This is a genomic window from Roseburia sp. OM04-10BH (assembly GCF_003462605.1).
In the GTDB taxonomy this organism is placed as follows: Bacteria; Bacillota; Clostridia; order Lachnospirales; family Lachnospiraceae; genus Roseburia_C; species Roseburia_C amylophila.
Genome location: NZ_QTZI01000008.1, coordinates 1 through 115,343 on the forward strand (window position 1 = coordinate 1; position 115,343 = coordinate 115,343).

Annotated in this window: 100 protein-coding genes, 1 other RNA gene and 2 pseudogenes; 8 read left to right on the plus strand and 95 right to left on the minus strand. The window is 42.2% G+C overall.

What is annotated here, in order from left to right; translation table 11 throughout:
- A partial coding sequence (locus DXB43_RS09160) for a tyrosine-type recombinase/integrase (RefSeq protein ID WP_147343682.1) occupies positions 1-501 on the plus strand: 501 nt, incomplete at its 5' end.
- A 138-nt stretch (positions 502-639) separates the two neighbouring features.
- Here the strand turns inward: DXB43_RS09160 and DXB43_RS09165 are convergent.
- The 3 genes from DXB43_RS09165 to DXB43_RS09175 are packed head-to-tail and all read right to left on the minus strand — an operon-like array spanning position 640 to position 2,659.
- Positions 640-1,548 carry a radical SAM mobile pair protein B gene (locus tag DXB43_RS09165; RefSeq protein WP_015567824.1) on the minus strand — a complete coding sequence of 303 codons (909 nt, stop codon included), beginning with the start codon at positions 1,546-1,548 and terminating at the stop codon, positions 640-642.
- On the minus strand, positions 1,536-2,225 hold the full coding sequence (locus DXB43_RS09170; RefSeq protein ID WP_117947405.1) for a radical SAM mobile pair protein A: 690 nt from the start codon (positions 2,223-2,225) through the stop codon (positions 1,536-1,538). Before DXB43_RS09170 ends, DXB43_RS09165 begins: the two co-directional genes overlap by 13 nt.
- Entirely contained in the window at positions 2,222-2,659 is a 438-nt protein-coding gene (locus DXB43_RS09175) for a radical SAM mobile pair system MarR family transcriptional regulator (RefSeq protein ID WP_004853467.1), read from the minus strand. The genes DXB43_RS09170 and DXB43_RS09175 overlap by 4 nt, the downstream gene beginning before the upstream one ends.
- Positions 2,660-3,118: 459 nt before the next feature.
- Between DXB43_RS09175 and DXB43_RS09185 the strand changes: the two are divergent.
- Positions 3,119-3,244, plus strand: a pseudogene (locus DXB43_RS09185) (DUF6061 family protein); the annotation flags it as partial.
- A 143-nt stretch (positions 3,245-3,387) separates the two neighbouring features.
- Here the strand turns inward: DXB43_RS09185 and DXB43_RS09190 are convergent.
- The 5 genes from DXB43_RS09190 to DXB43_RS09210 form a co-directional block, all read right to left on the minus strand.
- Positions 3,388-4,350 carry a carbohydrate kinase family protein gene (locus DXB43_RS09190; RefSeq protein ID WP_117841971.1) on the minus strand — a complete coding sequence of 321 codons (963 nt, stop codon included), beginning with the start codon at positions 4,348-4,350 and terminating at the stop codon, positions 3,388-3,390.
- Entirely contained in the window at positions 4,334-5,698 is a 1,365-nt protein-coding gene (locus DXB43_RS09195) for an MFS transporter (RefSeq protein WP_117841972.1), read from the minus strand. The genes DXB43_RS09190 and DXB43_RS09195 overlap by 17 nt, the downstream gene beginning before the upstream one ends.
- An 18-nt stretch (positions 5,699-5,716) precedes the next feature.
- Positions 5,717-6,109 (minus strand): VOC family protein, encoded by a 393-nt coding sequence (locus DXB43_RS09200; protein WP_117841973.1) that lies wholly within the window; start codon positions 6,107-6,109, stop codon positions 5,717-5,719.
- Between the two features lie 9 nt (positions 6,110-6,118).
- Positions 6,119-7,147, minus strand: a complete 1,029-nt coding sequence (locus DXB43_RS09205; RefSeq protein ID WP_117841974.1) for a zinc-dependent alcohol dehydrogenase — start codon at positions 7,145-7,147, stop codon at positions 6,119-6,121.
- 252 nt (positions 7,148-7,399) lie between these two features.
- Complete coding sequence (locus tag DXB43_RS09210) at positions 7,400-8,608, minus strand: ROK family transcriptional regulator (RefSeq protein ID WP_330415590.1); 1,209 nt, start codon at positions 8,606-8,608, stop codon at positions 7,400-7,402.
- A gap of 1 nt (position 8,609) precedes the next feature.
- Between DXB43_RS09210 and DXB43_RS15910 the strand changes: the two genes are divergently transcribed.
- Complete coding sequence (locus DXB43_RS15910; RefSeq protein ID WP_416390273.1) at positions 8,610-8,762, plus strand: DUF6774 domain-containing protein; 153 nt, start codon at positions 8,610-8,612, stop codon at positions 8,760-8,762.
- Positions 8,763-9,345: 583 nt separating this feature from the next.
- On the opposite strand, the pseudogene DXB43_RS09220 reads toward DXB43_RS15910, so the two are convergent.
- The 48 genes and pseudogenes from DXB43_RS09220 to DXB43_RS09445 all read right to left on the minus strand — a co-directional run.
- Positions 9,346-9,441, minus strand: a pseudogene (locus DXB43_RS09220) (cytidylate kinase family protein); the annotation flags it as partial.
- 13 nt (positions 9,442-9,454) lie between these two features.
- Positions 9,455-10,822: an MATE family efflux transporter gene (locus tag DXB43_RS09225; RefSeq protein ID WP_117947406.1), complete on the minus strand. Its 1,368-nt coding sequence runs from the start codon at positions 10,820-10,822 to the stop codon at positions 9,455-9,457.
- Between the two features lie 230 nt (positions 10,823-11,052).
- Positions 11,053-11,217 carry a hypothetical protein gene (locus DXB43_RS15125; protein WP_156454682.1) on the minus strand — a complete coding sequence of 55 codons (165 nt, stop codon included), beginning with the start codon at positions 11,215-11,217 and terminating at the stop codon, positions 11,053-11,055.
- 99 nt (positions 11,218-11,316) lie between these two features.
- Positions 11,317-12,570 carry an ATP-binding protein gene (locus DXB43_RS09230; protein WP_117947407.1) on the minus strand — a complete coding sequence of 418 codons (1,254 nt, stop codon included), beginning with the start codon at positions 12,568-12,570 and terminating at the stop codon, positions 11,317-11,319.
- Positions 12,571-12,856: 286 nt separating this feature from the next.
- On the minus strand, positions 12,857-13,441 hold the full coding sequence (locus DXB43_RS09235; RefSeq protein ID WP_147422402.1) for a hypothetical protein: 585 nt from the start codon (positions 13,439-13,441) through the stop codon (positions 12,857-12,859).
- A 224-nt stretch (positions 13,442-13,665) separates the two neighbouring features.
- A complete protein-coding gene (locus DXB43_RS09240; RefSeq protein ID WP_158567212.1) occupies positions 13,666-14,544 on the minus strand; it encodes an alpha/beta hydrolase family protein in 879 nt (292 codons plus the stop codon).
- On the minus strand, positions 14,523-14,753 hold the full coding sequence (locus DXB43_RS15130) for a hypothetical protein (RefSeq protein WP_158567213.1): 231 nt from the start codon (positions 14,751-14,753) through the stop codon (positions 14,523-14,525). Before DXB43_RS15130 ends, DXB43_RS09240 begins: the two co-directional genes overlap by 22 nt.
- Before the next feature lie 62 nt (positions 14,754-14,815).
- Positions 14,816-14,989 carry a hypothetical protein gene (locus DXB43_RS09245; protein ID WP_022244059.1) on the minus strand — a complete coding sequence of 58 codons (174 nt, stop codon included), beginning with the start codon at positions 14,987-14,989 and terminating at the stop codon, positions 14,816-14,818.
- Positions 14,990-15,403: 414 nt separating this feature from the next.
- Complete coding sequence (locus tag DXB43_RS09250; RefSeq protein WP_243006668.1) at positions 15,404-16,267, minus strand: C39 family peptidase; 864 nt, start codon at positions 16,265-16,267, stop codon at positions 15,404-15,406.
- A gap of 130 nt (positions 16,268-16,397) precedes the next feature.
- Positions 16,398-17,438 carry a zinc ribbon domain-containing protein gene (locus DXB43_RS09255; protein ID WP_117947410.1) on the minus strand — a complete coding sequence of 347 codons (1,041 nt, stop codon included), beginning with the start codon at positions 17,436-17,438 and terminating at the stop codon, positions 16,398-16,400.
- A gap of 151 nt (positions 17,439-17,589) precedes the next feature.
- Positions 17,590-18,327, minus strand: a complete 738-nt coding sequence (locus tag DXB43_RS09260; protein ID WP_117947411.1) for a YdcF family protein — start codon at positions 18,325-18,327, stop codon at positions 17,590-17,592.
- Positions 18,324-20,807 (minus strand): YfhO family protein, encoded by a 2,484-nt coding sequence (locus DXB43_RS09265; RefSeq protein ID WP_117947412.1) that lies wholly within the window; start codon positions 20,805-20,807, stop codon positions 18,324-18,326. Before DXB43_RS09265 ends, DXB43_RS09260 begins: the two co-directional genes overlap by 4 nt.
- A gap of 2 nt (positions 20,808-20,809) precedes the next feature.
- The gene (locus DXB43_RS09270; protein WP_243006669.1) at positions 20,810-22,708 is read right to left on the minus strand and encodes an LTA synthase family protein; all 1,899 of its coding nucleotides are present in this window, start codon (positions 22,706-22,708) and stop codon (positions 20,810-20,812) included.
- Between the two features lie 83 nt (positions 22,709-22,791).
- Positions 22,792-23,349 (minus strand): elongation factor P, encoded by a 558-nt coding sequence (efp, locus tag DXB43_RS09275; RefSeq protein WP_022244047.1) that lies wholly within the window; start codon positions 23,347-23,349, stop codon positions 22,792-22,794.
- A gap of 158 nt (positions 23,350-23,507) precedes the next feature.
- Positions 23,508-23,948 (minus strand): ribose 5-phosphate isomerase B, encoded by a 441-nt coding sequence (rpiB, locus tag DXB43_RS09280; RefSeq protein WP_022244046.1) that lies wholly within the window; start codon positions 23,946-23,948, stop codon positions 23,508-23,510.
- A complete protein-coding gene (locus DXB43_RS09285; protein ID WP_117947413.1) occupies positions 23,945-24,457 on the minus strand; it encodes a YqeG family HAD IIIA-type phosphatase in 513 nt (170 codons plus the stop codon). Before DXB43_RS09285 ends, rpiB begins: the two co-directional genes overlap by 4 nt.
- Positions 24,458-24,469: 12 nt before the next feature.
- A complete protein-coding gene (locus tag DXB43_RS09290) occupies positions 24,470-25,009 on the minus strand; it encodes a hydrolase (RefSeq protein WP_022244044.1) in 540 nt (179 codons plus the stop codon).
- A gap of 90 nt (positions 25,010-25,099) precedes the next feature.
- A complete protein-coding gene (locus DXB43_RS09295) occupies positions 25,100-25,762 on the minus strand; it encodes a J domain-containing protein (RefSeq protein WP_022244043.1) in 663 nt (220 codons plus the stop codon).
- A gap of 28 nt (positions 25,763-25,790) precedes the next feature.
- Positions 25,791-26,690, minus strand: a complete 900-nt coding sequence (locus DXB43_RS09300; protein ID WP_117841981.1) for a DUF5685 family protein — start codon at positions 26,688-26,690, stop codon at positions 25,791-25,793.
- A 25-nt stretch (positions 26,691-26,715) separates the two neighbouring features.
- Positions 26,716-27,111 (minus strand): hypothetical protein, encoded by a 396-nt coding sequence (locus DXB43_RS09305; protein WP_022244041.1) that lies wholly within the window; start codon positions 27,109-27,111, stop codon positions 26,716-26,718.
- A gap of 199 nt (positions 27,112-27,310) precedes the next feature.
- Positions 27,311-27,654: RNase P RNA component class A (gene rnpB / locus DXB43_RS09310), an RNA gene on the minus strand.
- Between the two features lie 126 nt (positions 27,655-27,780).
- Entirely contained in the window at positions 27,781-32,526 is a 4,746-nt protein-coding gene (locus DXB43_RS09315; protein WP_117947414.1) for a DUF5057 domain-containing protein, read from the minus strand.
- Between the two features lie 30 nt (positions 32,527-32,556).
- Positions 32,557-34,713, minus strand: coding sequence for a type II secretion system protein (locus DXB43_RS09320; RefSeq protein WP_117698084.1), 2,157 nt, complete (start codon positions 34,711-34,713; stop codon positions 32,557-32,559).
- Between the two features lie 27 nt (positions 34,714-34,740).
- Positions 34,741-35,331: a pilus assembly FimT family protein gene (locus DXB43_RS09325; protein ID WP_117947415.1), complete on the minus strand. Its 591-nt coding sequence runs from the start codon at positions 35,329-35,331 to the stop codon at positions 34,741-34,743.
- Between the two features lie 7 nt (positions 35,332-35,338).
- Entirely contained in the window at positions 35,339-37,555 is a 2,217-nt protein-coding gene (locus DXB43_RS09330) for a hypothetical protein (RefSeq protein ID WP_117947416.1), read from the minus strand.
- Positions 37,556-37,567: 12 nt separating this feature from the next.
- Complete coding sequence (locus DXB43_RS09335) at positions 37,568-38,671, minus strand: prepilin-type N-terminal cleavage/methylation domain-containing protein (protein ID WP_117947417.1); 1,104 nt, start codon at positions 38,669-38,671, stop codon at positions 37,568-37,570.
- A 55-nt stretch (positions 38,672-38,726) separates the two neighbouring features.
- Complete coding sequence (locus DXB43_RS15020) at positions 38,727-39,530, minus strand: hypothetical protein (RefSeq protein ID WP_147343683.1); 804 nt, start codon at positions 39,528-39,530, stop codon at positions 38,727-38,729.
- On the minus strand, positions 39,523-41,226 hold the full coding sequence (locus tag DXB43_RS09345) for a pilus assembly protein PilM (protein ID WP_117947418.1): 1,704 nt from the start codon (positions 41,224-41,226) through the stop codon (positions 39,523-39,525). Before DXB43_RS09345 ends, DXB43_RS15020 begins: the two co-directional genes overlap by 8 nt.
- 77 nt (positions 41,227-41,303) lie before the next feature.
- Positions 41,304-42,062, minus strand: coding sequence for a prepilin peptidase (locus DXB43_RS09350; protein WP_330417875.1), 759 nt, complete (start codon positions 42,060-42,062; stop codon positions 41,304-41,306).
- A gap of 31 nt (positions 42,063-42,093) precedes the next feature.
- Positions 42,094-42,558, minus strand: coding sequence for a type II secretion system protein (locus DXB43_RS09355; protein WP_117947419.1), 465 nt, complete (start codon positions 42,556-42,558; stop codon positions 42,094-42,096).
- Positions 42,559-42,635: 77 nt separating this feature from the next.
- Positions 42,636-43,850 carry a type II secretion system F family protein gene (locus DXB43_RS09360; RefSeq protein ID WP_117947420.1) on the minus strand — a complete coding sequence of 405 codons (1,215 nt, stop codon included), beginning with the start codon at positions 43,848-43,850 and terminating at the stop codon, positions 42,636-42,638.
- Between the two features lie 118 nt (positions 43,851-43,968).
- Complete coding sequence (locus DXB43_RS09365; RefSeq protein ID WP_117841989.1) at positions 43,969-45,027, minus strand: type IV pilus twitching motility protein PilT; 1,059 nt, start codon at positions 45,025-45,027, stop codon at positions 43,969-43,971.
- A 20-nt stretch (positions 45,028-45,047) separates the two neighbouring features.
- Positions 45,048-46,742 (minus strand): GspE/PulE family protein, encoded by a 1,695-nt coding sequence (locus DXB43_RS09370; protein ID WP_117947421.1) that lies wholly within the window; start codon positions 46,740-46,742, stop codon positions 45,048-45,050.
- Between the two features lie 221 nt (positions 46,743-46,963).
- On the minus strand, positions 46,964-48,658 hold the full coding sequence (locus tag DXB43_RS09375) for a nucleoside kinase (RefSeq protein WP_117947422.1): 1,695 nt from the start codon (positions 48,656-48,658) through the stop codon (positions 46,964-46,966).
- A 28-nt stretch (positions 48,659-48,686) separates the two neighbouring features.
- Positions 48,687-49,472: a Nif3-like dinuclear metal center hexameric protein gene (locus DXB43_RS09380; protein ID WP_117947423.1), complete on the minus strand. Its 786-nt coding sequence runs from the start codon at positions 49,470-49,472 to the stop codon at positions 48,687-48,689.
- Positions 49,469-50,263, minus strand: a complete 795-nt coding sequence (locus DXB43_RS09385) for a tRNA (adenine(22)-N(1))-methyltransferase (RefSeq protein WP_117947424.1) — start codon at positions 50,261-50,263, stop codon at positions 49,469-49,471. Before DXB43_RS09385 ends, DXB43_RS09380 begins: the two co-directional genes overlap by 4 nt.
- Before the next feature lie 3 nt (positions 50,264-50,266).
- Positions 50,267-51,379, minus strand: a complete 1,113-nt coding sequence (gene rpoD, locus DXB43_RS09390; RefSeq protein WP_117842067.1) for an RNA polymerase sigma factor RpoD — start codon at positions 51,377-51,379, stop codon at positions 50,267-50,269.
- 136 nt (positions 51,380-51,515) lie between these two features.
- Positions 51,516-53,297 carry a DNA primase gene (gene dnaG / locus DXB43_RS09395; protein ID WP_117841994.1) on the minus strand — a complete coding sequence of 594 codons (1,782 nt, stop codon included), beginning with the start codon at positions 53,295-53,297 and terminating at the stop codon, positions 51,516-51,518.
- Between the two features lie 3 nt (positions 53,298-53,300).
- On the minus strand, positions 53,301-54,308 hold the full coding sequence (locus DXB43_RS09400) for a deoxyguanosinetriphosphate triphosphohydrolase (RefSeq protein ID WP_117841995.1): 1,008 nt from the start codon (positions 54,306-54,308) through the stop codon (positions 53,301-53,303).
- Positions 54,309-54,467: 159 nt separating this feature from the next.
- Positions 54,468-55,646 (minus strand): aldo/keto reductase, encoded by a 1,179-nt coding sequence (locus tag DXB43_RS09405; RefSeq protein WP_117841996.1) that lies wholly within the window; start codon positions 55,644-55,646, stop codon positions 54,468-54,470.
- A gap of 631 nt (positions 55,647-56,277) precedes the next feature.
- Positions 56,278-58,416, minus strand: a complete 2,139-nt coding sequence (locus DXB43_RS09410) for a beta-propeller domain-containing protein (protein ID WP_117947425.1) — start codon at positions 58,414-58,416, stop codon at positions 56,278-56,280.
- 65 nt (positions 58,417-58,481) lie between these two features.
- Positions 58,482-58,991 (minus strand): RNA polymerase sigma factor, encoded by a 510-nt coding sequence (locus DXB43_RS09415; RefSeq protein ID WP_117947426.1) that lies wholly within the window; start codon positions 58,989-58,991, stop codon positions 58,482-58,484.
- A 352-nt stretch (positions 58,992-59,343) separates the two neighbouring features.
- Positions 59,344-60,939, minus strand: coding sequence for a potassium/proton antiporter (locus DXB43_RS09420; RefSeq protein ID WP_117947427.1), 1,596 nt, complete (start codon positions 60,937-60,939; stop codon positions 59,344-59,346).
- Between the two features lie 78 nt (positions 60,940-61,017).
- Entirely contained in the window at positions 61,018-61,761 is a 744-nt protein-coding gene (locus DXB43_RS09425; RefSeq protein ID WP_117842000.1) for a DUF6062 family protein, read from the minus strand.
- Positions 61,762-61,852: 91 nt separating this feature from the next.
- Positions 61,853-63,187: a methyl-accepting chemotaxis protein gene (locus DXB43_RS09430; protein ID WP_117842001.1), complete on the minus strand. Its 1,335-nt coding sequence runs from the start codon at positions 63,185-63,187 to the stop codon at positions 61,853-61,855.
- A gap of 52 nt (positions 63,188-63,239) precedes the next feature.
- Positions 63,240-64,547 (minus strand): alpha-amylase family glycosyl hydrolase, encoded by a 1,308-nt coding sequence (locus DXB43_RS09435; protein ID WP_117947428.1) that lies wholly within the window; start codon positions 64,545-64,547, stop codon positions 63,240-63,242.
- A 223-nt stretch (positions 64,548-64,770) separates the two neighbouring features.
- The gene (locus DXB43_RS09440; protein ID WP_117947429.1) at positions 64,771-67,404 is read right to left on the minus strand and encodes a heavy metal translocating P-type ATPase; all 2,634 of its coding nucleotides are present in this window, start codon (positions 67,402-67,404) and stop codon (positions 64,771-64,773) included.
- A gap of 14 nt (positions 67,405-67,418) precedes the next feature.
- A complete protein-coding gene (locus tag DXB43_RS09445; protein WP_117842003.1) occupies positions 67,419-67,733 on the minus strand; it encodes a metal-sensing transcriptional repressor in 315 nt (104 codons plus the stop codon).
- 457 nt (positions 67,734-68,190) lie between these two features.
- Here DXB43_RS09445 and DXB43_RS09450 point away from each other — a divergent pair, with 457 nt between their 5' ends.
- The gene (locus tag DXB43_RS09450; protein WP_117947430.1) at positions 68,191-69,534 is read left to right on the plus strand and encodes an MATE family efflux transporter; all 1,344 of its coding nucleotides are present in this window, start codon (positions 68,191-68,193) and stop codon (positions 69,532-69,534) included.
- A 58-nt stretch (positions 69,535-69,592) separates the two neighbouring features.
- Here DXB43_RS09450 and DXB43_RS09455 read toward each other — a convergent pair whose 3' ends face one another.
- The 3 genes from DXB43_RS09455 to DXB43_RS09465 all read right to left on the minus strand — a co-directional run bounded on the left by DXB43_RS09455 (position 69,593) and on the right by DXB43_RS09465 (position 72,396).
- Positions 69,593-70,288, minus strand: a complete 696-nt coding sequence (locus DXB43_RS09455; protein WP_117947431.1) for a LiaF transmembrane domain-containing protein — start codon at positions 70,286-70,288, stop codon at positions 69,593-69,595.
- Positions 70,285-70,746, minus strand: a complete 462-nt coding sequence (locus DXB43_RS09460) for a LytTR family DNA-binding domain-containing protein (protein ID WP_117698057.1) — start codon at positions 70,744-70,746, stop codon at positions 70,285-70,287. The genes DXB43_RS09455 and DXB43_RS09460 overlap by 4 nt, the downstream gene beginning before the upstream one ends.
- Before the next feature lie 93 nt (positions 70,747-70,839).
- Entirely contained in the window at positions 70,840-72,396 is a 1,557-nt protein-coding gene (locus DXB43_RS09465; RefSeq protein ID WP_117947432.1) for a phosphate--AMP phosphotransferase, read from the minus strand.
- A 283-nt stretch (positions 72,397-72,679) separates the two neighbouring features.
- On the opposite strand from DXB43_RS09465, the gene DXB43_RS09470 reads away from it, so the two are divergent.
- Together DXB43_RS09470 and DXB43_RS09475 are read left to right on the plus strand one after the other, a co-directional pair.
- Entirely contained in the window at positions 72,680-72,922 is a 243-nt protein-coding gene (locus tag DXB43_RS09470; protein WP_117698055.1) for a hypothetical protein, read from the plus strand.
- 116 nt (positions 72,923-73,038) lie between these two features.
- Positions 73,039-73,794, plus strand: coding sequence for an exodeoxyribonuclease III (locus tag DXB43_RS09475; protein ID WP_117947433.1), 756 nt, complete (start codon positions 73,039-73,041; stop codon positions 73,792-73,794).
- Positions 73,795-73,848: 54 nt separating this feature from the next.
- On the opposite strand, the gene DXB43_RS09480 is transcribed toward DXB43_RS09475, so the two are convergent.
- The 3 genes from DXB43_RS09480 to DXB43_RS09490 all read right to left on the minus strand — a co-directional run bounded on the left by DXB43_RS09480 (position 73,849) and on the right by DXB43_RS09490 (position 78,868).
- Positions 73,849-76,509, minus strand: a complete 2,661-nt coding sequence (locus DXB43_RS09480) for a sensor domain-containing phosphodiesterase (RefSeq protein ID WP_117947434.1) — start codon at positions 76,507-76,509, stop codon at positions 73,849-73,851.
- Between the two features lie 5 nt (positions 76,510-76,514).
- Entirely contained in the window at positions 76,515-77,993 is a 1,479-nt protein-coding gene (locus DXB43_RS09485; protein ID WP_117947435.1) for a methyltransferase, read from the minus strand.
- A gap of 86 nt (positions 77,994-78,079) precedes the next feature.
- Positions 78,080-78,868: a peptidoglycan recognition protein family protein gene (locus DXB43_RS09490; protein ID WP_117947436.1), complete on the minus strand. Its 789-nt coding sequence runs from the start codon at positions 78,866-78,868 to the stop codon at positions 78,080-78,082.
- Between the two features lie 222 nt (positions 78,869-79,090).
- On the opposite strand from DXB43_RS09490, the gene DXB43_RS15650 reads away from it, so the two are divergent.
- Positions 79,091-79,225, plus strand: coding sequence for a hypothetical protein (locus tag DXB43_RS15650; RefSeq protein ID WP_022244007.1), 135 nt, complete (start codon positions 79,091-79,093; stop codon positions 79,223-79,225).
- Between the two features lie 21 nt (positions 79,226-79,246).
- On the opposite strand, the gene DXB43_RS09495 is transcribed toward DXB43_RS15650, so the two are convergent.
- From DXB43_RS09495 to DXB43_RS09650, 32 genes are all read right to left on the minus strand, one after another.
- Positions 79,247-80,629, minus strand: coding sequence for an MATE family efflux transporter (locus DXB43_RS09495; RefSeq protein ID WP_158567214.1), 1,383 nt, complete (start codon positions 80,627-80,629; stop codon positions 79,247-79,249).
- Positions 80,619-81,068 carry a winged helix-turn-helix domain-containing protein gene (locus DXB43_RS09500; RefSeq protein ID WP_117842012.1) on the minus strand — a complete coding sequence of 150 codons (450 nt, stop codon included), beginning with the start codon at positions 81,066-81,068 and terminating at the stop codon, positions 80,619-80,621. The genes DXB43_RS09495 and DXB43_RS09500 overlap by 11 nt, the downstream gene beginning before the upstream one ends.
- A 93-nt stretch (positions 81,069-81,161) precedes the next feature.
- Positions 81,162-82,454 (minus strand): C40 family peptidase, encoded by a 1,293-nt coding sequence (locus DXB43_RS09505; protein WP_117947438.1) that lies wholly within the window; start codon positions 82,452-82,454, stop codon positions 81,162-81,164.
- Between the two features lie 425 nt (positions 82,455-82,879).
- On the minus strand, positions 82,880-83,494 hold the full coding sequence (locus DXB43_RS09510) for a hypothetical protein (RefSeq protein WP_118705033.1): 615 nt from the start codon (positions 83,492-83,494) through the stop codon (positions 82,880-82,882).
- Between the two features lie 137 nt (positions 83,495-83,631).
- On the minus strand, positions 83,632-84,009 hold the full coding sequence (locus DXB43_RS09515) for a hypothetical protein (RefSeq protein ID WP_117947440.1): 378 nt from the start codon (positions 84,007-84,009) through the stop codon (positions 83,632-83,634).
- 33 nt (positions 84,010-84,042) lie between these two features.
- On the minus strand, positions 84,043-85,437 hold the full coding sequence (locus DXB43_RS09520; RefSeq protein WP_117947441.1) for an ATP-binding protein: 1,395 nt from the start codon (positions 85,435-85,437) through the stop codon (positions 84,043-84,045).
- A gap of 317 nt (positions 85,438-85,754) precedes the next feature.
- On the minus strand, positions 85,755-86,744 hold the full coding sequence (locus DXB43_RS09525; RefSeq protein WP_117947442.1) for a Gfo/Idh/MocA family protein: 990 nt from the start codon (positions 86,742-86,744) through the stop codon (positions 85,755-85,757).
- Entirely contained in the window at positions 86,741-88,087 is a 1,347-nt protein-coding gene (locus DXB43_RS09530) for an MATE family efflux transporter (protein ID WP_117947443.1), read from the minus strand. Before DXB43_RS09530 ends, DXB43_RS09525 begins: the two co-directional genes overlap by 4 nt.
- Positions 88,088-88,114: 27 nt before the next feature.
- Entirely contained in the window at positions 88,115-89,431 is a 1,317-nt protein-coding gene (gene larC, locus DXB43_RS09535) for a nickel pincer cofactor biosynthesis protein LarC (RefSeq protein ID WP_117947444.1), read from the minus strand.
- Positions 89,418-90,173 (minus strand): nickel pincer cofactor biosynthesis protein LarB, encoded by a 756-nt coding sequence (gene larB / locus DXB43_RS09540; RefSeq protein WP_117842018.1) that lies wholly within the window; start codon positions 90,171-90,173, stop codon positions 89,418-89,420. Before larB ends, larC begins: the two co-directional genes overlap by 14 nt.
- A complete protein-coding gene (locus DXB43_RS09545) occupies positions 90,152-91,036 on the minus strand; it encodes a phosphatidylserine decarboxylase (protein ID WP_117842019.1) in 885 nt (294 codons plus the stop codon). The genes larB and DXB43_RS09545 overlap by 22 nt, the downstream gene beginning before the upstream one ends.
- Before the next feature lie 112 nt (positions 91,037-91,148).
- A complete protein-coding gene (locus DXB43_RS09550) occupies positions 91,149-91,832 on the minus strand; it encodes a CDP-alcohol phosphatidyltransferase family protein (protein ID WP_117842020.1) in 684 nt (227 codons plus the stop codon).
- Between the two features lie 8 nt (positions 91,833-91,840).
- Positions 91,841-92,881, minus strand: coding sequence for a lysylphosphatidylglycerol synthase transmembrane domain-containing protein (locus DXB43_RS09555; RefSeq protein WP_117842021.1), 1,041 nt, complete (start codon positions 92,879-92,881; stop codon positions 91,841-91,843).
- Complete coding sequence (locus tag DXB43_RS09560) at positions 92,871-93,572, minus strand: phosphatase PAP2 family protein (RefSeq protein WP_158561831.1); 702 nt, start codon at positions 93,570-93,572, stop codon at positions 92,871-92,873. Before DXB43_RS09560 ends, DXB43_RS09555 begins: the two co-directional genes overlap by 11 nt.
- A gap of 157 nt (positions 93,573-93,729) precedes the next feature.
- Complete coding sequence (locus tag DXB43_RS09565; RefSeq protein WP_117842023.1) at positions 93,730-95,088, minus strand: RsmF rRNA methyltransferase first C-terminal domain-containing protein; 1,359 nt, start codon at positions 95,086-95,088, stop codon at positions 93,730-93,732.
- Complete coding sequence (locus DXB43_RS09570; RefSeq protein WP_330415592.1) at positions 95,066-96,238, minus strand: class I SAM-dependent methyltransferase; 1,173 nt, start codon at positions 96,236-96,238, stop codon at positions 95,066-95,068. The genes DXB43_RS09565 and DXB43_RS09570 overlap by 23 nt, the downstream gene beginning before the upstream one ends.
- Entirely contained in the window at positions 96,238-96,750 is a 513-nt protein-coding gene (locus DXB43_RS09575; protein ID WP_022243993.1) for a shikimate kinase, read from the minus strand. The genes DXB43_RS09570 and DXB43_RS09575 overlap by 1 nt, the downstream gene beginning before the upstream one ends.
- 61 nt (positions 96,751-96,811) lie before the next feature.
- Entirely contained in the window at positions 96,812-97,585 is a 774-nt protein-coding gene (aroD, locus tag DXB43_RS09580) for a type I 3-dehydroquinate dehydratase (RefSeq protein WP_117842024.1), read from the minus strand.
- Between the two features lie 15 nt (positions 97,586-97,600).
- Positions 97,601-98,476 carry a shikimate dehydrogenase gene (aroE, locus tag DXB43_RS09585; protein ID WP_117842025.1) on the minus strand — a complete coding sequence of 292 codons (876 nt, stop codon included), beginning with the start codon at positions 98,474-98,476 and terminating at the stop codon, positions 97,601-97,603.
- Between the two features lie 83 nt (positions 98,477-98,559).
- Complete coding sequence (locus DXB43_RS09590) at positions 98,560-98,853, minus strand: hypothetical protein (RefSeq protein WP_117842026.1); 294 nt, start codon at positions 98,851-98,853, stop codon at positions 98,560-98,562.
- A 227-nt stretch (positions 98,854-99,080) separates the two neighbouring features.
- Entirely contained in the window at positions 99,081-101,669 is a 2,589-nt protein-coding gene (locus DXB43_RS09595; RefSeq protein WP_117842027.1) for a translation factor GTPase family protein, read from the minus strand.
- A gap of 41 nt (positions 101,670-101,710) precedes the next feature.
- Entirely contained in the window at positions 101,711-103,039 is a 1,329-nt protein-coding gene (locus DXB43_RS09600) for an AAA family ATPase (RefSeq protein ID WP_117842028.1), read from the minus strand.
- Positions 103,040-103,068: 29 nt separating this feature from the next.
- Positions 103,069-104,364 (minus strand): vWA domain-containing protein, encoded by a 1,296-nt coding sequence (locus DXB43_RS09605; RefSeq protein ID WP_022243988.1) that lies wholly within the window; start codon positions 104,362-104,364, stop codon positions 103,069-103,071.
- A gap of 48 nt (positions 104,365-104,412) precedes the next feature.
- Positions 104,413-105,363: a leucine-rich repeat domain-containing protein gene (locus tag DXB43_RS09610; protein ID WP_117947445.1), complete on the minus strand. Its 951-nt coding sequence runs from the start codon at positions 105,361-105,363 to the stop codon at positions 104,413-104,415.
- Between the two features lie 53 nt (positions 105,364-105,416).
- Complete coding sequence (locus DXB43_RS09615; protein WP_117842030.1) at positions 105,417-106,700, minus strand: M14 family metallopeptidase; 1,284 nt, start codon at positions 106,698-106,700, stop codon at positions 105,417-105,419.
- 149 nt (positions 106,701-106,849) lie between these two features.
- Complete coding sequence (locus DXB43_RS09620) at positions 106,850-107,281, minus strand: flavodoxin (protein WP_022243985.1); 432 nt, start codon at positions 107,279-107,281, stop codon at positions 106,850-106,852.
- Positions 107,282-107,293: 12 nt separating this feature from the next.
- Positions 107,294-107,911 (minus strand): DUF3793 family protein, encoded by a 618-nt coding sequence (locus DXB43_RS09625; RefSeq protein WP_117842031.1) that lies wholly within the window; start codon positions 107,909-107,911, stop codon positions 107,294-107,296.
- Between the two features lie 216 nt (positions 107,912-108,127).
- On the minus strand, positions 108,128-110,383 hold the full coding sequence (locus DXB43_RS09630; RefSeq protein WP_117947455.1) for an ABC transporter permease: 2,256 nt from the start codon (positions 110,381-110,383) through the stop codon (positions 108,128-108,130).
- A gap of 14 nt (positions 110,384-110,397) precedes the next feature.
- Positions 110,398-111,096, minus strand: coding sequence for an ABC transporter ATP-binding protein (locus DXB43_RS09635; protein WP_117698032.1), 699 nt, complete (start codon positions 111,094-111,096; stop codon positions 110,398-110,400).
- 189 nt (positions 111,097-111,285) lie between these two features.
- Positions 111,286-113,160, minus strand: a complete 1,875-nt coding sequence (locus DXB43_RS09640; protein WP_117947446.1) for a heavy metal translocating P-type ATPase — start codon at positions 113,158-113,160, stop codon at positions 111,286-111,288.
- Positions 113,161-113,170: 10 nt separating this feature from the next.
- Positions 113,171-113,389, minus strand: a complete 219-nt coding sequence (locus tag DXB43_RS09645; RefSeq protein WP_117947447.1) for a cation transporter — start codon at positions 113,387-113,389, stop codon at positions 113,171-113,173.
- Between the two features lie 13 nt (positions 113,390-113,402).
- On the minus strand, positions 113,403-113,762 hold the full coding sequence (locus DXB43_RS09650; protein WP_117698030.1) for an ArsR/SmtB family transcription factor: 360 nt from the start codon (positions 113,760-113,762) through the stop codon (positions 113,403-113,405).
- 178 nt (positions 113,763-113,940) lie between these two features.
- Between DXB43_RS09650 and DXB43_RS09655 the strand changes: the two genes are divergently transcribed.
- Positions 113,941-114,879, plus strand: coding sequence for a tyrosine-type recombinase/integrase (locus tag DXB43_RS09655; RefSeq protein ID WP_117947448.1), 939 nt, complete (start codon positions 113,941-113,943; stop codon positions 114,877-114,879).
- 109 nt (positions 114,880-114,988) lie between these two features.
- On the opposite strand, the gene DXB43_RS15305 is transcribed toward DXB43_RS09655, so the two are convergent.
- On the minus strand, positions 114,989-115,138 hold the full coding sequence (locus tag DXB43_RS15305; protein ID WP_022243978.1) for a hypothetical protein: 150 nt from the start codon (positions 115,136-115,138) through the stop codon (positions 114,989-114,991).
- Positions 115,139-115,343: the final 205 nt, after the last annotated feature.

Consider the following 115,343-nt stretch of genomic DNA (forward strand, 5'->3'; position numbering starts at 1 on the left):
ACCAAACGAAAAAAGGTAAGGATTGTTGATTTTGGAGATACACTGGCAGAGATTCTTCGTAATGCCCAAAAGGAACAGCTTAAAAACCGAATGCAGTACGGAGAACTTTACCACAAAAACTACTACAGAGAAGTAAAAGACAAAAACAGAGTTTACTATGAGTTCTATCATTTGGACGGAACAGAGAATGTTCCAGAAGATTATAAGGAAATATCCTTTGTCTGCTTAAGACCGAATGGAAGTTTGGAACTGCCAAGCACGTTAGGAATTGTTTGCAGGAAGATTGCTCAGAAACTGGATGGATTTGAAGGATTTCATTTTCACCAGTTGCGACACACCTACACAAGCAACCTTCTGGCAAATGGAGCAGCTCCGAAAGATGTACAGGAACTGTTAGGACACTCAGATGTCAGTACCACAATGAATGTCTACGCCCATTCCACAAGAAAAGCCAAGCGGGAATCCGCAAAGTTACTTGATAAAGTGGCAGGCAACGACTAAATAAAACTTTCCCTTATTTCCCTTACGATTATCTCATAAGGGCAAAAATAAGGGAAAATACATATCATTTCACTAATGAATGGGCTGGAATGTCTGTAAAATAGGGAAAGTTAGAAATATATTTCGGCAAACTGGAATTTAACGATTTCTTTTTCCGGTATTCTCTGTCCCACGGATTTCCTCATGATAGAAATAATCTACGATCACCGGATGCCCCTGCGGGACTCTGCCATAAGGCATTTCATTATCCACAAAGGCACAATCATACTTCTTAGCCATTTTCTCAGCTTTTACTTCAAGTGCTTCAAAGTAGCTGCGATTATGCTTGTTATAGATCTCGTCGTAAAGTGGTACAAGATCAGGATATTTTCCGGCGATATAATCCATAATTGTCTTTTTGAAACCGCCTCGAAGATTGAGATTTTCGAGCCAGAACAGATCGCACTGATTCTTTACCCGCTCAAAGATTGCTTCAAAATCCGTGATACCGGGGAATACCGGGGATACGAAACAGACTGTACGGATACCTGCCTCATATACCTGCTTCATAGCAGCGATACGGTGCTCAATGCTCGAAGCAGAATCCATATCGTTCTTGAAATTTTCATCTAGTGTGTTGATCGACCATGAAACGGTTACACGTCCAAGCTTCTTCAACAGATCAATATCCCGTACCACAAGATCCGACTTTGTGCAGATCAGAATATCTGCGTCACTGCCGATCAGCTGCTCCAGAAGTTTTCTGGTATTCCCGAATTGCTCCTCCTGTGGATTGTAGCCATCTGTCACAGAACCGATGACCACCCGCTGTCCGGCATATTTCTTCGGATTTTTAATTTCCGGCCAATGCTTCACATCAAGGAAAGTGCCCCATTCCTCCTTGTGCCCGGTAAAGCGCTTCATAAAAGAAGCATAGCAATACTTGCAGGCATGTGTACAGCCCACATAGGGATTGACCGAGTAACCGCCTACCGGCAGACTAGACTTAGTCATGATGTTCTTTGTTTCCACCTCACGAATGAGGATTCCATTCATTACTTCTTCCATGATTTCTGTACCTCTAACACTTTATTAAATTCTTCCGGCATTTCCTGAATCATATTTTCATCCCCTATGATAGGGACAAGGTCTTCCTTCATAAACACCGGAATGCCGAGCTTATGTGCTTGGTCCGTCAGAGACCATGCCCATTCCGGTTCCGTATGAATCTTCCTGCTCTGAGCTCCGGTCATGGTGCCGACAACGATCCAATTGATTCCGGAAAGGTCAACTGTGCCGGGATCGTCGAATAACGGCTCAAAGGTAACATGGTAATGTTTTGCTCTGACGTTTTTCCGAAGAGCATCGATACGCCACAGTTCTGCTTTCCTCGTCACCGTAACGCCAAACCATGCGTTTTCCAGATCGGTATCAAAATCCAGCAAATCAGGTCGCTTGGTAAGGAACAGGAACTGATGCTGCGGATTTTCACGGATCTTTACAAATACCTCGTCTCTCCATTCCGGCTTCCATCCGGAGAGATCGCTCATGCCGGTAAGAAGAAAGTTCTGCGGACGTTTCTTTTCCATCATCTTAAGCTTACCCGGAAAGAATTCAGGGTCAGCGAAGTCATCAATCATATGCCAGCGTTTCACGTTATTGTGGGCATAGCAATATGTACACCCCACTGTGCAGCCAATGACGATATTCATGTTCTGAATCTGATCTTTGATACAAATACTCATGACTTCTGCCACTCCTCAAGATTCTTTCTGATGCGGTCGAGGCATTCCTCAAACCGGGTAATTTCTTCCTCTGAAAAACCTTTGTAGTAAATACTGCCCATCTCATCAGATACAGAATCGTACTCGCCCTTTAAGGCATGTGCTTTCTCAGTCAGAAACAGGAGTGTTTTCCTTTTGTCCGTTTCAGACTGAACACGGCTTATCAGCCCTTGATTTTCCATTCTTTCCAGCATCGTAGTAAGAGATGTTATCGCTAATCCGCATTTAGTCGAGAGTGACCTGATTGAGATACCATCCTCCTGCCACAGCACATAAAGAATACGTCCCTGAGCTCCATTAAACGCATCAATATTCTTTTCACTGAGAATCTTCTCGAAAATCCGGTCTCCAAGCTGTTTTATTTTGGTGACAAGAAATCCTCCATTCATTTCCATACAAAAGCTCCTATATAGTAGTTTATTAAAAATATACTATATAGGAGCTTTATTGTCAACAGTTTATATGTCTTAATAAGTAAATTCCGTTTTTTCAATTCTCCAAACTGGAATTGAGATTTCACCTGTTTTAAGAGATTTAATAACTGTTATATTTTGTTATTAAATTCTCCGCAAACCCTTGAAAATACTGAATTTATCGCAGGTGAGCTTTCCCTTATTGTTTCCCTTGTATTATATCATCGCACCAGTGTTTACGAACTCTGATAAGGGCAAATACAAGGGCACAAGAGGTCCAGTGGACCTCTGCTCTGTGCCGACCGAAGCGGCAGCGGAGACCAAGAAATCTGATAACACATTATAACACAAAATGAAAGTGACATGGTGAACTGATTGAAATGCTTCTGATTTTTGTAACAAATGATTGATTGAATGATAAGGAGATAAAATACGACGAGAATAATATTTGCAGAATACAATCCACAGCTTAATAGTATTGATGTTTATATATCTGCTGGCTATATGCTCCGCATTGATTGTTGGGAATCAGAAAAGCATTTAAAGACTACACCAGAATCAGACTGTACATGGGGCGAAGAACACAGGGAATAAAACTTATCGTAATTTACATAAAATACAAGCAGGAGCAAATATCGAAAGTTGTCCTGCTTATATTTTTGTTAAAAATAGGGGCGTTTTTATAGCCCCAATTTTGTCATATACATTCATTATTTCTGCATAAATTCAAACACTGCTTCTTTTGTCGGAATCGCAGGGATGCCACCTCTCTTTTGCACACACAATCCAGCAACTGCATTTCCCAAAACAGCACACTTTTTGATTTCTTCCCATTTCATTTTTTCAACATTCTTATTCATGGAAAGGATACTGCATAATACGCCTCCCCAGAATGAATCACCTGCCCCAGTCGTGTCGACCGCATGTATCTGAAATGCTTTGATGATTTCTTTTCTGCTTTTTGTTGCCATAAGAACACCCTGTTCTCCCAATGTAATGGCTACCAGCTTTGGTCCCATAGCAAGGAGTTGGTCTGCGGCCTGCTCATAACTTTCGGCCTCTGTCAACAAAATACTCTCTTCATCCGATACCTTCATGACATCTACCAATTCTATGACAGATCTCATTTTTTTCACTGCATCCTCTTTGCTCTTCCAAAGAGACGGTCGATAATTCGGATCATAGGAAATAAGTGCACCCGCTGCTTTTGCCATTTTTACCGCTTCAATCGTTGTACTTTCTGCCGGTTCATCTGTCAGCGATAATGATCCAAAATGAAAAATTCTACAACCTGAAATTAATGTCTGATCCAGTTCTTCTTTTTTTAACTGTGTATCTGCACCTGGTTTTCTTGCAAAAGAAAAATTCCGTTCTCCACTTTCACCGATTTCCACAAATGCCAACGTTGTAAAATAACCCGGGTCTTCAACAATAGCATCTGTATTGATTCCTTCCTTTTGCAATGTCTTCTTTAAAAATTTACCATGCATATCGTTTCCAACTTTTCCAATAAAAGATGTGCGATACCCAAAGTGGCTTGCAACGGTTAGAAGATTTGCCGGAGCACCGCCGGGATTCTGTTCGAACAATTTTCTCCCATCCTGACTGTGTCCTGCTTCCGTAAAATCAATCAGCAATTCTCCCAATGCCACGATATCAACTTTTTCTTCCATTTTTCAGTTCCTCCACAATCTCGTTATAACGTTTTTTATTTAACCGGTAGAAAAATAATACAACCGCAGTCACAATCCACAGTGCACCCGGAATCGTCGTAAATGCATGTTTCATAATTGAAAGTACAGCCGCATTCTGTGTCTGATTTGCAATATAGCCACATTTTCCAAGTAATCCTGCTAAAAGTGCTGTTCCAACTGCCATTCCGATTTTATTTCCAAGTGAAATAAATGCATACTGAAAACCATCATTTCTAAGTCCGGTTTTCCACTCCCCATATTCCACACAGTCTGGAATAATTGCATAGATTGCAGTATTAAATCCAGAGAAGAAAAACTGTGTCAGACCAGATAAAGCATAAAAAATAGCCGGTGATTCTTTGGCATTAAAGAAAAACATAGACAACATGGAAATTCCTGTAAATAAAGCAAAGAGAGATGCTGTTCTTCCTTTGTTATTCAACTTGCGGAATAATGGTTGAAAACAGGCTGCCCCGATGATAGAAGGAATAATGATGCACATCGAATAAGTTGTGTAGTAGGAGGCATTCCCTTCCACATATGTAAAGTAATACAGAATATCTGCGTTTCTACCGTACAGTGTAAATCCAAATAATATCTGTCCTGCCAATGCAAGAAGATATGGTCTGTTCTGCATAACCGCTTTCAACTGAACCTTTACAGAAATTTTTTCTTTTTCCGGAGTAATCACTGCCTCTTTCGTCTTCGCAAAGCAGAAGAAATGACAGGCTGTAAAAATACATCCATATATGACCGCAACCGTCAGATATCCTGTCTTTGCACTATGACTGCCGAATTTGCTGAGCAGTGGAACTGTGATAATATTTAACACACCAATTGCAATCATCGCTGCAACCGAACGGGATGTATTTATTTTTGCACGTTCATCAATATCCTGTGTCATAGCACCACACAAGGTTCCATATGGAATATTCACACAGGTATACCCCAAAACCAGCAGACAATATGTAATTACCATATAAATAATCTTTCCATTCTGCGGCCAGTCGGGTCTTGCCCAGAATGTCATAACAAGAAGAATCGCTGTGATTGGTGCCGCTACTAACAACCATGGACGGTACCGTCCCCATCTCGATTTTGTTTTATCTGTAAGTCCCCCGACGATTGGATCATTGATTGCATCCCAGAATCTTGAAAAAAGCATAAGTGCTGACACAGCCGCCATACTGATTCCGAACACGTCTGTATAAAATATCATCAGAAAATTACTGACAAACATCCAGCTGAAATTACATCCAACATCACCAAACCCATATGCAATCTTACTGATCAGCGGTACTTTTCCATTTTTGTTTTCGCTTCCCATATGTCCCTCCTGTTTTTATCAGAGTTTCTGACAGAACTCTATTCTTTCCTCATTTGGTCCCTTAATCATAAAAAACTTCACACCATTTTCCCAAAATGGCAGTTCTTCGATTCCGTCTGTGATAACTGTGTATTTTTCATTGCAGATTTTCTGATATATACTCTCAATGTCTTCCACATCAAGAGCAACATGCTGGTATGCACCGTCTGACATTGCCGCCTGCCCATTTTCAAAAGTCTCTATACAGTAATTTTTTATCTGTAAAAATGCCACTTTTTCCCCTGCTTTTTCATTATAAGTCTGCATAATTACTTCAAATCCAAGACCCCTATAAAACTCAACTGTTTTCTGTAAATCGTTTGTCGGAAGCCCGACATGGGCAACTCCGACAATTCCATATTTATTTTCCATACGAACTCCTTACTTTTCACTGACGTTGATAATTACTTTCATCGTTGTCTCGCGGTTATCATCAATATACTGGTATGCCTTCAGATAATCTTTAAAAGCAAATGTCTTTGAGATAAGCGGTTTCAAATGAACTTTGCCCTCATTTACCAGTCTGATTCCATCTATATAATCATCATGGCGGTACATCATCGTGCTCTTAATGTCAAGTTCGTGGTCATTTGCCACTGCAAGATCTACTTCTGCCATTCCTGCAAAAACAGCCACCAGTACAATCGTGCTTCCTTTTCTTGCATATTTAATTGCCTGTCCCATTGTGATATTGTTTCCGGCACAGTCGTAGATTACATCCGCCTTATCCGGTCCAAATGCTTCGATCATTGCCTCACCAAAGTCTTTATCTTTGGTATTCACACACACATCAATTCCACATTCTTTTGCCTTTGCCAGTCTAAGATCACTGATATCTGTGATCATCACTTTCGCTGCCCCCATTCCTTTTGCTGCCTGTGCTACAAGATTTCCGATCGGTCCCGCTCCAAGGACTGCAATATTCATGCCAGCCACATCACCCATCTGTTTTACACCATGAACTGCCACAGCAAGAGGTTCGATCATAGCTCCTTCTTCATAGGACATATCTTCTGGAATAGGTGTTACTTTAGATGCATCCACTGCAAAATACTCAGATGCTGTTCCTGTCGTTTGAAATCCCATTACTTTTAATTCCTCACAGAGATTATACTTTCCATGACGGCATGGATAGCAGTGTCCACAATATACCTGTGGCTCTATCGTCACCTTCTGTCCCACATGAAACTCTGTGACATTTTTTCCAAGTTCTGTGATCTCACCGGAAACCTCATGTCCCTGTGTTACCGGATATTTTGTAAACGGATGTTTTCCATGATAAACATGAATATCTGATCCACAGACACCAATATTCATAATCTTTACCAAAACCTGATTTTCCTTTACCTCCGGAACCGGAACCTCTCTGAAAATAATTTCTCCTGGATTTGTCATTACCTGCTGTAACATAATTGCTTCCTCCTTTTTTATATTGTTTTATTTTATGTTTTATTAAATGTTTTATTAAAGTAATTACATTATCATCCTTTAAACATATTTTGTCAATATATTTCTCTCAATTTTACGCATTGCACAATTTGCAGATATGCTTTTTGTATATATTTTCTAATCAACGCACAAAAAAACGGAAAGAAAACCTCACTTATCGTTTCCTTTCCGTTTTTTTGCTCACACTTCACTCTGTTTTCACACTATAATAATTTATATTTCCATCATATGTTCCGCAAAAAAATATTTCGCAGCTCCAACAGCCGACGCTTCTTTCCTGTACGAACAGTTCTTCAGGTATGAAACATCATGTTCAAAACCATTATATGCCATCACTTTTTCTCCCAAAGGTATCATATAATCTGAGAGTACACCTCCGACATCGCCCCCCAGTATGATATCCATATCATATGCCATCCGTAGATTTGATATCAAAACAGCAAGATGATCCAGATACTCATTCCATATCTGTAAAACCTTTTTATCTCCACTTTCAAGATTTTCCATAAATGCATCCAGCGACTGCCTGTTATCTTCCGTCAGTACACTTGCAGCACAATATGCATCCGCGCATCCTGATTTACCACAATAACATTTTTTTCCACCGGGAACAAGTATCATATGACCAAACTCTCCTGCTTTCTGGTTTTGTCCGCGATACAACTTTCCATCTATGCAGAAAGCACCGCCTAATGTATGATTCAAAGACAGATATATCGCATTGGGATACTTCTGCTTTTTTTCTGCAAGCATGGCTGCATTGGCATCATTTTCAAAATACACCGGCATTCCCACAGCCTGCTCTAAAAAGCGGAGACTATAGTTCTCTATCCCTAACGCGTGGGATTTTAAAACAATCCGTTCTTTCTGATCGATAATTCCCGGGATCGCAATACCAATTCCAAGCAGTGTCTCCTTCGCAGGCTCGTCTGCCAGAAAAGTTTCAACCTTTTGTGCCACCTCTGTACAGTAGGATAATTCTGCCGTAAATTTTAAACGGATGCGGTCTTTTTTTACGATCTCATCTCCAAGATTTACCAGTACCATTTCGATATGATTCGCAGTGATCAAAAGCCCCATTGCATGACAATATGACTTATTAATTCCTATACTTTTTGCCTTTCGTCCGCCTGTCGACGCATACTCGCCCACTTCTTCTAACAGTCTTTTCTCCAACAGGTCATTTACGTTTGCTAACACAGTCGGCATACTCAGATTTAATTCTTTCGCGAGCTCCGCTTTGGACATAACCGGATGATTCAGCACATAATTGATGATTTTTTTTCTTGCTATATTTCTTTTATCTTTATTTTCCGTTTTTTTGTCCTCTTTTATTAAATATTTTATAAAAGAATTATATGCTTTTTTATTCTGTTTGTAAAGGGACGATCCGTTAACGCTAAATATCTTATGGACAACCACTATGTCAAACTGTACAAATCTTTTTTACCTCTCCACAATTTCCTGCCAGTTGTCCGAATGCCTGTCGACCGATGAGCTTACGCTTCTTGCCGCAGACCTAGTGGTATTAAGTGATATGCTTGCAAATCTTGCTGCCCGAAAATCAGTCCTTTGATATGCGATTCTTGCTGTTCCATTTTTTACATATATTATACCGCATTTTATAAAACCATTCTTTTCAATCAGCCTTTGCATAGTTTTATTATCCGCATGAGTATCTACCCTGATATTTAAAGAAATCTTTTTACAATAGTTTAAAGCACACGGAAACAAGCCATGCACCTGACCATCACCGGCAAGCCTGTGAATCGTCAGATATGGTTCTTCATTCAGCCAGTTACCGCCCTCAATATGCTTATAAGTAGGTTCTGTACCATCAAACAATGCAAATACCCCGTGGATTCCATCCTTGTCATATATTACCTTACATGCATTTTTATCAATATCAGATTTTATCAGGTCTGCATCCGGGTAAAAATGTCCCCACTGAGTCGGATTTCCGGACTTTATCATATAATCCTGTGCATATCTGTAAATTTTCATAATTTGCTCTAAATCTGCCATTTCAGCATTTTTCACATTCAGCATGCCTTTTATTTACCTCCACATTTTTCTTATGTTACCCAATTCTTCTGTCGTCAATCAGCTGCTCTTCCTCTGTATCATACTTCACTTTCCAGAAAAAGAAAAGGTACTGCAAAAAATACAGTACCAAGTTTTTTTGCCACTTCTTCCCCGATAAATCGACCGCCGCTTCCAAACTCTCTACTGATTGTAATGATTCTTTTTGCCATAGCTGACTCCTCCTTAACTTAAACTTTCCACTTTATTCTTCCGGATTCTCTTTAAAAATACATATCCCACAAGGCATGCAACAATCTCTGTTATCGGGAATGCCCACCAGATTAAGGAAACGCCCATCTGTCCGTTTCTGACCAAACTGGAGAAAACACCTGCCAGTGGCAATATGATGACAAGCTGTCTGAGCAGTGAAATCACAAGCGATTCCATGCCACCATCCAGAGCCTGATAAATTCCCTGATATGCCACATTGATTCCGGCGAAAATAAAGCTGATAGAAATAATTCTCATTGCTCCGATAAAATATTCCCTTGACTGTCCTGCATTAAATAAAGTTGCAAAAGCCCCCGGGAAAATTTCTGTAATTGCCACACCAATAATCATAAGCACAATCGTATAGATTAAGCCATATCTGATTCCATCCTGAATCCTCTTCTTGCTATGCATTCCATAGGCAAATGCAATAATCGGCGTGATTGCATCTCTAAGTCCAAAGGCAAGGAAGAGTACAAACTGCTGTACTTTATAGAACAATCCATATGCGGTCTGAGCCGAAGGACTGAATTTTAAAATCAGATTCATCACATAAACCATAATAGACATAAGCGCCTGTCCAATAATTGCCGGAAGTCCGATTGCATAGATTTCCCTGATAATTCTGCCCTCTGGTTTCATAAACTTTACACCATGCTCAAATTCCTTATTTAATTTTACATGGGAAATAAATAACAATGCTGCTGATACCACCTGTCCGATTACGGTTGCATAGGCTGCGCCCTCTACTCCCATTTCAGGAACCGGTCCAATGCCATAAATCATAATTGGGTCAAGAATAATATTTACCACTGCTCCCACAACCTGACCAATTGTTGAATAAATGGAACGCCCAGTTGCCTGTAACAGTTTCTCAAATAGCGAGAAGGAAATAATTCCAAAAGAAATCACACAGCATATTCTTAAATAGCTTGTCCCCATTGCAATGACTTCCGCATCAACGGTCTGGGATGAGATGTATGCTTTTACTCCAAACATTCCAAACAGCAGACATACTGCATAAATAATCACTCCAAGAAATAAACTGTTTCCTGCAACTTTTGCAGCTTTTTTACTTTTTCCCTCTCCCAGTGTTCTCGCGAGAAGTGCATTGGTTCCCACACCGGTTCCGATTCCCACTGCTACCATAAGCATCTGAACCGGAAATACCAGTGTAAGTGCATTAAGTGCAGCCTCACTTCCTGATTTCATGTTTCCTACAAAGGCACTGTCTACAATGTTATAAACCGCCTGCAATGCCATAGATAAAATCATCGGTATTCCCATCTGCACCATAAGCTTATTTACCGGCATTTCCTTCATCTTGTTACTTTCTGCCATCTTAACTTAATCCTCCTTTTTCCACCTGCAGAAGCTGCCACTGGCAGCTTCTTACGGATATTTGGCAATATAAAAAGTGCGCACCTATCTTATAAGTTGGACTTACGCTGATAAGCTACACACTTTTTTATTGCATTATAAAATTACAAAAACGAGTAACAAAACTGGATTTACGCAATTTTGCTACTCGTTCAGAAGTCATTATATTTTTCTTTTCGGAAAAAGTCAAATTATTTTTCTCTCGTTTTATACTCATCCCATGTTCCACCATATATGCAATTTTCAACGTAAGCCATGCCTAAATTGTAACCTCCACTTACCTTTCTCATTATTTCCTTATCCAAAATCTCAAAGTACTTACTATTATTTATTTCGGAGCTATCACCAAAGAACACATATCATCTTCTTCATTAGAATACACAACCGTTGCCATTTCTCTGCCTCCTAACTTTATATCCATATTTCTATATCGGAATATATTATCTCCTTCCATACTAAAACTCCAAACTATCCTCATTGAGCAGAAAATATTTCATGCCCATGATCACAAAGCCTTCCTCATTTCTCCAAGGCTTTTTTGTTCCATTTACTATAACAATCTTCTTAAATGAATCCGGAATATTTCGGAGTGAATTAAGTTCCTGTGTTTGCTTTTCCTCAGAAGTCATATCATAAGCCACCTGAATGTAATATCTCTGACTGCCCTGGTTTACTACAAAATCAACCTCTAGCTGCTTATGAACTCTCTTTCCGTCACTATTCTTTGCAAATACATCCACAATACCAACATCTACATTGTAGCCACGCACAAGCAACTCATTATAAACAATGTTCTCCATAATATGAGTCGGCTCCTGCTGTCTGAAGTTTAGTCTGGCATTTCTAAGTCCTATATCCGAAAAATAGTATTTCAGATTGGCTCCTACATATTTTCTCCCCTTAATATCATACCGGTCCGCTTTAGAAATCAAAAATGCCTCTGCCAAATAATCAATATGATTGGATATAGTTTTATTGCTGTAATTGATACCTCTCTCACTTTTGAAAGTATTTGATATTTTTGTTGGATTGGTAGGTGCTCCTATGGCAGAAGCAAGAATATCTACCAAAGTTCCAATCTCATCAACATTTTGAATTTTGTTTCGCTCTACCACATCCTTGATATAAACATTAGTAAAAATATTTTTAAGATACTCAGCCTTCTGGCGTTCTACAGAAAATTGTGCCACTTGTGGTAAACCACCGTATATCATATATTCTTCCCAAGCATCATCATAATCTCCATCATAAGCCGCATAGAACTCTGCAAAAGACAACGGATAAATTCTTATTTCATCTCCTCTGCCTCTAAATTCAGTTACAATGTCACTAGATAAAAATTTAGAATTACTGCCGGTTACATACACATCAATGTTACTGATACGAAGCAAACTGTTCAGCACTTCCTCAAATCGTGGCATAAACTGTACTTCGTCCAAGAGCAGATAATACTTCCGGTCATCTTCCACCCGCTCTTTAATATGCTGATAACACTTCTTTGGATCTCTCAGTTCCTCATTTTCAATGCCATCTAAAGCAATCTCAATGATGTGGTCATTATCTATGCCACTCTCCAGTAAATACTTCTTAAACAACACAAATAACAGGAATGATTTGCCGCATCTCCTGATTCCTGTGATAATCTTAACCATTCCGTTATCTTTTCTTATCTTTAACTGTTCAAGGTATGAATCTCTCTTAATCTCCATAGTGTCACTCCTTATTTTTGTGTATTGCACGAATTTTGGTAATGTTATTTTACTACTAAATTATTTTCACTTCAAGAGCCATTACTATTTTTTGTGCATTTGCACTTTTTTATGTAATGATTATAGATAATATGCAAAAAGGATACCTACACCATGTCCTGTAACACGATATAAGTATCCCTTCGCTTGATAACTACAACACATATAAATAGACTCTCAGAGATTAATCAATTTTTTCCAAAAATCTATAATTTGACGGGTATTCCAAACACCACAAATCTTCTCCTTATGGAATATCCAAAGTATGGTTTTCGCTTTTGGTATAATATTGTGTTGCTTCCCGATTCCCCATTCTAACAGTAAAGAAGCCATTTTCTATGCCTGCATGTTTCATAAATTCATCAATATCATCATTAGAATAAGTCAATCCTACATATACAGGATCATCGTTCATCATATACCGCCAAAAATGAGCATATCTCTGAGCAACTGCATCATGCTCTGCTCCCCGCATATGTTCCGAGTAGGGAACCCCAACACCCTTGTCATTTGTAAATAATGCATGCTCTTTTCCGTCTGAAGAAACATATTTGAAGTAATGATTCTGTCCGAAATCAATTATATTGTTACAAGCTTTTATTTCTAATAACTTATTTGTATCTATTTTAGGAATCTGGTCTGCTGTAAATCGAACACCTGCAACTTCATATGTTTCTCCATGTTTTCGTACCTTAGAGCTGTCATTATTGATAACCAGCAACAACAAATCAGAAATATAACTATTTTTTTCTGATGCAAACGATGAATATATCTCTGAATAAGCTACATAATTATTACCTCTCACATATAAATCAATCATCCCATTTTGCATAGTTTGTTACCGTCTTATTGGTAACCTTAAGTTCTTTGCTGACTTCGATAGGCGTGAACTCTCTTTTGTAGTTCTTCATGAGCAGCAAGAGCAATTCTTTTTCTCTACTTTTTAGATACGAAAGGCTTCCTTCCAATTTTTCGCCGTTTGAGCCCTCCGACAATTCACAAACCTTATTTGAATACAACAGTACCATGCGAAGGAAATATTACACTATTTTTTCACTATTTTACATTATTCTTTTCACTATCTTCTTCCTGCTCCTGCCCTTCCAGAAACGCCTTTATCTTCTCACCATCCTCTGGTCGGATTTCTCCGTGGGAATTTCCATCAAAGGTAATATATTCGTAGGTTTTTCCTGCCTGCTCTAATGCTTCTGTTAATTTATCTGCCTGTGCAACGGATACTTTTTCATCTCCAGTGGCATGAATGATGAGCAGCGGTATATTAATTTCATCCGCCCAATAGGTTGCAGAACGTTTCTCATATTCCTCCGGCATCTCTTCCGGGGAACCGCCTACCAAAGAATCGAATATGGTCTGCATATCACTTCTTTCCTCATATGACATAAAGCAATCGGAAAGGCCAGATACGACAACTGCCTTATGCACCCGTTCATCCTTACTTAACACTTCATAAGTCATCATTCCGCCTCTGGAAATACCCATCATATTTATGGCATCCTCATCAATATAGGAAAATTGCTCACACAAATCCAAAATCCGGACCACATCATCCACATCTGCTCCGCCAAACTGGTCTTCTCCTTCACTGCTTCCACAGCCTCTGTAGTTTGATGCAATGCAAATGGTATGAAGCTGATAGGCATAAAAGCAGATTTCTATATTTTCCAATGCTCCGTAATCCTGATTTCCACCATGATTATAAATAAGACAGGAAGTCTTTTTTCCATCCAGTAAATCTTTTGGTGCACTGAAATATCCTTCAATTTTCAATCCATCGCTATCATAATAAAACCGATAAGATACATATTCTGATAAATCGATTCCTGCCTGGCTCTCATAATCTTCCATATCTATTTTTTCATATTCTGTAATTCCAGCCTGACGAAAGTTCTCTTCTACCAGCTCGTCTGCGTCCAAAGACTCTTTATCCGCAGGTGCAGTTTCTGTTTCCGATTCTGATTCTGATTCTGAGTCTGATTCCATCTGCGTCTCTGTTTCCGTTTTATTTTCTGTCTCAGTCTTCGTTTTATTTTTTTTTTCTGATTTCCTGCCACTACAACTACAATCACTGCCAGAATAATAATTCCAAGCAGTACCCCCATTCCAATAACCTTTTCCTTTTTCATAATTTTTGCTAAACCTCCCGCCTTGCCGCTTCGATTTTCATCTTCCCTAACTCCTTTATCTGCTATTCTATAATCTCATACTGCATCAGTTCGTATTTTAACTTGCTTCCCTCCATAATTTCTGCCGGAAGAAGTGCTCTTGCCACAAGTTTCAAATCATCTGAAGCAATGTCTGTCCTCTTTAAATTTGCATAGTCTCCATCGATGGATACGACTTCGTAATACCATGTTTCCATGTTCTATAGCTCCCTTCTTGTTAAAATATTTGTAAAGGAGCGGGAAATGTGATGCCGGTTTTCTTCCGGCGGAATGTGATGTAATATCCACAGTATTTACCGGAATGTGGATGCATGATAAAGACTGTTAGGGGCACTTGGAATTTTGTCTGACATCAGGCAACGCTGGCACAGGGATGTGCCAGCGAGGTGCATCTGAGCATGGATGCGAATTTGCACCGGTTGCCAGAAAAAAAATAAAATTTAAATCAAAATTCTTAGTACCCCTTACAGTTTTTATGCAACATTCACATCCGGCAAATGCTGTGGATATTCAAACACTACCGTCGAAAGATTACCACCAGTCTCTTTCCCACTCGCCTTTCAAATCATTTTATCAAGAATTATAGCAGATTTTCGTAAAGAATGCCACTTCTACTGATACACCCATAAATCCCGGATCTGGCTCATAAGGTCTTCTATCTTCCATGCCTTATTACTGTTCTTTTTACTATTGGAATCATTCACTGTTATTTTTCCATCGGAATCTACTCCTGTTAATACAATAAAATGTCCGGATGTGGTAAAATCTCCCGGTCCCATGATACAGATAATCGGATGCCCCTGGGATAATTCCTGCCGGATACTGTCTTCGCTGAGACTCAGCTCCTGTGCAGATAAGCCAAGCTTTGTGGCAAGTTCCGTCATCATACTCCAGGCGGAACCGCTTCCATTCACATAGAAGCCATCCTCCTGTGCCATCTGGGCAACGGCATAAGGATTCATGGAAGTATCTCCGGTCAGTCCCACATAGACCATGGACAATGCCGTCGGACCACATCCTGTAATTGCAAGGAAATTATCTCCATAGGTTCTATAGCCCCAACGCTCGTCCCACTGAAGGAAAAGCGGTATTTTACCATCTGTTACATCCGATGAAATATCAATCGGCTGCTCGTTGTTTCCATTCTTCTTATAATCAAGCACAAACTGTCTTGCTTCTTCATTTTTCTCGTAAAGTTGTACAAGGCTTTCCGGATACCCCTCTGCCGTAAGTGTTGCCTCTGATTTTACATTCCAGTGATTTAAGAAGCCTTGCACAAATGATGTTCTGCCCGCGGCAAAAACTACCAGCAGAATTATTGCTGCCACAAATATTCTTTTGATTCTTCGCATTCTTCTTGCTTTTTTCCGGCGCATGCTCCGCTTTTTTATGTTCGTTGCATGTTGTGTATTCCGCTGTCCGGCTGCTCCTGATTGTTGTAAATTTCGTTGTCCTTCCTGTTCTGACTGCATCATAAAAAACACCCCTTTTTCATTCTTTACTCTTAGTAAAGCACACGAAAAAGGAGTGTTCTTAAAGATATTCTATTTCATTTCTTAGATTATTCTTAACAGAAAAATAAATTTCTAAATGATATATTAATATTTACCAGTCGCTATCCCAGTCAGATGAATTAGAATCCCAGCTGTCATTGGAATCCCAGTCATATCCTCTGTCTGAACTGCTGTCCGAGCTGTCTGAGCCATAATGCTCTTCATAATATCTGCTGTCTTCAAAATTGGTAATGCTGTTATCCCAGTCATAGCCATTCTGATAAGTCATTTCATAATCAGAACGGTTATTTAAAATATCATCCGGTACCTCATCGCTGTCTATCTTATCATAGTCATAACCATCATACTCGAACCAGTTATTGTGGCTGTGAACGTAAACCGTATTTTGGTATTGGTAATAACTTGCCTTCTTGTAATTATGTATCGGAATCAGAACGATTAAAAAGCACATCAGGAAACAAACGGCACAGGTTAAGAATTTCTTTCCGGCAAATCCCTGATATATCTTTTCAAATACCGTACTTTTTTCCCTTAACCCACAAACAATAAGGTCTAATATCACTGCCACAGGTGCTGCGGCAATCAGTGCAATAAAAAGTGCTGTTCCAATTCCCCGGTATAATGTATCTAACACAAAGAGTACAAAGGAACCAAAGAAGAAAAGAAAGAATGCTCCAATCCCGGCAAAGGTTCTTCCTATTACCTTTCCTGTTGACATTGGCTTTCTGTTATTTCCATAACTGCTTCTTACATTTCCAGCCCGATTATGTTCCTTCTGGTTTAAGATTTCCTCTTTTAACTTAAGATACAGCTCATTTACCGCATAGGCTTCATCCGTTCCCTGATAGCGGATCGCCCGCTCGCCGTTTGCCTTGTTCTTATAGACAATGACATTCTGACCTTCCCGGTAAATACCAAAGGCTTTGGGCTGTGTGTAATTGATTCCGATAAAGAATCTCGTCACTTCATACGGTGGCAGATTCCGCGCCTGATACCACTGCTGCAATTCTTCAATAGTCTTTGGCGTATGGTCTGCAGTACGCTTTACTGCCTGATTGGTGGCTCCACAGTAAGGACATTTCTCATCTGTTTCCTTAATGATGGAGCCACAGTATTCGCATTTAATCTCCATAGCTATATAAACCCTTTCTCCATAAAACTCCTGTTACTTTTTATACTATTCTATTCTTCCACCCGATACAAGCCCATTTAGAACAAAGAATGTGCCTTGGCACACATTAAAGTCTCCGGTCAGTCTTTGACTTTTCCATTCATCCGCATAATTACAGCAAAAATTTTATCTCTGCTAAAAATTCCCGCAGCATATTATTTGGAAGATAAACCGGTGTAGACTTTGCTGCTATTCCACAGACATTGTCCAGTCCGTATTTTCGTGCAATCTGCTTTGCCCGGAACAGATGAAAATCATTGGTGATAATTCCAACGGATGCCCCATCTTTTATCAGTGCCTTGCTGTACTCCATATTCTGCTCTGTATTTAAGGACTTATCCTCTAAGAGAATCCGGGACGCATCAATCCCCTGTTCTTTTAAATACTGTGCCATTCCTTCGGCTTCGGAATATGGTTCATTTGCACCCTGTCCGCCGGATACGATACAGATTGTCTTTGGATTATCCTCTAAATATTCCACTGCCTCATCCAGCCGGTATTTTAACGCAGCACTTGGTCCGCTTTCCCTCACCTGTGCCCCCAGCACAATAATATAGTCAAGTCCCGCTTCGCCTTTTTCATGCATCTGACTTATGATGCAGCCTTCTACGATAAAAAATGCTGTAAATCCCGCTGCAACGACAACAATACAGATTCCCTTAACCAGCCGGGGAACTTTCTTCCAGAAAGATTTCCAGACAGAATACCCAAACAGGAAGAAAAGTACCGCAAGTCCGATCCACACCAGAAAAAATGATGTTCCGGAACCCGTTGCCAATACCATCCCGGAATAAACAACACAAAGTACCGCCAGTACCACAAATATCAGAAATGTTATTTTTTTCTTCATGCCCTCTCTCCTCGTTTTCTCACAACAACCGGTATCCAGGTAATGCAAAGGAATAAGAACAATGCTCCACCGGAAAGCAATGCTCCCAGTTTCAGATTCGGTGTTGTATATTTTAATATAATATCATGGCTGCCTTCTTTTAATGGAATGCTGATAAACGCATCGCAGAAATGCTCATAATCCACTTCTTCCCCATCCACAAAGACATGCCAGCCTTCATCATCCGGCACGGACAGCAAAAGAGTTCCGGCTTTTTTTACGTTGATGCTGCCTTCGATTCTGCTGTCACTGTAGGATTTTAACTCCATGGTCTGCTGGGATAATGTATGATATGCTGCCTGAAATGCTGCATCATTTAACCGGTAGCCCTGCACCAGTATCTGATCCGTATCGGCAGAAGTCAGCGCAATATCTTCCCCAGCCTCACAATAGCCCAAATCCAGTAAATAGACATGGTCACATTTAGAAAATGTCCGCGTGCGGTTTCCAGTGGTTGCGGTAATGGTTTTGGCATCCTTCATCGTATAATAACCATAATAATAGCCGGTTTCCGTTACCTGAATCACGGTTTTGCCATCATGTAATTCTGCATCCACCGGCTCTAAAAGATTCTCCGTTGCACCAAGGGCATAGGCGAGTTCATTCTGTGCCATTATCGGTGTTCCAAGGGTAAAATCCCACTTTTCCGTCAAATCACTATCTACCATAAAACCAAGTGGCAGTGTATAAGTATTTTCATATAAGTATATGCCATTCTGTTCTGATATCAGACTTCGATACGGACTTTCCTCTTCTGCACTGTCCGTCAGGATATATTTTACCGAAAGCAGCGAGGAAGTAAGCATCGTTGCACCATTATAGCAGTAATAATTCTTACCGCCTTCCATTCCCATCTCCCGGTAGAAATCTGCCACATCTTTATTTATAAGAGAAGAAAAAACAGATGCGGATGCATAGTTTGAAAGTGCCGACTCATTCTTCGTCATCCGGTTAAACTTATCCATACGGAAGAAACCGTCATCCTCTGCTCCTGCTGTCTCCGCCAGTGTTTTATAATCCTCTAAATGCTGGGTATACAGCGTCCGGCTGGTAGTAGAAATACTGGTCGTGTCAAGATTTACGCCTGCCTCGGCACATACCAGAATCACCGCAAATATCGATACGATAGTCCGCATCGTCTTATCCTTCCGCCGATAGAATAACAGCAGAAGTGCATAACCTAAAATCAAAAGTCCTGTTAAAAGCATCTGCTCCGGTGTCACCTGCTCTAAATCTGTAAACCGGAAACATAAAACCAATACCAGCTCCGCTAACAGGAATGCAAATAGGATTTTAAAAATGCTATTGCCTCTTTCTTCCCGCACTGCTTCATAACCTAAGGTCAACAGTAAAAATGCAAATAAAAAGGTCTGTCTTGCCGGAAGTCCATCCGGAAAATGAAAGCCATGCCAGATAAAATCCAGTTTATTATTTGCAAAGCTCACAAAGAAAAATGCCACCAGTAAGAGTCTTGGAATCTTTGCACCAATTCGGATCCTGCGATTCAAAAGATAAAGGAATAATAATAATAAAATTGCCGCTCCGCAGTAAAGATTTGGCATATGTCCTACCGTAGAAGACGGCTCGACACCAATGCAGAACCTTGCTGCTTCATCCAGCAGGCCAAAATACCACTCCATTTTTTCCGGAAAAGAGATTCCACCGGAACCACTTCCGCTTAATGCCACTATCTCCGGCAGAATCAGTACTGCTCCCATACCGCCTGCCAGGATGGAGCCGGCCGCAAATTTAAGAATTGCTTTTCCTATCCCGCTTTTCTGCTCTAATATCAGAATCACAAAATAAAGCACCAGATAGATGCAGACCATAATGGAAATATAGTAGTTTGAAAGAATCGAAACCGCCAGTGTTACCACATAAAGCGTCATCTTCTTTCCTTCTACCAGTCTTTCCAGACCCAGCAAAATAAGCGGCAATAACACCACCGTATCCAGCCACATAATATCCCAGTTATAAGCACACATAAACCCGGACAACGCATAGAATACCGCAAATAAAGCAATGCGATATCCATTATCTTTATAATGCCGGTTTAAGTAAAATGCAAAAGTAAGTCCGCTAAGTCCAGTCTTAATTAGAATCAATACCGTCATAAATTCGATTACCAGATTAGACGGACATAATAATAACAGCCAGTTAAAAGGACTGGATAGATAATATGCCATCAGGGATACAAAATCTGTACCAAGCCCCAGATTCCATGTATATAATAACCCGCTTCCGCTCTTTAACTTATTCATGAATTCCGTAAAAAACGGTGCATACTGGTGATACATATCAATATGCAGAAAACACTGATTGCCAAAAGGATAAATCTCATGGCCGATGCAGACTCCCAGTGCAAGAAAAAACGGAATGCAAAAAGCCAGTATTAACGGCATCTTCTTATTGTTTTTGATTCGAAGTAATCTTTCCTTCATTTCTATTTTTCTCCATCCCAGTCAAATAAAAGATAATACTGCAGCGTCTGATAATTAAGCCATGCATCACTGCCTTCTGCTTCCGTATGCTGCGTGGAAATCAATGGCATCTCCTTCTTCTGTTCCAGTAAATAATTCTGATAATCCGACAACGGAACTCCTGCTGCTTCCATCATCTGTGCCCCCAGATAGTTGGCACTGCTCTCCTGATTTACCGCCTCATCAATATCATAATTTGCCCAGATAACATAAGGCACCTTATAACGAAGCTGATTTTCTTTTTCTGTTAAATCAGAGGATGATTTGCCTTCTAAATTCCAGATTGGCTCCACCACCGCATCTGTCGGCTGGTGGTCACCAAAGAATACGATAACCGTAGGTTCGTCCTGTGTCTCAAAATAATCAATCAGCTTTTCCAATGCTGCATCCGATAATTTTACCAGGGTCAGATATTCCGATAACTGGGCAGATACCGTTCCATCTACTGTAATATTTCCCTGAAGATTCTGATAGCCATCGGTATATGGGCTGTGATTCTGCATGGTTACATTAAAGATAAATGCCGGCGTTCTTGCATCTTTTTTTTCATATGTCTCAATAATCTTATCCACACAGGATGAATCATCGATATAGCCCCTCACATAAGTGGAACCATAGAAATCTGCAGAAGAATAAAAGCTGTCAAATCCCAGCAGCGGATATATCTTATCCCGGTTCCAGCCGGACGCATAATATGGATGCATGGCATAGGTCTCATAACCCAAGCTCTTTAGATAAGATGCCATGCTTGGTGTGTCCTTTGTAATATACTGCTGATACGGAATACTACCAGCCGGAAGAAATGCCATGGTATCTCCCGTTAAAAATTCAAATTCCGTATTTGCTGTATTTCCACCCTTCACCGATACATTCAAATATCCGGTCTGGGTATTTTCTGCCCCCTGTTGCAGGCTGTGAATAAACGGCATATAGTCTTCATTTACCGGAAGTGCCTCATCGGACAGAACCCCCAAATCGGAAAAGGCTTCATCCATGATGACAATAACATTCGGAAGCTGGTCTGTTGTTTCTTTCTGATTCGCGAATTCCTTTCCAACATTATTTCTCTGGTCGGATGCCGTCCAGTCAAGACCATCCTCATTTTCTAATAATTCCTTTGCCTTTTCAACAGAATATCCTTCCGGCTTCTCCACCTTAAGATACTGCATATCCATAAGAAACGTCACTGCAAAGCCATTTCGTTCATACATGACTGTAGGCGTAAAAAGGAACGGATAAAGCTGTAATTCACTTACCATTGCATCATCCTGTACCATCCAGCCAATTCCTGCCATACAGGCAACAGAAATCACAGCACTACCTGCGCGGAGCAATATCTTTTTCCGTGAAATATGAATTTTTGCATAACGCTCCGTAAATGCCAGAAAGAACATCAGAAGAATCAACGCAATCTGACGGGACGGCAAAGTATAATCATAGCCTCCGGCAACACTGGCTGCCGTTCCAAGAGACAGCAAATCCCATGGCACCACCGGAGAACCACGGAAGGAAATGACATAATAATTCGCAATGCTCAATGCAATTCCAAGAATTGTTTCCGTACGAAGTGCAATCACTGCACTTCCGGTAATTGCCAGTAGCAGCCACACAAAAGCCTCAAATAAAATGAGATTTAGAATTTGTGCTCTCCATCTGGTTCTTACAAAAGGATTATATGTCATAAATGCAGTAATATAAAAAAGCAGAACCGGATATCCGAATAATATCGCATATTTCAGCCATTTTGGTGCTTCTGCATAATAAATCCTTTTTATGAAATTTTTCTCTTTTCTGCTTTCTTCCTGCATAGCCTGTTTCCTCAACTTTCCATTCTCATTGCCATAACCTGCTGGTACTGCCACTGACAGTTCTTTCCTAATACCCGGCAACAGAAAAAGGAGTTTCAAAACAACTGTTTTGAAACTCCCACATATTTCGCATGAAATTATACTCTGGATAAATACTCACCAGTTCTTGTATCGATTTTAATGACATCATCCTGCTCTACGAATAATGGAACCATTACAGTTGCACCAGTCTCAACAGTTGCAGGTTTTGTTGCACCTGTTGCAGTATCACCCTTGAATCCAGGTTCTGTCTCTGTAATCTGAAGTTCAACAAACAATGGTGGTTCAACAGCAAATACGTTGCCATTGTGAGAACAGATTTTACACATTTCGTTCTCTTTTACAAATTTTAAGGTATCACCGATGGTTGTCTTATCTAAAGCAATCTGCTCATAGTTTTCAACATCCATGAAGTAATACAAATCTCCGTCAGAATATAAATACTGCATATCTTTACGGTCGATACGTGCCTGTGGGCATTTCTCTGTTGGACGGAAAGTTTTCTCAACTACACCGCCACTCTTGATATTCTTTAATTTGGTTCTGACAAATGCAGCACCCTTTCCAGGTTTAACGTGCTGGAATTCAATAATCTGATAAATATTTCCTTCTAATTCGATTGTAATTCCGTTTCTGAAATCTCCTGCTGAAATCATCGATATTCCTCCTAATTTTCGTTGCTAAGCACCATAAGACGCTGCCATCGGCAGGTTCTTACGGGTATTGGAAAAAATTCTCATTCCAAACTTGTCACTCACTCGTTCTATTCTATAATAAAACAAGCCATTTTTCAACCTTTTTTTGTGACTTTACCCTATCTTGATTCAATTTCGTGAATCATGGCAATACGTTTTTCATGTCTGCCACCCTGAAATTCTGCATTCAGGTATGCTTTTACAATATCTTTTGCCTTCTCGATTCCAACAATTCTTGCTCCAAATGCGATGATATTGGCATTGTTATGTTCTTTTACCAGATGCGCAGTTGTTACATCAGAACATACTGCTGCACGGACACCTTTTACCTTATTAGCAGCCAAAGAGATTCCAACCCCGGTACCACAGATTAATACGCCACAGTCTACTTCCCCGGCTGCAACTGCACGTCCTACTTTTTCACCATACTCCGGATAGTCACAGCTCTCGGTAGAATCTGTTCCGTAATTTACAACTTCATGTCCCATTTCCTCTAAATACTTTTTAATTGCGAATTTCATTTCGACTGCACTGTGGTCATTTCCAATTCCGATTTTCATAATTTTTCTTCCTTCTTTCTCTTCCTTGTATAAAAAAATAATACAATTTTCTCCAGATATCGTTTTAAAACAATCTGTATTTCCTCTTTCGGATGTATCGGTTTTACCAGAATCGTACGGATTCCTGCGCGGTTTGCCCCATACACATCAGTAAATATCTGGTCTCCCACAAATAACGTATTCTCCGTGGTGGTTCCCATCTCTTCCATTGCCTTAAGATAATTTTTCGTTGACGGTTTTCCTGCCTTGTAAATATAGGAAACATTTACCGCATCATTGAACATCTTCACCCGTGGTTCCTTGTTATTCGATAACAGCATACAATGATAACCCAGCTCTTTTAAATGAGCAAACAGCTTTTTTGCCCGCTCATCCGCCGGTGCTCCGTGTGGAACAAGTGTATTATCAATATCAAAAATAATGCCCCGGTATCCCTCTTCATAAAGCTTATCAAAGTCAATGACATAGGTAGAATCCAGATATTCATCGGGATAAAATCTTTGCAGCATATCCTGTCTCCTTTATTTAATCAGTGCAGAAATCTGTTTAAATACCGGTCCGCCTGCCTTACGTGTCAATTCAAATAAAATAGCTTCCTTAGATGTAATCAGAATACCTTCCTGTTCTGCTCTCTTTAAACCAAGTTCCTTATCCAGTTCTTTTCTTGAAGATACACAGTCTGCTACGATAACCGGCTGATATCCTGCTGCCTTTAAATCAATGGCTGTCTGAAGTACACAGATATGTGCTTCAATTCCACAAATCAGGACATTTTTACGCTCTTTATCCATTGCTTCATATACCGCTTCTGTTTCATATGCAGAAAATGTGGTCTTGTCATATGCCACATCACTTCCAATTGCTTCACAAATCTCCGGAATATTATTTCCTAATCCCTTGGCATACTGTGTGGTCAATACCATCGGTATTTCCAATAAATTAAGTCCCTTTAATAATGCAGCAGAATTTGCCACAAGTTCCTCTCTTCCTGACATTGCCGGCAAAATCTTCTCCTGATAGTCAATTACAATACATGATGTATTTTCAGCTAAAATTCTCATTTCTAATCTCCATTTCTGTTTTTTTCATCCTACAGTATAGCAGAAGTTTTCATTCTTGCAAATAAAAAAGAACTTCTAAAATATGGTTTTCTAATATGGTCTGAAACAACAACAGTTACATAAAAGATTCAATAACAGCATACTCATGCACCAGCCGCTGCTGCCGGAATATGGCCGTTCATATTCGCCACCTCTGCTCTGATACCATGTTCCACCAAACTCTAACTGCTGCTGCAACTGACGATATTCCATATTACTCGGTTCCATATTGACAGCCTGACTGGCATGCTCCTTTGCCGTTACATTATTACCGCTTCCGGCATTGGCAATTGCACTGTAATAATACCAGCGTGCCGTTCTGTCCGAAATGCCATCTAACACATGCAACGCTTCTTTAAAACAACGATTCCGGATGTAATTTGCAGCCGCCTGCATCTCTACCGATTCACCGGAAGCACTGCTGCCATAACCGCTGTTTCCATATGCACCATTGGTTCTGCCATAGCCAAAACCACCATAACCGTAGGCGCCACCGCCGCCGTAACCGCTTCCATAGCTGTAACCCTGCTGTTTCTGTTTCATAATCTGGTCATAAGCCATCTGTACTTCTTTAAATTTTTCTTCTGCCTGTGCACGGTCAGGATTATTTACATTGGCATCCGGATGATATTTGCGGCTCAGATTCCGGTATGCCCGTTTGATTTCTTCATCTGTTGCTCCCGGAGCTATGCCCAGCACCTTGTATGGGTCCATACTACTTACTCCTTCTTAATTCTTAACTTCACTTTGTTGCACTTTTCCTGTCTGCCTTCTGTTTTTCGGCTTTCTGTTTTTCAAGAAGCCTCTGCTGCTTCCGCTCACGTTTCAGTCTGTTGTACTCATATTTCGTCCAGACTCCGGAATATAATACATTCCGCAGAATGTCTGCATGCATAAGAATTGGCAGACGTTCAAAGGACTTGGCACACTCTGACATCATACTGGTCAGCAACAGCTTCACAAAGGTATCCAGATTCTGCATATCCTCTTTCCGCTGTACCCTGAAAACATTGTATGCATTTTTACGCTTATCTGTTTCAAAATCCTCATAGGCATCCATCAGATAAACAAACTTTCCTAAATAAAATCCAAAATATCTGAGTTCTTCTGCCCATATATCTTCCCGCCATGCAAAAATTTCGCCCAGCATGGTTCCTGTCAGTCCTGATATTTTATCAATATTGGATTCCTGTGCATCCTCTGCCTTACCCAGTTCTTCGATATAGGTTTCTACTGCCTTTACCTGTCTTGGGTATTTTGCCATGATGCGATTATAATCTTTTCCCAGCATTCTGGCAAATGCTTTTTTCGAATAAGAACGATTGTCTCTCCAGTCATCTTCAAAATTCTGGTAGGAAAGAATAATATTCATATCAGCAGCATATTCTGTTGCCTCATTGATTCTGGCTGTCCGTTTTTTCGTCGGATGCAGCGCACATACAAAATCTGTGCTTTTATCCTCCAGCTCATAAAGTCCGGTCAGAAGCACTACCAGAAATGTCATGTCATAGTTTAAAAGCATCTGGCCTTTACGGCCGGAAACCTCCTTTAGTTTCTGACAAAGTCCGCAGTAATAACCCTGGTAAATCTTTTTATTTTCATCTGATAATTCATTACGATTGATATTTACATATCCAAACATACTGCTTCCTCCAAATAGCTACAGCTTAACTTTTCTTTATGAATTCCATTCTGCATTTTGGACAGGTAATGCAGATTTTACCTTTTCCTTTTGGAACACGAACCTTCTGTTTACATCCCGGACAACGATAAAACCGGTAAATCTTACGCTGCTGCCACTGTTTCTTCCATGCATCCTTTTTTACCACCGCACGATATTTTGCATTCAAATACTTCTGATTCTGTGCATACATCTTGGAAATGTTCTTCGAAAACATACGATAATAAGTATACACCAGAAGAACAATTCCAGCTATATAAAATATACCAAGGTGACTAAAAATTGAAACTACCAGTAATATCAGTGCAATTCCAAGATATAATCTTGATAACTGATCTACTCCATATCTTCCTGACATAAATCTCGCTAACTTCTCTTTCAAATATAAGACCTCTCTTCTTTTTATATCTACGCACCTGCCACCGGCAGTTCCTTACGGATGCTTACGCAAAAATATGGTGATATGTATGTTCACATATCACCATACCCTGATATTCATCTTAAGTCCCCTGCTTTTCTGTGTCAACAGAGTTATTGTCTTTTAAGAAACATTTTAGAATTACATTAGATTTGATAGTAAGAAACCAAGCAGGGCTGTAAGCCGGGTTATGTTGAAAATGGTCATCTATCTAGGACGGCTGTTGCCAACCGCCTCAAGCAACCTACCTTAAGCTGGCGGGCCACGTCAATGCTTAAATCTGGTCTTGCTTCGAATGGGGTTTACAGAGCCATCTCTGTTACCAGAGATGCGGTAGTCTCTTACACTGCCTTTCCACCCTTACCAGTTACCTGGCGGTACATTTCTGTTGCACTTTCCTTGGAGTTGCCTCCACCGGACGTTATCCGGCATCCTGCCCTGCGAAGCCCGGACTTTCCTCGTCTGTATGTCTTTCGACAATGCAGCCGCGACCATTCACCCTACTTGGTTCTTCATGGTTTTATTATATGGTAACGTTACCAGTTTTTCAACCTTTTTTTGATTTTACGAATTGCTTTTCCGGTCTTATACGATTTCGTTTCCATTTTTCCAATAAAATTTTTTTCTTTTGTTCTAATCCAAATCAAACAGCGTTGTTCCTAATATTTTCATAGATGCACTGCTCTGTGGAATGCCCTGGGCATTTTCACCCAGACCATAGCTGTCTCCATAATAGTCAAAGGTACTGACTGCATGAACTGCAATCCGCATATTACCATTGGTAATTGCCTCCTGTACTTTTGTATCCGTCAGATTATGAACTGTGACTTTATACACTTCCCCGCTCTTTAAGCCTCTCAGTCTTCCGGCAGAATCTGTCGTAACCGTATCTCCGTTTACTGCTTCTGTTGTGATATACACCTGATTTTCTGCTGCCTGTACCGGAATTGCAATACTGCTGCCATTCTTATCTACCATGGAATAATCCACACTGATTTCCTTATCCGATGTGACGAGATTCGAATCTGTTACGGTGTAATAAAAACTTACTTCATTTTCCAGTGCCTTATTTCCGATGGCATTATCAGTATGTACATAAACAGCTTCCTTTTCTGCTGAAGTACGGCTTCCATTCTCTAAAAGCTTTACTACCGGATCTTTGATTCTTGTCTTGTACGCTGCAACAATGGTATTAAAGAATAACTGCTTCTCATTCACGTTACTTATTGTACTGTGTCCCACACCGGAATAGGTAATATTTCCAATGTTGTAAATATAATAATTGTTCCGCACATCATTCGGGGAACTGGTATAAATCGCCGAACCATCACCGGATGCACCCAGACAGTACCACACTACAATATCACTGTTTTCATCTCCATCCATATCCTCATCCATATTCAGCTGATAATACTGGTAATGGGTATTAGCTATCGTAATCTGACTGCCAATCTCATATGGATAATGGGTAATCTGTCCATCATTTACCTGGGTTGCATACATGCTGGCATTGTTTTTCAGGTTTCCAAGAGAAACATCATTTCTTTGTGTTGGTAACGGAAGTGTACGCCACATCATGTACTGGTTATAAGCATACTTTGCTTCCGTTGTACACTGCCACGGAGCATTATAATAATAATGGAAATTGATTGCTCCATAAGTATAACCCTGTGTCTGTCCATAGGACTGCTTCTGATTCGTTCCCGGTACATACGCAATATCTTTATCACTTCCTAATACTGCAGAAGTCAGTGCCCCGCTGCCATCCGGATTCTCCCGTGTCGTTACACCACCATGTGCCGTATCAATGGTTCCGGTTGTTATCTCATTGCCAGAGGCATCTGTAGTAGTACTGATGTCTAAAAGCTGTCCTTCCTTTAATAGAAGGGAACGAAGCTGTGCCGCCTGCGGGTCTTTGGAAGTCCGCTCATTATAAGTAATTCCATAACGGTCCATTCCAAGAACACCACGGAATTTCTGGTTTACCATATAGCCCCAGTGACGTTCCACCTGGTTAAAATCTCCTGCATTACCCTGGTTGCTAAGCCAGCCCGGGTTCCAGCCATTATCGCCATCCGGATTATCCTGACAGTACATCTGCTCGGTTGCCACATTGACAAAGGAAGAGGTATCATGGGTAAACAATACACTTCGTCCGCTGACAATATAATCATCTACTGCTGTCAGTGTGTCAGCATTGGTCATATCCGAATAACTGTCCTGGAAACCAAAGATTAACATCTGATAATCCTTCAGCTGTTCAAAGGATGTATATTTGCCATCGAAATCGCGCATTGGAATGGCTGTAATTTCAAACCGGACTCCCTCTGTATTTTCAAAATTGCTGATAAAATTCCGCACGTCACCATCTGTAGAAAGATTAAAGTAACCGCCCCATTCATTATTATTTCCCATAATCTGAAGCACCTTAACAACCTGTACACTATCATCACCAGCTGGTCTTGATACAATCGTATAACCTGTCTTTGCTGTACGGATATAGGCATTGGTGGTCTGAGTCAGTTCCAGTTTCCAGGTCAGCATACCACGATAGTCACCTGGAATGTCTTTCTCAAGATAGTACTCCTGTCCGCTGCTCAACTGATATTCTCCAGCTGCATCCCGGTTGACTTCATTGCCGGAAGCATCAAAAATGATGCAGTCCTTCTGCCGTTCGGAATATGTATCATTTTCGATAAATTTACCATCGGCATTCATATCAAAATAAAGTCCTGCATGATATACCGTAGCCACGCTGGCATCTACGGTACTATCAATCCGGAAGCGGTAACGCAGCGTATAGACTCCGGAATCCTTCTTATCGGTACGGATTTCTACAATTTTATTGCCATAATTGTTATCCGTAGTACGTGCTGTTCCTGTACTTAATGCCATATCACTCTCTTCTGCTCCGGTAGACGGATTGAGCATGGCAAGCTTAACCTTAGGCATATTAATATAGTACCGGAAGCTGCTCTCATCATTTGGCCTGCCTTCGGTATCCAGATAAAAGACATTATCCTGTGCAAGATTTTCCTTTGCGAACTGATATAGAACAGAAGAATTATCTACCACCTTTGCATTGATTTCACCTTCTGTGGTCACAAAATTCTGTGCAAAAAGAACCGGATATTTCGCCCCGAGGAATTCTTCCAGATCACGTTTCTTGCTCTCTGTTATATCATTTCCGCTGGCACGGTATACTCCTACATTTCCTACTGTAACGGTAATTTCCTGACGGTCATTTCTATTCTTTGGATTATCATACTGGAAACCACTGATGGTCTTTGTTGCGGTAACGAGCTTACCTAATCCGCTGTCCCACTCATCCCGGTCACCATATGGGTCTCTTGAGCTGTCCGGATTGCCTCCATAGAGATAATTCGATGTATTATTATCTACATAATCAGTATCTAAAAGTCCACCAAGAATAGCTTTTCTTAAGAATGCATCCCCGGTATGTGCATAGACCAGCCCATTCATCAGTGAATCATTATAAACCGTATTTCCCTCTGCATCACGGTTCATATAATCCCCCTGAAGCTTTACATCAGAATTTCCATTCTCTCCGGCATAACCAAGTCCAAAGTAAACCAGATCGTATTCCATGTTCATGTCTTCGATTTTACCAATAAACTCCGCTGAAGTCATCCGGGTAATACTGATATTGTCAATGGCAACACCTGTCCAGTCTGCCAGCTTCTTTTTGGTAAGAATCCTGTCATCAGCTGCATTTTCATCAAGATACAGTGCACCCATTGCCGGTTCGATATCCAGCACCCGCAGCTCCTCTTTATCACTAAAGGTTCTCTCATACGGATAATTTAAAATATACTGTAAGACCATGTTTTTTGAAAGCGTGGTATCAATCGCATCCGCTGATGTACGGAGGGTATTCTCCTGTTCAATCAATGCCCGCACCGGTGCAAATCCCTCCGCCTCCTGCAGCTCCTGTGGAAAAGCTTCCAGCAGACCGGTAAATACATGCTGACGTACCCCGTCTGCATCTGTCATTTTCATGCAGTAAACATTATTTTCCGCATAATTAGTATCATTGCCGGTGTAATTGCTGTTTAAAGAAGCGGTATCACATAATTCTGCCGCATCCACAGACTGCGGGTCATCCTTTAACTCCTTCTGGATGCTCCACACCACAAGCTTTGCAATATCAGAAGTATTATAATCAGTAAGTGCACTTTCTAAGACAGTGGAATCAATAAGAACCGGTGCTTTTCCTAAAATTTTCTTATATATTTTATCCACCTGTGCAAGAAGCTCCGGAGAAGAAAGCTGATATTTCATTCCGGTATCATAACCCTGTCCGCCGATATAAATAAAATCCATACTGGATACATCTACAGAAGCAAGTCCAGACTCTGTCACTGCCGTTACTTCCACCTTTAAATCATCCTTGGACAATGCTCCTAATACATAGTCCCGGAACAGGTTATTATTATAAAGTCCACCGGTATACCAGACAGAACCCATCTCCACCTGACAGGACTGATTTGCACTGTCCTCTTCCGCTGTTCCCGGCACAAATGCAAATGCTCCATCCCCTGATGCAGTATATGAATATGGTTTTGCAGCATCTAACTGTGCCAGATAATGTCCATGTTCGGAATCTGCTCCAACATAGTAAAAGTCTGAAATATAGTAATAATTACCACCTGTCATAGGATTTTCAACCGCTTCATAATAACCATCTGTTCCATTATCCCGGTACTCATATGGCTGGTTATATGGTGCTTCATCCTTAAGTGGTGTTCTCCGTTCAAATTCTACTGCATAATCCCCAGTTGCATTATAAGAGAAGGAAACTACATTGGGATTATAGTTTCCGTCATAATCCTGCCGGTAAGCATAATGTCCCTCAGCAGTAATTGTCTCATACTGTTCTTCCGGAAATACCAGCTTCTTGTAGTCCTTCTGCTGCTCCTCTGTCGGGAAAAAAGTCTCCTCATAAGCTTCTGCATAAAGTGGTGTCTTCGATGTATCACCGGAAGCTATCTTCCCGTCCTCCAAACGCTGCTTTAAGCTGTTGATATAATTCATTCTCTCCTGCTGCGTATTTTCGATACCATTCTCTGCAAAGTAAGCCAGCATTCCATCTGCTGCTAGGGCTACCGGCTCACTGCCCGCTGCAAGATAGCCCATTTCACTTTCTGCTCCATCCGGCATAATCTCTAAAATCCGATAGGTCTTATCTTCTGTTGCCATCTTCTGTGCAACGATGCTTTCCACCCCCGGCAGTACTCCGTTTGCTGAAGTCTCTACCGGCCGGAATGCAGCAACCGCAACTGTTATACCGGCTACTGCTGCTACCGTTGCCTGAATGATTCTCTTTCTGGAATTTTTCAAAGAATTCTTCCGTTTCATATATCCTGTCCTCTTTTACTTCTCAACAAGCTAGTTTGCCTTCAATGTATTAACCAGATCCATTACACTGCTTTTTTCCATAAAGGAGAACTCCCTGTCTCCCCGACTATTTACATGCAAATTTTTTGCTATTACAACACCCCGGCAATAACCCGCCTGACCTTCAAAATAAACATCTCCTTCCGGTGCATAAATCAGCCCGTCAAAAGTAGTAATTCCTTTGAATTTCAAGCTATGTTCTCCCTTTATATAAATCACCGTATCACTATTACAACAAATAAAAGGTGCATCAAGTTCAACATCTTTATCAATAATAATAATTCCCTCTAAATTAAGTATCTTAGAACTTTCATACCTTCCCGGTCCGTCCTGTGTAAATTCATTTACGCCAGACAGCGTACGCTCATTCTCACCTGTATGCTGCTCCGATGGTGTAAGTTTATGCGGCTCGCCGGTATTTGCTATCAACCCATTGATTCCGGAAGTAAGATTCGTAAATTGTAATGTTGAATCTGCTATCATTACCGGTCCCCTGCAATGTACACTTGACCAGAACCAGTTCTCCTGATCTGGAAAATATGTTGTTTCCACAATATATGGGAAATCCAATTCCTCCGCCACATGAATTGTAACAGAATCATAGCCTGTATGCCATTGATTTCCAGCTTTGACTGTAACATAAATTTCACCATCCTCAGCTGTTTCATCAATACTTATTTTTATCTTTTCATCATCTGTTCCAGAGGTCTCAAAAGTATAGGAATCCTTATTTATATTCCCGCCTTCTTTAAATTCATAACTACGTTTTGTTCCAATATCGAACCTCTTTAATGCTGTAGACAAATTCACGGTGTCTCCAGGATGTACCCAATAATCCAAACCATTTGATTTATCAAAATATACAACATCACCTGCTCCAGCTATTTCAGGCGAATCCACCACCTCTATATAAACCATATCTTCATACGGCTGACCATCTACTATACCGCTAATCTTCACTGTATATTCTCCTAAAGGTGTCCCCGGATACTCTGTTTTCACACATCTCGCATTCATCAAATCCAATGATGGATATCCTCCTGCAACTGTTACAGAATCTGCGGGATTCACCGAAAGTAAATCCAATGGATTACTTTCCCAGGTAATAGAACCACTTAATGTTCCATTCACCCTTGCATAGATATACATTGATTTTCCTCTTTGCAGCCAGTATTTCCGAATCTGGCCTAAAGACAGCTTCTTGCCATGTACTACTGTTACTTCCGCCGTTCCTGACTTGGTGGTATCCTGTACCGATGTTGCTGTTACCGTTAAGGTCTTTGCCTTCTCATCCATGCTGATCCACAGCAGTCCATCCGCTGAAATAGTGGTAAGGGAAGACGTATTTCCGGAAAGACTCCAGGTTACCTCCTGGGATGGTGAATTATTACCATAAACAATTGCCTGAAATGCCTTTCTTCCGCCAGGCCGCATCATAACCGTCTGTGGCAGAACCTTAACGCTGAGTACGGATGAAATGACCGGTGCTGCATCCGGTGTATAAGGTTCCCCATTTACTACAATCTGGTTACGCAGATACACTGTAGTATCCGCTCCATAACTTTTCTCTCCACTGGCAAGAGCAACAGACACTGTTACCTGACGCAGTGAAGTTACTTTCGTCAGATCAATGGAAAAATCTGTTACATGCGTTGCCAGATCCTGTTCTTCTATATTTTCAGTTACCGTTCCTGCCGCATCAATCGTCTCCTGCTTATATGTCAGCTTCTCTGTGGATTTTGTCCACAAAACGGTCTCTTTTGTATATCCGGTATCGGTGGTCTTATAAATCTCCAGCCATTTTCTGGTCAGTCCTGCTGCTCCACCCGGATAAAGGCTGTCCTTTAAAATTTCCGTGCCGCTTCCACTCTCTGATACATCTGCATAATAACGAAGTGCACTGTCTGTATCGATAATATAACTATCCATCTGGGATAGGAGAATCTGTGCATCCTCCTGTAAGTCTGCTTCATCGGTTACTTTTCCATATGTTCTTGTGGAGAAAATCAAAAATGTGCCGATTAATCCACCGACAATTGCCACAATCGCAATTCCCACCAGCAGTTCAACCAGCGTAAATCCTTTATTATCATATATCCCGCATTTTCTGATTTCACAATACTTCTTTGAAGCTTTCCTGTGGTCCACTTTGTTTTCCTCCTCCCTGCTTTTTGCTTACTGTATCTCATGTCTGCCGGTGGCAGCACTTATTTTTATCTGCATATCACGGTCTGACAACTTCAAATATATACCAGTATAATAGCTTTCCACACTGTTTACCTTTACGGTCTTAACCGCCCCCGTACTTCTGTCATAGAGAAATTCTGCCGCACTGCTTAAATTACTCTCACTGCCCTGATTGGATAATGTAACATCTGATACTGCTGTCCCGTCTTTTCCTTTATAACTTAGCGTAATCGTCAACGGTTCTTTTCCAAGTGAATACTTTTCCAGCACCTTGTCCTCAGTTACACGGTAAATATTTCCGTCCCGGCAGGATTCCTTTATTATTGCCGCATAATATTCTCCATTCAATTCATAGACAATAAGACCTGCAGTATCACTCTTACTCATAGACTGAACCATAGCTTTATCCAGTGCTGAATCCAGTCTTTCCGCAGCATGACGCAGTTTCCATCCATTCTGTGAGCCGGTAAGCAGAAACGCTCCCACAGAAATAATTGCAAGAATCGCCACGGTAACAATCAGCTCTACCAACGAAAATCCACTATTCTTTTTTCCGCTTATACGATTCCCTTTCTGCATCTTATCTTTACTCCTTTGACCAGTTCTGATAGGTTACAAGCTTCGTTACATCCACGGCATCCTCTCCGGTATATGCCTTTCCAATACTGCCTACATAGTACTGGCTGTTCTTCAATACCTGTGACAGAATATAGGTATCTGACCCCTTCTTATATTCGGCATTCTGGATGACTCTGGCAGCATCCTGCATATCAGATGACACTGTTGAACTGCTGCTTCCCGGCATGCCAAAGGTCACCTGGCCACCACTTAAAATTGTACCGGAGTAATCTGCTGTAACCTTCACATCTCCGGTTGCAATGATAAGCGGTACATTCTTTCCACCCAGAAACGAAGCATCCACCTCCAATGCTGATGCACCTTCATTATCTGTTACGTATGCCACCTGCCGGACTCCATCCCCATCGGTAAATTCAAATTCAACTGCTCCGGATGTGCCAGTAATTTTTTTCAGCCCGTCTACATCCACCAGATTTTCAAACACAGTGGCTGCCTTCTGCTCCGCTGTAAGCCTCTCATAATCCTTTGTCAGTGAAATATTATAAGAAGCATACATATCCTGCCAGCCACTCTGCAGTCCGGCATAATAACCATCCTCGTAAATATCGTCTAATCCATTACTTATGGTTGTCGGCTCAATGGTACGGATTCCTTTTGTATCCCAGACAAGAATACTTCCGTTGGTAATCTTCTCCACAGAGCTGCTCTCCCGGATAGATAATTCTGCGTCATCCACATAAAGAGACAGGTACTGCTGCCTTGTGGCTGCATGGTCTGCATCATTGTAGTATGCAAGGTCAAATGCCGCAGCTTCCTTTGCATTCTCGAATTTTAAGAAATAATAAACCAGACCATCTTTATATAATGGTGTGATATCCAAAGCATGATAATTTTTTAACACTTCATAATTAATATATTTTTCCGGAGCTGCTGCAAAATCACTCTTTGCCATAAAATCTTCCGCTACCGTTGTGGGATTGGTAGTATTTATAAGAAAACAGTCTGCCGGTGCAAGATATGCCGTCTGGCTGCTCTTTACAGCCAGGGATTCTCCCATCATGGCATTGCCGCTTCCGATATAGGCATTTCCTGCTAACATCAATGTCTTTAATCCATTCATGCGGATACTAGCCTTGCCACTGTCTGCAATTCCATTGATAATCATGGCACTGCTGTATGCCGCCTTATTGGCATTGACTTCTTCTGTAACTACAGATGCCGCTGCCTTGGCAGTCTCCGGATTACCGTAGCCATAATACTCTCCACGCAAGGTAACATCACCGCTTCCGGTAATCGTCAAATCATCCGATACATATGTACTGCCAGATAAGGACAGGGCTGCGTTGCTGTAAACATTGAGATTATCTGCCCATATCGTAGCTTTGGTATCCGTTGTAAAAGAACCTTGGTTTTCTACCGTAAGTCCGCCTCTGGTAATCAGCGTCTTGCGCAGTCCAAGCATTACACTTCCACTGTTGTCAATGTGGAATCCATTCCGGTCACTGCTGCTCCCGGTATAATAATTGCCTGCGTATACATTGCCATTCATGGTAAGTGTACGGTTTCCATTGTTTACCCAGACACCTTCATCTGCTACCACACAGTAATTCAGCAAATCCGGTACTGATGTTGACTGGATAAAGTTTACCTGTGGATAGCTTAATACAAGATCTGTATCTACAACTGACTCATAAGCATCTGCATCCTTATAAGAAAGCTCCAGATTCATAATCACAAGACCGGACTGTGTTACCACAAAATCTGCATCTTTGCCATCCTGTGTTGTAAGTCTGGCTCCGGTACCGGTTGCTGCTTCATAACGGTGGGACGCACCGATATAATTCTCAAGATAGCCGATATCATAATGGGTATCATCCATGGTCTGCCCGATTTTCTTCTTTAACTCCTTCCGGTACAATTCCCGGAAGGTGCTCTGACGCACAGCATCCTGATAACTGCTGGCAGAATATTGTGACATAACAGAAAGATATGCCGTGGTTGCTGCATCTGCCACATCCTGCTGCAGACCGGTACGTATCTCATCCATTGCCGCTTCTGCATCATAGAAATTATCCGCAGACTTCTTATATACTGACTTCATCTGTATATTCATCAGAGAAAGAGACAGTACTATAACCACCAGTATGCTTACCAGTGCCACTGTTCCAATGACCATGACCAGTGACATTCCTCGATTGTCCCGTGATTTCTTCCATCTGTTCATTGTTTTCCCGCCTTACTTCATTGCCGTTCCTGTTAAGGTAATTGATTTTTCCGAATCTACCGGTTTAACGGTTACTTCTACTGTATAAAGTCTGGCTGCATCTGCCTTTGCAGCCTCGCCCATCTTCTGAAAACCAAAGGCGCTTTTAGCTGTAGCTGCTGTAATACTGCTTCCATTTCGTTCTATACTGCCGATGTCTGTCTTATCATCTACAGAAAGATTTGTATGAATCTGTGTTGCTGCCACTGTTGATGGAGCACTTTCTATAATACTGACTGCAAGTGGTGTATCCTGCGAGCCCTGACGGATAAGATATACATCAACCGGAATATCCTGTCTGTTTTCGATTACCACCTTCTCCTGCGTTCTGTACATATCACCGGCTGTTCGAAGTGCCGGAATATAGCACACATAAAGACTTCTGAGATCTGCTCCGGTCAGCACCGAATCAAATATGGTCAGGGTCTGGGGTGTTCCGATTGTATTTCCGGAAGCATCACTGTATGTTACCGTCTGGGTAACGGTATATCTGCCGTGATTTTCCTTTACTGCAAAGCGGTATTCCGTTCTGCATGCATTCAGCAGTTCTTCCGCCTTCATGCCCAGCGAATCCGCATTTTCATCTATTATGTCAAATCTTGCATTCTTGTCCTCTACATAAACAGCATCCCGGCTGTCATCCATAACAGAAATCTCCGGGATACCCTGTGCATTATATGCTTTTTCATCCGTACCATCCAGATAGGTCTCCTGCGATGGTGTCATTACTGCCTTAACATCATATGCCCTGCCATCAAAGCTGTAATTGCTATACTCAGCCTCATAAACCGGAAGATCCACACCATCTATCGTAACCGTGTCTCCCGATTTCACACCATAGCCTTCAACACCTGCTGCTTTTATTTCTTCCATAATATTTTCAGCCAGCGTAGTCGCATTTAAATTCTGTCTTGCCCTGGCATTGGTCTGGGCAGATGTTACAAATGCTTTCAGTAAAGGAACTGCACACAGTACGAGAATCGCTACTGCAATCAGAATTTCCACTAATGAAAATCCCCGGTTATTTAAATTACGATTTAATTTATATTTTAACTTTCTGCTATTATAACCGCTCATACTGTCTCTGCTCCTTTCTGCTTTTCACATATTCTTCTATACTGTCCGGCTTTTCTTACCGCCCGGTATCTGTTCCTGTGGTATCTGTTGTCCCTGTGGTACCTGTTGTTCCTGTGGTACCTGCTGTTCCTGTAGTACCTGTTGTTCCTGTGATATCTTCCGTACCTGCGGCATCCGATGGAGCTGACGGAGTAATCGTTCCCGTTCCAAAAATATTATCTGTTCCTAAGGATACCCCATCAATGGTTAACGGTTCATATGGTTTCTCACTTCCGTAAAGATAATACATATTTACCGTCATGTTTCCTTTCAGTTTCCCGGTTTCTTCATCCGGACCGAAGCTTGCTGTATCCACAGACATCTTGAAATTATTCTTCTTTAATCCACGCAGGCAGTTCTTAAGCTGTGTATAATCACAGTCACAGTCAAGATTTACCACGGTACGATATAACAATTTACCATCATCTGCCGGATTGCTTCCATCTTCATTCATTTCATAAACCATTTCGTCCGTCTGAAGACCTACGCCGGTAACATGAAAGCCATACTCTTTTTCAAGGCTTCTGGCAAACATAATCTTATCCTCCGAACGGATCTCTGATGGAATTGCATCCATTACCTCCTGCATTTCCTGTGTCATGGAATCTGTATATGCCTTATAAGTCTCTTCGTTCTGCTTCATGGTCTGCATAACCTTTACTTCTCCACGCACCTCATCTACCTGGCTCTTTAAATTTTCATTTGCCTTCTGGACATTCAGATATCCAAACTGGTAGATTAAGAAAAATAATACTATGCCGCCTAATACAAATATCAGTTTTAATTCCCTGTCGTTTACTTTCTTATTTTCCTTATTCATTGTCTGCCTCCCCACTTTCGGTACTGCCTTCCATATCCGGATAAATATACTGGTCACCATTCATATAGGTCTCGACATCTTCTTCCGGTGTGGTCTCGGTATCAATGGAATCATCTGCTGTACCATTTACATAGGTACACATCACTGAAAATGTTACCGTAATTTTACCATTCTCATCTGTGGATTCTGTAATTCCGTTGGTCGTTACACTGCGGAAAGCATCGAAGGTTGCAAGATTCTGCAAGATCTTTGCTGCTTCTTCCTTTGTAGATACTTCAATGTCCATGGAAATTCCCTCTCCATTACTGGTAAGGCTTGTTACCTTTACACCAGATGGGAATTTTTCTTCCATTTCTTCAATGGCATCTGCCAGTGCATCACTGACTGTCTCTGTCTTGCCATTCATTTTTGTCACATCATCATACTGGCTCTTGGTATCCACATATGCATTATAAATATCCTGTATATATTCCAGTTCATCCTTCTGCTTATTCAGGGTATTCAGTTCGTGGGATAATGCAATCCTCTGTACTCCGGATAATGCCAGCAATATCACAGCACATGCCACGCAAAGCAGACCAATCAGCTTTGCTGCAAGCAATTCGCGTTTTTTCTTCTCTTCTATAATCTTTGCAGTCTGTGCCGAACCAAACACGAAGTCTAATGGTTGTATTGCTGCTCCATAGCAGGCTTCATACATAGCATCCAATCTGCCTCCGGATGTACGGAAACCGTTTAAAACATCTTTTTCCTGCAAATGTACCGGAAGATTCAATTCCAGGGACATCAGTCTGTCCAGTCCCTTGATATAAGCTCCGTTACCAATCAGGAAACACTCTTTTACTTCTGCCCCATTATTTCTGGACTGATAATAATCTAATACCCGCCGGATATTGCCAATCATCGGACGCAGTGCTTCTACCGCTTCTGCCCGCATGGCATTCATGGCATCTTCCGGTGCCGCCTGGTTTGCATCCAGACAGTCTGTCTGCTGTAATATATCCATTGCTGCCGGATACTGTTCCTTCGGGAAAAGACCGGAATCCACTACAACCTTCTCTACTTCTTCAAAGCCATAAAATACTGTTCTTTGTAATACAACCATTCCCTGATTGATAATCGTAATCATGGTTGCATTATTGTCTAATTTTACAGAACAGCAGATATTATTTCCTACCGCTTTATGCATCATCTGGAAAATACTGTTTCCCACATAGTCAAGTGCGGTAAGTTCCAGGGAGCAGAAATCTGCCAGTTCTTCATAAGACTGCACCAGATCTCCCGGCACAGCAAATACATATAATTTTCTCTTCTTTACCTTGTCCTGCTGTACCACACCTTCATTCCGGTATACCAGCTGGTACCGGGATAAATCTACCGGGAAGAAATCTGCCGAATTTGTATTTAAGAAATCCTTGATACGGTTTTCTTTTATCATCGGAATCAGCACTTCACGGCTTGCTATCTTACCGGAATTAACTACAAACAAAGTTTTCCGTGTCTTAATCTTATTTGCATCCAGAAGCTTATGTAAGGCTGTGCGGAATTCCTCACTCTTACGCACACCAGCTTCTCCAATTACACCTACCGGAGTCTGAAAGCTAAAGCTTCGATATACTTTCGGATTCTTCACCCGGTAATCCATCTCCAATACATGGGTTACATCAACACCTATTTCTATACTTAATATCTTCATCCTTCACTCACCTTTCGTGATTATAACTGGAAAGCATACCTATGCTTCATACACTTTCCACTTATAATCACTCTTTTCTACATAAAAAGTCCCAGATACCAGTCTATCATCCAATTCCCCCACAGGGCGGCAATAAATATCCCGACCGATAAGTACGGACCCAGAGCCAGCATTCTGCCGGCACCACAGACCTTCATCCGGAACAGATGCACCACAGAGCCCGCAATACATCCAATCACAAATGCAAGAATAATCAACTTCCATCCGAGAAGCAGACCGGCAGCCGCCATCAGCTTGATGTCTCCACCACCGATTGCTGCTCCTCTGGTAAGAAGTGATAATAACAGCAAGAACAAGCTCACTGCAAAGAAACCAATCATCAAGGTTCCTCTGTCCCCTTTTCCAAATACGCACCGGATAACCCCCAGTACAAACAGGAACACATTGATTCCAAAAGGAATCTCATAGGTGCGGTAATCTATCACACTAAGTACGATTAACGCAGAAGTCATAAGACAGTATAAAATACTGTCCCACCTAAAATCTGTTGCGTAAAATACAACTACATAAAGGATTCCATTGAGTGCTTCGACGATAGGGTACTGCTTTGACAGCTTCGAACCACAGTAACGGCATTTTCCCTTTAAGAAAAGATAACTGAACAGCGGCACTAAATCATACCATTTCAACCGATGCCCGCAGCTCATACAGTGGGAACTCTCCCGGACGATATCTTCTTTCTGCGGTATCCGGTAGATACAGACATTTAAGAAGCTTCCGATGACAATTCCATATATGAAAATAAATACTGTGATGAGTGCAAGCATTGGTGTCATGGTATGTAGTGTCCTTTCTTAGCTCAGCGGATTATTTTGTCCACTTATCTTTATCCACTCCTTCAATGGATGGAGAAATCTTGGTATCTTTTGTAGCATCATATGCTTTATCTGCCTCGCTTGCTGGTGCAAGATATACAGCAACCGCACCCTTGCTGTCACAGCTATACATAAATAAATAGCTTGAATCTACTTTACATGTAGGTGCTGCTTTTCCCATTTCTAATGCCTCTGCAACAGCAGCTGTTACTTCATGCTTGTTTCCATCATAAGTCATACCTGTTGGTGCTGTTCCCTGAGAATCTGCGTACTGAGCTGCTACTGCATTGTAGATGTTCTCTGCCTGCTGGATATCTCCGGATACTTTGGAGCTGCTGATGTACTTAACAAACTGAGGAATTAAGATTCCTGCTAAGATTGCCATGATGGCAATAACGATGATTAACTCAACTAATGAAAAGCCTTTGTTGTTCTTTCTGTTTCTAATCTTGTTCATAATGCTATTCTCCTTCTTGTATAAATATAAATATTTTATCTTAAAATCCCGCCCCTATTACGGAATCTTAATTCGTTTTACATGTTGCCGAGCTGGTTGTACATGGAAAGCATCGGCGCATAAATTGCTGCAATCAGAATGACTACGATAATTGCCATAACAACGATAATCATTGGTTCCATTGCCGCCATAACCGTCTGGGTAGTCATCTCAACCTCTTCATCATAATAATCTGCCAGCTTGTCTAACATACCCTCAATATCACCGGTTTCCTCACCGATAGAAAGCATGTGGATTACCATAGGCGGGAACAGTCCGCCCTTCCGCAGCGGTTCTGATAACGGAACACCCTTTGCCACTTCCTCTCTTGCTGACTGCAATTGCAGCTGGAAATGACGGTTCTTCATCAGCTTGGTGACTGCATCAATTCCATGAATCAATGGAATTCCTGCATACATTAAAGTACTTAATGTACGGGCAAACTGTGAAGAATATGTCTTTATGTTTAACTTGCCAAACAATGGAAGCTTCATGGCTATTTTACCAAAGAACAGCTTTCCGCCCTCTGTCTTTCGCCATTCCCGGATACCAAGTACAATCAGCAGGATTCCTCCCACAAAAAGATACCAGAATTTTGTAATTACATGGCTCATGCTCATCATTGCCCGGGTGATGCCCGGCAGCTGCATGCCTGCCTGCTCAAAGGTTGCTGCATATCCCGGTATTACCTTTACTACCATCAGAATGACGATTAATACTGCCACTATCAGAAGTACCACCGGATAAGCCAGTGATTTTTTCATTAAACCGGACAGTTTCGCCGTCTTATCAAACTGCACTGCCATACGGCTGAAGGAAAGCTCGATATTACCGGAGGTCTCTCCTGCCGCCACCATATTCACTAACATTTCCGGGAAAATCTCTCCCTGATGTCCCATGGCTTCGGATAGTGTCTGTCCTTTCTCCACTTCGGTACGCACTTCATGAAGTGCAGCGGAAAGTCTCTTATTTTCCGTCTGTTCCTCTAACATTCCAAGGGCATCAATTACCGTAACCCCGGCTTCTATCATACTGACAAACTGCCGGCAGAACACGCTTAAATCCCTTGGTTTTACTTTCCGCCCAAAGCTTAATTTAACGTCCTTTTCTAACAATCCGACTTCCTTTATGGATATTAAAGTAAGTCCGTTTTTCTTAAGCCGGGCTGCTGCCTTGTTCTGATTTTCTGCATCAATGGTTGCCTTCTTCTCTTTTCCCATGGCATCCACTGCTATATATGAATAACTGGGCACCTTCTCATCCCCCTTACAGTATATTTATCGGTTAAATTTCAAATTTGTTAACCATTTTTCTCATTCTACGGTATCCACGGAAGCTGCTGTTAACAGTTCCCTGCAGATGCTCCGCAGTTTAGAATAGCGTTACCTTCTGCTGCATAACTGCCGGCTCCTGTGCAAAACTTACGGCATCTTCTGCTGATATCTTATTCTGCATATAAAGGTCATAAATGGCATCATCCATTGCCTGCATGCCAAGCTTCTTGCTGGTCTGTATCATAGACTGTATCTGGAAGCTCTTTCCTTCACGTATCAGGTTACGGATTGCCGGAGTGGCAAGCATGACCTCGTAAGCCGCCACACGTCCACCGCCTTCCTTTGGAAGAAGCTGCTGGGCAATAATTCCTTCAATAACACCTGACAGCTGTATCCTGGTCTGCTGCTGCTGATGCGGTGGAAACACGTCAATGACACGGTCAATGGTTGCTGCTGCACTGTTGGTATGCAGGGTTGAAAATACCAGATGTCCGGTCTCTGCCGCCGTAATCGCAATACTGATTGTTTCTAGGTCACGCATCTCCCCCACCAGAATTACATCCGGGTCTTCACGCAATGCGGCGCGAAGTGCTGACGCATAACTCTTACTGTCGTAACCGATTTCCCTCTGCAATACAATTGACTTGCTGTGAGGATGCAAATACTCAATCGGGTCTTCCAGTGTAATAATTGTCTTAGCATATGTTTCAGAAATAATATGTATCAAAGACGCCAGTGTGGTAGATTTACCACTTCCGGTCGGTCCTGTTACCAATACCAGCCCACGCTTGCGGTTGGTCAGGTCAACCACAGATGGTGGAATACCAAGCCGCTTTGCTTCCGGTATCTCAAACGAGAGTATACGGAGTGCTACCGCATAAGTACCTCTCTGACGGAACACATTAAAACGCACCCTGTGAAAGCCTGCGATAGAATACGCAAAATCCAGTTCTCCATTTTCCTTCAGCTCTGCCTTCTGCTCTTCCGTCAACAGCGGTTCTATCATTTCTTCTATTTCAAATGGTTTTATCTTCTCATCTGATGCAGGAACCAGTTCTCCATCAATCCGGAACATCACCGGGCTTCCCGGTGCAAGATGGATATCGGATGCCCCTTTTTCATTTCCTTCCCGCAAAAACATTTCTATTCTGTTCATTGTAAAATCCCCAGTTCTCCTTAATCCTCAGCAGATACTCCCACCAGCTCTGACACAGAAGTAATTCCTTCTAAAACTTTACGTCTGGCTCCCGCTGCAAGAGTTTCCATTCCATTTTCTACTGCCAGATGTTTGATTTCGGCAGTGGAAGCATCTTTTGCTATAGCGTCTTTCATTTCCGTGCTGATTTCCATCATCTCATAGACACCGATTCTGCCCTTATATCCTGTATTGGCACACATTGGGCAGCCCTTTGCTTCAAAAATCATCGTCTCATCCAAATCATCCAGATTCAGAAGCCTGCGCTCGTATTCTGTCGGCTTATGCGGCTGTTTACAGTTCGGACAAAGTCTCCGCACCAGACGCTGGGCAATCACTCCGATTACGGAATCTGCAAGAAGATATCCCTCTACGCCCATATTTAACATTCGGGTAATGGTTCCTGCCGCACTGTTGGTATGCAGGGTACTTACTACCAGATGTCCGGTAATGGAAGCCTGTACCGCAATCTCTGCTGTTTCTTCGTCTCGGATCTCTCCAATCATGATAATATCCGGATCCTGTCGCAGGATTGAACGCAGTGCAGATGCAAAGGTCATATCCGCTTTGGCATTTACCTGTACCTGATTGACGCCGTCCAGATTCGCCTCTACCGGGTCTTCTACTGTGATAATATTAATATCCTCTGTATTCAGTTCAGAAAGTGCTGTGTAAAGCGTCGTTGATTTACCACTTCCGGTTGGTCCTGTTACCAAAAGGATTCCATTCGGATGCTTTAACATACGGTCAAAGCTTTCCAGCTCCCCCGGGGTAAATCCAAGTTCCCTCTTATCCTTGGTCAGTGCTTTCTTCTGTGCAAGACGAAGTACACACTTCTCTCCATAAACCGTTGGCAGGATTGATACACGGATATCGTATTCCACACGGTCTACCACAAGGGTAATTCGTCCATCCTGTGGTTTTCTTTTTTCTGATATATCCATGCCGCCAATAATCTTGATACGTGCTGTAATTGCATTCAGAAGCCGGATGTCGTAGCTCGCCTTCTCATATAACACACCATCAATCCTGTAGCGGATTCTTACACGGCTTTCCAATGCTTCTATATGTATATCACTGGCACGCTGTCTTGCTGCCTGCTCAATCATGGCATTTACCAGAAGGACAATCGGGGAATTTGCAATATCTTCATCATTCTCCTTCTCCTGTTCCCTCTGCTCTTCCTGCCGGCGCTCCAGTGCATATGCCTCAGCCACCTTCCTTGCTTCACTGCTTCCATAGAAACGGTCAAGGGTAAGCATAATATCATGGGTTGTGGCAATTACCGGTGCGACCTGCAGATTAGTAATAATAGAAAAATCATCAATTCCACGCATATCCATCGGGTCGGCCATTGCCACACGGACTTCATTCATATTATTCGGTGAAAAGCCAATTGGTACCATGACATATTTTCTCAGAACTGCCACGTCCACCAGCTTTAGCACATTTTCTTCTATCTGTATTCCACTAAGCGAGACTATTTCCAGTCCAAGCTGGCTTGACAGTGCCTTGGCAATATCCGTCTCATTGGTATAACCCAGCTCTACCAGAACCTCACCCAGCCGCTTTGTAGTCCCCTTTTTCTTCTCTAATGCATCTGAGAGCTGCTCATCTGTAATAATCTGTTCCTCAATCAGCATATCCCCCAGACGTTTCTTCTGTCTGCTTTCCATTCTCTGCCACTCTCCAAATCATTCTTCACATATCATAATGTGACAAAAATCATCATTATTTTATTATAGCCATTCTTTACATGCTTTTCAACAAAATTTCTTTTTCTATTCGTTTTTTTCGTTATATTTTGTCTATTTTTTATGTTTTAAGTAAAATTCAGGGATAGACAACTATCTCTTTTGCACAAGAAACACGGTCTATCCCTCATATTGCTTCTATATCAGACATTAAAACAGCTTCCACCGATAAACTCACGGATAATCGAATTGTTATTGATATTATCCGCCGGTACCGGAAGGAAATAATCTAAGAACTTCAGCAGCCGCTTCGCTTCAAGATATTCCGGGCAGTCCCGTTCAATTGCAAACAACAATGGCTCTGCATACTGTTTCAGCACAGCAAGCTCATAAATTAAAGCTGAATTAAACATTACATCGGCACCTTCCTGAAATGGGAAGATATTCTTTTCTTCTCCCCGCCTTACCGAATCCCACATGGCAATGGTCTCCCTCGCTGATGTAGCCCTGGTTCTTGCATCCCTTACAATTCTCCGGATCAGTCTGCCATCTGTCGTCGGCAGGCAGTTATGTTCATCAATATCCAGCTGGGTCAGCGCACTGATATAAATACGGAATTTGCTTTCCTGCGGCAGAGAGTAGGAAAGCCTGTCATTCAGTCCATGGATGCCTTCAATAACAAGTACATCTTCCTCTCCAAGCTGCATCATTCTGCCTTTTGCTTCCCGTTTTCCGGTTTTAAAATTAAATACCGGCAGTTCCGTTGCATCTCCATTTAAAAGACTTGTCATATCATTATTAAAACGGTCAATATCCAATGCCTCCAGGCATTCGAAATCCAGTTTTCCATCTGCATCTTTCGGTGTCTTATCCCGGTCTACATAAAAATCATCCAGCGGAACCGGATGCGGTTTCATGCCATGGGCGGCAAGCTGTATGGACAGCCTGTGGGAAAACGTTGTCTTCCCGGAAGAGGACGGACCTGCTATCATAATGAATTTCTTATGATGTCCCTCTTTAATCTGCTCTGCCAGCTGTCCTATTTTCTGTTCCATCAGAGCTTCCTGTATCAGAATAATTTCCTGTATTCTGCCAGCAGAAACTGCATCATTCAAAGCTCCTATGGTTCCTACTCCCATGGTATGTCCCCACTCTGACGCTTCTTCCAGTGTTAGGTACAGTTTATCCGATGGGACAAAAACATCCACCGTCCTGGTATCTTTTCCCGGAAAGAGTAGCATAAAACCTTCTTTATATAATGTCAGGTCAAAATATTTCAGATAACCGGTAGACGGTACCATATATCCATAGAAATAATCTTTGTAATGATCCAGCTCATAAATATTGACTCTTGAGCTTCTCCGGTAGCGGAACAGTCTTTCTTTATCGGTCATTCCCAGTCTCCGGAAGAGTTCTACTGCATCTGCCGTCGGCAGACTGTGCTTTTCAATCAGAAAATCGGCTTCTACCAGACGCTGCATCTCCTGCTTTAAATTCCTTAACATCTGTTCATCGACAGCTACCCATTCTGCCTGCTCTGATGCTCCGTTCTTTTCCTCATTCCGCTTCAGTTCACAATAATATCCCTGGGCAATGGAATGCATGATGCGGACCGTAATCTTTTCTTCCCCATAAAGATTATGCACTGCCTTCTGCATCAGTAACGCCGTACTTCTCCGGTATGCTTTCCTTCCATCCTTGTCTGCTGTTGTAATAAAGGTAAGATTTCCCGATTCTACCTTCTCACGCAGCTCCCGCAGGCGGTTGTTCACCAGCACCAGGACAATATCATCCGAAAACTGTTTCTGATATTCCTTGGCAAGCTGCTTGTATGTGGTTTCCGGCACATACTCCCTTACATTTCCATGAATATTAATTCTACATTTAATTTCTCCCATAGTAGTCCCCCATTTCTTTGATTACTATTTATACAATATAGGAAAACGGAGATTGTAACTTCTGGCTGTATATGTTCAGTTCCGGTAATTTTTCCTTGAAATATTCTGCCATATAGGTTACAAAAATATGCTCCAATCCATAATGTCCTGCATCTAAGATACTTAAGCCTCTGGCCGCTGCGTCGATTCCCGTATGGTGGTCAATATCTCCCGTTATCAACACCTGGGCACCCTTTGCAATTGCTTCATCCACTTCACTCTTTCCGGAGCCGGGGCAAATTGCTGCACGCTGTACCATACGGCTGGTATCACCAAATACTTTTACCGCTTCTGTCTGAAACCGGCTTTTTACAATCCTGCCGCAATCCCCTAGACTTATCTCCTCTGGCAGCATTCCCACTTTGCCGATACCACAGGATTTTCCCTGCCACTCCCCGGTTACTTCCAATGGTTCTGTCTCCATTAGTTCCAGGTAATCTGCTGCAAGGTCCGCCATGACGCAGATATCAAAATTCGTATGCATCGCACAGTAAACCATATCCTGCTGTGCCAGTCCATAAATTCTTCTGCCGATAAAATCACTGGTAAGAACATTTTTGATTCCACCAAAGATTAACGGATGATGCGTCAGTATCATATCAGCCTTAAGTTCTTTTGCTTCCGCAATTACTTCATCGGTTGCATCCACCGCCAGATAGATACTGTTTATCTCTTTCTCCCATCTGCAGACCTGAAATCCTGGATTATCCCAGTCACAGGCCATTGCTACAGGAGCAAGTGTCTCTAATATTTCCCGTATCTGTTCACACTTCATATATTTTCTCCCATGATACGCTCTGCTTCTTCTATCATTGCAAGTTTCTCTTCCAGTTCTTTCTGCCGTTCAAAGCGTCTTGTACTGCCATCTTCTTTCTGCTGCAATTCATCCTGTTGCGTTGCAGATTGTTGCAGCAATTCTGGTTTCTGCAATACAGTTTGCTCCGGCATAAGCTTCTGGATTTCAAGTTTCTTTAAGATTTCCGAGAACTGCTGTCTCTGTTTTATTAAATATTGTTTTAATATTTCGTTTTTCGTCTGTAATAAATATTCACCATAACGAAAAGCAACATCCGTCAACGGTGCTGCTTTTCCCGGTACACATCTTAACATCACGTAATATTTGCCTTCTTCTTTCACCATATCTTCTTCTTCAATGTGAAAGCCTTCCGCATAAATATAACGGCGTACCTCTTCTATTTCAGACTGTGGCTGTAACACAAGATTGTTCATCTTCTTCCAGACTTCCGGATGTTCTGTAAGAATCCGTTTCGTCAACGCTCCACCCATTCCGGCGATTACCACACCATCGGCTTCGGATGGAGCCAACGCTGTAAGTCCATCGGACAATCTGGTTTCTATGTAATCTTCTAAATGAACTTCCCGGATATGCTCCTCTGCCCGAAGAAGCGGACCCCGGTTCACATCCATTGCAATGGCATGCCCAATACGTTCTGACTGGATCAGATAAATCGGAACATAACCATGGTCACATCCTACATCTGCAAGGCAGATGGTATTCTGAACCAATGCTGCAACTGCCTGCATTCTTTTTGAAAGTTTATTCATATATTACTCCAGATAGTCCTTTAATTTGCGGCTTCTGCTTGGATGACGCAGTTTACGGAGTGCCTTTGCTTCAATCTGACGGATACGCTCCCTGGTTACATTGAATTCTTTTCCAACTTCTTCCAGTGTACGGGCACGTCCATCTTCCAGGCCAAAACGAAGGGTTAATACCTTCTGCTCCCGCTCGGTCAGTGTTCCAAGCACTTCCTCTAACTGCTCTTTCAACAGGGTAAATGCTGCTGCATCAGCAGGTACCGGTACATTATCATCCTGAATGAAGTCTCCTAAATGGGAATCTTCCTCTTCACCGATTGGAGTCTCTAAAGAAACCGGCTCCTGGGAAATCTTTAAGATTTCACGTACACGGTCTACCGGCATATTCATTTCTTCTGCAATCTCTTCCGGGGTCGGTTCACGTCCCAACTCCTGCAGCAACTGTCTGGAAACGCGAATCAGCTTGTTGATGGTCTCAACCATATGAACCGGGATACGGATGGTTCTTGCCTGGTCTGCAATGGCTCTTGTGATTGCCTGACGAATCCACCATGTTGCATAGGTGGAGAACTTATAGCCTTTCCGGTAATCGAATTTCTCAACAGCTTTAATCAGACCTAAGTTACCTTCCTGAATCAGGTCTAAGAATAACATGCCACGTCCTACATAACGTTTTGCAATACTTACCACCAGACGGAGGTTGGCTTCTGCCAGACGTTTCTTTGCTTCCTGGTCTCCTAATTCCATCCTCTTTGCCAGTTCGATTTCTTCCTCTGCACTTAAAAGAGGTACTTTACCGATTTCCTTTAAATACATACGAACCGGGTCCTCAATGGATACGCCGTCCGGTACCGATAAATCAATCTTTTCTACCTCTACCTCGTCTTCGTCATCTAAGATGATATCGTCATCGATATCGTCATCATCCATGATTCGAAGCACATCAATGTTATTGGTCTCAAGGAAGTCTAGGATTTTCTCAAACTCATCTGCATCCAGTTCCATGTCCTTGAAGAACTCGCTGATTTCCTGATACTCAAGGCTGTTCTTTTTCTTCTTTGCCAGTGCAAGGAGTTCCTGGAGTTTTTCCTGCAATTTTGCTTTTTTCTCCTCAATGCTCATCTTTTCGTCTTTTGCTGCCGGAGCACTTTTTGCAGCTTTTGTTGTCTTTTTCGTAGTCTTTTCCATCTTTTCATCCATTTTCTTGTTCATCCTCTCATGATTCGTCATATAAACGGGACTAAATAGTATTTTGTCCTCAATCTATAGAAATATGCATTTTCTCCATATTCTGCAAGGTTCTCTTATCTGCCACAATCTGTTGCAAGCCCTGCATATCCGTAGGTTCTAAGTGCGCCGAACGATAGGAGATGCTGTTATCCTTCACCCGCAGAATCGTCTCTTTTAACGCCTTATCCCGCTCTGCAGCAGAATCCACTTCATGAATTCTCGCATGGAAGAGCTCTGCAACTTCCCGCTGTTCCTCTTCTTCTGCAAATAAACTGATAATCTGTGCCGGATTGACAGTACCCGACTTCTTCTGCTCGTAGAGAAGCTCTGCCACCTTACGGAAAATGTCTTCCGTAAAATCTTCCGGTGTAATGATATCTTTGATTTTATCGTACAGATTATCATATTCTATGAGCCAGGTCAAAAGCAATTTCTGGGACTGCTTCATGCCGTCCTCTTTCTTATGCTTCTTCTCATTCAGCCCACTCTTAAGCGGTGTCCGCTCTTTTACAAGTCCTCCCTGGGTGCCCAGCTGGTTTACCAGATTTCGGAGTGCTTCAAAGCTCATATGATATTTATCCGCCACAGCTTCCATATAATTGTTCCGTTCCAGTTCCGTGGTAAAATCAAGCAGTTTCTTTGCCACTTCTGTCTGGAATGCGGTCTTTCCTTCCGGGTCCTTCATATCATATTTCTGCTCTAAAATCCTGATTTCAAACATAAAGCTGTTTTCTGCCGCATCAATCCGCTTCTGGTATTCTTCCGCTCCAAGTGCCTTGATGAATTCATCCGGGTCTTTGTACGGCTTCATGTTGATGACTTTGGCTGTCAGCCCTACTTCTTTTAAAATCGGGATTGCACGAAGTGCCGCCTTAATTCCGGCACCGTCGCTGTCAAAGGTAAGATAAACCTCCTTCGTATATCGTTTCAGCAGACTGGCATGTCCACTGGTAAACGCGGTTCCTAAGGATGCCACTGCATTGTCAAAGCCTGCCTGATGCAGCGCAATTACATCCATATAGCCTTCACATAAGAGCATCTGCGGTTTCTTGGTCTGTCTTGCAAAATTCAATGCATACAGATTCCGGCTCTTATCAAAGATTTTGGTCTCCGGCGAATTCAGATACTTCGGTTCGCCATCCCCCATGACTCGTCCACCAAATCCGATTACTTTATTATGCACATCCATAATCGGAAACATGGCACGATTCCAGAATTTATCATGTCCGCCCCGGACTTCGTCAATGGACACAAGACCGGATTCCTTTAAGATTGCATCATCATATCCAAGCTTTCTTAAATAGCGGTACAAATCATCACTGTATTTATCCGAATAGCCAAGCCCAAACTTCTGCATGGTGGCATCCGATAATTCTCTCTTTTTAAAATATTCATACGCCTGTTTTCCGTGTCCACTCCGCAGCAGCATATAATAATATTTGCCGGCTGCCTTGTTAATCTCTAACAGAATCTGGCGTTTGTCTGCTTCTTTCTTTGCCTGGGCACTCATTTCCTGCTTCGGCAGTTCGATTCCGGCACGCTCTGCCAATGCCTCCATCGCTTCCGGGAATGAAAAGTTCTCATACTGCATCAGAAAGGTAAATACATTTCCGCCTGCTCCGCATCCAAAGCAGTAATACATCTGCTTATTCGGTGATACGGAAAAAGAACCGGTCTTTTCATTATGGAAGGGGCACAGTCCAAAATACGTGCTGCCTTTTTTTGTCAACCGTACATATCCGGAAATCACATCTACAATATCATTTCTGGAACGTACTTCTTCTATTAATTCATCTGAATAATATGCCATTCCTTAATTCACCTGCCAAGCCTTCGGTACAAAATATTCTGAGAATTTGGCAATTGCATACTGGTCGGTCATTCCTGCGATATAATCACATACTACCCGTTCTTCCTCCTCGCCTTCCGCAATCATATCGGTATACTGCGCCGGCATTGTCATCGGATGTTCCATATAATATGTAAACAGTTTGCTGAGTAATCCTTCTGCCTTTGTCTCTTCTCCTTTGGCAATGGGATTGGTATATACGCTTACAAACATGAACTTCCGTAAATCCTGCATTGCCTGGAAAATTTCATCGGACATAATGATATCCGGCTTATCCATGCTGTTGGTTATAATATCATGAATCAGTGTATCCAGCCGGTCTGCCGAATTCTTTCCCAATACCTTCCGTATCTCAATTGGAATATCTTCTTCCACCATTATCTTTCCACGCACCGCATCATCGATATCATGATGAATATAGGCGATTTTATCGGAGAAACGGACGATTTTGCCTTCCAGTGTATGCGGCATCGTACTGGTCTGATGATTTAAAATGCCATCCCGCACTTCCCAGGTCAGGTTCAGTCCCTGTCCGCCTTTTTCCAATTTCTCTACGATACGTACGCTCTGTTTATTATGTTTAAAACCACCGGAGCAAAGTTCATTTAACACCCGCTCTCCGGCATGACCAAATGGCGTATGTCCCAAATCATGCCCTAATGCAATGGCTTCCACCAGATCTTCATTCAGCCGCAGTGCCTTTGCAATGGTTCTGGCATTCTGTGATACCTCTAAGGTATGCGACATACGGGTACGATAATGGTCACCCTTCGGTGTTAAGAACACCTGCGTCTTATTCTTCAGACGGCGGAATGCCTTACAGTGGAGAATACGGTCTCTGTCTCTCTGGTATACGGGACGTATATCACAAGGTGCCTCCGGATAATCCCGTCCTTTGGAATTCTCGCTTAATGCTGCATAAGGGCTTAACATCTCATGCTCCATGCGCTCCATCCGTTCCCGAATTGTCATATCCTTATCTTCTCCCTTCCTGTCACATCACCATTTCATGATGTAAATGCACTGCCATCATCTTTACCATTATGAGGACGTCATTCGACCTCTGCTATTATAATTCTGTGTCCACCTTCAAATTTCCTTTATTTTTTACAAAATTTCATAATATTTTTTCTAATACTTTCCAATGCGCTTCGAAATCGCCCTTGCTACCTTATAAACCGGATTCTCCATCTTCTTTGCCACCTGTTTTAATTCCTGTCGGATGGCAATGGACTGCGGGCAGTGTTTCTCACATTTTCCGCACTGACGGCATTTTGAAGCATTGGTCGGATTTGTCTTTAAAGTGGTACACATAATATATGCCTTCATACCGGAATAAAAGCTGTCGGTATAGCGTGTATTATATGCTGCAAAACAGGTCGGAATATCTACTCCATGAGGGCATGGCATACAGTAGCCGCAGCCGGTACATGGCACTTTCATATGCTGATTAATTGACTTCTTCACTTTTTCAAAAATTTCCAGTTCTTCTTCTGTCAGTGCATTTGCTGTGGCATCTGATGCTATCCGCACATTTTCTTCTACCTGTGCAATATCATTCATTCCGGAAAGTACCACAGTTACTTCCGGATGATTCCATATCCAGCGGAGTCCCCATTCTGCCGGGGAACGATGTGGTTCTGCGGATGCAAATATGGCTCTGGCATCCTTTGGCAGTGCGTTGACCAGTCTGCCTCCCCGCAGCGGTTCCATGATAATCACCGGAATTCCCTTTGCTGCTGCATATTTTAAGCCTTCTGTTCCTGCCTGGGTATGCTCATCCATATAGTTATACTGTATCTGGCAGAAATCCCAGTCATAAGCATCTATAATCTTCTTAAACTGATTTGCTCCTCCATGGAAAGAAAAACCGATATTTCCAATCTGTCCTGATTGTTTCTTCTCTGCAATCCAGTCCTGTATACCAAGTTCTGTAAGACGCTCCCATGCTGCAATATCATTTAACATATGCATCAGATAATATTCCACATGATCCGTCTGAAGGCGTTCTAACTGCTCCTTAAAATACCGTTCCATATCCCCTTCTGCTTTTATGTAATAATGCGGCAGTTTGGTCGCAATCTTCACTTTATCCCGATAGCCTTTTGCCAAAAATTTTCCCAGACAGGCTTCACTTCCACCGTAAGTATATGCGGTATCAAAATAATTGACCCCGGCTTCCACTGCCGCTGCCATCTCCCGCTCTGCCTTTTCCTGGTCGATTGCGGTTCCCTTCTTAGAATAACGCAGGCAGCCATAGCCTAAGATGGACAGCTGGTCTTTGTTTCCCGGATTTTCTCTATATTGCATGTTTATTCTCCCTTGCACTTGTTGTTATGGCTGCTGCGAAATGCTTAATGATAAATATACGCATTCATCCTAAGACGCAAATATTTGCTTTATACTACAGAATGTTGTAATTCTAATGACACGTGTGTGTCTTTGTTTATGAGCGTCTGTCTTCCCAATGTTTGACAAGATACTGCCTTCTGTTCGCCTGTAGGCGAATACATTTGTGCAGACTGTTAGGGGCTCTTAGAATTTTGGCAAAACCCGGCAACGCTGGTACAAGGATGTACCAGCGAGGTGCAGAGGAACATGGATGTGACTTTGCACCGTTTGCCATATATAAAATAGCTTTTTCAAAATTCTTAGAGCCCCTTGCAGCTGGAGCAGTATTCGCTACAGGCGTACAAAAGGCGTATCCAGTCAAAGCAGCGGTAAGACATCCTCACATCAGACACACACGCATCCTAAGAATTACAATACATTCTGTATCAATCATCAAATATTCGTGTCTTAGGATTGATTGCCATCTTTTTTATCATTTCTCCAGTTCGCAGTCACCGATTCTGCATAAGTTGCCGGGTGATGATATTTTCATACCACCACCCGGCACATATACTGTCATTATAAAGCTATCGGGAAAGTTTTGCAAGAATCACTCCCGCTCCTTTATCTTTTTAAATCCATCGGTCATGTCATAGGATGTAATGTTATCATTAATCCAGAGGTAAAATACATTGCCACTATACATTCCACGGACATTCTCGTAATTGGCTCCGTTAATACCCGGAATTTCTGCCTGTTTCTTAAAGGCTCCGTTTTCATAGGAATATATCTGATAGGTCTGTTTTATTCCGCTGCCGCTATAATCCTCACAAACCAGACCGATTAAATTCTTATCCTTTGAAATGATGACACTCTTATAATCATATAATGCTTCGCTATAATCTACATCCTTTAATACCAGCTTTGCCTCTTCGGTTACTTCTCCCGGATTTTCTATATTAAACATGGAAATCTTAATGTTTTCTATATTTCCGGTCTTCTCATCAGATTCGTAGCCGATTCCCAGTAAGTGTGTATCATCCCAGAAATGCAGATATTCGGAGAAGCCGGTCACCTTGAGTTCGCCGATAATTTCCGGTTTTGCCGAGTCTGATAAATCCACGGTAAACAGCGGGTCAGTATTCCGGTAGGTTACAAAGTAACCAGTGTTTCCCATAAAACGGGCAGCATAGATTTCTTCTCCCGGTGCAATGCCCGTCAACTGTCCGGTTAATTTCAAGTTCTCATCCAGAATATAAAGTGCATTCACCTCATCCTCTGTACTATAATCGGTGGTCAATACCCTGAGATATCCATCACTGGCATTGATTGCAAAGGTATCTCTGACATAACCCCTTACTGCCGTTGCCGCCACACCACTGATTCTGCCCTCATCCAGTGCAAATTTTGCAATATTGGTAATCATTGCCCCATCATAATCTTCCTCATATAAATACAGGGCATCTTTGCTGATATAAGTCTGGGCACATCCAGAGATTACAAGCTTACTGTCCAGCACTTTATCCGGCTTATTTACATCCAGTGAAGAAACCAGTATACCACTTTCTCCTGATGACTCCGGCAGATAAATTTCACCGGCGGCAACCTTTTCTCCATTTACCTTCGGAATCACTGAGGTATATTCCTTTTCTACATATCCCACCACATCGGATGTCATATGATACTGTGTAAAAAGATAGACTACATCTCCGATTTTCCGGGAAGTATTATAATAACCATCCTGGATTAATCTTCCTTCAAATTCCGGATTCCTGCGGTCTACGATACTGTATACCTGAATCTGTGTGGTGCTTTTTCCATTCATTTTATAGCAGAATGCACTGTCTTCAGAAGCATCTGATACAGCAATTTCTTCATCTGAGCTTTCTTTATCTGAGTTTTCCTTATCAGAGCCAGCTTTGCTGCTTTCGCCCAAGGATGTCTCATAGCCCTGCACAACCAGAATCAGCTGGTCTCCATCCACATAAATTTCCATCACCCGGTCTGCTGCGCCACAGTCTTTCGGGAGAAATCGTGTTACTTCTTCTAATTTTCCATCCCGGATATCCGTTATAACAATGTATTTATCCTCTACCGTATAAATGTAACTGCCATCAATTTTAGCAATATCACTCTCGTCTACACCTTCCATCTGCAGATTTGTCGTAGAATAATCTTTTCCGCCTTCCTTGCTGCTCTCCAGCAAATCGGCATCGGCACTTCCGTACTTAGCTTCATCACTGTAGTAATATTCGTCACTGCCGGAATTCATTGCTCCCGATGCAGCTTCGCTTGTCTCCGCACTTGTTTCCAGATCTTCTATCCAATTCTGCTGATACCCCTTAAGAAGGGTCTGATATACCTCCTTATAATCCGATGCAGGATGATACATTGTTCCAAGAGCTGCCACATCCACATACCCTGTTTCATCTGCTTCTCCCACAGTCTGCTGCGTATCTGTCATTGCTACGGAATCCGTCTGCCCTGTACCGGAATTCTTATCGAAACGGGTCACTGTTATATAAATTCCGCTGCATACTACCAGTGCCAGCACTGCCACCATACTTCCAAGTCTGCGCCATGGAATTATTTTCTTCGATTTTTTCGGTTCCAAGTGCTGATTTTCCTGCTGCTGTTTTGCTTTCTGTTCCTGTAATTGTTTTTCTATCTGTTCCGGTTTCAGAGTCTCTGGTATCTCTATCTCTTCCGCCGCTTTTCTTAACTGGGTTAAAATCTCCTGTTCATTCATACCGGCACCTCCATCTCATCTGAATTTTCTGTTGTTTTTCAGACTTTTTGCATATCTTCCGTTTCTCACTTCCAATATTTCTCCACCATTTTCTTTATTCCCCGGCTCTCTTTTGAGCGGACGGTATTTTCGTTAAGGGCTAACAGTTTTCCGATTTCCTTGCTGCTATACCCACAGAATAAATGCATGGCGATAATCATTCGTTCCTCGGAAGGCAGCTCAAAGAACAGGCTCCGGACTGCTGCATGCTCATCCATTCCGGATTTTCCCAGATGCTCTAAAAGCTCCGGTGTCAGCTCTTCCGGACGGGTCGCATACTCTTTTAATTTACGTTTGCACTTATTACTTAAAATACGGAATATCCACGCCCGGAACGCTTCTGTCTTTCGAAGCTCCCCGATTTGTGCAAATGCATCTGTCACGGTATCGCTGACCACATCCTGTGCATCCTGCGGATGCTTCAGCACATATAACGCAAAGCGATACAAGTCCTGATAAACGCCTTCATATAATTGTGCAAATGCACCGGTATCCCCACTTTGTGCCCTGCGCACCAGCTGCAGTTCCTGCTCCATATGCTCACCCTATACCTTCCTATGTCCTTTCCTTTGACCGGTCTCATATATATAGTGTCGCTGAATTCCATTCTGTTGCATATATTTTTAAATTTTTAAAAATAGCAGTACTCTTCACCGAATACAGATGCTGTCTAAGTGCTGTAAAGGGCACTAAGAATTTCGAAAAATCATTTTTATATCCGGCAACCGGTGCAAAGTCACATCCATGTTCCTATGCACCTTGCCGGCACATCCTTGTGCCGGCATTGCCTAATATCTAACGAAATTCCAAGTGCCCTTAACAGCCCTTAAAATGCATCTGCACTTCGGCGAACACTCCTGCTATTCTTCAAAATTCAAAAAAACATATTTATAACTGGCTGATTACCAGCACATCATTTTCACGAATCACAGTATTTCCGTTCGGTATCACAACCTTCTCATTCCGCTTTAGAACAAGAACCAGCTTCTCTTCTCCCAGTTTTATTCTGGATAATGGCTTTCCAATCCACTTGCTGTCTTTTTCGATTGGGATTTCTGTCAGACAGATGCCAAGATTTTCTTCCGGAGATAAAGCACTTAAGACAATCTTGTCTCCGGCAAGCACTACCGTGTTGCCATTTGGAATGATACGCTCCTCGCCTCTTAGAATCAGCACCAGTAATAAATCCGGCAGGGAAGCAAGGTCTTTTATCTTGCGGTTCTCCCATGGATGTCCCGCCTTGATGCTGATTTTAACAAACTCCACCGGCATTTCATCGGAGTAGTCACTGAAGGTCTTCATGACGTTGCCATTTTCGTCTATCATGTCAAGCTTCTTCGCCACCAGTCCAAGCAGTGTACCCTGAATACTGATAGAGAACAGGACAATGAAAATAACTATGTGGAACAAATCATTTTTCGTATATGCCGGGCTTACTGTTGCCATAATTGCAAATACTATGGATGCCGCTCCACGAAGCCCCGCCCAGGACACCAGAAGCTGCTGCTTTACCGGGCAGCGGAATGGCATCAAGATAGCAAATACAGAAACCGGCCTTGCCACAAATGTTAAAAATACCGCAATTGCCAGTGCAATCGGCAGTATCTTCGGCAGCTGGGATGGATATGCCAGCAGACCAAGCAGGAAGAAAATCAGCATCTGCATCAATCCGGTGATTCCGTCAAAGAAATGCACCAGTGATTTTTTGTGATGAAGGGGAGTGTTGCCAAGGATAATTCCGGCAATATATGCTGCCAGATAACCATTTCCATTTATCATGGATGCTCCGGCGTAGGATACCAGTGCCATACTGAATACAAATATCGTATCAAATCCATCCGTTGCAAAATTCACTTTTTTTAAAATGAATGCTGCTGCCAGTGCCACAACTACCCCCACTAATATGCCAAAAATAATCTGTGAGAATATCATGACAACCAGCGAAGAACCACTTAATTTTCCGCTCATTATCGTTAATATAATTACGGTCAGCATATAAGAACATGGGTCATTACTACCACTTTCCACCTCCAGCATGGATGCAGTATTGTTCTTAAGATTCAGCCGTCTGGAACGAAGGATTGAAAAGACCGATGCCGCATCCGTAGAACTGATTACAGAGCCAATCAGCATACTTTCCCAGAAATCCATTTTCAATATAAAATGACAGAATGCTCCGGTTGTTACTGCGGTCAATATAACACCCACTGTTGATAATAATACTGCTTTACCAGCCACCGGCTTTGCCTGTTTCCAGTTGGTTCCAAATCCACCGTAAAACATGATAAAGATTAAGGACACCGTACAAATCTGTTCGGCAATCGTAAAATTATCAAAAGGAATCTTTAAAATTCCATCTGTTCCAAACATCATGCCAAGAAGAATATATGCCAACAGCATTGGAATTCCCAGTTTGTTGGACATTTTATTCAATGACAGGCACAATAAAATCACTGCTGCTACCAGTAAAATATAGCTTGTCATAAATACCTCTCTTTCCTGTTTTTATTTACCCGTTGCTCTTACGTCTTCTTCTATCCCCTTTTCTTTTATTACCTCTACCTATTCCTTCTTTTCTTCTGCCTCCATGATACTTCCTGCCTTTACCAGTCCTCTCTGCAGTGCATCCCTTGCATTCTTCCAAGGCTGCTCCTTATAACGGTAATCATTCTTACAGATGAACCATTCTAAATCATCCCGCACCCTCTCATATCCGTTAATAAAAGTCTCATTTAAAGTCATCAGAAATTCATTCAGGTATTTCTTACCCATATATTCCGGGGCACCGGAAAACAGAACTTTATAATGATTTACACAAAAGCCTTTGGATGCTGCAAACTGTTTGCGGAAGTCCTCTTCTTTTTCATATAAATAGTAAATGGTATTGATATAATTTGTAAAGCTGTGATTAATGTAATCACACACAAAGCACTTTTTCTCTTTTTCTTCCACAAAGGTAATCACCGGATGGACCGTCTGGCTCTTTTTCCTGAAAAGTACAGCTGCCTGAGGCAGTGGTGCTTTCATTGCTTTTTTTAACTCCTTAGCTGTCTTATCCATATGGGTCTTTAACATCATGGCAAGTCCTAATTTATTCGGATATTCATATAACATTTCCAAATGCTTCTGACAGAAGCCCTGTTCATCGCTCTGCTCCCGGATATCTCCCTCCATATAACTTGCACCCGGTCCAATGGTATAATTGATAGCATTTTCTTCTAATTTCTGATACATTCTGCAGACCGGACATTCGCTTTCCTCTGCAAATGCATCCTGTATTGGTATCGTATAAATCTCTGTTTTCATTTTAATCTCCTTAAAGATACACAAAAGGGTATTCCATATGCACTCCTTCGGCCTGTGGAATACCCTTCTCTTTGCAATTGTATACCGTTTATTACATCATGTTTTTCTCTACTTCTTCTTTCATGGAAGAAACATTAAACTTACGGATATTTTCATCCAGTTCTGCTACTACAGAAGTAATTCTGGCAGTTGCATTCTTACATTCTTCTACCAAAGCTTCAAACTCATTCATTGCCTCAGATGTATCTCTGGCACTTGTTGTATTTGTCTCTGCTGCTGCAGCAAGCGAATCCATTTTCTCTTCAATGGCACTCTTATGTTCATTCAAGCCACCGACTTCTGAATTGATTCCCTGAATAGAAGTGCTGACACTTTCAATTTCATGATTCAAGGCAGTAAAGATTGTCTCTGTCTCGCGAATCTTTGCATTCTGCTGTTCAAATGCTTCTGATACTTTTCCGGTAATGTCTACACTGACATTAGAATTATCAATCAGTTCATTAACAATTTTATTAATCTGCTCTGAAGACTCTCTGGACTGGTCTGCCAAGGTACGGATTTCTTCTGCAACTACGGCAAATCCTTTTCCCTGTTCTCCTGCCCGTGCAGCTTCAATACTTGCATTTAAAGCAAGCAGATTTGTCTGGCTTGCAATTCCTGCAATAATCTCTGTTGCAGTACGAATCTGTAAGGCAGACTGATTGGTTCTGTCTGTCTGGCTCTGCACTTCATCAATAGACTGCCTGTTCTGTCTGCTGATTTCCACCAGCTGCTGCATAATCACCTCTGCTGATTCATTGCAGTCTTTCATTTTTAATGCACTGTCCGAAAGAAGTGTAATATTGCTGGCAATCACTTCAATGGCATTACCGATTTCTGCTACTTTCTGCTGTACATGCTGTGTTTTCTCTGCCTGTGAAACGGTATTATCTGTAATGGAAGCAACTTCACCGCTCACCTGATCCAACGCTTCATTCATAGTGTCAAAGGACTGGCTGAATGTCGTAGACAGTTCGCTTAATTCCCTGCTGGCTCTACGGATTCCGGTTACAATCTGTGCAAAGCTTCTTACCAAATCATTGGCAGAGCCTAACAATTTGCTGATTTCATCATTTTTTTCATTATGTTTTGGTTCTTCTAACTGAAGGCTTCCATCCGCAATCTTATCCATACTTCCAATTACAGCTTTCAGTTTTCCGGCAATTGCTACTGCAAGCCACAGGGAACCTGCCACAAATACCGCTAAAACCACAATTAAAATAATCGTTCCCACACCTGCATTTAATGCTGTATTCTGTACCAGATGCATTATGATAATTCCGGCAAGTCCAACCAGAAGAATCGGGAGTGAAATTACTGCAATTAATCCAAGTGCCAGTTTCTTTCCTATATTACTTTTTTCTGAAGATTTACGTTTTTCTGCCATTACTACACTTCCTCCTTATAGCTCTTATCTCTTATTCTTATGTATTATCTTTTTATCCGGTTATCTTTAAATAAGCTGCGGAAAATGCCGGCATATCGAGACCACCCTGAAATACCGCTTTTTCTCCGGTCAGCAGGTCAACTGCTTCTGCTGCTCCTGCATCAAAGGATGCATGGAAGGGATTCTCTTCCAGATTGATTGCTACAAGAATCCGCTCACCTTCAAAGCTTCTCTCAAATACAATCTGCCGGTTTGTTAAGAATACCTTTCGGTAGCTGCCATAGCAAAGTGCTTTTTCCGATTTATGAACCTTCGCCAGTCTGGAAATATAATCGGTAAGTTCATTCCATTCCGGTGCTTCAAAGGAAGGGCGGAGTGCTTCATCCCCGCCATTTTCCTTCTTTCCCTCTGCTGCCCATTCACCGCCATAATAGACACATGGAATGCCAGGAATTGCAAACAGCATTGCATATACCAGTGGAAGATGTTCTTTTTCCTTTAAAGTGCTTGCCAGACGGTTCACATCATGGTTATCCAGAAAATTTAATAAATGTTTGCCCTGATACATTCCACAGAAATGCTGCTCCAGGGTATAATTGATTTCAAAGAGGTTGCGGTCATTAAAGCTGGACCACATTCCCTTATATGCCTGATAATTTGTTACACTATGCAACATATTCTGTTCATCCAGAAGACGGTTATAATCACCATGAATCATCTCGCCCAGGAGATAAAAATCATCCTTTTTCGAATCTACGAACTGACGTAATCTTCTTACAAAATCCATATCCAGACTGTATGCAACATCCAGACGCAGTCCGTCAATATCAAATTCTTTTATCCATCCTTCTACTGCTGAAAAGATATGCCGGATTACTTCTTCATTCCGCAAATTCAGTTTTACCAGCTCATTATGTCCTTCCCAGCCTTCATAGGAAAGTCCGTCGTTATAATTATTATTCCAGCCAAAATTCACATTTGTGAACCAGTCCTTATATGGAGAATTCTCTCTGTTTTTCAGTAAATCCTGAAATGCAAAGAAGCCTCTTCCCACATGGTTAAACACTCCGTCCAACACTACTTTGATATTGTTGTCATGTAATTTTCCACATACTTCTTTAAAGTCCTCATTGGTTCCAAGTCTTACATCTAACTTTGTATAATCCCTAGTATCATAACCGTGACGGTCTGATTCAAAAACCGGACAGAAATATATTGCATCCACTCCAAGCTTTACCATATGCGGAATCCAGTCTTCCACTTTCTTTATCCGATGAGCCAGAACACCATCATTTTCTGTTGGTGCTCCGCAAAATCCCAATGTTGAAAGCTGATAAAATACACTGTCATATGACCACATAAAAACTGTTCCTCCTGTCTGTCCATCATGTGCTGTGGTTTTCCCGCTACTCGCGTAAATAAAAGAGGACGGTTCCTTTTGCGGGAACCGTCCTCCTAACTTCTTCCCTCTGCCTTCGCCCATGTTGTTTCAATTACACTTATTATAACATAACTTTATAGCATAAGGGAATTTTTTTCTTGCATTTTTCCTAATTCTTTTTGATTTTTATAACGTTATTTTGTTATTTTTCAACACCGGTAAGCTGATACCCTGCTTTTTCAATCACTTCTGCAAATTCAGTTTCCGGAATCTCTTTGTCCATGGTTACTTCAGCACTCTTTGTCTCAAGGTTGACAGCTGCCTGTACTCCTTCCATGGCATTTAATGCTTCTTCCACATGTTTCTTGCAATGTTCACACATCATTCCTTCAATTTTAAGTGTTTCTTTCATTTTATTATCCTCCTTATCATTTTCATTATTATCTGTCACTTTTTCGGTTGTCTGTTCTATCTGACTTCCTGCTGCTTTTTCCGTCATCTGTTCTGCCACATTTCCTGCCGTCTGTTCTAATCGCTGCGGTTTAAAAAGCTTTAACCGGAGAGCATTGCAAACAACACAGACGCTGCTTAAACTCATGGCGGCTGCACCGAACATCGGATTTAATTTAATATGAAATGCCGGGTATAAAACGCCTGCTGCCAGTGGAATTCCAATGCTGTTATAGAAGAATGCCCAGAACAGGTTCTCCTTGATATTGCGGATAACCGCTTTGCTTAACCGGATGGCTGTTACGGCATCCATCAGATCATTCCGCATCAGTACCGCATCTGCACTTTCGATTGCCACATCTGTTCCTGCTCCAATGGCAATTCCTACATCAGCTCTTGCCAGTGCCGGTGCATCATTGATTCCGTCTCCAATCATGGCAACCTTATGTCCCTGCTGCTGCAGTTTGGCAATATGCCGTTCCTTATCCTCCGGCAATACTTCTGCAATTACTTTTGGAATTCCAAGCTTCTTACGAATAGCTTCGGCGGTACGTTTATGGTCTCCGGTCAGCATTACTACCTCAATGTGCATCTTACGGAATGCTTCAATAGCATAGCGGCTGGTTTTCTTTTCCACATCTGCTGCTGCAATGATACCCAGAAGGCTGTTGTTTTTCGCAAAGATTAATGGAGTCTTTCCTTCTTCTGCCAGCTTGTCCAGAGTATCTCCAAGGTCATCCAATGACACTCCCTTTTCTTTCATAAAGGCTTCGTTTCCCGCATAATAAGATGCATTTTCGTCTTCTGCCTCAATTCCTCTGCCCAGAATTGTCTTAAAATTCTTCATGGCAAGGGGCATAATCTCCTGCTCCTTCGCATACTGCAGAATTGCCTGTGCCAGCGGATGCCCGCTTCCCTGCTCAACGCCTGCTGCAATTGCCACAAATTCTTTTTCGTTTAATTCTGTGGTTCCAACACTCACATCTGTAACTCTTGGCTTACCTTCTGTTATGGTTCCGGTCTTATCCATAACTACGGTATCGATACTGTGCGCCGTTTCCAGTGCTTCGCCGGACTTAATCAGGATTCCGTTTTCTGCACCTTTTCCGGTTCCTACCATAATAGCTACCGGTGTCGCAAGTCCAAGGGCACACGGACAGGAAATAACCAGCACCGCGATTCCAATAGAAAGTGCAAATTCAAAGGTTGCCCCACTGATGAGCCAGATGATTGCAGCAATTAGGGCAATTGTAATAACCACCGGCACAAATACTCCTGCAATCTTATCTGCCATCTTGGCAATCGGTGCTTTACTGGATCCAGCTTCTTCCACCAGATGAATAATCTGGCTGATGGTGGTATCTTCCCCGACCTTGGATGCACGGATTTTCAAGAAGCCATTCTGGTTAATGGTTGCGGAAATTGCAGTATCCCCCACTTCCTTATATACCGGAATGCTCTCCCCGGTAATGGCAGATTCATCGAGACTTGACTGTCCCTCTTCAATTACTCCGTCCACCGGAACCGTCTCGCCGGGACGCACCAATACTAAATCACCTTTTACCAGTTCCTCTGCCGGGACCATAACTTCTTTGCCATCTCTTAAGACATTTGCCTGCTTCGGAGCCAAGTCCATCAGCTTCTCAATAGCTTCACTGGTCTTTCCTTTGGAACGGCTCTCTAAATATTTTCCAACTGTAATCAATGTCAGAATCATTCCTGCAGACTCAAAATAAATATCCATGCTGTACCGGCTTACCAGTGCCACATCCTGATGTCCCAGGCCATAACCAATCCGGAAAATGGCAAATACACCATAGATAACGGAAGCCGATGCCCCAAGTGCAATCAGCGAATCCATATTCGGGCTTCTGTGTACAAAAAGATTCTTAAATCCTACAATAAAATATTTCCGGTTCAGATACATAATCGGAAGCAGCAATAAAAACTGGGAAAAGGAAAATGCCAGTGCATTCTCATCTCCGTGAAATGCAGCCTTGATAAATCCCGGTACCGGAATTCCAAACCATTCATAAAACATATGGTGCATGGAAATATACATCATCGGAATCAGAAAAATAACAGACCAGATCAGACGGATTTTCATCTCATGAATTTCCTGCTCTGCCTTATTTATCTTTTTCCCTTTGCCGGTACGTTTCTCATTTCTGGCATTTGCCAGTGCAGCACCATAACCTGCCTTCTCTACTTCTGATACAATGATATCTTCATTGACCTTATTCTCGTCATAGGACACCTGCATACTGTTGGTCAGCAGATTTACGGATACATTTTCCACTCCGTCAATCTTTGACACACACTTTTCCACACGGGAAGAGCATGCAGAACACGTCATACCTGTGACTTCATAACGTTCCTGTTTCACACTTTTGTCCTCCTCTATTTCATCAGTTTCTGAAGGGTCGCACAAAGCTCATCCACCGCTTCTTCCTTTCCGGCACGGATGTCATCCACCACACAGGATTTGATATGCTCCGCTAATAACACTTTATTAAAGGAGTTCAGTGCAGAATTAATTGCAGACACCTGCGTTAAAATATCCACGCAGTAACGGTCTTCTTCCAACATTTTCTTTACACCCCGCACCTGTCCTTCAATCCGGTTCAAGCGTTTTAATAAATCCTGATATTCTGCTTCCTGTCTGTGCTTCTTCCGTTCGCAGCAGGATGGACACATCTCTTTTTCTTCTGCCATAGTCAGGCTCCCTTCTATCTTCACATTCCAATACACATTTCCCGATAGCCATATACCCCCTACCGGTATGCTTATATTATACCCCCATAGGGTATTTGTCAATCATTTTTCCATTGAATGTTCCAATTCATATTCAAGCCATCTTCTTCCGCTCTATGATATTATCTTGACTTTTCCTATGATTTATGCTATTTTCATAACGCTAAAACTGGTGTGGATTTTTCTAGTCTGACTACTTTTCGCCACACAATTATCCTTGCGATAATTGTGTGGCGTTTTTTACTTTACAGGAAATTGCTTTCCTGTAAAGTAAAAAACGCTCCGCGAGGATGCACACTTCGGCGTATAAGGTAGATGTCGCAAGCGACCGCCGCAGGCGCGAGAATGTGCCAAGGCACATTCTTTGTTCTTTCTCACACTTTGGATTAGTGAGAAAAAGAAAAAAGGAGCAATTATTATGAATGAAGATTTTATGAAAGAAAAACCGATTTTACCACTGCTGACTACCATGGCACTTCCTATGGTTATCTCCATGCTGGTAAATTCTCTTTATAATATTATAGACAGTCTGTTTGTGGCTAAAATCAGTGAAGATGCCATGACTGCCCTTTCCCTGGTCTATCCGGTGCAGAATTTTATCAATGCTGTGGCAATTGGATTTGGTGTCGGAATTAATGCTTTAATTTCTTTTCACCTTGGTGCAAAAGAAGGGGAAAAAGCCAATATTGCTGCAACCCATGGGTTCTTCTTTTCTATTTTGCATGGTGTCATTTTAACGATTGGAAGCATTGCCCTGATTCCTACGTTTTTAAGCCGCTTTACCACCGACAGTAATGTTCTTAAGTCAGGTGTAGAATATGCAAATATTGTATTTGTATTCAGTATCATTATTATGATGAATTTAACCTTTGAAAAAGTCTTTCAGTCTGTCGGCAGAATGAATGTCTCCATGATTGGACTGATGCTAGGATGTATTGCCAATATCATTTTAGACCCGCTTTTAATTTTCGGAATTGGCATCTTCCCGAAAATGGGAATGCGCGGAGCTGCCCTTGCCACCGGTATCGGACAGCTGCTGACTCTTATTTTTTATCTCTTTGCCTATTTTCTGCGCCCAATCAGTGTACGGATTAGCAGAAAATATCTTATCCTGGATAAACATCTTGATTTGAAATTATATGGTATCGGCATTCCAGCCATCTTAAATCTGGCTCTGCCGTCCTTACTGATCTCATTTTTAAACGGACTCCTTGCCGCATATGACCAGTGTTATGTGGTAGTCGTCGGAATCTATTACAAGCTGCAGACCTTCCTCTACCTTCCTGCCAATGGAATTATCCAGGGGATGCGTCCGCTGGTGGGCTTCAATTACGGTGCCGGTGAAATAAAGCGTGTGAAGAAAATCTATCATCTTACCCTCTGTATGAATGGTGTCATTATGCTCCTTGGTATGATTATCTGCTTTACTGCATCACCTTACCTTATCGGAATGTTTACAGACAATGCCACCACAATTTCCGTGGGAAGCAATGCCCTTCGGATTATCTGCTGTGGTTTCCTGATTTCCACCGTATCCATTACTGCCTCCGGTGCTTTGGAAGGGCTTTCAAAGGGCGGACAGTCCTTAATTATTTCACTGCTCCGTTATATCCTTTTTATCATTCCGCTTGCTTTTGTTCTCTGCAAAGCCTTTGATCCACAGTGCGTATTCCATGCCTTCTGGATTACGGAAATTCTCACTGCCGCAATTGCAGCCCTGCTGATGAAATCAAGCCTCCGGCTTCCGGGCACACAGGCATAAAATACATTAGAGAAAGCTGCCAGCAAAATTTTGCTGACAGCCTTCTCTATGCTATTTCTTATACATATATAATTGTTACGCCGGAAAAATTACATTCTCCAGTAAGTATCACACTGTGCACACCATCCGGTACATTCTGATTTTTCTCTTCCACTGCACCAAATGCTGCATGGACTTTATTTATCATTGCCCAGCTCTTTGGAATATAAAGCTCTACTCCGGAAAAGGATGCATCCAGATAAATCGTTGCCTGTGGCTGCTGCATCATCGCATTATCAAAATACACTTTCATACTGCCAAAGCTGCAGTCCAAGGAAGCAGACTGGAAATCATCCGTATTCACATATTTGATGGATGCGCCAAAGGAGGTATCGAAAGAAATCCGGTTACCATCCTCTTCATCTATAATGGTCTCATAGTCCGTATCTTTTTTCTTTTTCCAACATTTTGTGGTATTCTTCTTAAAAATGATACCGAAGCCGATGGATAAAAGCAGTGCCGCTCCAAGTATCGGCCATGGTGTAATCGCCTGTATGCCAAACTGTTCATCATAAATAATTCCTAGAAATGCCAGTGAAAAAAAGATTCCGGTAAATCGAAGCTTTATCAGGCTGCTTAATAAAATACAACCGAAAAATATTGTTCCGATTACCGTCCAGAAGCCAATGCCTTCCACCAGTCCCAGTTTGCTTACAATCAGGAATACCGCTCCAAAAATCAGAAACAGTCCCCAGAAGATTCTCTCTTTTTTCATTTTCTTATCCTCTTTTCTTCCAGTTTACATTTTAATGGTTTGTAGTAATATCTTGATACATATACCTGTTTATGGCTTCCCATAAATTCCACCACACTTGATGCCGTAAGATTTCTTGTAATGGAGTAAATCCGGTTGGTATTTAAAATTGTGGATTTGGAAACCCTCATAAAATGTCCCGGCAACAGTTCTTCCAGCTCATACAGTTTATATCTGGTCTGATACATCTTATCTGTTGTATGCACCCATACCTCTTTGGTCTCTGTCTCAAAAAACAGGATTTCATCCAAAGACAGATAGTATTCCGTATCTTCCTTATAACAGATTAACTGCTGTTTTCCGGTAAGCACCTGTGACACGGCTTCCTGTATTTTCCTTACATTTTCATCTAAGGATCTGCAGCGAATCAGCACTTCATCCTCTATTAAGTTTTCGTCTAATTCAATCCGTATCTTCATTGTCGTTCCTTCCTATGTCACTCATTATACACAAACACATTTTTCTGTAAATGCCTTTGGAATAAGTGGTAAGAAATACGAACCAAGTGGTAATTATTTCCGTTCTTTTTCTTCTTTCAGACGCTTCTCAATTGCTTCTACCACCGTACGAAGCACTTTAATTCTGGCATAATACTTGCAGTCTGCCTCTACTAAAATCCATGGTGCATAAGTGGTAGAGGTACGAATCAGCATTTCATCCACTGCCTTTTCATAAGCATCCCATTTCTCACGGTTGCGCCAGTCCTCATCGGTAATCTTCCACTGCTTTGCCGGGTTTTCCATACGCTCCTTAAAACGACGCTCCTGCTCATCCTTATCAATGTGCATCCAGAATTTCAAAACAATGGTTCCATGATGCGCCAGCTGCTCTTCCATTTCGTTCATCTCATGGTAAGCACGCTTCCATTCTTCTTCCTGACAGAAGCCTTCGATTCTCTCAACCATAACGCGGCCATACCAGGAACGGTCAAATATTGCCACATGACCATCCTTTGGAAACTGTTTCCAGAAACGCCACAGATAATGATGTGTTTTTTCTGCATCATTGGGTGCTGCCACCGGATTTACCTGATACCCCCTTGGATCCAATGCCTGGGTCAGCCGTTTGATGGCTCCGCCTTTTCCACCGGCATCCCAGCCTTCAAATGCCAGCACCACCGGAATCCGGTATTTATAAAGTTCATTATGAAGCTCGGAAAGTCTTGCCTGAAGACGTGCAAGTTCTTTTTTGTACTCCTCTTTTTCCATCTTCTTTGAAAGGTCAACTCCAGCCAGTACGGAGCTCTCAAGTACCTGCTCCTTTTGTGATGCGGCTCCTGCTTCCTGCAAAGTATCCTTTTCCTGTTTTATTTCCTGCGCCTTTGTTTTCTCCTGCTCCCTCTTCTCCTGTTCGGCTTTCTTATCTGCGATTGCCTGCTCCAACACAGAAACTACGATTTCCGTCATCTTTGCTGCTGCATATTCCCGGTCGGTACACTCTAAAATATGCCACGGTGCATATTCAGAATCCGTCTTTTCCAGCATTTCTTCATTCATGGCAAGATATTCTTCATAATGCTTATTTCTCGCCAAATCGTCCTTTGTTACCCGCCATGCAGTCTTCTTATCTTCCAGAAGCTTATCAAACCGCTTCTTCTGCTCCTTCTTTGACACATCTGCAAACAATTTGATAATTACCATACCATCATCCGTTAATTGTTTTTCAAAGGAACAGATTTCTCCAAATGCATAATCAAGCTGCTCCTTTGTGGTCACACCGTCAAAGCGGTCCACCAACACTCTCCGGTACCAGCTTCTGTCAAAAATTGCAATTCTTCCCTGGGATGGAATCTTCGTCCAGAAACGCCACAGGAACGGATGCATTTTTTCTTCCTTGGTCTCCACTGCGGTAGCATAAACGGAAAATCCCCTCGGGTCTAAAGGCTCAATGATTTTATTAATCAATGTTCCTTTTCCTGCTGCACCAAATCCTTCAAATACAATCATGACCGGAATCTTCTGTTCCTTACAGGCTCTCTGCAGATAGGATAACTTTGGCTGCAAATCGTCCATCCACTCCTTATATTCCTTTTTCCCCATCTTCCGGTTTAAATCTACCTTCTCTAACATCGCATATCCTCCTTCGCTTATAACTCCACAATACGTTGCATTTTTATATATAGAAATAGTATAATATTTTTCTTGAAGAATATCCAGTCTAATGGGTATAATGAAACAAATATGTGATTGCGAAAAGAAATTATTATTTCAAAAGGCTGTATTCGAAGCACAGTGGCTTTGACATGAAATACCGCAGTTCTAAGCTGCATATTTTTCTTTTTGTGATAGAAAGCAGTCTTTCCAATGTTTGACAAGATGCCGGTACTGTCCGCCGGAGTACGGATGCCTTTTAATGGCTGTTAGGGGCACTTGGAATTTCGTCCGGCACCCGGCAACGCTGGCACAGGGACGTGCCAGCGAGGCACATATGAACATGGATGTGAATTTGTGCCGGTTGCCGGACCTGACAAAATATGTCTCGAAATTCTTAGTGCCCCTTGCAGTTATTATGTGGCATCCGCACCTGGCGGACAGTGACGGCATCCGGTCAAAGCAACGGAAAGACAGTTTACCATTAAGAAAAATATGCAGCTAAGAATTGCTGGCATTTCACATCACATAAGCCACCAATTCTTCGAATACAGACCTTTTTCAAATAAAACACCGCTTTTTCGCAATCACCGATATGTATCAATAAAAAGGAGACTCACTATGAAATTTATTTCCTGGAATGTAAATGGCTTACGTGCCTGTGTCAATAAAGGATTTTTAGATTTCTTCCATGAAATCAATGCAGATGCATTCTGTATTCAGGAGACTAAACTGCAGGAAGGACAGATTGACCTTTCCCTTCCGGGCTATTACCAGTACTGGAATTATGCGAAGAAAAAAGGCTATTCCGGCACTGCCATCTTTACCAAAAAGGAACCTCTTTCTGTAAGCTATGGCATTGGCATCCCGGAGCATGATGAAGAAGGACGTGTTATCACATTAGAATATGAAAACTACTATCTCATCACCTGCTACACACCAAACTCCCAGAGCGAACTGGCAAGGCTTTCCTACCGTATGGAATGGGAAGATGCTTTTTTACAGTATTTAAAGGGATTAGAAGAAAAGAAACCGGTTATTTTCTGCGGTGACCTGAATGTTGCCCACAAAGAAATTGATTTGAAGAATCCGAAAACCAACCGTAAAAATGCCGGATTTACAGATGAAGAACGGGAAAAATTCTCTGTTCTTTTAGAGAATGGTTTTATCGACACCTTCCGTTATTTCTACCCGGAACAGGAAGGCATCTACTCCTGGTGGTCCTACCGTTTCCACGCAAGGGAAAAGAATGCCGGATGGCGTATTGATTATTTCCTGGTTTCCCAGCCCTTAAAAGAGAAGTTAAAGGGAGCTGCCATTCATACGGAAGTCCCTGGTTCCGACCATTGTCCGGTGGAACTGGAGATAGACTGCTAAATTTAAAATGGGTAAAAAGCTTTCCTTCCATCAGCTTTTACCCATTCTTTTTTTCTACAGATACTTCTTTTCAAAGTCCTCAGCACGCATTGGCTTGCCATAATAATAGCCCTGAATATACTGCACCTTCATGCTGCGGAGCTTCTCCACCTGTTCAATTTCCTCTACCCCCTCCACACAAATCCGTACTCCGATGGTTTCTGCCAGTTCTGATACCATCTTTACAAATGCCTCTGCGTACTCATCTTTTCCAATGTCAATGATAAAGCAGCGGTCTATCTTGATAATGTCAATCGGCAGCTCACGGATATGGTTCAAGGAAGAATAACCTGTTCCAAAATCGTCCAGTGCAACCTTTACTCCAAGGCTCTTGATATCCGAAAGAATCCTCTTCATACGCTTCATATCGTTAATTGCAAGGCTCTCTGTTACTTCAAGGGTAAGGTTTGCCGGATCCATCTTTGTCTCTTCCAACACTTCCCTGACTTTTTCTTTCATATCATTCTGCAATAGCTGTACCACCGAAAGATTTACATTGACATGATACTCCGGATGTCCCATGTCATTCCAGTATTTACAACGGTGGCAGGCTTCTTTCAATGCAAAGCTTCCGATTGGATTGATAAGTCCTAAATATTCTGCCAGTGGAATAAATTCAGACGGGGAAATCATCCCCATTGCCTCGGAATTCCAGCGGATAAGTGCCTCTGCTCCACTACATGGATCTCCCGGTCTGGAAATATCCACAATCGGCTGATAATACACCTCAAATTCCTGGCAGGAATTTGTAGTGGCATAACGCATATTCTTCTCTAAATCAAGCCGCTTAAAGGATGTTGCTTCTACATTCTCATCATAGAATGCTATACGGTTTTTACCACCCTTTTTGGCTTCGTATAAAGCAATATCTGCTTTTTTGATTAATTCCTGTACATTGTCTCCGTCATCCGGGAAACATACCACCCCCATACTCATGGTACAGTAGTAATCTCCACCTTTTAAGAACCACGGCTTGGAAAAAATATTCCTAATCTCTGTTAAAATCTCATCCAGGCGCTGATATTCTTCCTGATTAACAATGATGATAAACTCATCACCACCCATGCGGTAGCAGGTAGAATCCAGTCCGGTCACTCCCTGCAGGCTTCTTGAAATCGTCTGCAGCAGAATATCCCCATACTGATGTCCCAGACCATCATTAATATGCTTAAAGTCATCCAGGTCAATATAGCAGAGTGCTCCCTTGCCACCCTGTTCCCTGGCTCTCTGGATATAGATTTCCACATCATGCTCACAACGCATTCTGTTATAAAGTCCCGTCAGGAAATCATTATTCGCCTGGCGTTCAATCTTCTGCTGATAAAGCTTTTTATCCGTCACATCATAAACCGTCAGCAGCATAACCCTTCTGCCATCCACCCAGTTAATCTGGGTATGATAAATGTCAAAATACCGGTTATCCTCTTTGGAATAATATTCTACAAAATTACCATTTCCATAACGCTTATTACCGGAACGGAAAATCTCATCCTGCTGCTTTTCAAACCGGCCATCTGCAAATAACCTGTGAAACTGCTGGTTCGTATAAAGAATCTTCTCCGAAAGCATATCCCTTACACAGATTCCACAGCCTACATTTTCAAGGATTGCCTCTAAGGATGCATAAGAACTTGCCAGCGAATTCTTTGTAATCCGCTTAATCAAAATACTCTGCACAATCTGTTTTACTTCATTTAAAAATTTAATATCGGAAACATCCCAGATACGGCGTTTCCGCAGTTCAAAGAAGCATAAATACATGGCAGCTTCCCCGTTAATCTCTACCGGCAGGCTGATTGCCGCCTGAATATTCCATTTTTCAAAAAACTGTGCAAATGCGGGCGGCAGTATGGAATCTGCTGAAATCATATAAGGCTTGCCATTGGTAAAAGGAAATTCTGATGTGGAAATGCCCTGGCATTTTGCAATCAATGCATCCTCTTCCTCCAGACAGCATTCACTTATCATATCCGCAGTCTCGCCATCCCGGTTAATACGGAGCAATGCTGCATTACTGATTTTCAGATAATTGCATACATCTGTCAGAATTTCGTCTGCAATTTTGGAAAAGCCATTTTCACTCTCCAACATTTTCACGATAGAAGTCATGACCTCTGTACGCTGTAATTCTGTCTTAATCTGCTCCTGGCTTTCCCTGTTTTTTGCAAATGCTTCCTGTGCCAGAAGCTCATCCAACTTTGTAGCAAAATACTGTTTGGATATATAGGTTAAAAAATCAAGTGAATTGTAATACTGCTTTGTCGTAGTCTTCTGGATATTCTCCGGAATCTCCTGTTCTGGTGCGGCTATATCAGAAAGCACACCAATGACAATCCAGATTGCTGCAATCTTACCGCCTACACGGATTGCAACACCGTTCATTTTCAAATAATCCTCTTCCAATGGTTCTTCCACTACATCTTCCATCTCAGAGGTAATCAGTCTGTTCAGCAGCACAATATGGCGTGCCATACCGACTTTTTCATGAAGATAATTCAGTTCTTCCTTGGAACCATATGCCTTGGTCACAACCCCCTGCATCTGGCTTAAGCATACACAATATAAATTATTACAGGCACAGAAACGGTCCTGTAATCCCTGAAGCACTCTTCCGTCGAGTAATTCCGCTCCAAACATTAACTCATTACTCCCCTGCATGTCCAACTTCTGCTTCATTTTTGTTACCCCTTTTTACCGACTATAAATAAATAAAAACCTTCTTTTTCCCGTATACAGAACTCGTCTAATAGACGATATTCCATATGTCTCCGCAGCTGTTTCTTTACAAAGCCGCCCTCATTGGAATATAAAATCATATGACCACCATTTTTCAGGAATTTTCCTGCACAATCAAAGAACTGACTGTAAAAGGCATCCTGTTCTTCTCTTGTTTTCTTCCCTCTCAATGGCATATTGGAAATGATTTCATCAAAAAGGTATTTATGTGTAAAATCAAAAAAATCACGATTAATATAATTAATCTGCCTTCCTGCCGCTTTGGCATTCTCTCTTGCCTTTATCACAGCCTCTCCAAAAATATCCAGTCCGTACATATCTCCCGCCGGCACCAGAAGGTCACGTTCTATTAACATGGTACCAACTCCGCAGCACGGATCCAATACCTGTGCGCCCTTTTTCAGATAAGGTTCTGCCAGCTTCATAAATAATGCTGCATTTGCCGGATGAATGGATGCTGCAACTACTTCCTTCCGGTAAGAAAATCTCCGCATTGGAATTGTAAATAATTTACAGGATGGATATAATGTGCCATCCGTATTCTTCGTAAGCCGCAATTCTATTTCATAGCCATCTACCGTATTTAACAGCTGATGTCCGGTTAAATCTTCTAATGCTGCTGCCGCTTTCCGGATAAAGCTGCCTTTTTCTTCCGGAGCAATGCCCCTTACTTCCATGCGGAAGCGAAATGGTGGATTGCCCTCATGCAGCCTGTTTAATAACTCCATAAGATTTGATTTTGCATATGCCTCTGCTACCGCTTCCGGTTCTGCAGCAATCCGGTGTCCCCCGGACAACAGCAACAGCATCTCCCGGAAAGTACGAATCTTTATCACATCCCTGAGATGTGTTGTCTTTACTTTTACACCTGCCGGAACCAGCACCGGACGATCTTTTTTTATCTGTTCTGCCGTAATCTCACGATATGCAGGATTGGTTGTCAGAAGCACTTCTACCTCTTCTTCATATCCAGTAAAACGATGCTTCTTATTCTGGTTCAGCCCACCTAACAATTTATCCAGAGCATGCAGTTCTTCCGTTCTGTGCTTCTTTTCGCTTTCTGCCGGAACTTCTGTTATCAATTCCTTGTAACGCTTCCCGAGTGCGTCCTGATAAATCTCTATATCAAGTCCATTCATTGCAGTAAGATAAGAACTTTTCACAAAGCGTGTATTCTCCCTCTGGTATGCCTCAAACAGTGCTTTTGCCGCCCCTGATTCATTTGTCTCACCCAGAATAAGTGCTGCATTTTTCCGGATTTTAGCATCTTCGGAACTCAAAAAAGCATACAAAACCGGATGCGTTGCATGGTATTCTTTCCATTCCTTCAATGCATCCTGATTTTTTATGCTTTTCTTTAATTCTATCAGATTTTCACGTATATTCGTCTCTTCGGTCAGTGCCTTACAAATCTCTTCTAACATGTTTTTCCTTCTTACAACCAGTGGACTTTTCGTCTCTCCACTATCAATGATTTAATATTACTTGAAATCAGAAGATTTGGCAAGACTTACTCCTTGTCATTTTTTAGATTTTCCGGGGCAACTCCATTCTTCTCTATATAATCTGCCACATCTACCTTAAACTGCTTCCAGGCATCCTCGTGTTCCACATAATATTTCGGGCAGTTTTTTCCGGTTACGTCATAATGACGGATAACATCATCCATGGTCAGATCATATCTGCCACAAAGCCATGCCACCAGATGCACTAATGTCTGGTAGGTGGCATCGTTGAATCTTCCGGTATCGTCCGGGATACAGCATTCGATGGAAATAGTATCACTGTTCCTGTCATTGGATGCATAGGAAATCTCTTTGCATGGGATGCATTGAATCAGTTCACCATCCAGTCCGATGACAAAATGACTGCTGGCATGTGTTTCATGGCTGTCCTTTAAGCCTTCAAAATAATCACGGTTCTGCTGCGCTGTGGTTCCCGGATTTGCAGTATAATGCACCACAATGCCATTTACCTGATCAATTGCAAGTCCCGGTCTGGAATAATCATTTATCGTAAGAAGCTGCACATCATAATCCGGCGGATTTTCTACCACTTTGGTAACGGCTGCCGGCACATCTGCTGCTGCCAAATGTTTTCCCCTTATCCAGCGGAGCAATTTCCCACCTAATACAAATATGAAAATTACTACAAGAACAATTCCTAAAAGCAGCAGCATTCTCTGAATCCGCACCTGCTGCTGTCTTCTTCTGCGCCGGTATTCTGCTGCTGTATGTGGTTTCTCATATGTATATTTTTTTCTTCCTGTTTTTCTCTTTCCTCTTCCGGTCTGTCTCATTTATTTTTATCTGCTCCTATATGCGTTATCTGTTATTTCATTCCTTATCATCATACACCAAATGTTCCTTACATTTTATTAACAAAAACTTAATTTTCTTTTATGGTAATTTTACACAATTTTTTCGCATCTTTTTTGTTGACATTTACCAAAGGTAAGTATATAATACTAAACGAACAAAGAGGTTTGTTCAGATAATAAATTGCATAAGGAGGGATTTGTATGTTCTTAGAGCAGGATGCAGTGCTGGGTCTTTCCAGATTCGTAGCAAAATACGAAGCATATGTAAGAGAGATGAAAGCACAGAAGAAAGAACCTGTTACCATGTTAGCTTATCTGGTAGAAATGGTTCAGTAGACCAGTTGACCAAACGGCGCTTCATAGCCGCCGCTTTCCGTCACTGGTCTTTTTTTTTGTTCTTTTTTTCTCACTCTTTTGGAAATAACAAAACACAAATGGAATGCTGATGATTGCAGTCAGCCCATCTGACAATGCCTGCGCAATCTCCACTCCCGCCAGTCCGATCCATTCCGGTAGAAGGAAAATCAACGGAAGAAATACAATTCCCTGACGGCACGCTGATAGAAATGCCGCCTTCCCCTGCTGCCCGATTCCCTGAAACAGCATATTACTTAAAATTCCTATCGGAATCAGCGGAAGAATCAGGCACTGGCTTCGAAAAGTAAAAATGCCGATTTGTGCTGCCATATCCTCTTTTAAAAAGAAGTTCATGGTCATCGGTGCGAAAAGGAATCCTGCCAGACCGATTCCTGCCGCCGCTATGGTGCTGCTCCATAAAGTAAAAATAAATGCCTGCTTTAACTTTTTTTTATTTTCAGCTCCAAACTGATACCCTGCCACCGGCTGAAAACCCTGACCATATCCGATAAAAAGGCTGAAAAATACCATAAATAACCGTCCGTCTACAGACATTGCTGCTACTGCCGCATCTCCATATCCTACCGCCTGCCGGTTTAACAATACAGCTGCCACGCTGGCAAATCCCTGCCTGCAAAGCGACGGCAGACCATTTTTTATAATGCTACCATAGTCCTTTATTTTAAAAAAATTTTTACTTTGTTTCTTTCCATCCAGTTTCATTCTGCCATGCCGGAAACAGCCTCCCAGTACCATCGCTGCCACTGCCTGTCCGATAAATGCCGCTAATGCGGCTCCTTTTACTCCAAGATTTAAGACAAACAGAAACACCGGTGTCAGTATAATATCAAGAATTCCACCGGTTACCATTCCTGCCATGGATGCTTTCGCCCTGCCTTGTGCCCGAAGAAGCGTACCAAGTACCAGTGTCTCTATGGTAAAGGGTGCCGACAGCAATACAAAGAGGGCATATTCCCTTGCATATGGAAGCAGCTCTGTTGTTGCACCGGAAAGTTTCAGCAAAGGTGTCAAAAAAATCAGACCTGCCACCAGACTTATAAGTCCAAGCAGCAGCCCTGACATAATTGCCGAATTTGCAATCTGCTCTGCCTGCTCTTTTTCTTTCTTTCCAAGGAGCCTTGAAACAAGGCTTCCCGCTCCCATGCCAACAGTATAGCCCACTGCCTGTATCCATGCCACCAGCGCAAACGTAATTCCGACCGCTCCGGTTGCCCTGCTGCCAAGTCTTGTTACAAAGAAGGTATCCACGATACTGTAAGCAGAAATTACCAGCATACTAAGTACCGTAGGTGCCGCCAGTGACAAAATCACACGATGCACCGGTTCTGTTTCCATCCTCTGTTCCAGGCTCTTATTCTCCATGAGTGCCCTCACTGTCTGATGGAACATATTTATATCCGACTCCGTGCACCGTTATGATATAACGCGGCCGTCTGGGATTCTTTTCAATTTTCTTCCGGATACTCTTAATATAGGAATCTATGGTTCTGTCATAGCCATCAAAGGCATCCTCTAACGCATAAGTAATCAACTGGTTTCTGCTATATACCCGGTGGGGAGATTTCACCATGGTATATAAAATTTTATATTCATTAGGTGTCAGATGAATCTTTTTCCTGCCTCTTCTGATACAATGATTGTCTACTTCTAAGATACAGGCCGTTCCAATTTCAATCTGACTTCCTGCCCGCCTGTCTTCTTCGTATACAATGCGGTAGCCCTCTTCTAAAAGCTGCTGGCAGAGTTCCTGGGGCATCCTTCCTTCTGACTCCTGAATGATAATGGTTCCCTTTGTTCCCATATATCTTCTATCCTTCCTGCTACAATCTTTTCTACTAATTTATACTCTTTTCTATTGTAGTCAGTATCTCCACGGATAAAATTTTTATTCTCTTTATACAATTCTTCGGATAGAAAGAATCGTCCGGTAGCCTGCATTTGATACTTTAATTCCGGTCTTTGCTGAACTTGCATGCACAATCTGTCCGTTTCCGATATAGATTCCGATATGACCGGAATACCAGATTAAATCTCCCGGCTGTGCCTCTGCCAAAGATGCCACTGCGCTTCCGCAGGCTCCCTGCTCACCGGAGGTTCTTGGCAGATTAATTCCAAAATTCCTATATACACTCTGCACGAAGCCGGAACAATCCGCCCCATTTGTAAGACTGGTTCCACCATATACATATGGATTTCCTACAAACTGCAATCCATAATCTGCAATCTGCCTGCCTAAACCGGCATCAGATGCAGACGTCCCTGTTCCGCTGTTTCCGGATGCAGCATTTCCAGATGTTGAAGCTTTAGATGTTGCATTCCCTGCTGTTGTATGATTGGTGCTCTGCTTCGCTGCTGCCTTCTTTTGTGCTGCTGCCTGCTGCTCTGCCGCTTTTCTTCTGGCTTCTGCTTCCTGTGCCGCTCTTCTTGCGGCTTCTTCTCTTGCTAACCGTTCTGCTTCTTCCTGAATGGATTCTGCATGGGGATATTCCGTATAGGTTTCTACATAATCTGCTGCTACATAGCCCTCCCCTTCCTCTGCATCAACCTTTAACCAGCCATCCAGTGTCTCTGTTACCGTTAGTATATCGCCTCCCGGTACCAGTCCTAATACGGCAGCATCTGTGGATGCTTCCGTACGCACTTTTAAAGTTGTTGTAGTTACCCGGGCAAGCTGTGTGCCAATTTCTTCCGCAAGTGCTCTTGCTTCTTCTCCCACACAGACATATTCTGCACTGACATATCCGCTGACTGAACCGGAAGTAATATAATACCAGCCCTCTTCTGCTGCCTCTATCACACCTACCGTATTACGGTAAAGTTTTCCAAGCACTTCTCCTTCTGTAGACGGTTCTTTTCGAATATTCACATAATTCGGTGCGATTGCAACCGCAAGTTCCGGCTGGTCTGCTGCCGGCATTTCCTCTTCTGCATTTCCAAGTGAAAGTTCTGCCACATCATTTATTTCTGCTTCGCCTGCTGCTTCACCTTCTGCCAGTTCACCAGCTCCTGTCTGTATCTGCTGCAGTGCATACTGCTCAGATAAAATGCGCTGCTCATTCAGTGCCCGGATTACGCCTGCACCGGATGCAGCTGGTGTCTCCATGGCATTGACATTGGTCCATAATGAAGTTGTGGTTGCCAGGATTGCGGCTGCAAGCCATAATTTTTTTACTGTTTTGTATTTCATATCTGTCTCCTTACCTATGTAATCATCAGGTATTGCAAAAGAGATATTTTATTTTTAATAAATGAATGAAATAGCCGGGCAGTCCGGCAAATGCAAAGACCGCATCATGTCTGCAAGGGGCACTAAGAATTTCGGATTGTATTCTTTTTATCCGGCAAACGGTGCAAATTCACATCCATGTTCATCTGCGCCTCGCCGGTACTTCCATGTACCGGCGTTGCCTGTTCCCATACGAAATTCCAAGTGCCCCTAACAGCCATGAAAATGCCTTCGCACTTTGCCGGACTGTCTGGCTATTGTTCATTTTCTAAAATAAATTCAAATAATTTTCTCTTCTCGCAATTTCCTATGTAATCATTCGCAAGTTGTTACGAACTTGTTACATCTTATTACATAGATATGGAGATAGTGTGGAGATGGAAGGATTATATGCTCTCATTTCTTTCAACATTTAGTAAACTAAGCAATATTTCATACTCATTTGTATCACCCGACAATTCATAATATTTTTTTATGTATTCCTCGTTTAATATTTTTTTCTCCACAATCATTTTATGTAGTATTTCTTGCTTCTTTTTTTCACACCGCTTTTTCTTATTATCCAGAAAATATGTTGAAATTAAAATTCCAAATGTATATGGAAGCCCTATTATATAAAATAAATTTTTAAAATTAGTAGTATCATATGTCGATGCATATTTTGCTAATTGTCGTCCTTCCCCCAACAACTCATACCAATCCCATGCATTGCTACGCACATAATCACAAAACGCCCCCGCTGACCCAAATGATATAATACTAATTGCAACAACAATTATATTCATTATTTGGAATGATTTTTTTAAATTATCCAATTGATATGCAGGTGTTAATTTTATATACGCAATATTAAGAAAACAAGAAAGACTTATAGAAACTATTGTAATCCAAAAGTTATTTTCTACATAACATGTCGCTGCAATTAATATAGATACACATTCCGTTCGAGAAAATGGTAACCCTTTTAATGTTCCATCCCTAATTATAAAATAATTTAACAAAAAATTAATTCCAATAAGAAATGATAACAAAAGAACAAATATTACAATTCCTCCAAAAATCGATGAGACTATTATGGTTAATAGCTTATAAAACATATTATTTTTTTCAATAGAATATTTTGCTGCAAATGTAAAACTCAGAGTAACGACCAAAAAATATATGAGTATATATTCTCCCATGTAATGAGAAAAATACTTTCACCAAACAGAACAATCATAAAAATATTTTCAATTAATTTTCCTCTTTCTTTTAAATCTTCCTCATAGGATACTTGTCCATTATTAATCTTTATTGAACTTGCATTTTTTACTCTATTCTCATATATCATATATGATCTTAACGTAAAAGCTATCATTCCACTTCCCAGCATAATACATCCAATTTTTCTTAACACTGCACAAATTAGAATAAATAAGATTGTCACTTTTACATTATATTTCGCTTTTGTATTTATCAAACCACCACCCAAAAAATATTTTATTCTTTCTATTACACCAACTAATTTTTCTTTCATTTATATACTCTCTCTAACTCTTCTTTCTGCACATTACATTGCTTTCACAATGTCCTTATAAGAGACTAATGTAACATTTCCCATTTCGTCTGCTCTCTCCATACATCCTTTTGTAAATCCGGTTTTTGAAAAAACAAAATAATGCATCTTTGTATAATGGAATAATCTGCTTCGGTCTATTAGCGTTTCCAACACATCTAAATCAACATTTTCATTACGCCATTTACACTCTGCAAAAAGGGCTGTATTGCTGTCTTGCTCACCCATAATGTCAATTTCTGCCTGACACTTCTTCTTCGGATCATTTCCCCACCAACGACCGAGGGATGTAAATTCTACTGACGAATTTCCTGTAAGGAGCTGTTTCCACAAATACTGTACAGAAATATCTTCAAACACTCTTCCCATATAATCACTTAGCTGTGCTTCAATTTTCTTATAAACTAAATCGGCTGCGCCTCTTACAATAATAGAATTATTATCTAATACAAATCGATACCAAAAACAAAACATGTTATCTTCGATAGAATAAATTGACTTTTTAGAAGTCTTTTCTCCATATGGTGTTTCCTTTTTAATAATTCCAAGATTTATTAAATTTTTCAAATATCCGGAACATACATTAGTATCTTCCCCAACCTTGGTGGAAATCTCAGACATCCGGGAATGTCCTGTTGCAATGGCAGTAATAATTGCGGTATAAATTGCTGGTTCTCTTACTTCCTGTTTTAAAAGATTCATCGGCTCTTCATATAAAAATGACATTGGATTCAAAAACGTATTCCTGATATTTTCCTCTACGCTCATCTTATCATTTATCTGAAGAAGGTACTGCGGTGTTCCTCCGACAATTCCATATATAATTGCTTTCTCTTCATCCGACATGTTTTTTAAATATCTGCAGCTTTCTTCAAAGTCAAACGGCATAATCTTCATCTGTGCAGTCCTTCTGCCATATAGAGGCGCTTTATAGGCAAGCACATGGTCTTCCATATATGACATGGAAGATCCGCATAAAATAAGCATCAATTTCGATGTATCTTTATATTTATCAATCAATAACTGTAAGGTAGAAGCCAGACTTTTAGACTCTCTTGCCACATAAGGATACTCATCTATCGTTAATATAACGCGTTCCCTTTCTGCCAGTTTAAATACGTATTCGAGTGCAGCCTGGTATGATGCAAAATAAGTATCTGTTTCAATCCCATTACTATACTCCAAAATACTCTTGCTTAAATTTTCTAAATTCTGCTTTTCGTTACTTTCTACTCCCATAAAATAGATGGATTGTTTATCATCAATGAAATGGTTAATAAGCGCTGTCTTTCCAACACGACGGCGTCCATATATTACAACAAATTCAAACTTATCTGAATGGTATAACTTATCCAGTGTTTTTAACTCTCTATCTCTGCCTATAAACATATCTGTACCTCCATTTCTGTAAATTAACTATAACCCCACTTTTGTTTTTAGTCAAGTACGATTGACTAAAGTATACTTGACTAAATCATATCTGGCCAAAATATTTTTCCTTACAAAACATGTCAGCTACAGCTTCTTAGGGATACTTGGCACATTCCCGCGCCTGCTGCGGTCGCTTGCGATATCTACCTTATATGCCGCAATGCGTATCCCCGCGGAACGTTTTTTACTTTACAGGAAAGCAATTTCCTGTAAAAAAAAATTCCCCATCAGTCAAATACCAATAGGGAATCCTTATAAATAAAGCAAATACATTTTCAATTTTTTTCATCACACGGAAATACAATTCCGGCATCCGCTCTTGCCCGGGTCAGTATCCGGCTGACCGCAAGGCTGTGGTCGAGCATTTCGTAGCAGGTTTCAGTGTCCTTTGATGCTATCTCATTTACAAAGGAAACAAACTCTGCATACATCCGGTGTGCATCTCCATTTCCATCATAGGATACCTCTCTTCCATCCCGGTAATGGATGGTCACTGCGCCGCAGACATTACACGGGCTGTTCTGGGCAATGTAGCCTTCGCTTCCTTCAATGCGATATTCCGGCTGTCCCTGACAGTCCTTTGCACCTATTGCAACTGCCTGAAAGCCGGGATAAGATAAAATTGCAACACCGCTGGTGTCAATTCCTTTTTCCATGTTTGCGGTATAATGCACAGACTGCGGTTCTCCAAACAAGCCTTCTAAATACTGGATATTATATAAGTTTAAATCCATCAAAGCTCCACCTGCCTGCTTTGCATCAAAAACAGGAATGTTTTCTCCATTCTGGAAACGGTCATATTTTCTGGAATATTGGCTGAAATTGCAGACTGCCATTTTAATTTTGCCAATCGTCGGTAACTGCTCTTTGATAAACTGATAGTTCGACTGATACCTTGTAGTAATGGCTTCAAACAAAAATACTCCCTGCTTCTTTGCAAGGGCACAAAGCTCCTCCGCTTGTCTTTCATTGGCTGTCATGGGTTTTTCTACAATAACATGTTTTCCATGGAGGATAGCTTCTCTTGCCATTTCAAAATGCCAAAGATTTGGCACAGCGATGTAGACGGTATCAATTTCCGAATCCAGAAGTTTTTCATAATCACTTACTGCAAGCTTCATCTGATACTGTTCTTTTAGTTTTTCTGCTTTTGCTTCACTGCGCTTTGTTCCACAAATTCCATAGCAGGAAAGCCCTTTTACCTGTTTTAATACCGGAAGCACTTCTTCTACGATAGTTCCTGTTCCTACGATTCCAAGCTTCATTTCTTTTCTTCCTTTCCACGTATATACGGGTCTCTGTAATAAGATATGACAAGCTGTATACACATCAGGCACCAGATAACCGGCTCACAGATAATTACACCAAAATATTTCAAGATTGGGATAAACAATAGAACAAATGCAATTTTTCCTACCAGCTCTATCATGCTTGAAACCAGTGGCACTACCTTTTTACCAAGTCCCTGTAACACATTTCGAAGTACCATAAGAATTCCAAGAACCGAATAAAACGGTGTATTCCAGCGGATATATCTGGCACCATTTTCAAGAACTACACTTTCGGATGAGCCGGAGAGCAATGCAATCAGGGAAGGTGCGGCAAATGCAACAATAACGGTAATAAATACTGCCCAGCCAACAGACAGTATCATGGCATACCGTACTACCTTAAGGATACGGTCACGCTGGTCTGCTCCCCGGTTCTGGGATACAAAGGTTGCTGTTGCCATTGCCAGTGGCATTAATGGCAACGAACAAAAACTGTTTAATTTTCGTGCTGCTGTATGTCCCGCAATAATCAGATAACCCAGCTGATTGATAGCATATTGCAGGATTACTGTTCCTGCAGATACAATGGCTAACATAAAGCCCATGGAAAGCCCCTGGCCTGTCAGTTCCAGGTAAAGTGGTCCATCTACTTTAAAATGCTCCCGTGCCGGTATTAAAATCTTACATTTTTTCATAATATAAAGGGCACATAATACTGCAGAAATTCCCTGTGCTACCACCGTTGCCACTGCTGCACCGCGGATTCCCATCTGAAACTGTGTAATAAAAAGAACATCCAGTACAATATTGATAACGGACGAAATAATCAGAAATGCCAGCGGCATAAAACTGTTTCCAATTGCACGAAGCAATCCGGACAACAGATTATATGCAAACATTACTCCAACACAGATTGTTACAATATAAATATAAGAATAGGATTCCTCAATGATTTCTGATGGTGTATGTAACAAGACCAGAAGCGGACGAAGTCCAATCTGTGCAATCAGCATTACACCAACCGTCACCGCTGCTCCAATTACCAAAGAGCCTGCAACTGCACGCTTTAACAAGTCTTTATCTCCTACACCAAAGCTTCTTGCCACTACCATGCTAAGTCCATTTCCAAACCCCAGTGCAAATCCTACCAGCAGTTCATAAACCGCTGCACATGCACCGATTGCTGCCAGCGATTCATCACCCAGAAAATGGCCTACTATCATGGTATCTGCCGCATTATAGAGCTGCTGAAATAAATTGGAAATAATAAGTGGAATTGCAAATAAAATCAAAGATTTTAAAATATTGCCTTTTAACAAATCTGTTTTCGTATGCATCCTTTTAACCTCATCCTTTTCGTATCCTTATCTCAACTCCTGCAATACATCATCATATACCTTCTGAAAAGAAAGTCCTCTCTCTCTGCATATCTCCCGGATGGATTCATACTCCGGAGTAATACGCACTTCTCCTTCACCCTCACATATTTTAACCGTCACCTCACCGTAGGAGGTCTGCCGCCTTTCTGTCCTTCTTGGCAGAATCGTCCGCACCATTTCTACATAGCGGATTCCAATGGTTGTTGTCTCACGAAATATAATTGCTTCCAATTTTTCCCGGTCTTCTTTCCTGCAGATTACTGTCAACTGATATGCCGGGCGGTTTTTCTTCATATAGACCGGTATATAATGGACATCTCTTGCGCCATTTTCCAGTAAAAGCTCCATGGCATAGCCCAGTGCTTCCCCGGTACAGTCATCGATATTACATTCCAGTTTTAAAATAGAATCACTTTCATAGACCGGTTCTTCTGTTTCCAGCAGCAATGCCCGGAGCAGTCCCGGCCGCTTATAGTCCCGCTTTCCGGCGCCCAGTCCGTTTCCCACAATCCGGTAACATTCCGGCAGCTCTCCTGACGTACAGATAGCCGCTGCAATTGCAGCCCCTGTCGGAGTCACATATTCTCCCGGTTCACCGATTTTTCCAAGCGGGATTCCATATTCCATCACTATGTTAGTCACTGCCGGAACCGGCACCGGCAGGATTCCATGCTGGCAGCGCACCGTTCCTTCCCCTTCCCACAGGGCAGGAATAATGACCTCATCTACTCCAAGATTATCAACACAAACTGCCGCTGCAATAATATCTACGATTGAATCCAAGGCTCCCACTTCATGAAAATGTACTTCTTCCACCGGAACACCATGGGCTTTTGCTTCCGCTTCTGCTAAAATCCTAAATATTTTCTTAGCAAGTGTCCTGGCACTATCAAGCATATTCGTGCCATCGATTATGGAATAAATTTCCGTCAGACCGCGGTGTTCGTGATGATGATGTTCCCCATGGGTGTATGATTCTTCCGAATGGGAATGCTCTCCATAGGTATGTGATTCTTCCGAATGGAAATGCCCTCCATGTGCGTGCGATTCTTCCTTCCCATATAAATACTTCATATCATGATCATGATTCTCATGGGCGGCATCTAAGATGACCTTAAAATCACATGCCGACAGGGCCGCCTTTTGTACTCTGCTGATTGCAATCCCAAAGCCGGATACCGGAATGCTCCTTAAAACAGTTTCTAAGACTTCTCTGTCTGCTCCTGCATCCAGTAAAGCTGCCACTACCATATCACCACTGATTCCGGTATGGCAGTCCAGATATAAACTACGCTTCTTCATCATGTACCCCCAGTCTGTTTATCTGTGTTGCAAGATAGCCTGCACCATAACCATTATCAATATTTACCACTGCAACACCATTGGCACAGGAATTAATCATGGTAAGCAATGCAGAAATGCCTCCCATATTCGCTCCATAGCCTACGGAGGTTGGTACACCGATTACCGGCCTGCTTACCAGTCCGCCTAAAACGCTTGCCAGTGCTCCTTCCATGCCAGCCACTGCAACAACACAGTTGGCTTTCTGGATTACCTCAAGCCGTGAAAGGAGACGGTGAATTCCACTGACTCCCACATCATAAATACGTTCCACATTGGCTCCGAAAAACTCTGCCGTCTGCGCAGCCTCTTCTGCCACTGCAATATCTGCCGTTCCAGCCGTACATACCGCTATCAGTCCACTGCGTTTTTTATCCTTTTTTTCAATTTTTAATATACGAGAAACAGGGTCATAGGTAACCTGCGGTAATTCCTTGTGCAACAGCTCATACTGTGCCAAAGACGCCCTGGTTCCCATGACCTCGCCTTCATCCTTGTATATTCTCTGAAAGATTTCAAGAAGAAACTCATCCCGTTTTCCCTGACAGAATACCACTTCTGCAAAACCGGAACGCATTTTCCGATGGCTGTCTATCTTTGCATAGCCCATCTCTTCAAACGGTTCCCTTTTAAAAAACTGCTCCGCTTCTTCTACGGTCATCTTTCCGCTTTTCACCTGTTCTAATACTTCATGCGCTTCCATTCTGACATCCTTCCAATCTTTTCCCCCTGCCGGACTTTCGTCTCGACTCCTTTATTGGAATTATACACAATATCTGCGTCCAGTTCTACCCTGTCTTTTTCCAGGCACAAAATTACCGTAGAACCGCCAAATTCAAATTTACCTTTTTCTTCTCCACGGTGCACCGGGCAGTTTTCTTTCTCATTACAGATTCTGCCTACCATAAGTGCGCCCACTTCCATCATTAAAATATTGCCAAAATGCTGACTTTTCAGCACAGAAAATTCTCTGGTATTTTCCTTATAAATCGGATATATTTCTCCCGCCAGCGGATTGACCGTATGAAAAACACCCGGAATCCTATAGATGTACCCCATTCTGCCATCATCCACAAAGCTGTAATGATGATAATCATCTACCGTCAGACGGAAAATACAAAGGGTTCCGCCCTCATAATGACGGGCGATTTTCCCGCTGCGGAAAAGGCTCTCCATGGTATATTCCGTATCCTTGACGCGGACTTTTCCCTCTGCTGTAATGGGATATATACTGAGCCTGCTGTCGCAGGGTGCACAGAAATTCTCCTTAACACGGTCAAATTTCCGGTGTCCCGGCTTGATTTTTCTGGTAAAAAAATCATTATAGGAACGGTATTCCCGTTCCTCATAATCTGTCATATTTATATGATTCTTTTTTATAAATGGTGCAATTGCAGCCTTTGATACCGGCTGGTTCAAAAGGAATCCACCTGCTTTGGAAACAAAAGGTTTCACTAAAATTCCAAGTAAAATTCTTCCGGCAGCCGTCTCATACAATGCCTTTAACACTCTGCCCTGTGCTGCATTCTCACCAATTTCATTTCCATTCCGATCTACACAACGCATCCTCGTTTCCTCCTCATTTTTCCTTATTGCAGGAAATGTTACGCATTTTCTGTCACGTTACATCCCATTTCCGGCTCATTGAACATAATGCTGGTCTCATCCGACACAATTTCTACCGCATCAGACGATCTAAAATGGAATTCTCCAGTCCCGGAAAGCACAGCGAAATATGATATTTTGAGAATAGGAAGATTGCAATTACTGCACATGCCACAAGGATAACCAAAACTGCAAGAAATGCATTGGATGGCTTTTTCAATTTAAAATCTACAATAAATAAGGTGCCAACTACTGCCAAAACAAAGAGCAGTAACACACTGAATTCACGCTCTGCAATTACAAAGTTCAGCATAAATGCCAGTGGCAGTACGATTGCCATCGTTGTAATCGGCAGTCCGTGATAATATTTATTGGCACCCTCTTCTACTCTCTGGCGGTTGGTTTCCAACACATTAAAGAATCCAAGACGAATCACGGAGCAGACACAATAATATGCCAGAACAATGGTTCCAAGAATACCTCTTACACCAAGCACATAACAGATTACTGCCGGGAACGCACCAAAGCAGACTACATCGCAAAGGGAATCAATCTGTACGCCAAATAATTTTTCATCATCAGTACGGTTCTTTTTGGTTCTTGCAATCTTTCCATCAAACATATCAAATAATCCGGATAATGCCAGACAGATAATTGCTGTTCTGTAATGTCCTCCAATTGCCTGAGTAATTCCAAAAACAGAACACATCAGACTAATATATGTAAGTACTACTGTATAATCATAAAAACCTATCATTTTTCCCTCTACCTTTCTTCCCTCTTCTGTTTATGCGGTCTTCCTATCGTAAAATGTGCTACGACTGTCATAACTGCGCTTAAAATTAATTCTGTGTAATAACTGAGTCCCCTGCTTACCACCATCGCCGGCAATGTCAGTGTGCCGCAGATTGGTGCAAAAATAGATAAAAACAGTGATTCACTGATTCCCATTCCTCCCGGTAACGGAAGCATATCCACCGCAACGGAAATCATTCCCTGTAATACAACAATGGTTACCATCCCTGTTCCATTGATTCCGAAGGAACGGCAGGTCAGATATGTTACAAAAAAGAGTAACAGTCTTTGCACTACGGTAATCAGAAATACATTGGTTACGACCAATTTATGGGTACGGAAATATCCTGCCACATCCTGATACTGCTTCATGGCATTTGCCATTTTTTCCCGGTAATATTCAGTACGCTTCATCAGATGAATTTTGCCAAGTCCTCTTATGATGGCATCCATCATATTAGCTGCCAGTGTCGGATGGAAAACCAGAAACATCATAAATGCCACACAAAAGACATTTAATAAAAGTCCCAGATAACACCATCCCAGCACCGGCTCAAGATAATGCATAATCTGTGCCGGACGAATGATTACAACCAATGCGCCAATCACCACAAGCACCAGTTTATAAGTAATGGTTACAATCATTAAAACCAGTGTCGATACCGGTATGGACAGCTTATCCTTTTTCATATAATAAATCTGTGCCGGCTGTCCTCCGGTTGCCGATGGTGTAATACAGCTGAAAAAGAATCCAACAAAGGAATACAGGAAACAATGCATAAGTTTTATCTTCTGCCGGATGCTTCGCATCATATAAAATATAATAACAGATTCACTGCAGATAAAGAATACCACGCAGACCACCGCAACAAGCCAGTACCGGTAATCCGTATTCCGGATATAGCCGAACAATTCACCTAAATCCTGTCCATGAAAGATTGCATATATGGTAATTGCAAATACGGTAATAAGAAAAACTGCATTTAGTATTCCTTTTTTCTTACTCATCATAATGCTTCACCCCGAATATCTTTCTTCCGATTTTATCAAAAACTTTCATTACCGGACGGTACATTCCGGTATGCTTTGATACAAACCAGCAGAATTCTGCCAGAAAAATGCCTGCTACCAGGTCAATCATGTAATGCTGTTTGGTAAACTGGGTGGATGCACAAATTAATGCTGCCATCACAAAAGAACATCCTTTGTACCAGCCCGGTATCTTACGGCTCTTTCTTACCCCGATGAAGCAGAACCAGCTTACCAGACAATGGATGGATGGAAAGAGATTCGTCGGTGCATCCGATGCATAGATAAAACGTACCAGCCAGCTGCAGAAATCATGCCCTGTCACTTCCGGTCTGATATTCGTGGTTGGAAGCAATATAAAGAAGATACAGCAGATTACTCTTGACAACATATCCGCTGTTGCAAAACGGAAAAATGTTTCCTTATCTTCTCTCGATACCAGAATATAATTTATTAAACTGAACGCAAAAAATAAAACATACAGAATAATCCACTCTTTTACAAAAGGAATACTCCTGTCCAGATTGCTGGTCAGGTCATAATGCTTTGCATTTGCCATCAGCCTCTGGGTGCCCCAATAAATAATGGTATTAAAAATGGCACACCATGCCAATGGCAGTGGTCCGTATGATGGTATCCATTTTGCTATGTATTTTTGATAAAATTTTCCCAACTTTGTCTCTTCACACATAATTTTCTAACTTTCTATTTTTTCCGACTTAATAATCATATTCGATTTTCCTTTAAATCACAAGCAGATATTCCCAGTGTTTATTAATATTTCCTTAATTTTGTTTTATTTTAAGCAGCTTTTTTCAGATTCTCTCTTTTCAGATAATATCCACCATACGAAGCCCTTTCGGATAATGATTCTTCATGATTCCACCTGCCAGCTTGCCCCAGCCGATGCTGTAGCCATCTACGCAGATTAAATACCAGCCCTTTTCTCCTCCCCATGAAAAAGTCTGTCCCATCAGATACTGTCTGATTTCCTGGCTGTCAGAAGAAAGCATGGCAACATGAAATGCCTCTTGCGGCTGCATGGCAAGTGCCAGTGCATGGGATGGTTCAAAACGGTTCTTTTTTAAGGTGCCAAGATGCAGTCCCGGCCGTAATACCTTCAGCCCCTTTAAAGCAGGAAATCCTTCCGGCAGCAGATAGAGCTGCTCTCCAAATTTAAGCAATGCTCCCTGAGGTTTTTCTTTTAAACTCTCTTTTACAAAAGAAAGATATTCCGGGCAGTCTTTTTCCTTTATGCCCTTTTCCGTCAGTCCAAAGCCGCCATAACCTTCGCCTGCTTTCGTTATCACTGCTGCAAAATGTCCTTCGCCTTCGATTTTATGCGGAAACAGTCGGATGCAGCCTTCTTTGTCATGAATGAAGCCGTCACTGTCAATTCCTTCTGCAATCTGGCAGTCCGGATGACGTTCTAAGAAACGGTGCACGCTCCCTTCATCCTCTTCCGGTGCAAAGGTGCAGGTGGAATATACCATCCTGCCGCCGGGTCTTAACATCTCATACGCACAGTCTAAGATACCGTCCTGCCGGTCGGCACACAGCTTCACATTGTCAAGGCTCCACTCATTTCCGGCCTCTTCATTCTTCCGGAACATGCCTTCCCCGGAACATGGTGCATCCACCATGATTTTATCAAAGCAGCCTGGAAAACGCTCTGACAGATGCTCCGGTGTCTCATTTAATACCAGTGCGTTTTTGATTCCCATCCGCTCTATATTTTCAGATAAAATCTTCGCTCTCGCCGGATGAATCTCATTACAGATTAAGATTCCTTCCCCCTTCATAGCTGCCGCAATCTGGGTACTCTTTCCACCGGGAGCTGCACAGAGATCTAAGATGATATCCCCCGGCTGTGCCTTAAGACATTCTGCCGGTACCATTGCCGATGGCTCCTGAATATAATACACACCGGCATTGTGATAAGGATGTTTTCCCGGACGAATCTCTTTTCCATAATAAAAACCGGTCTCACACCATGGAACCGGTTTTAGCTTCCAATCTGTCTGTTGTAAAAATTCTGATACACTGGTTTTCCCTGTATTAATCCGGAACGACTGCTGCCGCTCCTGCCCTAAGCTTTCAAAAAATGCAGGATACTCTTCCCCTAACATTTCCTTCATTCTCTCTAAAAACTCTGCCGGGAAACTATTATTTTCCTGTTCTGAATGCATCCGTATTTCTCCCTTCATCCACTTGCAGTAATCCGTAGAGTAACGGTTTTAACTGGAATTCTTCGCACATGGCATCCACTTCTTTTAAAAGCTTCTGCTTATGCTCCTTTGAAATCTTTGCCTTTCTCGCCCGGATCAGAAGATTCTTTGGCGTATGGGACAAATCCACAAATTCTAAGACCTGGCTCTTGTATCCGCAGCACTCTAAGAGGTTGGCACGGATTGCATCCGTTGTCAGTGCTGCAAAACGCTCTTTGATAATGCCATAACGGGTCATCAGATGCAGCTTTTCGCTCTCCATCTGCTCATTTAATTCATGCTGGCAGCATGGCACGGAGAAAATCATTTCCGCATCCCAGCTGATGGCATTGTATAAGGCAAAATCCGTTGCGGTATCGCAGGCATGCAAAGATACTACAATATCCACCGGGAACGGTGCTTTGTAGCCATTGATATCTCCCAGTTCAAAATGCAGGGTGTCATATCCGTATTTTTTTGCTGCCTGATTACATTTTTCTATGACATCTTTCTTTAAATCCAATCCCACAATCTCTACCGGAATCTTGCGCACTTCCGTAAAGTAGTAGTACATAATAAAAGTAAGATAGGACTTACCGCAGCCGAAATCAATGATATGAAGTTTCTCTTTTTTACAGTCCTTCACATAATCATCGATGATTTCAATAAAACGGTTAATCTGCTTAAACTTATCATACATGGTACGGACAATTTTACCCTCTGTGGTAAAAATTCCCATATCCACCAACGGCGGAATGACCTTACCTTCTTCTAAGAGATAATTTTTCTTCCGGTTATGGGTTGCAGTCTCATTTACTGCATTCTGCAGCTTTTTCCTTTTATAAGATGGCACTCCCTTTTTGGATACCAGAAGAATATGCTCTGCTTCTGTATCAAATCCATTGAGCTGGCGAAAATGATTCTGCATCAGTTCTTCCAATGCTGCCTCTAATTCTTCTACGGACAGATTCTCATGAAATACCTGCTTGTCCGTATATTTTTCCATCTGGAAAAAGGCTTCCTTTTTCTGTACGATAATTTTACGATACTCTTCCTGCTTTGTGGCAGGCTTACTGATAATCAGCTTCCTGCAGCTTTCTGCGATTGCTTCTATATACTCTCTCATTTCCATTATGCTTCTCTTAACTTTGCAATAATCTCATCTGCGATTGTCTCTGCACTCCTGCCGTCTGTTGCCACCGCAAGGTCTGCAACACTTTCATAACGGCTACGGCGTTTTTCCATCAGTTCACGGATGTACTCCACATTCATATGGCCATTTAAAATCGGGCGGTCCTTGCTGTAGCGGACTCTCTCATAAATGGTTTCCGGTGTAGCAGACAACAGAACGATTCTGCCATTTTCTTTCATAAAAGATACATTTTCTTCCCGCAGCACTGCACCGCCACCGCAGGATACGATGACACCGTCTTTTTCTGAAATATCTTTTACAAGCTGTGTCTCCAAATCTCTGAAATGTGTTTCACCATACTGTGCAAAAATGTCAGAGATAGCCATTTTCTGCTGCTCTGCAATCATTTCATCCATTTCGCAAAGAGGAACATTTAATTTCTCTTTTAATACTTTTGCTATGGTGCTTTTCCCGGCTCCCATAAATCCAATCAGAAAAATATTCTCTGCCATTTTCTAATTCCTTTCCATATGTATGATTCCAAATATCGATTAAAATTCTTCTCTATTATTTTTACTGTCTATTGCTATTCTGATGTATGATTTCCAATATCCGCCGCAGTTCTTCTGCATCTATCTGTCCCGGTGCGCTGCTCTTTCCGGCTGCGCCAAAGGTAACTGCCGAGCCAAAGATTTCTCCGCAAAGACGGCTGATTAAGCCCTTTCCTGCCATAGACATGGTAATAACAGGTGTCTTCCCTGTTTCCCTCCAGCTTTCCGTTACCGTAAGCAGTGTTAAAACATCCTTGCTGCTTTGTGGCATAACGGCAATCTTTGGAATATCTGCGCCAAGTGCTTCCATTTTCTGAAGTCTGGCAAGGAGTTCTTCTGCTGCCGGTGTTTTTTCAAAATCATGATTGGATGCAATGACTTTTACATTATTGCTATGTGCTGCCGCTACTACTGCCTTTACAACAGCATCCCCGAAAAATAATTCCACATCCACGCAGTCCACAAACCCGGATGCAATTGCAGCTTCATTTAAGCTTTGATATGCTCCGTCGCTTAAGGCAGCTTCTCCGCCTTCCCTGCTGCTTCGGAAGGTAAATAAAACCGGCAGTTCTCCCAAACATTTGCGAAGCTTTTCTAACAGTGCGACTACTTTTTTACTGTCTGCAGCTTCTTCATACCAGTCCACACGAAATTCCACCAGATCCGGTTTTGCAGCCTTCGCCCGCTCTGCGCCCTCTAATATTTCTTTTTCCGTCTTTCCTACAACCGGAACACAAATCTTTGGCATTCCGCTTCCGATTTCCAATGTCCTGATTCTGACTACCGTCTGCTCCATTTCTTACTCCTTATCCTACTGGAAAAACTTCTCTTTTACTTCCCGTACCGGCATCTCTTCTCCGGTGTACAGGCGGAATGCAGCAACACCCTGCCACAGTAACATTCCTTTTCCATTGAGGCAGGTGCAGCCTGCTTCTTTTGCTTCCCGGAGTAATCTTGTCTCTTCCGGATTATAAACGGCATCTGCAACCACCAGTCCCGGACGGAATGCGGATGTATCTTTCACAACGCTTTCTTTTTCCATCGGTTTCATTCCAACGATTGTTGCATTGGCAAAAATGTCAGAGCTTTGAATCTCTTCTGTCATCTTTGCAGTATCTGCAATGTCATACACATTTACCACAATGCCCGGCACTTCTTTTCTAATCTTCTCTGCTGTTTCCAGTGTTCTTTCGAAGAAGTCATCTTTGATATTGAAAATGCTGATTTCTCTTGCCCCGTCCAGCGCACACTGTACCTGAATGGCAGTGGCTGCTCCGCCGCCTCCTGCTACTGTGATTTTCTTTCCTTTTATCTCAATTCCATGGTCTCTTAAATTGCCTACAAATCCTTCACCGTCTGTCATATGTCCGATTAATTTTCCATCTTCATTTACTATGGTATTGACTGCTCCGATAATCCGGGCTGCCGGTGAAAGCTCATCCATATATTTTGCAGCTTCTGTCTTACATGGCATCGTTACATTGCAGCCACGCATGTGGAAAAGGCGCATGGCATCCACGGCTGCCTTTACTTCTTCTACTTTTATGTCGAATGCTACGTATGCATAATCTAATCCTAATTTTTCAAAGCTATAGTTATACATTGCCGGGGAGCCTGAGTGTCCTACCGGGGAACCGATTAATGCTAATAATCCTGTATGTCCTGTTATTCTTCCTTTTCCTTCCATATCTTTTCTCCTTCTGCTAAAAATGATTCTGTTCGGGTGATTACGATAACGCAAAACAACGATCAAACGATTGTTGCTGCCATTTAACGATGTTTTCTTTTGATGAACAGGAAATGTCCTATCGTTCTTAGATACGCATTTTGCTTGTAGTAGACTGTCTTTCCACCTGCTTTGACGGGATATCTGCACTGTCCGCCGGAGGCGGATGCCACAGCAAACCTGCAAGGGGCACTAAGAATTTCGATAAAGTTACGAATTCGTCCGGCAACCGGCGCATATTCGCATCCATGCTTAAGATGCGCCTCACTGGCACATCCCTGTGCCAGTGCTGCCGGTTTGCCGACGAAATTCCAAGTGCCCCTAACAGCCTGCTTCATGCATCCGCATTCCGGCGCACCGTACAGATATCTTGTCAAACATTGGAAAGACCGGCTAAATCACAAAAGCAAAATGCAGTGTCTTAGAACGATGACATTTCCTGTTACAAAAGAAACATCTGTCAAATGGCAGATACAATGGTTGCATCCTGTTTTCCTCTATCGTAATCACCCGAGTGAAACTCTTTTTCTATCATAGCTTTTTTTCCATGCCATGGCAATATTTATCAGAAAATATTCTGTCCATTCCGGTAATTATCCCACATGGTGCTATTCGCCCGTTTTACTTCCTGTTCAAACTCCCGGGCAGATATCAGCTTACAGTCCTGACCGCGGATAATCATCTGCTCTAAGCCATCGGAGGTTGCAACCGTTACATCATAATGATTGTGATCTTCGTGGGCAAAGCGTTCAATGTACTGGTCTGCCGTTTCTGCTTCCTTCGTAAAGACAATATGGATATTGTGATAGTCCAACTGTTCTGTCTTATGTCCGATCAGGCGGTATGCATCAAACACCACAATGACTTCACCACCAAAGATGCCCTGATAGTTGCAGAGAATGTCCTGCAATTTGCCTCTGGCTCCATCCAGATTCACTTCTGCCAGTTCATGTAAATCCTTCCAGGCATAAATTACATTGTAGCCATCCACCAGTAGATAGCGTTCCAGTTTTTCCGGCTTGTGGTAAGTACGGACGGTTGGTGCATTGTTTTCTGCTTTGCGTTTTCGCACAACACCGTTTTTGCGTTTTCCTTCCTGCCGGTTGGCATAGAAGGTCTTTTCTAAAATAGCATCGATTTCATCGGTATCTACCCAGTCCTCTACTACGCCGGGACGATGGACTTTTATCCGTTCTTCTTTTGTGCCGCCATCTTCTTCTAAAACAGATGGCATATGCATGTGCTCTTTTACTTCATACCACGGCACCAGATAGCCCGCTCCGTGGGCACAGAATACGGAATCTGATGTATTATATAAATCTGCCTCCGGCTGATAACCGATAGCTTCTACCACTTCATCCTGATTCTGGCACACCTCGTAGCCCTGCAATGTGCAGAAGAATTTGCCACGCCCCTTGGCATAGGTATTTAATTCCTTCTGATAATCCGAAAGCTTCGATACCGGACCGCTTCCGGTGAGCAGTGCCATTCCATTTTCTATCTGCGGAGCGTCCATTCTGCTATTACGCTGCTCCATATCATGCATTGCACGACCCAGACATTCTTCCGGTATTTCCAGACGAAATGCATAATAAGGCTCAAGCAGTACAGAATCTGCTTCCATCAGTCCCTGCCTTATAGCACGGTAAGTTGCCTGCCTGAAATCGCCGCTTTCGGTATGCTTTGGATGTGCCCGGCCGGACACTACGGTAATCTTCATATCAGTAATGGCAGAACCGGTTAATACGCCCTTATGTTCCCGCTCTGCAAGATGGGTCAGTATCAGCCGCTGCCAGTTTTTATCTAAAATATCTTCACTGCAGTCTGTCTGAAAACACAGTCCGCTTCCGCGCTCCCCCGGCTCCAGCAGAAGGTGGACTTCCGCATAGTGCCGCAGTGGTTCAAAATGTCCAACTCCTTCTACGGTATTGCGGATGGTTTCTTTATAAATAATCTTCTCTTCTCCAAATTCCACTACTACGCCGTAGCGTTCTTTTACCAGTTTCTGTAAGATTTCAAGCTGTACTTCGCCCATCAGCTTAATGAGAATCTCTCCGGTTTCTTCCCGGTATACAATATGCAATTCCGGATTTTCTTCCTCTAACTGCTTTAATTTTGGCAGCATGACCGCCACCGGAACTTCCTTCGGCAAAACCAGTTTTACACTGCGTACCGGCTCTAAGACCGGAAGTATGGACTCTTCTTCAATGCCAAGTCCTTCTCCCGGATAAGTCTTTGTCAGTCCGGTAACAGCACAGACTGTACCTGCTGCCGCCTCGGATACTGCCTCATATTTTTCTCCGGAATAAATACGGATCTGATTGACCTTTTCCGCCCACTCTTCTTCTCCGGCTTTGCCATTAAGCATGTCCTTTACACGAAGAGTTCCTCCGGTCACTTTAAGATAAGTCAGCCGGTTTCCCTGTTCTTCTCTTGCAATCTTAAAGATTTTAGCACCAAATTTATCCGGATACTGCGGTGTCCTGCCATATTCGTAAAGCCCGTCTAACAGTTCTTCCACACCCTGCACCTTTAATGCAGAGCCAAAATAGCAGGGGAAAAGTCCCCGCTTTGCAATCATTTGTGCAAGGTCATTGGACGCAAGACTTCCTTCCGATAAGAATTTCTCCATGGCTGCTTCTTCGCACATAGCCGCCTCTTCATAGAAGCCTTCGTTCTGCTCCTGTGTAAAGTCAATGCAGTTGCTGTCCAAATGCTCCTTGATTTCCAATAAAAGAGCCTCTTTATCCGCTCCCGGCTGATCCATTTTATTGATAAATAAGAATACCGGAACCTGATAAAGTTTTAACAGACGCCACAGCGTTCTGGTATGTCCCTGCACACCATCGGCTCCACTGATGACCAGCACTGCATAATCAAGCACTTTAAGGGTCCGCTCCATCTCCGCAGAAAAGTCCACATGCCCCGGTGTATCCAATAAAGTGATTGCCATATCTTTCCAGGAAAATTCTGCCTGCTTTGAGAAAATCGTAATTCCACGCTCCCGCTCCATGGCATTATTGTCAAGATATGCATCCTTATTATCCACTCTTCCCAGATGGCGTATGCTTCCGCTTGTATACAACATACTTTCCGATAATGTTGTCTTTCCTGCATCTACATGTGCAAGAATTCCGATTACCAGCTTCTTCATATTTAAAGGTATCCTTTCTGACATTTTTTTACGCTGTACAACTAGTCCCGGTTCAGCTCGGCTAAAAGCTCTGCCCGCTTGCTTCCAATCAGCAGCTCCTGATTATACTGTAAATAGCGGTCGCAGTTGTGCTCGGCTAAGAATCTTGCGGATTCTGCCACGGTAGCAAGGTCTGTTACAAATACCACCATTTCCTGACCGCCCTCAAATGCCTGCTCCATAAAATCAAACGCATGCTCTAAGGCTGCTGCGGTCTTTTCTTCGATTGTTTCTAATGTCTTTCTCTGGATATCAAAGGCTGCCTTTTTTTCCTCAAAAACTTCTTTCTTTGCCCCTTCGGAATTACGGTACTCTTTCAAGGCTGCAAAGTCGCGGTCTGTCTTAGCCTTTTCTTTTCCATAGCTTCGGAACAGATTCTGTAATCCGTCCAACAAAAGATTGACCACGCTGAGTCTTTCATCAAAAGCTGCATCATAAATCCGGGCAAATACTTCCGGCCGAATCTTTCCTTCCAATATTAACGGAATTCCATAGTCATCCTTATATTTCTGGTATAAATCAAAATATGCTGCCGCATCCTCTGCCACATCCTTATGGTGTAAAAATTCTCCTACAACGGTTTCATCTACCGGAAGCCCCATTTCTTCATAGGTCTGCATCAAAATGCTTAAGTCCTCCCAGCCTCTTGCTGTGACAAACTGCAAGCCGTCTACATCTGCTTCCACCCGGTAGAAATTCTTTGGACGAAGCTCAAGATAGCTTAAAATTGCACCATGGATATGTCTTGATCTGGCATAAGCTTTCCAAACACCAAGGTCTGCCTCTACCTGCATACAGCGGACACGGTCCAAGGTTACCATATCAAATTCCCGCACCGATTTATTGTATTCCGGCGGATTGCCTGCTGCAACAATAATCCAGCCCTCCGGCACTGCCTGATTACCAAAGGTCTTGCACTGCAAAAACTGCAGCATGGTCGGTGCCAGTGTCTCAGACACACAGTTAATCTCATCAATGAAAAGGATTCCTTCCGGACAGCCTTCCTGGATTTTCCGGTATACGCTGGCAATAATCTCACTCATGGTATATTCCGTTATGGAATACTCTTTGCCTGCAAATTCCATTTCTTTGATAAAAGGAAGTCCCACTGCACTCTGTCTGGTATGATGGGTAATCGTATATGCTACCAGTCCGATTTTGCACTCCTCTGCAATCTGCTCCATAATCTGGGTCTTGCCGATTCCCGGCGGTCCCATTAATAAGACCGGTCTCTGACGAATCAGAGGAATCTTATATCTGCCCTCATCATCCTTTTTCAAATATGCTGTTACGGTATGTTTGATTTCTTCCTTTGCCTGTTTGATATTCATCTGTTTTCTTCCAATCTATATTATTTCTCTCATGCATTCTGTTCCAGCTCTTCCGGCTCCAGCTGCAGCCGCATTGCCCATGGCGGTACTGCCGTCTCATCATAGGCTCCCAAGAATAAAAATGCGGTCTTATATTCCGGCTTCTTTACCGGATAAATGCCCTTGCCATCGGTAAAGTACAAGAGTCCATCCAGATGCCGGATACTTCCTTCTTTGATTAGTTGGTTTACATAAGTAAACGCCGGTCGAAAATCTGTATTTCCGCCGCCCACTACCTGAAAGCTTTTTAGCAGTCGCTCCATTTCTTCCTGACTGCTGATTACCTCATCCATTTCCACTTTATCATCGCACTGGATAATCCGAATTCTGCATCTTCGAAAGAAGCTGTTCTGCTGGGATAAAATGCCAAATGTCTCATTTAAAAAGCCTTTGATTAAACTGCCGCTGGTGGAATAACTGGTGTCTACCACCACTACAAATTCCCGGATTTTCTTTACTTCCCGGCTCTCCACCGGTTCTATCAGGGGCATATTCTTATAAAGCCGCAGCCCATAGGTATAATAATTCAAATCATACTCATCGGGATTGCATTTTAATTCTTCCTGTAGTATGGAAAATTTCTGTAAAAATTCCTTATAACTCCGGCGGCTTTTCGCAGCACTGATCTGTGTCATCAGAAGTTCTTCTCCCTTTTCCGGCTCATCTCCATGCCGCTTCTTTGCCATACTGGTCTGCCTTGCTATCTTATTCCATTTATTTCTGGCTGCAGATGCCGCGCCATTGCCGGTTTCCTCTTTCCAGAAACGGTGGTCATCCGTATAAAATTCATGATTTAAGGTAAGAAGCTCTTCCATGGATTTTCCCCGCAGCCAGCGGTATACCACTGCTGCAGAAATCCGCCCCTCACCCTTCAACGCTTCATAGGTCTGCTGCCGCAGAAAGCTTAATGCGCGCCTGGTACAGGGCTTGTCCATGCCGTCAATGGTCTGCTCCACTACAATATCGCAGGCAAGATTCCAAAGCTTCGTATCTCTGTTTCCTTTTAAAAATAAGTGTGAAAAAATACAGTGCAATATCGTGTGCAGGTACGCCCGGTTCATAAATGCCGGATTATTCCGGAATACGCGTATTACCTGTCCTGCTGAGAAAAAGAGACTCTCTCCGTCCGTAGCCATTGTCTCTAAGCCTTCCATTGCCTGAGGCTTCAATGCAGAAAGTGCCACATCAAGATATCGCAAATCCAGATAGATTTCACTTCTTGCATGCTGCAAGATTTTTACAGACATATCATTTTCCCATTCGGTCTGGGTCTTAATATGCGCCATCTTCTGCTCCTTTCTGCCACTGCATATTTTCTTGATTTTCTGCTGTTTTTACCACTCAATATCATAACAGGAAGAAGCTGCTTCTTCCTTATAATATTTCTGCTGCCAGCTGCTTAAGCTGACACTGCCTTCGGCCCAGCCAGCTTCTGCCGCCTGCTCGATTAATGCAGTGATTCCACTCCGCTCCATCACCTGAAGCCGGCATATCAACTCTAATAATGCTAAATCTTTTTTCTGAATCAAAACATCGCATACCTCACTGGCATGTTCTTTTAAATAAGAAAGATAACGTTCACGGGCTTCTTCCTTTAATTCCACCGGATATGCCAGTCTGCAAAGTGCCATTCTGGCTGCAGTCCACATCTTCTCCTCAATGCAGATCCTCTCAAATATCATATCGTATGCGGCTGCATCTACCATCCGCTCATGAAAACACTGTCTTGCCCGGAAACCTTCCCCCGCAATATTCAGTGCAAATATATGTGCCGGTCCGATTTCTTCATAGGAATCGTAATATTCCGGATAGAAAAATAAGGCTTCCTTAAATTCCACTTCCAAATCAGCCCGAACCTGATTTAAGATAAGCTGTGCGCCACTGGCTTCTTCCATGGAAGAACGAAGCACCAGCCGCTTTAAGCTCCGGCAGTTCATAAAGGCATCGCTTCCTAATTCTTTTAAGAAACGCCCCAAGGTAAGTGTTCGTAATTTGCGGCAATTATAAAATGCCAGATTCCCGATTTGTTCCACGGAATCCGGCAAAGAAATTTCTTCGATATCATTTCCGCATAATGCTTTCATAAAACTGTCCACTTCGCCGATGGTAACGGCATCTGCTGGAACATGTTTGCTTTCCGAAAAACAATATGCGCCTATTCTCTTTACTGTGAATCCATCTATCTGATCTGGAATTACAACAACCGGTGTCGTCCCATATACACGCTCTATGCTTATGGAATGTTCATCCAGCGGCTGTATCTCATAGCTGTATGCTGTGTTCATCTTACGCTCCAGTTTCCTCAACTTTTCTCTGCTACAATATAACACATCCCCGGTTATCGCACAAGTTCCGTCATTCCGCCTTCTAAAATCAGACGGTTATCTTCATAGATTCCGGCAAACTGACTCATTGGAAGCGGGCTTACCCCCATTCCCACCTCAATGGTATAACCGGGACGATTGTATTCCTGAATAAACCAGTCTTTGAAACCGGCATAACCAGATGTAGAGGGCGTCTCTTCCACCCGGTATCCGCTGACCTCGCCAAAATATTCTGCAATTCTTCTGGAATCTGCCGGTTCATAGTCAAGATACCGCCAGTAAATCACTTCGCCCTGGGCATGATATGCCAGAATTAACGAAAAATTATGGGCTCTTGTAAATTCATAGACACTGCGGCTTTCCGGTGCCACAAGGGGAGCCTCTCCCACATAATCTCTTGGTGCCGGTGTTGTAAATCCCATGGCAAATTTAATGTTTCTGGCATTTTCCCAGCCCGCCGGAAATTGCAGATTCAAATCAATTCCTTCTATATTAGCTTTCCATCCATCCGGAAATGGAATCTTCGGATAATCAGCTGCAATGCGCTCTGCCTCTTCTAAGGATGCACCCTCTTCTAATACTCCATTCACTAAATCCACACCATCCGGGTTTACCATGGGAACAAGATACAGGGAAAATCCATAAAAAAGCCACGCTGCCTGCACAGTATAAAGCATGCGTCCCGCTGCAAATGCATGGGCATATTCTTCCGCAAATTTAAGCAGGACCGGTGTGGTAATCCATTCGTTGGCATGATATGCTCCACTGTAAAAGACTTCCCGCTCTCCTGTTCCAATCCGAAGATAGGGAATTTCCTTTCCCATCGCACTTTTTCCAATATTTCCCTGAACCAAGAACGGATAGCGTACCGTAAGCCCTTCCAATATCCAGTCATTGAGATAAGAAGTGTAAGCCACATCTTCTGCTACAAGCGAAAAAGAGAATGGAATTGCAAGAATACTTCCGGTCCGCAGTGCCAGCGGATTTACTGTTGGATTGGCTGTCATAATCACTGATACACTGGTGTCATAATTTGCCGCAATACCCCATAATGTATCACCGGATTTTATTTCATGCATCGTATATCCTTTTAAATAGGGAAAAAGCTTCCCCCATACTACATCATCTATTTTACAGTTAAATTCTTCCCCGCTCTTTTTCCTTAAAAACTGCCGCAATGCCCTGCAGGTATTCTCTCCCAAAATTCCATCTTTCCTTATATCATATCCCGCACGGTTTAATGCCAGCTGCACATACTGTACCAGCACGGAGCGTTCTCCCGGATTCAATACTTTCATTCTTTCACCTGTTTCCAGTCCTTCTTATCAGTATATGCAGCTGTTTATAAAATGTGAAAAAGCCTTGCAGTTTTCTGCAAGACTTCTTCTGGTTATGATATATAATACAATTTGTTTGTACCCTACGGAAATGTTTTTGTTTTTGGAATTTACATTCCTGCTAACTGTTTGCCTAAACTTTCGCATGCAGCGACTGCATCGTCATCCGGTGCTTCCTGACAAATCACACCTTCACCATTTACAACGGTTGCTCCTGCGCTTGTCATACGGTCTACCCAGTCACGCATCCACTGTCCATCGCCCCATCCGTAAGAACCGAATAATGCGATTTTCTTTCCTGCTGCAAAGCCTTCTACTTCTTCAACGAATGGCTCCATCTCGCCTTCTTCTAAGACTTCTGCACCCATTGCAGGACATCCCATTGCAAATACGGAAGAAGCTTTTAATGCATCCATATCAGCTGTACTTACATCAACAACCTCTGCTTCTTTGCCAGCTGCTTCAATTCCTCTTCCAACAGCCTCAGCCATTGCCTGTGTGTTTCCTGACTGTGTCCAATAAACTACCTGAATCTTACTCATTTTTTCTACCTCCTAAACAGCCGCTTTCTGCGGCATGCTGTCATTATAAATACCAATGATGTCCCGCATTCCCACTCCATTGGAGAGAAGCTGGATGATGGTCTCTTTTTCCATATCATAGCGTGCGAAAAGACGTTTCTTTTCCGGAACATGTGCGTACACTTTCCAGTAACCCTGATAGAGTGCATTCTGTCCATTCTGTTCCATAAATCCTCTTACATCTTCTACCGGATAGCCAAGCAGTACTCCCATCTCATGAGGGAAGCCCGGCTCGCCGCACATATAACCCTGGTAACGTTTCTGAAACGTGCTGAGAATATTTCCGAGCGTAAAGTCCTGATAACCGGACTCCTGCAACAGCTCCCGTATCTCTTTACGCATCAGATACGCCTCCAACGGTTTCTTCCGGAAAAGAAGGTAACGAGCTTTTTCCCTGGTCCTGAGCAGTAGCAGGAATGAAATTCCGGATTTTCTCAGGCACTGTTTTACCGCATCCTCCATGCCTGTTGAAACGACTAAGAGATTGGATATCTTTACTCCTGCGATCAATGGGGCACATTGTAACGCTAACTGCGTCTCTGCATTGTGTAAATCCATCTGTTGTACAATTTCCAGAATTTCTGTACTCATATCTTCTTTTCCTTTCGCTCTAGTTAGCTATTCCTAACTTGTGTTTATCATAACTAATTACATTTCTGTTGTCAACATAAAATGTGCGTGGTGAGAATTCTTTATCATATTAAGAATTTCAGTTAGTTTGATATGGTTTTAGTTTGGCTGGGTGGGATGAAAATATACTTGTATAAAAATACCAGCAGTTTCGCTGCAATATTACATTTTCAAGTTCTACTCTACATTCTTCAAAGCTTCGTCCATCGGTATCTTCCGAATCTTCCGAAGGCAGAACAATGCCACTACGAAGTATGCTGCCAGCACCATAAGCAGTATCTTCCAGTAGATGTTCGGGTCATAGTAGATGCTCAGCCAGCCGGAGTAATCACTCATCATTGCCCGGTAGATGACATTAATGGTCTCGGTAGCAATTGCTTCACCCAGGATAACGGATATCACCACAATCCAGGTGGTGGCTGTCAGATATAATTTCCCGATTTCTCGGGTGTTGTAACCCAATATCTTAACCATGGATATGGATGAAGCATTCTGCTCGATAATCAGCTTTGTCATCAGGTAAATAAGGATTGCTGCCAGTGCAACAGAAAATACATTCATCAGATAGAACATGCCGCCCATAGATACATCAAGCTGTCTTGATACCTTGGTGAGGTCATCTTCTGTAATGGTCGTCATGATATAGGCATCCTCAATATCGGTAATCTTCTTATCGGAGAAATATCCATTGAAATAATCCTCCTCTTTGTCAAATACATCCCGATATTCCTCTTCCGGCATAAAAATTGCCACTGCTGCCGGATACTCATAGATTCCAGCCACCTTAAACTTGTATTTCTTATCTCCATAAGTTTCCTTTAACTCAATGGTATCGCCTTCTGCGAGCCGGTATTTTTCTGCATAACTATCCGAAATGTAGACACCTTCTTTTGGGAAATCAATATCAACATAAGCACTGTCTTTTTCAACGCCATAGACGCTAACCTCTTCGCTGTTGAATTCTGTCGGCATTGTCTTTAAACTACCGGCAAGATAAGTCTCTGCGCCATCTGTTTCCGTTGGAACCGGTGCTTTTAATACATACTGATAATCTGCAAGCATGTGGGACAGCACTTCATCCTGATAATGCTCTAAAAGTGGTGACATCATCATGCCGAAAACTAACAGAATTTCTGCAAAAGCAATACCGATAAATAAAGTCAGGTAGCCCGCACGGTTCTGTAAAATAATACGGATACGGAACCGGTTAAAGAATTTGAAATGCGGCAGTTTTACTGCTTTTTTCCGCTTTCTTCTGCCCAAATCCCTGCGCAGGAAATTCAGTGGTGAAATACGCAGTTTGGAAGAAATCAAAAGCAGATTTATAACAATCATTATGATTGCCGGAATCACCGTTGTCAGGATAAACGCATCCCCATTCCAGATGGTATGGTAGGTCGGCAGACTATAGCTTCCATAGTACAAATCTGCTACCATATTTTTAAATACGGTATAGCCAAGTATATTTCCAATAATTGCTGCTACGATTGTCACCAGTACCGGAAGATGCAGATAATGCCGCAGCAGTTCTCCTCTGGTATAGCCGGATGCACGCAGTGTTCCGATGACTGCTGCTTCTTTTGTAATCGTATTATTGGTGGTAACTGCAAAGACAAATGCCATAATCGCTATCAGGATATATAACAACGTCATTACCATTGTTTTGTCTCCACCCATATCATCTCCCGTAAAATGAATTGCCTGATTGGAAAATGCCGGTATGTATGCTGCTATTGCTGCCTTACTGCCCAGCACTTTCATAAAATCTTCTGCTTTCTCTTTTGCTTCCGTATCATCAGCCGGAGTTTTTTCATATTTCCAGGAATAGCTGTAATGGAGATTTCCGGTACCATAAGCATCAAAGGCATCCTCTGTGGCAATGGCAACGCCAAATTTTATGGCATCAAACATCAGATCCTTGCTATCGGAAAACAGAGCACTGTAGTCTGATAATGCCACAAGACCACTGATGGTCTTTTTCTCACCACCTACTTTAATGGTATCTCCTACTTTTAAGGAATTATTGTCCGCATACATCCGGTCAATTGCAATTTCATCTTCCTGCTGCGGCATTTCTCCATCCATCAGACATACTTTATCCACTTCATTTCTCGGTTTAAAAATACGGAGGGTACTGTCTGACTTGCCATTTTCCACCTCTTCTTCCAGATAGTAATTCTCATAAATTGTTACGCCTTCTTTTTCCAGTTCTGTAAGCAGGGTATCGTCAGCTTCTTCCATCAATTCGAAATTGCCGTCTTCAATATTGTACTTTTCAAAACTCTCATTATAGGCAGTTATCATACTGCTTCCTGCCACCAGAAATCCCGATACAAATCCGATAGTAGCTGTCAGGAACAGGAAAATCACAAGATATTTTCCAAAATCTGTTTTCATTTCTCTTGGAATTCGTTTTCTTAATGGACTCTTCACTTTCATCACCGCCTTTACCAGTCAAGTTCCTGTGCAGGAATCTTCACTTCATTGGTGTAATCCTTTCGAATCTGTCCATCACGCAGCTTAATGACACGGTCTGCCATGTTTTTGATGGCATCATTATGGGTAACCATAATAACGGTATTTCCATATTTCTGATTTACATCCTCAATCAGCTTCAAAATCTCTTTGGATGTATTGTAATCCAGTGCTCCCGTCGGCTCATCACAGAGCAGAATATCCGGGTTCTTTACAATAGCACGGCCAATGGCTGTGCGCTGCTGCTGTCCACCGGATAACTGGTTTGGCAGCTTATGACGATGCTCATAAAGTCCCAGTGTCTTAAGCAATTCGTCAATGTCTAATGATTTATCACTCAGATATGCTCCTACCTCGATATTTTCCTTCACATTGAGGTTTGGGATCAGATTATACATCTGAAATACATATCCTAAATGGCGGCGGCGGTAATTCGTCAGTGCCTTTTCGTTCATATCTGCTGTTTTCTCTCCATTGATGGAAATATAGCCGCTGTCTGCACTGTCAATTCCTCCGATAATATTCAAAAGTGTTGATTTACCGGAACCAGACGGTCCTAACAATACGCAAATCTCACCTTTTTCAACAGAGAAATTAATTCCCTTCAAAACTTCTGTTTTTGCCTCTCCCTGTCCAAAACTTTTTTTCAAATCCTGAATCTCCAGAAACATATTCATCCTCCTTTTTCTTTTCTGACTCTTTTTTCAGTTCTTTTATTTTGTTACTCCTGCTTCCCTCTTTCCCAATGTTGTACTATTTCCAGCTGTCTGTTAGCTCTTTGTAACTTTCGTTAGTATAGCCTATCCATTTGGTAAAAGAAAGGCGTTTACTGATTCTTTTTCTCAATAAACGCCTTTATACTATTTCTTTGCAATGCGCAGTGTCCGCATGGAATTTAAAATTGCAATGACAGATACACCTACATCTGCAAATACTGCTTCCCACATATTGGCAATACCAAATGCACCGAGTATCAGTACAATTGCTTTTACGCCAAGTGCAAATACGATATTCTGGTGCACGATGGAAAGTGTCTTTCTTGCAATCTTCACAAGAGATGCAATCTTTCGCACATCATCATCCATAAGAACTACATCTGCAGCTTCGATTGCCGCATCAGACCCCATACTTCCCATTGCAATTCCAATGTCTGCTCTGGTCAGTACCGGTGCATCGTTAATTCCATCTCCCACAAATGCAAGTTTTTCTTTCTCATGCTGTTCTTTCAGAAGTGCCTCAACCTGACTTACTTTGTCACCCGGCAGTAATTCTGCATGCACTTCATCCAGTCCCAGTTCATCTGCTACTGCCTGTGCTGCTGCCTTACGGTCTCCGGTCAGCATAACGCATTTCTTCACGCCTACCTTCTTCATGCTATGGATAGCTTCTTTTACGCCTTCCTTAATGGAATCGGAAATTACAATGGTTCCGGCAAATGCGCCATCTACCGCAACATAAATTACGGTTCCAGCACTGCTGTTTTCGGTATAGGAAATATTCCGGGCTGCCATCATTTTGGCATTTCCAAGCCATACTTCTTTTCTATCTACAAATGTATGAATTCCATGTCCGGCAATTTCTTCCGTTCCATTTACCCGGTTCATATCCAGTTCTTTGCCATAGGCTTCACGCACGGAATTAGCAATTGGATGATTGGAATATCCTTCTACATGGGCTGAAAGCTCTAAGAGTTCCTCTTTGCTTCCATTTACCGGAAGTACCTCAGATACCTTGAACTCGCCTTTGGTCAGTGTACCGGTTTTGTCAAATACGATAGTGGTCATCTCAGCCACTGCCTCTAAATAGTTACTTCCTTTTACCAGAACACCTAAGTTAGAAGATGCTCCGATACCACCGAAGAATCCCAATGGGACTGAGATTACAAGGGCACACGGGCAGGAAATAACAAGGAAAATACAGGCTCTCTGAATCCACTCAGCCCAGCCGCCGCCTAAAATAACCGGTGGCAGGATTGCAAGAATTACTGCTCCAATGGTAACAACCGGAGTGTAATATTTTGCAAATCTGGTGATAAAGTTCTCCACTCTTGCTTTCTTGCTGCTGGCATTCTCCACCAGTTCCAGAATCTTGGATACTGTGGAATCCTCGAATGCTTTTGTTACTTTTACCTTTAAAGTACCGCTTCCATTGACACAGCCGCTGATGATTTCATCACCTTCTGCTGCTCTTCTTGGAACAGATTCTCCGGTCAGTGCCGCGGTATCGACCATGGACTCACCTTCTACTACAATTCCATCCAGCGGAATACGCTCGCCCGGTTTTACCACGATGACAGTGTCGATTTCCACATCATCCGGATCTACCTGGACTAATTTGCCATCCTCTTCCACATTGGCATATTCCGGACAAATGTCCATCATATCTGCAATGGACTGTCTGGATTTTCCAACGGCATAGCCCTGGAAAAGTTCTCCAATCTGATAGAACAGCATAACTGCAACACCCTCGGAATACTCCCGTACTCCAAATGCTCCAAACGTTGCAATCATCATCAGAAAGTTCTCATCAAATACCTGTCCATGACTGATATTCCGGAACGCTTTAAAAATAATATCATAGCCAATCAGAAGATACGGCACAAGATAAATAATAAAAATCAGGACTGGCTGTGTAATCTGTTCTAAGATACCAACGTGTTCCAATACCAGAAGTGCTACAAATAACACACCCGTAACCAGAATACGCTCCAGCATTTTTTTCTGATTCTTTGTCATAAGCTATCTCCTATCGCAGAATCCGGCAGTCCGGTTCTACCTTTGCACAAGTTTTGGCTACTTCATCCATAATTTCTTCAAAACGCTCATCTTCTGCATCGATGGTCATTTTCTGTGTCATGAAGCTTACTACTGCATCATTGACTCCCGGGATTTTCTTGATTGCTTCTTCCATTTTTGCTGCACAGTTTGCACAGTCTAAGTCTTCCAATTTAAATTTTTTCTTCATTATAATATCCTCCTCATTCTTCAATATGTTCTCTGCCCTGGTCGATAATGGTTCTTACATGTTCATCTGCCAGTGAATAAAATACGGATTTACCTTCCCGCCTGCTGCTGACCAGCTTCGCCTGTTTTAAAATCTTAAGCTGATGGGATACTGCTGACTGCGTCATGTTCAACGTCTCTGCCAGATCACACACACATACTTCCGAGCCAAATAATACAAACAGGATCCGGATTCTGGTAGAATCACCAAATACTTTAAAAAGCTCTGCCAGATCATATAATTCATCTTCATCCGGCATCTTCTCCCGTGCCTTCTTAAGAAGCTCTGCATGAATGCAGTTTTCTTCGCAGCATTCTACATCGTTCATTGCCATCTTCTCACCTCCAGGTCGTTTTAACATATGAGCATTTGTTCATATGTTCATAATACGCTTGGGATTTCAAATTGTCAATATGAAGTTGGAAATTTTTATAAAAAATTTTTCTATGATATACTCTTATATCTATATTCAGGCAGGACAGCCTCCTGCCACATACAAAGGAGTATTTATTATGCATGATTTTAACTTTGAAATGAACCAGTATTTAACCTACTGCCGCACCCAGAAACGCCTTGATGGCAAAACCTTAAAAGCATACCGCATCGACCTTACACAGTTTGGTGTCAGCCTTGCGGCTGCTTTTCCTTCTCTCTCCAGCATATCCGAACTTTCTCCCGCCATATTAGAATCCTATATTGCAACTCTTCACGAACAATTCAAACCGAAAACTGTGAAACGAAAGCTTGCCTCCCTCAAAGCCTTTTTCCACTACCTCGACTACCGCGACCGCATTGTCTCCAACCCTTTTAACAAATTGCATATCAAATTCCGGGAACCGGTGATTCTGCCTAAAACCATTCCGCTTCCTACGATTGAACTGCTTTTATCTTCTATCTATCACCAGTACGCCCACGCCGCTACCGATTTCCAGCGTAAAAATGCTCTCCGGGATGCTGCTGTTATCGAGCTGCTCTTCGCCACCGGCATCCGAATCTCTGAGCTGTGTTCCATCACACCGGATGACATCAACCTTTCCAACCGGACTCTGCTTATCTTCGGCAAAGGTTCCAAAGAGCGGCTCCTCCAGATTGGCAATGACGATGTTGTCCACACCCTGCTGGAATACCGGAAATGTTACCTTCCTAATATTAAGCGTACCAACCGCTTCTTCGTCAACCAGGCAGGACGCCCTCTCTCCGACCAGTACGTCCGCCGAACCATCCGTAAATACTGCAGCCTTGCTTCCATTGATATGCACATCACTCCGCATATGTTCCGCCACACCTTCGCCACCAGCCTCTTAGAAGCCGATGTGGATATCCGCTACATCCAGGAAATGCTTGGTCACAGTTCCATCCACATCACGGAAATCTACACCCATGTTTCCACAGCAAAGCAGCGGGACATTCTGATGAACAAGCATCCGAGGAAGGATTTCAGGGTGGGGTAAAAGATAAAAAGGACTGTTAGAATTGGCAGTATTTTTACGGTGTTTTTGCCTTTCTAACAGTCCTTTTAGGGGGGATATTTATTCTATATTATATTTCTATATTATATTTCTATTTTATTCTTTGCAGGAGTGCTTTTACTTCTCTTACGTCTGTATCTGTCATCTCTGCAATCTGCTCTGGTGAATAACCTTTTCTGCTCATGCGTGCAAAGATTTCTGCCATCCCATCTTCTTTTATTCCCTGACTCAAATTACACATGATGTTCACATCCTCTCATGTGGATTTTTCTGTGCGAAATTATTGTAACACGAAATGACAGATGAGGATAGTGGAATTTAAACGAGTGCCGTTTGGAATTGTTAATTATGGATTGTTATGGCTTGAAATGATGGATAATCCGGTATTATCTGTTGAATTTCATAGAGCTGCTAGATAATAAGATTTTTTTCTTTGTGTTGTTTTA

Bases quoted from the DNA above. Each gene is read 5' to 3' on its own strand.
- DXB43_RS09335 (WP_117947417.1), bottom strand. From the start codon at position 38,671: ATGAGCGGTTATAATAGCAGAAAGTTAAAATATAAATTAAATCGTAAT.
- DXB43_RS09400 (WP_117841995.1), bottom strand. From the start codon at position 54,308: ATGACAATTCGGGAACGGATGGAGCGCATGGAGCATGAGATGTTAAGC.
- DXB43_RS09190 (WP_117841971.1), bottom strand. From the start codon at position 4,350: ATGGAAGAAAAAGTTGATATCGTGGCATTGGGAGAATTGCTGATTGAT.
- DXB43_RS09555 (WP_117842021.1), bottom strand. From the start codon at position 92,881: ATGATGAGTAAGAAAAAAGGAATACTAAATGCAGTTTTTCTTATTACC.
- DXB43_RS09565 (WP_117842023.1), bottom strand. From the start codon at position 95,088: ATGCATTCAGAACAGGAAAATAATAGTTTCCCGGCAGAGTTTTTAGAG.
- dnaG (WP_117841994.1), bottom strand. From the start codon at position 53,297: ATGGCATATTATTCAGATGAATTAATAGAAGAAGTACGTTCCAGAAAT.
- rpoD (WP_117842067.1), bottom strand. From the start codon at position 51,379: ATGAGCATTGAGGAGAAAAAAGCAAAATTGCAGGAAAAACTCCAGGAA.
- DXB43_RS09590 (WP_117842026.1), bottom strand. From the start codon at position 98,853: ATGAAGCAGGCTGTTAGGGGCACTTGGAATTTCGTCGGCAAACCGGCA.
- DXB43_RS09370 (WP_117947421.1), bottom strand. From the start codon at position 46,742: ATGGAAAGCAGACAGAAGAAACGTCTGGGGGATATGCTGATTGAGGAA.
- DXB43_RS09545 (WP_117842019.1), bottom strand. From the start codon at position 91,036: ATGCGTTGTGTAGATCGGAATGGAAATGAAATTGGTGAGAATGCAGCA.
- DXB43_RS09405 (WP_117841996.1), bottom strand. From the start codon at position 55,646: ATGCAATATAGAGAAAATCCGGGAAACAAAGACCAGCTGTCCATCTTA.
- DXB43_RS09425 (WP_117842000.1), bottom strand. From the start codon at position 61,761: ATGAAAACAGAGATTTATACGATACCAATACAGGATGCATTTGCAGAG.
- efp (WP_022244047.1), bottom strand. From the start codon at position 23,349: ATGATTTCAGCAGGAGATTTCAGAAACGGAATTACAATCGAATTAGAA.
- DXB43_RS09195 (WP_117841972.1), bottom strand. From the start codon at position 5,698: ATGGGAAGCGAAAACAAAAATGGAAAAGTACCGCTGATCAGTAAGATT.
- DXB43_RS09410 (WP_117947425.1), bottom strand. From the start codon at position 58,416: ATGAATGAACAGGAGATTTTAACCCAGTTAAGAAAAGCGGCGGAAGAG.
- DXB43_RS09445 (WP_117842003.1), bottom strand. From the start codon at position 67,733: ATGGCAGAAGAAAAAGAGATGTGTCCATCCTGCTGCGAACGGAAGAAG.
- larB (WP_117842018.1), bottom strand. From the start codon at position 90,173: ATGGAAGCGCATGAAGTATTAGAACAGGTGAAAAGCGGAAAGATGACC.
- DXB43_RS09655 (WP_117947448.1), top strand. From the start codon at position 113,941: ATGCATGATTTTAACTTTGAAATGAACCAGTATTTAACCTACTGCCGC.
- DXB43_RS09640 (WP_117947446.1), bottom strand. From the start codon at position 113,160: ATGACAAAGAATCAGAAAAAAATGCTGGAGCGTATTCTGGTTACGGGT.
- DXB43_RS09295 (WP_022244043.1), bottom strand. From the start codon at position 25,762: ATGGACCCATACAAGGTGCTGGGCATAGCTCCGGGAGCAACAGATGAA.
- larC (WP_117947444.1), bottom strand. From the start codon at position 89,431: ATGAAGAAGCGTAGTTTATATCTGGACTGCCATACCGGAATCAGTGGT.
- DXB43_RS09615 (WP_117842030.1), bottom strand. From the start codon at position 106,700: ATGAAAGTATTGAATCCGGGAGAACGCTCCGTGCTGGTACAGTATGTG.
- DXB43_RS09505 (WP_117947438.1), bottom strand. From the start codon at position 82,454: ATGAAATACAAAACAGTAAAAAAATTATGGCTTGCAGCCGCAATCCTG.
- DXB43_RS09645 (WP_117947447.1), bottom strand. From the start codon at position 113,389: ATGAAGAAAAAATTTAAATTGGAAGACTTAGACTGTGCAAACTGTGCA.
- DXB43_RS09435 (WP_117947428.1), bottom strand. From the start codon at position 64,547: ATGTGGTCATATGACAGTGTATTTTATCAGCTTTCAACATTGGGATTT.
- DXB43_RS09625 (WP_117842031.1), bottom strand. From the start codon at position 107,911: ATGAGTACAGAAATTCTGGAAATTGTACAACAGATGGATTTACACAAT.
- DXB43_RS09460 (WP_117698057.1), bottom strand. From the start codon at position 70,746: ATGAAGATACGGATTGAATTAGACGAAAACTTAATAGAGGATGAAGTG.
- DXB43_RS09650 (WP_117698030.1), bottom strand. From the start codon at position 113,762: ATGGCAATGAACGATGTAGAATGCTGCGAAGAAAACTGCATTCATGCA.
- DXB43_RS09490 (WP_117947436.1), bottom strand. From the start codon at position 78,868: ATGAGACAGACCGGAAGAGGAAAGAGAAAAACAGGAAGAAAAAAATAT.
- DXB43_RS09430 (WP_117842001.1), bottom strand. From the start codon at position 63,187: ATGGCAGAAAAACGTAAATCTTCAGAAAAAAGTAATATAGGAAAGAAA.
- DXB43_RS09300 (WP_117841981.1), bottom strand. From the start codon at position 26,690: ATGTTTGGATATGTAAATATCAATCGTAATGAATTATCAGATGAAAAT.
- DXB43_RS09250 (WP_243006668.1), bottom strand. From the start codon at position 16,267: ATGATGCAGTCAGAACAGGAAGGACAACGAAATTTACAACAATCAGGA.
- DXB43_RS09235 (WP_147422402.1), bottom strand. From the start codon at position 13,441: ATGCAAAATGGGATGATTGATTTATATGTGAGAGGTAATAATTATGTA.
- DXB43_RS09385 (WP_117947424.1), bottom strand. From the start codon at position 50,263: ATGAATAAACTTTCAAAAAGAATGCAGGCAGTTGCAGCATTGGTTCAG.
- DXB43_RS09455 (WP_117947431.1), bottom strand. From the start codon at position 70,288: ATGAAAAAAGAGAGAATCTTCTGGGGACTGTTTCTGATTTTTGGAGCG.
- DXB43_RS09245 (WP_022244059.1), bottom strand. From the start codon at position 14,989: ATGGAAACATGGTATTACGAAGTCGTATCCATCGATGGAGACTATGCA.
- DXB43_RS09265 (WP_117947412.1), bottom strand. From the start codon at position 20,807: ATGAAGGAAAGATTACTTCGAATCAAAAACAATAAGAAGATGCCGTTA.
- DXB43_RS09530 (WP_117947443.1), bottom strand. From the start codon at position 88,087: ATGCATACGAAAACAGATTTGTTAAAAGGCAATATTTTAAAATCTTTG.
- DXB43_RS09570 (WP_330415592.1), bottom strand. From the start codon at position 96,238: ATGGAAATGAGAGAGTATATAGAAGCAATCGCAGAAAGCTGCAGGAAG.
- aroE (WP_117842025.1), bottom strand. From the start codon at position 98,476: ATGGAAGGAAAAGGAAGAATAACAGGACATACAGGATTATTAGCATTA.
- rpiB (WP_022244046.1), bottom strand. From the start codon at position 23,948: ATGAAAATCGGAATTGGAAATGACCACAGTGCAGTCGAAATGAAATTC.
- DXB43_RS09610 (WP_117947445.1), bottom strand. From the start codon at position 105,363: ATGAACACAGCATACAGCTATGAGATACAGCCGCTGGATGAACATTCC.
- DXB43_RS09465 (WP_117947432.1), bottom strand. From the start codon at position 72,396: ATGTTAGAGAAGGTAGATTTAAACCGGAAGATGGGGAAAAAGGAATAT.
- DXB43_RS09620 (WP_022243985.1), bottom strand. From the start codon at position 107,281: ATGAGTAAGATTCAGGTAGTTTATTGGACACAGTCAGGAAACACACAG.
- DXB43_RS09415 (WP_117947426.1), bottom strand. From the start codon at position 58,991: ATGGAGCAGGAACTGCAGCTGGTGCGCAGGGCACAAAGTGGGGATACC.
- DXB43_RS09260 (WP_117947411.1), bottom strand. From the start codon at position 18,327: ATGAAGAAAAAAATAACATTTCTGATATTTGTGGTACTGGCGGTACTT.
- DXB43_RS09380 (WP_117947423.1), bottom strand. From the start codon at position 49,472: ATGAAGTGTGAACAGATACGGGAAATATTAGAGACACTTGCTCCTGTA.
- DXB43_RS15020 (WP_147343683.1), bottom strand. From the start codon at position 39,530: ATGAATAAGGAAAATAAGAAAGTAAACGACAGGGAATTAAAACTGATA.
- DXB43_RS09520 (WP_117947441.1), bottom strand. From the start codon at position 85,437: ATGTTTATAGGCAGAGATAGAGAGTTAAAAACACTGGATAAGTTATAC.
- DXB43_RS09470 (WP_117698055.1), top strand. From the start codon at position 72,680: ATGGCTGTTAGGGGCACTTGGAATTTCGTCCGGCACCCGGCAACGCTG.
- DXB43_RS09365 (WP_117841989.1), bottom strand. From the start codon at position 45,027: ATGAACAGAATAGAAATGTTTTTGCGGGAAGGAAATGAAAAAGGGGCA.
- DXB43_RS09225 (WP_117947406.1), bottom strand. From the start codon at position 10,822: ATGGCAGAAAGTAACAAGATGAAGGAAATGCCGGTAAATAAGCTTATG.
- DXB43_RS09480 (WP_117947434.1), bottom strand. From the start codon at position 76,509: ATGAAGCAGAAGTTGGACATGCAGGGGAGTAATGAGTTAATGTTTGGA.
- DXB43_RS09595 (WP_117842027.1), bottom strand. From the start codon at position 101,669: ATGAAGAAGCTGGTAATCGGAATTCTTGCACATGTAGATGCAGGAAAG.
- DXB43_RS09575 (WP_022243993.1), bottom strand. From the start codon at position 96,750: ATGGCAGAGAATATTTTTCTGATTGGATTTATGGGAGCCGGGAAAAGC.
- DXB43_RS09500 (WP_117842012.1), bottom strand. From the start codon at position 81,068: ATGGGAACAAAGGGAACCATTATCATTCAGGAGTCAGAAGGAAGGATG.
- DXB43_RS09325 (WP_117947415.1), bottom strand. From the start codon at position 35,331: ATGCAGAAAGGGAATCGTATAAGCGGAAAAAAGAATAGTGGATTTTCG.
- DXB43_RS15305 (WP_022243978.1), bottom strand. From the start codon at position 115,138: ATGTGTAATTTGAGTCAGGGAATAAAAGAAGATGGGATGGCAGAAATC.
- DXB43_RS09230 (WP_117947407.1), bottom strand. From the start codon at position 12,570: ATGGAGATTAAGAGAGATTCATACCTTGAACAGTTAAAGATAAGAAAA.
- DXB43_RS09600 (WP_117842028.1), bottom strand. From the start codon at position 103,039: ATGAATATCAAACAGGCAAAGGAAGAAATCAAACATACCGTAACAGCA.
- DXB43_RS09525 (WP_117947442.1), bottom strand. From the start codon at position 86,744: ATGAAGCTTGGAATCGTAGGAACAGGAACTATCGTAGAAGAAGTGCTT.
- DXB43_RS09420 (WP_117947427.1), bottom strand. From the start codon at position 60,939: ATGACAAGCTATATTTTACTGGTAGCAGCAGTGATTTTATTGTGCCTG.
- DXB43_RS09315 (WP_117947414.1), bottom strand. From the start codon at position 32,526: ATGAAACGGAAGAATTCTTTGAAAAATTCCAGAAAGAGAATCATTCAG.
- DXB43_RS09450 (WP_117947430.1), top strand. From the start codon at position 68,191: ATGAATGAAGATTTTATGAAAGAAAAACCGATTTTACCACTGCTGACT.
- DXB43_RS09375 (WP_117947422.1), bottom strand. From the start codon at position 48,658: ATGGGAGAAATTAAATGTAGAATTAATATTCATGGAAATGTAAGGGAG.
- DXB43_RS09285 (WP_117947413.1), bottom strand. From the start codon at position 24,457: ATGCTGCAAAGATTTTATCCCGATGAATATCTGGATTCTACCTATGTC.
- DXB43_RS09205 (WP_117841974.1), bottom strand. From the start codon at position 7,147: ATGTTACAGCAGGTAATGACAAATCCAGGAGAAATTATTTTCAGAGAG.
- DXB43_RS09635 (WP_117698032.1), bottom strand. From the start codon at position 111,096: ATGTTTCTGGAGATTCAGGATTTGAAAAAAAGTTTTGGACAGGGAGAG.
- DXB43_RS09550 (WP_117842020.1), bottom strand. From the start codon at position 91,832: ATGATAGGTTTTTATGATTATACAGTAGTACTTACATATATTAGTCTG.
- DXB43_RS15650 (WP_022244007.1), top strand. From the start codon at position 79,091: ATGTTCTTAGAGCAGGATGCAGTGCTGGGTCTTTCCAGATTCGTAGCA.
- DXB43_RS09605 (WP_022243988.1), bottom strand. From the start codon at position 104,364: ATGGCGCATATTAAGACCCAGACCGAATGGGAAAATGATATGTCTGTA.
- aroD (WP_117842024.1), bottom strand. From the start codon at position 97,585: ATGGAGCAGACGGTAGTCAGAATCAGGACATTGGAAATCGGAAGCGGA.
- DXB43_RS09165 (WP_015567824.1), bottom strand. From the start codon at position 1,548: ATGGAAGAAGTAATGAATGGAATCCTCATTCGTGAGGTGGAAACAAAG.
- DXB43_RS09350 (WP_330417875.1), bottom strand. From the start codon at position 42,062: ATGACACCAATGCTTGCACTCATCACAGTATTTATTTTCATATATGGA.
- DXB43_RS09170 (WP_117947405.1), bottom strand. From the start codon at position 2,225: ATGAGTATTTGTATCAAAGATCAGATTCAGAACATGAATATCGTCATT.
- DXB43_RS09255 (WP_117947410.1), bottom strand. From the start codon at position 17,438: ATGGAGATTAAATGCGAATACTGTGGCTCCATCATTAAGGAAACAGAT.
- DXB43_RS15130 (WP_158567213.1), bottom strand. From the start codon at position 14,753: ATGAAAAAGGAAAAGGTTATTGGAATGGGGGTACTGCTTGGAATTATT.
- DXB43_RS15910 (WP_416390273.1), top strand. From the start codon at position 8,610: ATGTCAAACTGTACAAATCTTTTTTACCTCTCCACAATTTCCTGCCAG.
- DXB43_RS09345 (WP_117947418.1), bottom strand. From the start codon at position 41,226: ATGAAGATATTAAGTATAGAAATAGGTGTTGATGTAACCCATGTATTG.
- DXB43_RS09475 (WP_117947433.1), top strand. From the start codon at position 73,039: ATGAAATTTATTTCCTGGAATGTAAATGGCTTACGTGCCTGTGTCAAT.
- DXB43_RS09175 (WP_004853467.1), bottom strand. From the start codon at position 2,659: ATGGAAATGAATGGAGGATTTCTTGTCACCAAAATAAAACAGCTTGGA.
- DXB43_RS09355 (WP_117947419.1), bottom strand. From the start codon at position 42,558: ATGAACAAGATTAGAAACAGAAAGAACAACAAAGGCTTTTCATTAGTT.
- DXB43_RS09515 (WP_117947440.1), bottom strand. From the start codon at position 84,009: ATGAAAGAAAAATTAGTTGGTGTAATAGAAAGAATAAAATATTTTTTG.
- DXB43_RS09495 (WP_158567214.1), bottom strand. From the start codon at position 80,629: ATGGAGAATAAGAGCCTGGAACAGAGGATGGAAACAGAACCGGTGCAT.
- DXB43_RS09290 (WP_022244044.1), bottom strand. From the start codon at position 25,009: ATGAGAATTTTAGCTGAAAATACATCATGTATTGTAATTGACTATCAG.
- DXB43_RS09200 (WP_117841973.1), bottom strand. From the start codon at position 6,109: ATGGAAAATAAATATGGAATTGTCGGAGTTGCCCATGTCGGGCTTCCG.
- DXB43_RS09330 (WP_117947416.1), bottom strand. From the start codon at position 37,555: ATGAACAGATGGAAGAAATCACGGGACAATCGAGGAATGTCACTGGTC.
- DXB43_RS09485 (WP_117947435.1), bottom strand. From the start codon at position 77,993: ATGTTAGAAGAGATTTGTAAGGCACTGACCGAAGAGACGAATATACGT.